The following is a 115,343-nucleotide window of genomic DNA, read 5'->3' as shown; positions in this document are numbered from 1 at the left end:
CTCCCTGCACGCCGCGCGCGGCGACCAGCATCCCCGGCCCGGTGGCGAGCCCGCACAGCAGCGACGCCGCCGCGAACAGCACCACGCCCGCCACGTGCACCCGGCGCCGGCCCAGCACGTCGGCCGCCGCCCCCAGCCCCAGCAGCAGCGCCGCCAGCGCCAGCGCGTATCCGTCCATCACCCACTGCAGATCGCTCAGCGACGCGTGCAGCCCCCGTGCCATGTCCGGCAGTGCGACGACCGCGATCGTCACGTCCAGCAGCAGCATGAACGTCCCGAGGCACACCGCCGTGAGCGGCCCCCATGTACGCATGTCCCGTCGTCCCCTCGTGTTCTCCGTGTACGTGTACCTCCGTACGATGAGCGCTGCCCGGCCGAACACACCGGTGTATGGCCCGTTCGCGACGGAACCCGATGGGAGTACGCACCGTGAGGATGGAATCCGATGTCTTCGACGACCTCGACCTGCGGCTGCTCGACGCGCTGGAGGTCAACGGCCGCGCCTCCTTCAGCCGGATCGGCTCCGTGCTCGGCGTCTCCGACCAGACCGTCGCCCGCCGCTACCGCAGGCTGTGCGCCGAGGGGGGCCTGCGCGTGGTCGCCGTCCGTGACGCCGACCGTCTCGGCCAGGACCACTGGACGATGCGGCTGCGCTGTGTGCCCGACAGTGCCGTGGCCGTCGCGGACGCGCTCGCCAAGCGCCCGGACACCAGCTGGATCGGGATCGCGGCGGGCGGCACGGAGATCGTCCTCGGCACCCGGCCGCGCAGTGCCGGCGACCGCGACGACCTGTTGCTCGGCAAGCTGCCCCGCACCCCGCGCGTCCTGGAGGTCCGCGCCCACCAGGTGCTGCACCGCTTCTACGGCGGTCCGAACGGCTGGCTGCGCAAGTTCCGGGTGCTCGGCGACGAGGAGGTCGCCGCCCTGCGGCCCGATCCGGCGCCGCACGCCACGGGGCCCGCCCGCATCGATCCCGAGGACGAACCGCTGCTGGCGGTCCTGGAGCGCGACGGCCGCGCCGGCTACCCGGAGCTGCGGCGCGCCACCGGCCGTTCCGAGTCCGCCGTCAAGCGCCGCCTCGCCGCGCTGCTCGGATCCGGCGCCGTCTACATCGACGTGGAGTACCACTCCGAGATCCTCGGCTACCCGTTGGCCGCCTTCCTGTGGATCACCACCAGCCCGGCCGCGCTCCACCGGGTCGGCGAGGCGCTCGCCGCGCACGACGAGATCGCCCACGCCGCCGCGACGGCCGGCCCGTCCAACATCATCGCCACCGCCGTCGTCCGCAGCACCGCCGACCTGTACGCCTACCTGAGCGGCCCGCTCGGCCGGCTGGAGGGCGTCCACCACGTGGAGGCGGCGCCGTTCCTGCGCCGGGTCAAGCAGCTCACCTACGCGAGGCCGGCCCGCTGAGTCCGGTGCAGCCGGTCGCCGCCGGCCAGGATCGCCGCCGCGAGGGCGTCCGCGGCGCCCTGCGCGGAGGGCCGGCGCCTTCCGTGCACCAGCACGAAGTCGACGTGGCCCAGCTCCGGCAGCCCGGCCCGGTCCGGCACCTGCACCAGGCCGGGCGGGACGAGGCCCCGCGAGTGCGCCATCACGCCGAGGCCGGCGCGGGCGGCCGCGATCAGCCCGTTGAGGCTGCCGCTGGTGCAGGCGACGCGCCACTCGCGGCCCTGCCGCTGCAGCGCGTCCAGCGCGAGCGCGCGGGTGATGCCGGGCGGCGGATAGACGATGAGCGGCACCGGACGGTCGGGATCGAGGCGCAGCCGCTCCGCGCCGATCCACACCAGCCGGTCGCGCCGGACCGGCTCGCCGCGCGGGTCCTCGGGGCGCCGCTTGGCCAGCACCAGGTCGAGCTTCCCGGCGGCCAGCTGTTCGTGGAGCGTGCCGGACAGTTCCACGGTCAGCTCCAGGTCGACCTCCGGGTGCTCCTGCCGGAAGCTCTCGAGGATCTCCGGCAGCCGGGTCAGCACGAAGTCCTCGGACGCCCCGAAGCGCAGCCTGCCGCGCAGCCGGGTGCCGGTGAAGAAGGCCGACGCCTGCTCGTGCACCTCCAGGATGCGGCGCGCGAAGCCGAGCATCGCCTCGCCGTCCTCGGTCAGCTCCACGGAGTGCGTGTCACGCGTGAACAGCTGCCGCCCGGTGGCGTCCTCCAGCCGCCGCACGTGCTGGCTCACGGTCGACTGGCGCAGCCCGAGCCGCCGTGCCGCCTGCGTGAAGCTCAGCGTCTGGGCCACGGTCAGGAAGGTCCGCAGCTGGGAGGGGTCGTACACGCGCCCCACCGTACCCGGTGATCGCTTCGTGTGATGACAGTGAGAGCGGTGTACCGGATTCCCGATCGCCGGGCGGGGGAGCAGGATGGGACAGGGGCCCGTGGCTCCCGGAGCACGAAGAGAACGAGCAAGTGGAGCACTGTGAAACGCCTGCGACGGCCGCGCCGGATGCCGGTCGACCCCTACATCCTGCTGCTGCTCGGGACGGTGGGCCTCGCGGCGCTGCTGCCGGCCCGCGGGACGGGTGCCGATGTCGCCTCCGGGGCCTCCACGGTCGCGATCGCGTTCCTCTTCTTCCTGTACGGAGCCCGGCTCTCCACCCGTGAGGCGATGGACGGGCTGCGCCACTGGCGGCTCCACGTCACCGTGCTGGCCTGCACCTTCGTCGTCTTCCCGCTGCTGGGCCTCGCGGCCCGCGGCCTCGTCCCGGCGCTCCTGAGCGACCCCCTGTACCAGGGGCTGCTCTTCCTCACCCTGGTCCCGTCCACGATCCAGTCGTCCATCGCCTTCACCTCGATCGCCCGCGGCAACGTGCCCGCCGCGATCTGCGCGGGCTCCTTCTCCTCGCTCGCGGGCATCGTGCTCACCCCGCTGCTGGCCGCGGCCCTGCTGGGCAACAGCGGGGGAGGATTCTCCGCCGACTCGCTGATCAGGATCGTGCTGCAGCTGCTGGTGCCGTTCGTCGCCGGCCAGGTGCTGCGCCGCTGGATCGGGGGGTTCGTGGCCCGGCACAAGAAGGTGCTCGGACTGGTGGACCGCGGCTCGATCCTCCTCGTCGTGTACACCGCGTTCAGCGAGGGCATGGTGCAGGGCATCTGGCACCAGGTGAGCCCGGCCCGGCTGGCCGGCCTGCTGGTCGTGGAGGCGGCGCTGCTCGCCGTGATGCTGCTGCTGACCTGGTACGGGGCGAGGGCGCTGGGCTTCGGCCGGGCCGACCGGATCGCGATCCAGTTCGCCGGCTCCAAGAAGTCCCTCGCCTCCGGCCTGCCCATGGCGAGTGTGCTGTTCGGCGCGCACGCCTCGCTCGCCGTGCTGCCGCTGATGCTCTTCCACCAGATGCAGCTGATGGTGTGCGCGGTCATCGCCAAGCGGCGGGCGCACGACCCCGAGGCGTCCGCCGCGGACGAGCCGGCCGAGACGTCACGGACGGCCGTCGGCACGGGCGGACGCTCCCGCTGAGCCGCGTCCCGGGACAACGCGCCGGCGGACTCCTCAGGGGACGAGTACGACCTTCCCGAGGTTGCGGCGCGACGTGACGGCCTCGTGCGCCTTCGCCGCGTCCTCCAGCCCGAACCGTCCGTGCACGGCGGGCCGGAGCGTTCCCTCGGCGAACAGACGCCACAGCTCCCGGCGCCACTGTTCGTACAGCTCCGGCTGCTCGCGGGCGACGCGCGCCATCTGGAACCCGGTCACCGTCCGGGCGGCCACCAGCAGGTCGTACGCCCGGACGGTCCCGCCGCCCGAGCTGTACGCCACCAGCCGGCCGCCCGGGGCGAGGGCGGCGACGGCCGGAGTGAGCAGGTCGCCGCCCACCCCGTCGAGGACGTGGTCGACCGGCTCGCCCCAGTCGTCGTCGCCGTAGACGACGATCTCGTCGGCGCCGAGGGAGCGCACGAAGTCCGCCTTGGCCGGGTCGGAGACGGCGCCCACGACGCGGGCCGCGCCGCGGGTCCGCGCGAGCCGCACGGCGAGCTGGCCGACCCCGCCGGCCGCGGCCGTCACGAGCACCGACTCGCCCGGCCGGGGCTGGGCGGCCGACAGGGCGCCGAGCGCCACCAGGCCGCTGCGGACCAGGGCGACCGCGTCGACGGCACCGGCCCCGTCGGGGACGGGTGAGGCCATCTCCTGGCGCAGCACGGCGAAGTCGGCGTAGCCGTGCCCGAAGCAGAGGCCGGTCACCCGGTCGCCCGCCCGGAAGCCGGTCACGCCGTCGCCGGTGGCCACCACCTCCCCGGCGACCTCGCCGCCGAGCGGTATCGGCTCGGCCGCCTCGGTGACCTTGCGCACCACCGGCAGGGTGACGCCGACCGCCGCGCAGCGCACCAGCAGCTCACCCGGTCCCGGCTCGGGGACGGGGACGTGCTCGAGGAACAGCGGGCCGGCGGGGCACGAGTAACGGACGCGGCGCATGTGGGGCCTTCCCATGTCGTTGGTGGTCCCAACGATATGGGAAGGTCATAGGGGAGTCCAACGGTTTCGGCCGCGCTGGCTCAACCGCGACGGCCGAAGAGTGCGGGTGGCGACGCCCGGCGGGCGTGGGTGGCCGCGTACCTCCCCGGTCAGCCGGACCGGCGCCCGCCGCCGTCGTCGTCCGGGTCGACGCCGGTGAAGGCGGAGTCGTCCCTCGTGCCGCTGGGCCGGCCGGACCGGCCCCTGCTGCCGGTGTCCCGCATGCCCTTCTCCGGCTCGGCCGCGTGCTCCTCGCCCCGTCGCGTGCCGCTCTTCGCGACGTCACCGGGGGTCGGGGTGCGCTCCTGCGCCGACCGCTTCCGGCCCGGTCCCGGCGAGGGGGCGTGCTCCTCGGCGTGGAAGGACCGGCGGGCGCTGGGATTGTCCTGCTGCCGCGTCTCGTCGACGTCCGGGGACCAGCCGTGGTGCCCGGACTCCTGGTGCCGGCCGGTCTCGCGGCCGCCCGGTGATTTCGGTGACTTGCGCTCCTCCGGCATGTGCCGACCCGCCTGTCCGCTCGCGTGGAAAGGCACCTTCCCGTGCCCAGGACTTCTCAATTGTCCCACTCATCACCTTTCGCGACATTTCGATCCGCGTGGGCCCGGAGGTGCCCGGCTGCCGGTGTCCCGCCCCGCCGCGGTGGCGGCCATGTGGCGACGGGTCTCACCCCTGAGGGTGACGTGCGGGATTCGTGTCGACGCTCTCGGCGCGGGATGTCCGACCATCGCAGGCATCCGGTCACCTCGCGCCGCCGCCGGCGGCACCGTCCGAAGGGTCGCCATGCGCATCCCGCTCGTCGCCGACGCCCGTCGGCTGGACCGCCCGAGCGTGCGCGTCCTCGCGGTTCACCGCCGGGGTCACCCGACCGGCCGAGCGCGGGGCGGTCTCCCCGGGGGTGATCCGCGCGATCCGGGAGCGGGCGGTCGGGCGCCTGTGCGCCGTCCTCCTCGCGCCGGGTGGCGCCGTATCGCGCGGCTCGCCGGGCCTTCGATCGCGAAGGAACGGCGTCCGTCCGAACGGCCGCTTCGAGTGCGGTGGCCGCCGCGGTGGCCGATTCTGGGCAGCATCACGGGCCTGTCGGTCCGGTCTGTCGTATTCCTCCCCTGGAGGCAGTGATGAACGCAGCAATCCCGGCCACGAGCGCCGAGCCGGAGGCCTCCGGCGCCCCCGGCACGGACGAGAAGCCGATCCACATCCTCTGGATCAACGCCGGGCTGAGTTGCGACGGCGACTCGGTCGCCCTGACGGCCGCGATGCAGCCCAGCATCGAGGAGATCGCCCTCGGGGTGCTGCCGGGCCTGCCGAAGATCGCCGTCCACTGGCCGCTCATCGACTTCGAGTGCGGACCGGTCGGCGGGGCGGACACCTTCATCGAGTGGTTCTTCAAGGGCGAGCGCGGCGAGATCGACCCCTTCGTCCTGGTGGTCGAGGGATCCATCCCGAACGAGGCGATCAAGCAGGAGGGGTACTGGTGCGGCTTCGGCGACAATCCGGAGACCGGCCAGCCCATCACCACCAGTGAGTGGATCGACCGGCTCGCCCCCAAGGCGCTGGCGGTCGTGGCGATCGGCACCTGTGCCACGTACGGCGGCATCCACGCCATGGCCGGGAACCCCACCGGCGCGATGGGAGTGCCCGACTACCTCGGCTGGGACTGGAAGTCGCAGGCGGGCATCCCGATCGTCTGCGTACCGGGCTGCCCCATCCAGCCCGACAACTTCGCCGAGACCCTGACCTACCTCCTCTACCAGGCCGCCGGGTCGGCGCCGATGATCCCGCTGGACGACAAGCTCCGCCCGAGCTGGCTGTTCGGCGCGACCGTGCACGAGGGATGCGACCGGGCCGGCTACTACGAGCAGGGCCAGTTCGCCACCTCGTACGACTCGCCCAAGTGCTCGGTGAAACTGGGCTGCTGGGGACCGGTCGTGAAGTGCAACGTGACCAAGCGCGGCTGGATGAACGGCATCGGGGGCTGCCCGAACGTGGGCGGCATCTGCATCGCCTGCACCATGCCCGGATTCCCCGACAAGTTCATGCCGTTCATGGACGAGCCGCCCGGCGGCAAGTTCTCCAGCACCGCCAGTGGCGCCTACGGCGCGGTCATCCGCAGGCTGCGGACCATCACGGCCAGAACGGTGGACAAGGAGCCCAAGTGGCGGCACACCGGCCGGGAGATCACCACCGGCTACCGGCCCCCCTGGTGACCGCCGCCGCGCCCGCTCCACCGGCCCGCCGAGGCACCGGCCGACGACCAGCTCACCGACCCGACCCGACCGAAGGGCAGCACAGACACAATGGCGACCTCGACGACGACCGGTGACGGCACCGGCCTGGTGGAGATGGCGTGGGACCCGATCACCCGGATCGTGGGCAGCCTCGGCATCCACACGAAGATCGACTTCAAGCAGAAGAAGGTCGCCGAGTGCTACAGCACCTCGTCGGTCTTCCGCGGCTACAGCGTCTTCATGCGGGGCAAGGACCCGCGTGACGCGCACTTCATCACCAGCCGCATCTGCGGCATCTGCGGCGACAACCACGCCACCTGCTCGGTGTACGCGCAGAACATGGCGTACGGCGTGAAGCCGCCCCACCTGGGCGAATGGATCATCAACCTCGGCGAGGCCGCCGAGTACATGTTCGACCACAACATCTTCCAGGAGAACCTGGTCGGGGTCGACTACTGCGAGAAGATGGTCCGCGAGACCAACCCCGGCGTGCTGGAGCTCGCCGAACGCACCGAGGCGCCGCACGCCGCGGAGCACGGCTACCGCACCATCGCCGACATCATGCGCTCGCTCAACCCGCTGGAGGGCGAGTTCTACCGCGAGGCGCTCCAGGTCAGCCGCTACACCCGCGAGATGTTCTGCCTGATGGAGGGCCGCCACGTGCACCCCTCCACGCTCTACCCGGGCGGCGTCGGCACCATCGGCTCGGTCCAGCTCTTCACCGACTACATGTCCCGGCTCATGCGCTACGTCGAGTTCATGAAACGGGTCGTGCCGCTCCACGACGACCTCTTCGACTTCTTCTACGAGGCCCTGCCCGGCTACGAGGAGGTCGGCCGCCGACGGGTGCTGCTCGGCTGCTGGGGCGCGCTCAACGACCCCGAGTACTGCGACTTCACCTACGCCAACATGTCGGACTGGGGACGGCGCATGTTCGTCACCCCGGGCGTGATCGTGGACGGCAAGCTCGTCACCAACGACCTCACCGAGATCAACCTCGGCATCCGCATCCTGCTCGGCAGCTCGTACTACGAGGACTGGGAGGGCCAGGAGCAGTTCGTCACGCACGACCCGCTCGGCAACCCGGTCGACCCGCGCCACCCGTGGAACCAGCACACCATCCCGGCACCGCAGAAGCGGAACTTCGACGACAAGTACAGCTGGGTCATGTCACCGCGCTGGTTCGACGGCAAGGAACACCTCCCGCTCGACACCGGCGGCGGTCCCATCGCCCGGCTGTGGTCCACCGCCCTGTCCGGGCTCGTCGACATCGGCTACGTCAAGGCCACCGGCCACAGCGTCGTCATCAACCTCCCGCGCACGCTCACCAAGCCGGAGACCACCTTCGAGTGGAAGATCCCGAAGTGGAGCAACGCGCTGGAGCGCAACCGCGCCCGGACCTACTTCCAGGCCTACTCGGCCGCCGTCGCCCTGCACTGCGCCGAGATGGGCCTCGCCGAGGTACGCGCCGGACGCACCCAGACCTGGGAGAAGTTCGAGGTGCCCGAGGAGTCCATCGGCGTCGGCTTCACCGAGGCGGTGCGCGGCGTGCTCTCCCACCACATGGTCATCCGGGACGGGAAGATCGCCAACTACCACCCGTACCCGCCGACCCCGTGGAACGCGTCCACCCGCGACACCTACGGCACCCCCGGCCCGTACGAGGACGCCGTGCAGAACACCCCGATCTTCGAGGAGAACACGCCGGAGAACTTCAAGGGCATCGACATCATGCGCGCCGTGCGCAGCTTCGACCCCTGCCTGCCCTGCGGCGTCCACATGTACGTCGGCGACGGCAGGACGGTGAAGTCCATGCACGTGCCCACCGGACTGAGCGGCCTGGCCGGATGAGCCGCGGGACCGACGCGGAGACGGCGGGACGCCGGGTCGAGGAGATCCTGGACCGGCTCGCCGCCTCCGGCGACCGCGCGGCGTGCGAGGCCGCCGACGAACTGGTGCGCGTCCTCATGGAGTTCTACGGCGCTGGGCTGGCCCGCGCCGTGGACCTGTTCGGCCGCGACCGCCGTGCGCCGGCGGGGGACGCCCTGGACGCCCTCCTCGGCGACGAACTCGTGGCCGGCCTGCTGGTACTGCATGGGCTGCACCCCGACGACACCCCCACCCGCATCGCCCGGGCCCTCGGGGACCTGCCGCAGCCCCTGGAGAGCACCGGCTTCGACCCGGCGACGGGCGAGCTGCGACTGCGCCGGACCGGCTCCGCGGGCTGCGGGTGCGGCGACAGCCGGGAGGCCGTCGAGGAAGCGGCACGCGACGCGCTCGCCTGTCTCGCCCCGGAGGTCACGGCCGTGGTGCTGGAGGAGGCGGTACGGGAACCGGTCCTGCTCCAGATCGGGCCGGGCCCCGCGCACCCGGCCGGCACGAGCGGCGGCCCGTCGGCCGCCACGGCCCCGTGAGCACGCGGCCGCCCGGGCCGGAACGGGCCGGACAGCGCCCCGCACCCCGGGGACTGGCCCGCTTCACCACGCCCCGGGGGCCCCGCGAGGAGCGCTGCGAACTGTGCTCGGCACCGCTGGCCGGCGACCGGCACCGGCACCTCGTCGACACCGAGAAGCGGGCGCTGGCCTGCTCCTGCGGACCCTGCGCCCAGTTGCTGGACCGCCCGGGCGCAGCGGCGGGCCGCTTCCGCACCGTTCCCGGACGCTACCTGAGCGACCCCGCGCACCGCATCGACGAGCAGGCCTGGGAACGCCTGCGCATCCCCGTCGGCGTCGCGTTCTTCTTCCACAACTCCGCGCTCGACCGGCCGGTCGCCCTCTACCCGAGCCCGGCCGGCGCGACCGAGAGCGAACTGGAGCCGGAGACGTGGCAGTCGGTCCTGGCGGCCTCCTCGCTGGCCGGGCTCCTCGAACCCGACGTCGAGGCACTGCTGCTGCGCCGCCACCAGGGCCGCGTCGAGTGCCACCTCGTACCGATCGACGTCTGCTACGAACTGGTGGGCCGTATGCGACTGCGCTGGCAGGGCTTCGACGGGGGCGCGGAGGCGCGCGCCGACCTGGACGCCTTCTTCGCCGAGGTCCGGGACCGGGCCCGCGAGCCCCGGGGGAGCCGATCGTGACCGACTTCGCCTTCACCTGCACCGGGGTGCGCGCCGACCCGTACGCGGCCGGCCCCACCCTCGTCTTCCGGCTGCGTGTCACCGCCTCCCCGGGCACCCGCGTGCACGCGCTGGCGCTGCGCTGCCAGATCCGCGTCGAACCCGCGCGCCGGGGCTACGCCGACGGCGAGGCCCGGGCGCTGACCGACCTGTTCGGGGAGCGGTCCCGCTGGGGCAGCAGCCTCAAGCCCGTGCAGTTCGCCCAGGTCCCGGTGATGGTCCAGGGCTTCACCGGCGAGACCGAGACCGACGTGGTGGTGCCCTGCACCTACGACATGGACATCGCCTCCGCCCGGTACTTCCACGCCCTGGAGGAGGGCGAGGTGCCGCTGCTGATGCTGTTCTCCGGCACCGCCTTCACCGGTGCCGGCGGCTTCCACGTGGAGCCGGTTCCCTGGGACCGGGAGGCCACGTGCCGGATGCCGGTGAAGACCTGGCGGGAGATGGTCGAGCAGCACTTCCCGGGCTCGGGCTGGGTGCGGCTGCCGAACGACACCTTGGACGCGCTGCTCGCCCACCGGTCCCGGAAGGCGCTGCCCTCGTGGCAGGCGACCGTCGAGGACCTGCTGCGGGCGGCCGGGGAGAGAACACCGTGACGACACCGACGACCCCGACGACACCGACGACCCCCGCGGCCCCGGCGAGGACGACGACGCCGGACTTCGCCCCGGCGACCGAGGCCCGCATGGCCGTCGCCCGCCACGTGGCCGACACCGTGCTGTTCGAGGGATACGTGCTCTACCCGTACCGGGCCTCGGCCACCAAGAACCGGCTGCGCTGGCAGTTCGGAGTCCTCGTGCCCCCGTCCTGGACCGCGGTCGCCGAGGAGCACGACTTCCAGCGCACCGAGCTGCTGATGGAACCCCGGCGGGGGGCGACCCTCGCCTTGGAGACGCGCTTCCTGCACGCCGGCCGGCGCACCGTCCAGCGGGCGCTGCCGGACGGCGGCTTCGAGACGGTGCCCGAACTGCGCCTGGACGACCGGGTGCTGGTTCCCTGGGACGAGGGACACGAGGAGCAGGTGCGGCTCACCGTCGCCGTCGACGAGCTGGCCGGCCCGGGCGTCGTCGTGCCCTTCACCCGGCCGGCCGCCGAGACCACCGAGCCGGTCACGGACGAGGCCGGACGGGTCGTGGGCCGGCTGGTGCGCCGCCGGGAGGAGATCAGCGGGGTGCTGCGGATTGCCACGGGCGAACTGGACGGCCCGTACACCACGCGACGGCTGAGCGTGGTCGTGGAGAACACCAGCGACTGGACGCCCGCCGAGGACGCCGGCCGTGACGCCGCCCTGTCCCGCTCCCTGGTCGCCGCGCACACGCTGCTGTGCCTGGACGCCGGGCGGTTCCTGTCGCTGACGGACCCCCCGGAGTGGGCCGGCGGCGAGGTGGCCCGCTGCCGCAACCTGCACACCTGGCCCGTGCCGGCCGGCGAACCGGGCACCGAGGACCTGGTGCTCTCCTCGCCGATCATCCTGGAGGACCATCCGTCCATCGCCCCCGAGAGCCCCGGTGCCCTGTACGACGCCACGGAGATCGACGAGATCCTCGCGCTGCGCACCGCCGCCCTCACCGACGAGGAGAAGCGCGAGGCCCGGGGCACGGACGACCGGGCCGCCGCGGTGATCGACCTCGCCGACTCCCTGCCCGCGGAGGTGCTGGAACGCCTGCACGGCGCCGTACGCGGCCTGCGCGAGGTCACCACGTCCGGGACGCCCCGCACGCCGGCACCGGCGGCCGGCATGCCGGACCTCGGCCCGGCCGCCCCGTGGGCCGGCGCGGGGGGAGCGGACGGCGCCCCGCGGCCGGACACCCCGTGGTGGGACCCGGGTGCGGACGCCTCCGTGGACCCCGCCCACGACCACGTCCTGGTCGGCGGCCGGCCGGTGCGGGCGGGCAGCCGCGTCGTCCTGCGGCCCCGGCTGCGGCACACCGACGCCCAGGACCTGTTCCTCGACGGCCGCCGCGCCCTGGTCGAGGCGGTCCTGCACGACGTGGACGGGGGCGTGCACATCGCGGTCACCGTCGAGGACGACCCGGGCGCCGACATCCGCCGCGAACAGGGCCGTTACCTCTACTTCCAGCCCGACGAGGTCGACGTCGCCGACCCGGGGGAGGCCTCGTGACCGCCGAGCCGGCACCGTCCCGCCCGCACACGCTGGTCGCCGGAGTGGGCAACGTCTTCCTCGGCGACGACGGCTTCGGCGTCGAGGCCGTCCGTCTCCTGGCCGGACAGGACCTGCCCGCGGGCGTCGAGGTCACCGACACCGGCATCCGGGGCGTCCACCTGGCCTACCAGCTCCTCGACGGCTACGACACGCTGATCCTGCTGGACGCGACGGCCCGGGGCGGACCGCCGGGATCGCTCTACCTGATCGAGGCGCCGGAACCCGGCACCGGGCCGGCACCCGCCGGCACCGCCCTGGACGGGCACCGGATGTCGCCGGACGCCGTACTGGCACTGCTGGGCACCCTGTGCGCGGGCACGGGCGCCCGGCCCCCGCGGCGCGTCCTGGTGGTGGGCTGCGAACCCGGCACCGTCGAGGAGGGCATCGGCCTCAGCCCGCCCGTGGCCGCCGCGGTGCCCGACGCGGTGCGCATGGTCGGCGAACTGGTCCGCGACTCGGCCGTCGTCTGACGGCGAAGCAGCAAGCCCGAAGAGCCCCGAACCCACCCCCAACGGAGACCCCCATGAACAAGCAGCTCGTCGGTGGTGCCGCCGCCACCGTCACCGCCACCGCCCTGACGGCCTTCGTCGCCGCCTTCTGGCCCGACATCCGGCGCTACCTGCGCATCCGCAGGATGTGACGCCGGCACGGTCGCGCCTGCACCGAACGGGCTATGCGCCCGGCGTGCCGGGCGACCCGGCGCTCCGGGGCCCCCTTGAATGAGCCGCGAGACACAACCCCGGGCCAGGACGGAGTGGCGATGCACGAGATGTCCGTCGCCCTGTCGGTCGTGGACCAGGTCGAGCGGGCCGCACGGTCCCGGGGCGCGCACGGCGTCCGTCACGTGCGCGTCGACATCGGCGAACTGGCCGGCGTGGTCCCCGAAGCGCTCGGTTTCTGCTTCGAACTCGCCTGCGCCGGAACGGTCCTGGAGGGCTGCGAACTCCTCACCCGCCCGGTCCCCGGCCGGGCGTCCTGCGAGCCGTGCGGGCGGGACTGGGCGACGGGAATGCCCCCCGACATGGTGTGCTCCCGCTGCCGCGGGGCCGCCACCGGACTGCTGACGGGCCGCGAACTGACCATCACCGAAGTGCGCTGGGCCGACGCGCCCCCGGCGCACCGCACCGCCACCGCACCCCGAACCGAGGAGAACTGACGATGTGCCGCACAGTCGACCTCCGGCAGGCCGTACTGGCCAAGAACACGATGGCGGCAGGCATCCTGCGCACCGAACTGACGGCCCGCGGCACGACGGTGGTCAACCTCCTGTCCAGCCCGGGCAGCGGCAAGACGGCCCTGCTGGAGCGCGAGCTGCGGCTGGCCCGGGAGAGGGACGTCGCCGTCGCGGCCCTCACCGCCGACCTCGCCACCGAGAACGACGCCACCCGGCTGGCCCGCTCGGGAGCCCCCGTCAAACAGGTGCTGACCGACGGGCTGTGCCATCTGGAGGCGGACATGCTCGCCGGGCACCTGCACGACTGGCTGCCCGACGACACCCGCCTGCTCTTCGTGGAGAACGTCGGCAACCTCGTCTGCCCGGCCTCCTACGACCTGGGCGAGTCCCTCCGGGTCGTCCTCGCCTCCGTCACCGAGGGGGAGGACAAGCCGCTCAAGTACCCCACCGCGTTCGGCCTGGCCCAGCTCGTGATCGTCACCAAGTCCGACCTGGCCGCACCGGCCGAGTTCGACGAGGCGGCCTTCCGCGCCCACGTGCAGCGGGTCAACCCCGGCGTGGAGGTCGTCCTCACCTCCGTCCGCACCGGCGAGGGCGCCGGTGTCCTCGTCGACCGGGCGCTCGCGGCGGCCGGGGGACACGCCGTGCACGCGCCGGTGATGGCCAGGGCGCACGCGTGAGCACCGCCCCCGACGCCGGCGCGCCACCACGCCCCGCCGGGTCCGCACGTCGCGCCCGTGCCGTCGTCCGGGGCGTGGTGCAGGGCGTCGGCTTCCGTCCGTTCGTGTACGGGCTCGCCACCGGACTCGGCCTCGCCGGACACGTGACCAACACCGGCGACGGCGTCGTGGCGGAGGTCGAGGGCCCGGCGACGGCCGTCGACCTGTTCCTCGCCCGCCTCGGACCCGGCGCACCGCCCCTCGCGATCGTGGAGTCGGTGGAGACGTCCGACCTCCCGGCCACCGGCGACAGCGGCTTCCGCATCGTCCCCTCCCGGGCCGGCGACCGGGTCCGCACGCTCGTGGCACCCGACACCGCGACCTGCCACGACTGCCTGGCCGAACTCGCGGACCCCACCGACCGGCGCCACCGCCACCCCTTCATCACCTGCACGCACTGCGGCCCCCGCTTCACCATCGTCACCGGCCTGCCCTACGACCGCGCCCACACCACGATGGCGGGCTTCCCCCTGTGCCCGGACTGCGCCCGCGAGTACGACGACCCCGCCGACCGGCGCTTCCACGCCCAGCCCGTCGCCTGCCCCGCATGCGGACCGCGCCTGCGGCTCGTCACTGCGGCCGGCACCGACGCCACCGGCCCGGACGGAACCGACCCCGTGGCCGCCGCCCGCGCGCTGCTCGCCGCGGGTGCCGTACTCGCCGTCAAGGGCATCGGCGGCTACCACCTGGCCTGCGACGCCACGCGTGCCGGGACGGTCGCCGAGCTGCGCCGTCGCAAGGCCCGCGGCGACAAGCCGTTCGCGGTGATGGCCCCGGACGTCCCCGACGTCGAGCACCTCGTCCACGTCGGCCCGCTCGAGCGCGAGCTGCTCACCGGGCGGGTGCGGCCCGTCGTCCTGATGCGCCGGCGCGCCGGCGTCCGGCCCGCCCCCGGCCTGCCCGTGCCCGCCCGCGCCGTCGCGCCGGGCAGCCCCGACCTCGGCGTCATGCTGCCGTACACGCCCGTCCACCATCTGCTGCTCGGCACGGACGGTCCGGACAGCCGCACTGACGCACCCCGGCTGCTGGTCATGACGAGCGGGAACCGCTCCGGCGAACCCATCGTCACGGACGACGAAGAAGCCCTGGAGCGCCTGGCCGGGCTGGCCGACGCCTGGCTCACGCACGACCGCCCGATCCACGTCCCGTGCGACGACTCCGTGGTCCGCGTCTGCGACGGCGAGCCGCTGATGCTGCGCCGCTCCCGCGGCCACGCCCCGCTGCCCGTCGCACTGCCCGCCCCGGTGGCCCCGGCGCTGGCGGTCGGCGGCGACCTGAAGAACGTCTTCGCCCTCGCGCAGGGCGACCGGGCCTGGCTCTCCGCCCACATCGGCGACATGGACGACCTCGCCACCCAACAGGCCTTCGGCCGGGCCGAAAGCCAACTGGAGACCGTCACCGGCGTACACCCGAAGCTGCTGGTGACCGACACCCACCCGGCCTACCGGTCGGCCGACTGGGCGCGGCGGCACGCCGGGGGCCGCGCCGTGCTCCGCGTGCAGCACCACCACGCGCACATCGCCTCGGTCATGGCCGAACGGGGCCTGCCGGACGGCACCCGGGTGATCGGGGTCGCCTTCGACGGCACCGGGCACGGGGACGACGGCGCGGTCTGGGGCGGTGAGTTCCTGCTCGCGGACTACGACGGATACCACCGCTTCGCGCACCTGGCCGAGGTGCCGCTGCCCGGGGGCGACGCGGCGGTGCGGCGGCCGTACCGCATGGCGCTGGCGCACCTGCACGCGGCCGGTCTCGGCCACGACCCCGCCCTGCCGTGCACCGCCGCCTGCCCGCCCGCCGAACTCGCGGTGCTGACACGCCAGCTGGAGAGCGGCCTGAACTGTGTCCCCACCACCAGCATGGGCCGGCTCTTCGACGCCGTCTCGTCGCTGGCGGGGGTCTGCCACCACGCGGGGTACGAGGCGCAGGCCGCGATCGAGCTGGAGGCGGCGGCGGTGTCCGCGGGGGACGGCGCGGACGACGACCCGCGCTACGCCTTCGGCCTCGGCGGAGAGCGGTCCGGCGGCGCCCCGCTGACCGCCGATCCCGCGCCCCTGCTGGCCGCCGTCGCCTCGGACGTGCGCGACGGGACCGCCACGGCCCTGATCGCGCTCCGGTTCCACCACGCCGTCACCCGCATGGTGCGGACGGTGTGCGGCGCGGCCCGCGAGGCGACCGGCCTGCGGACGGTGGCACTGAGCGGCGGCGTGTTCGCCAACACGCTGCTCTCCGAGGCCTGCGCCCGCGGACTGCGCGCGGACGGCTTCACCGTGCTGCGCCATCGCGACGTCCCGCCCAACGACGGCGGACTGGCGCTCGGTCAGCTCGTCGTGGCCGCCCGTACGGGAGCCAGGAGCGGATGACCGGAGCGGGCCCGCCGCTCGACGAGCGACGCGACAAGTGAGGAGACACGCATGTGCCTGGCGGTACCCGGCAGAGTGCTGGGCGTGGAGGAACGGGACGGCACCCGAATGGCCACCGTCGACTTCGGCGGCGTGGTCAAGGAGGTGTGCCTGGAGTACCTGCCCGACCTGCAGGTCGGTGAGTACACGATCGTCCACGTCGGTTTCGCCCTGCAGCGGCTCGACGAGGAGTCGGCCCGCAGGACGCTGGAGCTCTTCGAGAACCTCGGCATGCTCCAGGAGGAGTTCGGTGACCCGTGGGAGCAGGCGGCACGGGCCGAGGGCGGCGAGGACCTCGCCGGGGAGGTGCGGCGGTGAAGTACATCGACGAGTTCCAGGACCCCGAGCTGGCGGCGCGCCTGCTCGACGACATCAGGGCCACGGTGACCCGGCCGTGGGCGCTCATGGAGGTGTGCGGCGGCCAGACCCACACCATCATCAGGCACGGCATCGACCAGCTCCTGCCGGACGAGGTGGAGTTGATCCACGGTCCGGGCTGCCCGGTGTGCGTGACCCCGCTGGAGGTCATCGACAAGGCACTGGAGATCGCCTCCCGGCCCGGCGTGATCTTCTGCTCGTTCGGTGACATGCTCCGGGTTCCGGGCACGGGCCGCGACCTGTTCCAGGTCCGGGGGGCGGGCGGCGACGTCCGCGTGGTCTACTCCCCGCTCGACGCGCTGCGCATCGCCGAGGACAACCCCGACCGCGAGGTCGTCTTCTTCGGCATCGGCTTCGAGACCACCGCCCCGCCCAACGCCATGACCGTCCACCAGGCCCGCAGACGCGGCATCCGCAACTTCAGCCTGCTGGTCTCGCACGTGCGGGTACCACCCGCGATCGAGGCCGTCATGCAGTCGCCGGACTGCCGGGTCCAGGGCTTCCTGGCCGCCGGGCACGTGTGCAGCGTCATGGGGACCGACGAGTACCCGGCGCTCGCCGAGCGCTTCGGGGTGCCCATCGTGGTGACGGGCTTCGAGCCGCTGGACATCCTGGAAGGCGTACGGCGGACCGTGCGGCAGCTGGAACGCGGCGAGCACACGGTCGACAACGCCTATCCGCGGGCCGTCCGGCCCGAGGGGAACCCGGCCGCGCGGGCGATGCTGGACGACGTCTTCGAGGTCACCGACCGCGCCTGGCGCGGCATCGGGGTCATCCCGGCCAGCGGCTGGCGCCTGTCCGACCGCTACCGGGACCACGACGCGGAGTACCGGTTCGACGTCGGCGACATCGCCACGCGCGAGCCCGCCGAGTGCCGCAGCGGTGAGGTCCTGCAGGGGCTGCTCAAGCCGCACGAGTGCGAGGCCTTCGGGACCACGTGCACCCCGCGCACACCGCTGGGAGCGACCATGGTCTCCAGCGAGGGCGCGTGCGCCGCGTACTACCTGTACCGCCGGCTGGATCTGCCGGCCCGCCCGGCGACGGCCCCGGCCGCCGCCGCGCCCGCCGTGACCCTGGAGGACAGCTCCGTTGTCTGACACCACCGCAGCACCGGACATGCTCTCCTGGACCTGCCCGGCGCCCCTGCGCGACGGTCCGCGCGTGGTGATGGGCCACGGCGGTGGCGGCACCCTGTCCGCCGAGCTCATCGAACAGATCGTGCTGCCCGCGGTCGACGGCCCGGCGCCGGCGCCGCTGAACGACTCCGCCGTGGTCGAGCTCGGCGGGGCGCGGCTCGCCTTCTCGACCGACTCCTTCGTGGTCCGGCCGCTGTTCTTCCCCGGCGGAAGCATCGGCGACCTCGCCGTCAACGGCACGGTCAACGACCTCGCGATGAGCGGAGCCCGCGCCGCCTACCTCTCCTGCGGCCTGATCCTGGAGGAGGGCGTCGAGATCGACACCGTCGCCCGGGTGTCCGAGGCGCTCGGGGCCGCCGCCCGGGCCGCCGGGGTGCGGGTGGTCACCGGCGACACCAAGGTGGTGGAGGCCGGGCACGGCGACGGCGTCTACATCAACACCTCGGGCATCGGCCTGGTGCCGGCCGGTGTCGACCTGCGCCCGGCACGGGTCGTCCCCGGCGACGTGATCCTGGTCAACGGCGCCATCGGCGTGCACGGCGTGGCCATCATGAGCGAGCGCGAGAACCTGCGGTTCGAGGCCGACGTGACGAGCGACTGCGCGGCGCTGGGCGGGCTCGTCGAGGCGATGCTGTCCGCCTGCCCGGACCTGCACGCGCTGCGCGACCCCACCCGCGGCGGTCTGGCCGCCTCGCTCAACGAGATCGCCACGGCCTCGGGGACCGGCGTCGTCGTGCGGGAGCGCGCCGTACCCGTGCCGCCCCCCGTGGCCGGCGCCTGCGCCATGCTGGGGCTGGACCCGATGTACGTGGCCAACGAGGGCAAGCTCGTCGCCTTCGCCCCCCGGGAGCACGCGGACGCGGTCCTCGCCGCCATGCGGGCCCACCCCCTGGGGGCCGACGCGGTGATCATCGGCGAGGTCGTCGCGGACCACCCGGGCATGGTCGTCGCCCGCACCGGGCTGGGCGGCACACGGGTGGTCGACATGCCGCTCGGGGAGCAGCTGCCGCGGATCTGCTGACCCGTCCGCGGGCTCGCGGCGGGCGGGGCCGGGTGCGGCGCGTCAGCCCGCCCGGCCGCGCCTGCCGGGCCGTGTGTCGAGGGTCCAGGTGTGGGTGCAGCCGGGGCACTGGAGGTGCACCCGCGGACCCTCGTTGGCTATGAGGTAGCGCCAGTGGACGGCGCAGTTCCGCTGTGCGGCGCACGTGGCGCAGCCGCGCGCGTCGTCGCAGCGGGGACAGGGGACCCAAGCCCGGCGGGCCCGGTCGGCCTGGGGATCAATGGGCAGCCGCATCGCCCGTCTCCCCTTCCCCTCCCGGCAGCACACCGGCCGCCACGAGCATCGCGTGCGTCCGCCGCTGCTCCGCGTCCAGTCCGGAGTAGAGCAGGGCGTGGGCCTCCTGCTCGGACCGCAGCGCGGCCACCGGGTCCCAGCCGGGGCCGAGCGCGGCCACCACCTCCGCCCGGCGCCGGGTCTCCTCCAGGGAGAGGTCGAGCTCGAAGGCATGGAGTCGCGGGGCGGGGTCGGCAGGCATGACGGGCGGCTTTCGCGGGGGGACGTGCTGGCCCAGCCACTCCTACCAGAGCGTGAAGGCTAGGGGAAAGGCGATGTGAGCGACGCCATCACCGGCGTCCGGCCCCCCACGGCACGCTGCATAGGCTGGCCCCATGGCCGACGCACCGCTTCCCGAGATCCGCTCCCTCCCCAGCTGGCAGCTCGGGAGGGCCGCCGCTCGGGGCCGGGCCCTGGTGGCCGGGGCGCTGGCCGCGGAGGGGCTGAAGATGTGGCACCACGTGGTGCTCTCCGCCGTCCGTGACCTCGCCCCCGTCGCCCAGGCCGACCTCGGCCGCGCCATCGGGCTCGACCCGAAGGACCTGGTCGGCGTCCTCAACGACCTTCAGGCTGCGAAGCTGGTCGTCCGCGCGCCGGACCCGGACGACCGCCGCAAGAACGCGGTGTCCCTCACCGAGGAGGGCGGGCGGGTGCTCACGCGGTGCGAGAAGGCGGCACGCGAGGCCAACGACGAACTGCTCGCGCCGCTCACCCCGGAGGAGCGGACGCAGTTCACCGACCTGGTCCGCCGGGTCGCCGCTCTCGACGCCGGCGGATGACGACGGGGCGACGGGTCAGCCCCGGGCGGCCGCGGCCTCCAGGGCGACGCGGTCCTCGCCCGCGTACACGTTCATGGAGGAGCCCCGCAGGAAGCCCACCAGCGTCAGCCCGGTCTCGGTCGCCAGGTCCACCGCCAGCGAGGACGGCGCCGACACCGCCGCGAGCACCGGGATGCCCGCCATCACCGCCTTCTGCGCCAGCTCGAAGGAGGCCCGGCCCGACACCAGCAGCACGGACCGGGACAGCGGCAGGTCGCCGTTCTGCAGGGCCCGGCCGACCAACTTGTCGACCGCGTTGTGCCGGCCCACGTCCTCCCGTACGTCCACCAGTTCGCCGTCCGCGGTGAACAGGGCCGCCGCGTGCAGGCCGCCGGTGCGGTCGAAGACCCGCTGGGCGGCGCGCAGCCGGTCGGGCAGGTCCGCCAGCAGCTCCGGGGTGACCCGGACCGGGGGAGTGTCGGCGATCGGCCAGCGGGCCGTGGTGCGCACCGCGTCCAGGCTCGCCTTGCCGCACAGGCCGCAGGACGAGGTCGTGTAGACGTTGCGCTCCAGCGTGATGTCCGGGACCGGCACGTCCGGGGCCGTCGTCACGTCGACCACGTTGTACGTGTTCGAGCCGTCGGCCGTGGCACCGGCGCAGTACACGATGTTCCTGAGGTCGCCGCTCTCGGCCAGCACCCCCTCGCTGACCAGGAAGCCGGCCGCCAGCGCGAAGTCGTCGCCCGGTGTGCGCATGGTGATCGCGAGGGGTTTGCCGTTCAGCCGGATCTCCAGCGGTTCCTCGGCCACGAGCGTGTCCGGGCGGGTGGAGACCGCTCCGTCCCGAATGCGGATCACCTTGCGTCGTTCCGTGACTCGTCCCATGTCCGTGCCCCTCGTACCGGTCGCTCCCGGTCGCGTACGTGCTGGCAGCCGAAACGGCTCTTGATGCACAGGTTGCCGTGGGTCACCGGGCCGTCGTGCGGCGGGGTGACCCCGACCGTCTCATTGTCCCGCACGTGCGGTGCCGGGTCGCGGCCCGCACCGCGGGACGCCCCCACCGTGCCCGTTCTCCTCCCGCCGCGCCTCGGGCAGAATTGGTTGTCCCCTCAACTGTCTTCTCAACCGTGCTTCGACTGCCTACGGTTGGGGACTCATGAGTCCCCCCATGGCACCCCCGGGCTGGAGCCGCTGGCTCGTTCCCCCCGCCGCACTCTCGGTCCACCTCTCCATCGGCCAGGCCTACGCCTGGTCCGTGTTCAAACCGCCCCTCGAGTCCGCGCTCGGACTCAGCGGCACGCAGAGCGCGCTGCCCTTCCAGCTCGGCATCGTCATGCTCGGCCTGTCCGCCGCCTTCGGCGGCACGCTCGTGGAACGGCACGGGCCGCGCTGGGCGATGACCGTCGCGCTGGTCTGCTTCTCGTCCGGCTTCCTGATCTCCGCGCTCGGCGCCGCGGTGGAGCAGTACTGGCTGATCGTCCTCGGCTACGGCTTCGTCGGCGGGATCGGCCTCGGCATCGGCTACATCTCCCCGGTCTCGACGCTGATCAAGTGGTTCCCGGACCGGCCGGGCATGGCCACCGGCATCGCCATCATGGGCTTCGGCGGCGGCGCGCTGATCGCCTCGCCCTGGTCGGCCCAGATGCTGGAGTCCTTCGGCGCCGACAGCTCGGGCATCGCGCTGGCGTTCCTCGTGCACGGGCTGACGTACGCCGTCTTCATGCTGCTGGGCGTGCTGCTGGTCCGGGTGCCGCGCCCCGGGAAGGCCGCGGACGGCGGCCCGGACGGGGCCGGGGGCGTGCAGGTCTCGGCGCGCGAGGCGGTGCGCACCCCGCAGTTCTGGCTGCTGTGGGTCGCGCTCTGCATGAACGTCACCGCCGGCATCGGCATCCTGGAGAAGGCCGCCCCGATGATCACGGACTTCTTCGCCGACACATCCACCCCCGTGTCGGCCACGGCCGCCGCCGGGTTCGTCGCCCTGCTCTCGGCGGCCAACATGGCGGGACGGCTCGGCTGGTCCACGGCCTCCGACCTGATCGGACGCAAGAACATCTACCGCGTCTACCTGGGCGTCGGCGCACTGATGTACACGCTCGTCGCCCTGTTCGGCGACACCTCCAAGCCCCTGTTCGTCCTGTGCGCCCTCGTCGTCCTCTCCTTCTACGGCGGCGGCTTCGCCACGGCACCCGCCTACCTCAAGGACCTCTTCGGCACCTACCAGGTCGGCGCGATCCACGGGCGGCTGCTCACCGCCTGGTCCACGGCCGGGGTCCTCGGGCCGCTGATCGTGAACTGGATCGCGGACCGGCAGGAGGAGGCCGGGCGGCACGGCCCGTCCCTGTACGGACTGTCGTTCGTCATCATGATCGGGCTGCTGGCCGTCGGCTTCGCGGCCAACGAGCTGATCCGCCCGGTCCACGCCCGCCACCACATGACCGCCCCCGCGCAGAAGGAGGCCGCCGATGTCCCCCGACAGCAGCCAGAGTCCGCCTGACCTGCCCGACCGGCGTCCGCTGATCGCGTTCACCTGGCTCTGGGTGGGCGCGCCGCTCGCCTACGGGCTGTACGAACTCGTCCGCAAGGCGACCCAGCTGTTCACCGGATGAGGGGAACGGGCGCCCCGGACGCTGACCGAAGCCGACAAGGAGGGCGCCCGTTTCCTGTCGCTTCACCTGCCGCTGTACTCACCGGTCACTGATCACACTGGTGGATCCCGTCCCCGAGGCAACGAGGATCCATCCATGCACGGCTCGCGCATCACCGCCGTCGGCCACTACCAGCCCGCCGGGGTCCTGACCAACGAGGACCTGGCGGGCATGGTCGACACCAGCGACGAGTGGATCAGGAGCCGGGTGGGCATCCGCACCCGCCGCATCGCCGGACCCGAGGAACCCGTCGACGAGCTGGCCGGCCACGCCGCCGCGAAGGCGCTCGCCGCGGCCGGACTGACGCCCGCGGACGTGGACCTGGTGCTGGTCGCCACGTCCACCGCGATCGACCGCTCGCCCAACACGGCGGCCCGGGTGGCGGCCCGTCTCGGCATGCCCGGCCCCGCCGTGCTGGACCTCAACGTCGTCTGCGCCGGCTTCCCCCACGCCCTGGCCGCCGCCGACCATGCCGTGCGGGCCGGTTCGGCCCAGCGCGCCCTGGTCATCGGCGCGGACAAGATGTCCGAGGTGACCGACTGGACCGACCGCACCACCTGCGTGCTGGTCGGCGACGGGGCGGGGGCCGCCGTCGTGGAGCCCTGCGCCCCGGGCACGGACCCGGGGATCGGTCCCGTCCTGTGGGGCTCGGTGCCCGAGATGGGCAACGCGGTCCGCATCGAGGGCACGCCCCCGCGGTTCGCGCAGGAGGGGCAGAGCGTCTACCGCTGGGCCACCACGAAACTGCCCGCCATCGCGCGCCGGGCCTGCGAACGCTCCGGACTCGAGCCCGCCGACCTCGCCGCCGTCGTCCTGCACCAGGCCAACCTGCGCATCATCGAACCCCTCGCCGCCCGGATCGGCGCCGTGAACGCGGTCGTCGCCCGCGACGTCGTGGAGTCCGGCAACACCTCGGCGGCGAGCATCCCCCTCGCCCTCTCCAAGCTGGTCGAACGGGGCGACATCACGACCGGGGACCCGGTGCTGCTCTTCGGCTTCGGCGGGAACCTCTCCTACGCCGGGCAGGTCGTCCGCTGCCCCTGAGCGGTGCCGCGGGCCGGGGGCCGGCGACCACCGGCACCCGGCGTACCGCCCGTGCCGCGCCCAGGCCCGAACGGCCACGAGCACCGCATCCCCCGAGGTCACAGGCGTTCTCCAGGCCGCCCGGCGCACCGGCCGGGCGGCCTCGCCGTGTTCCGGGCAGTCGGTCCCGGCCCCCGGCTTTGTCCACTCAGTGGAGAAAGTTTGCAGCAATTCATGCGCGACTTCTTCCCACACCGGGCGCCCACTGCTACGTTCCCTCCGAAAGCAAGCCACGGATGTGGCCGGAAAAGCCGGTACACTCAAGCCGATTGAGGCGGGGAGGGGTTCGTGAGACGCATGACGGCACGACCTGCGAACGCCCATCAGGCCCGGCTGCTGCAGCTGTTGCGTGACGGCGGCCCCAACTCCCGCGCCCAGCTCGGCGACCAGGTCGACCTGTCCCGGTCCAAGCTGGCGGTCGAGGTGGACCGGCTGCTGGAGACCGGGCTGGTGGTGGCCGACGGACTCGCCGCCTCGCGCGGCGGCCGTCGTTCCCACAACGTCCGCCTCCATCCCGGACTCCGCTTCCTCGGCGTCGACATCGGGGCGACCTCGATCGACCTCGCGGTCACCAACGCCGAGCTGGAGATCCTGGGACACATCAACCAGCCCATGGACGTACGCGAGGGACCGGTCGCGGTCTTCGAGCAGGTGCTGTCCATGGCCGCCAAGCTGCGGGCCTCGGGTCTCGCGGAGGGCTTCGACGGCGCCGGCATCGGCGTCCCGGGGCCGGTCCGCTTCCCCGAGGGCGTACCGGTGGCGCCGCCGATCATGCCGGGCTGGGACGGCTTCCCCGTACGGGAGGCGCTCAGCCAGGAGCTCGGCTGCCCGGTCATGGTCGACAACGACGTGAACCTCATGGCGCTCGGGGAGCAGCACGCGGGCGTGGCCCGCACCGTCGCCGACTTCCTCGTCGTCAAGATCGGTACCGGCATCGGCTGCGGCATCGTCGTCGGCGGTGACGTCTACCGCGGGACGACGGGCAGCGCGGGCGACATCGGCCACATCCAGGCCGTGCCCGACGGACGCCCCTGCGCCTGCGGCAACCGGGGCTGTCTGGAGGCGCACTTCAGCGGTGCCGCACTGGCCCGCGACGCCACGGAGGCCGCCCAACAGGGCCGGTCCGCCGAGCTCGCGGGCCGGCTGGAGGCGAACGGGGGCCTCAGCGCCGCCGACGTCGCCGCCGCGGCCGCCGCGGGCGACGCCACCGCACTCGACCTGATCCGGGAGGGCGGCCGCAGTACCGGCCAGGTCATCGCCGGCCTGGTCAGCTTCTTCAACCCGGGCCTGGTCGTGATCGGCGGCGGGGTGACCGGCCTCGGGCACAACCTGCTCGCCGCGATCCGCACGCAGGTCTACCGCCAGTCGCTGCCACTGGCGACCGGCAACCTGCCCATCGTCCTCGGGGAGCTGGGTCCCACCGCCGGAGTCATCGGCGCGGCCCGGCTGATCAGCGACCACCTGTTCTCACCCGCGTAGGCACCACTCGTCCCACCCGTGCAGGCACCACCCGCCTCCCGGGCCCCACCAGCACCAGCGCTCCGCCCTGCCCTGCCCTGCTCTGCCCTGACACCGGCCCGCATGCCCGCCGAGGGGACCTCACATGGCACCAGAACCACCGCTGCTCAGCATGTCCGGCATCACCAAGTCGTTCCCCGGAGTCCGGGCCCTGGACGGCGTCGACCTCGACGTCCAGGCCGGCGAGGTGCACTGCCTGCTCGGCCAGAACGGCGCCGGCAAATCCACCCTCATCAAGGTGCTGGCCGGCGCCCACCAGCCCGACACCGGCACCATCCGCTGGCGCGGCGAGGACGTCGTCCTGCGTTCGCCGATCGCGGCCATGCGCCTGGGGATCGCCACCATCTACCAGGAACTCGACCTGGTGGAACACCTGTCGGTCGCCGAGAACGTCCACCTCGGCCACGAGCCGACCACCGCCGGATTCGTCGTCCGGGGCCGGGCGGCCAAGGAGTCGACCGCCCAGCTCCTGAAGCGGCTCGGCCACCCCGAGGTCGACCCCGGGCGGCTCGTCGGTGACCTGTCGGCGGCCCAACAGCAGATCGTGTCCATGGCACGGGCGCTCTCCCACGACGTACGGCTGATCGTGATGGACGAGCCGTCCGCCGCCCTCGACCCGGACGAGGTCGACAACCTCTTCCGCATCGTCTCCGACCTCACCGCCGACGGAGTCGCCGTCGTCTACATCTCGCACCGCCTGGAGGAGATCCGCCGCATCGGCGACCGGGTCACCGTCCTCAAGGACGGCCGGGCCGTCGCCGGCGGACTGCCCGCCGAGTCGACCCCCACCCGCGAGGTGGTGGCGCTGATGACGGGACGCAACGTCGAGTACGTCTTCCCCGAGCGGCCGGCCGCGCCGCCCACGGCGGACCCCGTACTGAGCGTGCGGGGCCTCGCCCGGGAGGGCGAGTTCGCCCCGCTCGACCTCGACGTCCGCCCCGGCGAGATCGTCGGCCTGGCCGGGCTGGTCGGCTCCGGCCGCTCCGAGATCCTGGAGACGATCTACGGGGCCCGCCGGGCGAGCGCCGGACAGGTCGTCGTGGAGGGCCGCCCGCTGCGGCCCGGCAGCGTGCGCGCCGCCGTCCGCGCCGGCCTCGGACTCGCCCCCGAGGAACGCAAGGCGCAGGCACTGCTGATGCTGGAGTCCGTCACCCGCAACGTGTCGGTCTCCGCCATGTCCCGCTTCTCGCGCGCCGGCTGGATCGACCGCGGCGCCGAACTGGGCGCCGCCCGCGCGGCGACCCGCGAGCTGTCGCTGCGGCCCGACAACCCCGCGGTGCCCGTGCGCACCCTGTCCGGCGGCAACCAGCAGAAGGCGGTCCTCGCCCGCTGGCTGCTGCGCGGCTGCCGGGTCCTGCTCCTGGACGAACCCACCCGCGGCGTCGACGTCGGCGCCCGCGCCGAGCTCTACGCGGTCATCCGCCGCCTCGCCGACGAGGGCCTCGCCGTCCTGCTGGTCTCCAGCGAGGTGCCCGAGGTGCTCGGCCTCGCCGACCGCGTGCTGGTGCTGCGCGAGGGCCGCGTCGTGCACGAGGCCCCCGCCCGCGAACTCGACGAACACCGCGTACTCGACCTCGTGATGGAAGGAAGCCCGGCGTCATGACGCAGCACGTGTCCCCGCCACGGGGCGGCACCGACAAGGCGGCACCGGTGGACGGCGCGCCCGCCTGGCGAAGCCTGACGGCCCGCGCCGACCTGCGCACCCTCACCCTGCTCGGCGTGCTCGCCGCACTGGTCCTCATCGGCGGCATCACCCAGCCCGACGCGTTCCTCGACACCCGCAACCTGCAACTGGTCCTCACCCAGGCGTCCGTGATCGGCGTCGTGACCGTCGGCATGACCTTCGTGATCGTCTCCGGCGGCATCGACCTGTCCGTCGGCGCCATCGTTGCCCTGTCGTCGGTGTGGGCGACCACGGTCGCCACCCAGGAGTTCGGCTTCGCCGGCATCCTGTTCACCGCGATCGTCGTCGGAGTGGGCTGCGGGCTGGTCAACGGGGTGCTCATCGCGTACGGCACGATGGTCCCCTTCATCGCCACCCTCGCCATGCTGGCCTCGGCACGCGGCCTCGCCCTGCAGATCACCGACGGCCGCACCCAGGTCGTCACGGTGCCCAGCGTGCTCGACCTCGGCGAACGCGACTCCTACGTGCTGGGCGTCCCGCCGCTCGTCCTGGTGTTCGCGGCCGTCACCGTCGTCGGCTGGCTGCTGCTCAACCGGACCACCTTCGGACGCCGCACGGTCGCCGTCGGCGGCAACGCGGAGGCCGCCCGGCTCGCCGGCATCGACGTCCGCCGCCAGCGGCTCTACCTCTACCTGCTGTCCGGGCTGTGCTGCGGCATCGCCGCCTTCCTGCTGATCGTGCTGGCCGGCTCCGGCCAGAACACCAACGGCAACCTGTACGAACTCGACGCCATCGCCGCCGCGATCATCGGCGGCACGCTCCTCACGGGAGGCCGCGGCACCATCGTCGGCTCCGTGCTCGGCGTCCTCATCTTCACCACGATCACCAACATCTTCGCCCTGAACAACCTGCAGAGCGACGTCCAGCAGATCGCCAAGGGAGCGATCATCGTCGCCGCCGTGCTGGTCCAGCGCCGTACCGCGAGCACGACCTGAGGAAAGGGTTCACCACCATGCAGCAACTTAACGCGAGCCGCAGAGGACTGCTCTTCGGAGCCGCCGCCGTGTCCGCCGGTGCCTTCCTCACCGGCTGCACGAGCAACGAGAGCGACGACGAGAAGCCCGCCGCCAACGACCAGCCGGTCGCCGACGACAAGCCCGGCAAGCAGGTCACCATCGGCTACGCCGGCCCCCAGGCCGACCACGGCTGGCTCAACGCCATCAACGACAACGCCAAGAAGCGCGCCGGGAAGTACTCGGACGTCACCCTCGAGGTCACCGAGGGCTCCAACGACACCGCCCAGCAGATCGGCCAGATCGAGACCCTCATCAACAAGAAGGTCGACGTCCTCGTGGTGCTGCCGGCCGACGGCAAGGCACTCACCCAGGTCGGCCTGAAGGCGATGCGTGCCGGCATCCCGGTCGTCAACCTCGACCGCATCTTCAACAGCCCCCAGGCCTACCGCTGCTGGATCGGCGGCGACAACTACGGCATGGGCCTGAACGCCGGCCACTACATCGGCGAAAAGCTCAAGGACAAGCCCGACGCCAAGGTCATCGAACTGGCGGGCCTGGACAACCTCGAGCTGACCCAGCAGCGCACCAAGGGCTTCGACGACGCCCTGAAGAACTACCCGAACATCAAGAAGGTGGCCCGCCAGGCCGCCGAGTTCACCGTCGAGTCCGGCCAGGCCAAGATGGCCCAGCTCCTTCAGGCCCAGTCGAAGTTCGACGCCCTGTGGAACCACGACGACGACCAGGGCGTGGGCGCGCTGCGCGCCATCGAGCAGGCGGGCCGCGACGACTTCCTGATGGTCGGCGGAGCCGGGGCGCTCTCCGCCTTCCAGGCCATCAAGGCGGACCGCGGCGTCCTGAAGGCCACCGTGCTGTACCCGCCGACCATGGCCGCCTCCGCGATCGACCTGGCCCGCGCGCTCGGCCAGGGCAAGGGGGTCGGCGGACTCGCCGAGTTCGAGATCCCCTCGACGGTCACCTGCTACTCGGCCGTCGTCGACAAGGAGAACGTGGACCAGTACATGTCCACCGGCTTCAAGTGAGGCCGGCCGCCCCGCGGACCTGACCAGTCCGCCGGGCGGGGCCCACCCCCACCGCGCCACCACGACGAGGAGGACATCCGCATGGGACAGCCGCAGCAGCCCGAGGGGGCCGGGCCGGAGCCGGCAGCCACCGGTACCGGAACCGGAACCGGGAACACTGCCACGGGGGCGTCAGCCGGCAGACCACCGCTGCGCGTCGGCATGGTCGGCTACGCCTTCATGGGCGCCGCCCACTCCCAGGGCTGGCGCACCGCCGGCCGGGTCTTCGACCTGCCGCTGAACCCGGTCATGACCGCCATCTGCGGCCGGGACGCCGACGCCGTCCGCGCGGCGGCCGACCGGCACGGCTGGGCGAGCACCGAGACCGACTGGCGGACCCTGGTGGAGCGGGACGACATCGACCTCGTCGACATCTGCACGCCCGGTGACAGCCACGCCGAGATCGCGCTGGCCGCCCTCGCCGCCGGCAAGCACGTGCTGTGCGAGAAGCCCCTCGCCAACACCGTCGCCGAGGCGGAGGCGATGACCCGCGCCTCGGAGGAGGCCGCGGCGCGCGGGCAGCTCGCCATGGTCGGCTTCAACTACCGCCGGGTGCCCGCCACCGCGCTGGCCCGGCGCATGGTCGCCGAGGGGCGCGTCGGCCGGCTGCGGCACGTGCGGGTGACGTACCTCCAGGACTGGCTGGTGGACCCGCAGGCCCCGCTGACCTGGCGGCTGCAGAAGGAGCTGGCCGGCTCCGGCTCGCTCGGCGACCTGGGCGCGCACATCGTCGACCTCGCCCAGTACCTGACCGGGGAACGGCTGGCCGGCGTCTCCGCCCTCACCGAGACCTTCGTGCGGGAGCGTCCGCTGCCCGGCGGCGAGGCCCGGGGCCTGTCCGCCGCGTCGGCGGCCGGCACGGGGGAGGTCACCGTGGACGACGCCGCCGTGTTCACCGGCCGCTTCACCTCCGGCGCCCTCGCCTCCTTCGAGGCCACCCGGTACGCCACCGGCCGCAAGAACGCCCTGCGCATCGAGCTCAACGGGGAGCGCGGTTCGCTCGCCTTCGACCTGGAGCGGCTCAACGAGCTGTCCTTCCACGACGGCACCGAGCCGGGGGAGCACGCCGGTTTTCGGCGCATCCTCGTCACCGAGCCCGAGCACCCCTACCTGAACGCCTGGTGGCCGCCGGGCCACGGCCTGGGCTACGAGCACACCTTCGTCCACCAGGCGCGCGACCTCGTCCACGCGGTCGCCGAGGGCCGCAGGCCCGACCCCTCCTTCGCCGACGGGCTCCAGGTGCAGCGGGTGCTCGCGGCCGTGGAGGAGAGCGCCGAGAAGAACTCCGTCTACACCCCCGTCGCCATCACGTCGTCCGTCGTCTGAGGAGGCCAGAAGCGCATGCCGCGCAACTTCACGCTGTTCACCGGGCAGTGGGCCGACCTGCCCCTGGAGGAGGTCTGCCGGCTCGCCCGCGACTTCGGCTACGACGGCCTCGAACTCGCCTGCTGGGGCGACCACTTCGAGGTCGACAAGGCCCTCGCGGACCCGTCCTACGTCGACTCCCGCCACCAGCTGCTCGACAAGTACGGCCTGAAGTGCTGGGCGGTCTCCAACCACCTCGTCGGGCAGGCGGTCTGCGACGCCATCATCGACGAACGCCACCAGGCCATCCTGCCCGCCCGGATCTGGGGCGACGGCGACGCCGAGGGAGTGCGCCGGCGTGCCGCCGCCGAGATGAAGGACACCGCCCGCGCCGCGGCCCTCCTCGGCGTCGACACCGTCATCGGCTTCACCGGCTCCGCCATCTGGCACCTGGTCGCCATGTTCCCGCCCGTGCCCGAGTCGATGATCGAACGCGGTTACTGGGACTTCGCGGAACGCTGGAACCCGATCCTGGACGTCTTCGACGCCGAGGGAGTGCGCTTCGCGCACGAGGTCCACCCCAGCGAGATCGCCTACGACTACTGGACCACGCAGCGGGCCCTGGAGGCGGTCGGCCACCGGCCCGCGTTCGGCCTCAACTTCGACCCCTCGCACTTCGTCTGGCAGGACCTCGACCCGGTCGGCTTCCTGTGGGACTTCCGCGACCGGATCTACCACGTCGACTGCAAGGAGGCCCGCAGACGCCTCGACGGCCGCAACGGCCGCCTCGGCTCCCACCTGCCGTGGGGCGACCCGCGGCGCGGCTGGGACTTCGTCTCGGCCGGACACGGCGACGTCCCCTGGGAGGACGTCTTCCGCATGCTGCGCTCCATCGACTACCGCGGCCCGGTCTCCGTCGAGTGGGAGGACGCCGGCATGGACCGGCTCCAGGGCGCACCCGAGGCCCTCGCCCGGCTGAAGGCGTTCGACTTCGAGCCGCCCAGCGCGTCCTTCGACGCCGCCTTCAACAGCTGATCCACACGTCTCGACAGCAGGTCGGTACGGGGGCCGGAACGTCCGCCGGTCCCCGGTCCGACCTGCCCGGAACCCGCTTTGTCCTGGGCGGGGTAAAAGTTCAACTACTCGCGCTCCAAGGGGTATTCGCGCAGGACAAACGCGGCTACCGTCCCTGATGTGTTCAGGACACACACGCCTCCGGGGTGACGGCGCACCCCGGCGCCCGCACCGCACGTCTCCGCACCCGTTCCGTACGGCCCATCCCGTTCCCGGAGGGACTTCGTGCACAGAAGCAGACTCAAAGGCACCGACCCCACGAGGCGGCCAGGACTTCGCACCACCCTCGCCCTGATCACCGGCCTCGCGCTGGCGGTGGCCACCCCGGCGACCGTCGCCGGCGCCCGGCCCGGCGGCGCCGCACCCGGCCAGGCGGCGGCCCCCGCCGCCGCCGAGGGGCAGTTCCAGCAGGTACCGCTCGCCAAGGGCGAGCCCGAGATGGGCGAGCCGATGTCGCTCGCCGTCCTCCCGGACCGCAGCGTCCTGCACACCGCCCGCGACGGCACACTGCGCCTCACCGACCAGGGGGGCGTCACCAAGGTCGCCGGCCGCATCCCCGTCTACAACCACGACGAGGAGGGTCTGCAGGGCGTCGGCATCGACCCCGACTTCAAGAACAACCGGGCGATCTACCTCTACTACGCCCCGCCGCTCGACACCCCCGCGGGAGACGCCCCCGAGACCGGCACCGCCGAGGACTTCAAGAAGTTCGACGGCGTCAACCGCCTCTCCCGCTTCGTCCTCAACGCCAACGGCACGCTGGACATGGCCAGCGAGAAGAAGGTCCTGGACGTCGCGGCCTCCCGCGGCACCTGCTGCCACGTCGGCGGCGACATCGCCTTCGACGCCGAGGGCAACCTCTACCTGTCGACCGGCGACGACACCAACCCGTTCGCCTCCGACGGCTACACGCCGATCGACGAGCGTCCGGACCGCAACCCGGCCTTCGACGCCCGCCGCAGCGCGGGCAACACCAACGACCTGCGCGGCAAGATCCTGCGCATCAAGGTCGCCGAGGACGGCTCGTACACGATCCCCGAGGGCAACCTCTTCGCCCCCGGCACCGAGAAGACCCGCCCCGAGATCTACGCGATGGGCTTCCGCAACCCGTTCCGCATCAGCGTCGACAAGAAGACCGGCACGGTCTACGTCGGCGACTACGGCCCCGACGCCGGCGCCGCCGACCCGAAGCGGGGCCCGGCCGGACAGGTCGAGTTCGCCAAGGTCACCAAGGCGGCCAACTTCGGCTGGCCGTTCTGCACCGGCGACAACGACCCCTACGTCGACTACGACTTCGCCACCAAGGCCTCCGGCGGGACGTTCGACTGCGCCGCCCCCAGGAACACCTCGCCGCACAACACGGGCCTCACCGACCTGCCGCCCGCGCAGGCCGCCTGGATCCCCTACGACGGCGGCTCCGTACCCGAGTTCGGCAGCGGCTCCGAGTCCCCGATGGGCGGCCCGGTCTACCGCTACGACCCCAACCTCGACTCCAAGGTGAAGTTCCCCGAGGAGTACGACGGCGACTTCTTCGCCGGCGAGTTCGGCCGCCGCTGGATCAAGCGGATCGAGCAGACCGAGGACGGCACGGTCGCGAAGATCAACGACTTCCCGTGGACCGGCACCCAGATCATGGACATGGAGTTCGGCCCCGACGGCGCGCTCTACGTCCTCGACTACGGCCTGTCCTGGTTCCAGGGCGACAAGGACTCCGCGCTCTACCGGATCGAGAACGCCGCCGACGGCTTCTCCCCGATCGCCGAGGTCAGCGCCGACCGGACGTCCGGCGCCGCCGGCCTGAAGGTCACCTTCACCGGCTCCGCCGAGGACGCCGACTCCCCGGAGCTCACCTACAGCTGGGACTTCGGCGACGGCACCAAGGGCGAGGGCCTCACCCCGACCCACAAGTACAAGAAGACCGGCACCTACACCGCGACCTTCACCGCGAAGGACCCCGAGGGCAACACCGGCAACGCCAGCGTCCGCGTGGTCGTCGGCAACACCGAGCCCACGGTGCGGATCGAGGTGCCGGGCAACGGCAGCATGGCCGCCTTCGGCGAGCCCGTCCCCTTCAAGGTGACCGTCACGGACCCCGAGGAGACCGTCGACTGCTCCAGGGTCAAGGTCGCCTACAGCCTCGGACACGACTCCCACGCCCACGAGCTGACCAGTGAGACGGGCTGCGAGGGCACCCTGAAGCCGCCCGCCGGCGACGGCGGCCACGACCCCAACGCCAACATCTACGGCGTCGTCGGCGCCAGCTACACCGACGGCGGGGCGAACGGCCAGGAGGCCCTGACCGGCACCGCCCGCGCCGTGGTCCAGCCGCTGCACCGCCAGGCCGAGCACTTCACCGCCCAGCAGGGCGTGTCACCGATCGACAAGACCGGCGCCAACGGCGGCAAGACCGTCGGCGACATCCACGACGGCGACTGGATCTCCTTCGGCCCCTACCGGTTCGACGGGCAGAAGAAGATGACCGTACGGGCCTCCTCCGGCGGCTCCGGCGGCTTCGTCGAGCTGCGCACCGGCTCGCCCGACGGCCCGCTCCACGGCTCGGCGTACATCCCGCCGACGGGCAGCTGGGAGACCTTCCAGAACGTCGACGTGCCGCTGCGGGCCCTGCCCAGGAAGACCACGGACATCTACCTGGTCTTCCGGGGCGGCGACGGCGCGCTCTACGACGTGGACGACTTCGAGTTCTCCAAGGAGCCCTTCAAGCAGGGCAAGAAGGTCCTGGTCTTCTCGAAGACCGCGGGCTTCCGGCACGACTCCATCCCGGCCGGCATCGCCGCCCTGAAGGAGCTCGGCGCCCCGGCCGGCATCACGGTCGACGCGACCGAGGAGGCCCGGCAGTTCACCACCGCCAACCTCGCCAAGTACGACGCGGTGGCCTTCCTGTCCACCACCGGCGACGTCCTCGACGCCGACCAGCAGAAGGCGTTCGAGAACTACGTCGCCAACGGCGGCGGCTACCTGGGCATCCACGCCGCCGCCGACACCGAGTACGACTGGAAGTTCTACGGCGGCCTCGTCGGCGCCTACTTCCAGTCGCACCCGGCCATCCAGAAGGCCACCGTCCGCGTCGAGGACCACGACCACCCGGCCACCGCCCACCTGGGCGACACCTGGGAGCGCACCGACGAGCTGTACAACTACCGCACCAACCCGCGCGGACAGGCCAAGGTCCTCGCCACCCTCGACGAGACCACCTACCAGGGCGGCACCATGAAGGGCGACCACCCGATCGCCTGGTGCCAGCCCTACGAGGGCGGCCGCTCCTTCTACACCGGCCTCGGCCACACCAAGGAGTCCTACGCCGACGAGACGTTCCGCGCCCACCTGCTCGGCGGCCTGCAGTACGCCACCGGCCAGGTCAAGGCCGACTGCAAGCCGGCCAAGGGCTACCGGAAGATCTTCAACGGCCAGACCCTGGACGGCTGGAAGCAGGCCGGCCCCGGCAGGTTCACCGTCAAGGACGGCACCCTGGAGACCGAGGGCGGCATGGGCCTGCTCTGGTACCAGGCCAAGGAGCTGAAGTCGTACTCCCTCAAGCTCGACTGGAAGATGCAGGGCGACGACAACTCCGGCGTCTTCGTGGGCTTCCCCGCCTCCGACGACCCCTGGTCCGCCGTCAACAAGGGCTACGAGATCCAGATCGACGCCACGGACGCGCCCGACCGCACGACCGGTTCGGTCTACACGTTCAAGGCGGCGAACATCAAGGCCCGTGACCAGGTACTGCGCCCGCCGGGCCAGTGGAACTCCTACGAGATCAAGGTCCAGGGCGAACGCCTCCAGGTGTTCCTCAACGGAGTCAAGATCAACGACTTCACCAACAAGGACCCCGAGCGGAGCCTGACCGACGGCTACATCGGTCTGCAGAACCACGGCGCCGACGACCAGGTCTCCTTCCGCAACATCCAGCTGAAGGAACTGCCCGAGTAGGGCAACCGGAACGGCGGCGGGCGGAGAACGCCGGATCTCCGCCCGCCGTCCCCCCCCGGGCCCCACGCCCGGGACACCCCGCTCGTCCCCCTCCGGCACTCCCACCCGGTTCGCGTACGACAAGGAGGCTGCCCATGTCCGCCGAACCGTTTCTGCCCACCCCCACCCCCCGCTACGGCGTCTGGTTCGTCGGGGCGCGCGGCTCCGTCGCCACGACCGCGATCGCCGGCTGCGCCGCCGTCGCCGCCGGACTGCACCCGCCCGCCGGCATGGTCACCGAAACCCCCGACTTCACCTCGTGCGCGCTGCCGCCGCTGTCCTCCCTCGTCTTCGGGGGCCACGACACCCTCGACTGCCCCCTGCCCAAACGTGCCGAGCACCTCGCCGCCGGCGGCGTCCTGCCGCACGGCCTGCCGTCCGCCGTGCACGCCGAACTCGTCGCCGCGGACCGGGAGATCAGGCCCGGCGGACCCCAGCCCCGGGACACCGACGACGGCCCGGGACGCACCCAGGACGAGTGGATCGACGTCTTCGCGGCCGACATCCGCGACTTCGTGCACCGCCTCGGACTCTCGGGCGCCGTCGTGGTGAACGTCGCCTCCACCGAGCCCGCGCCCACCGACGGCACGCTGCCGCCCAGCTCCCTCTACGCCGCGGCCGCCCTGCGCGCCGGCTGCCCCTACGTCAACTTCACGCCCTCCACGGGCCTGCACCACCCGGCGCTGGCCCCGCTCGCCGCATCCGCGGGAGTGCCGTACGCGGGCCGCGACGGCAAGACCGGGCAGACCCTGCTGCGCTCCGTCCTCGGCCCGATGTTCGCGCAGCGCGCCCTCGCCGTGCGCGCCTGGTCCGGCACCAACCTGCTGGGCGGCGGCGACGGTGCCGCCCTCGCCGACCCCGCGGCCGCCGCCGCCAAGAACGCCGGCAAGGAACGCGTCCTCGCCGACACCCTCGGTGCCGCACCCGAGGGCGAGGTCCACATCGACGACGTCCCCGCGCTGGGCGACTGGAAGACCGCCTGGGACCACATCGCCTTCGACGGCTTCCTCGGCTCCCGCATGATCCTGCAGACCATCTGGCAGGGCTGCGACTCGGCGCTCGCCGCCCCCCTCGTCCTGGACCTGGCCCGGCTGGTCGCCCGCGCCCGGGAGAAGGGCCTGAGCGGCCCGCTCGGCGAACTGGGCTTCTACTTCAAGGACCCGGTCGGGGACGGACCGGCGTCGCTCGCCGAGCAGTACGCGGAACTGCGGCGCTTCGCCGAACGGCTGCGGGACGGCGCCGGCGACCGGGGAGCGCGGCGATGAGCCGCACGGCCGCCACGGCACGGGGCGCGTCCGTGCCCGCCGGACCGAGGGCGTCCGCCGGAGCCGCCTCCGGGGCCGCCACCCCGGCCGCCCCCGGCGACGCGGCGTCCCGCACTCCCGGCCGCCGCTCCGGCCGCGCGGGTGCCTGGGCCGAACTGCTGCGCCTGCCCGCGCTGTTCACCGTCCCCGGCGACGCCCTGGCCGGCGCCGCCGCGGCCGGCGCATGCCCCGGGCCCCGCAGCCTGCTCGCCGTCGGCTCCTCCCTGTGCCTGTACGAGGCCGGCATGGCCCTGAACGACTGGGCGGACCGCGCGGAGGACGCCGTGGAGCGCCCCCACCGCCCCATACCGTCCGGCCGCGTCCGCCCGGCCGCCGCCCTCGCCGCCGCCGGCGTCCTCACCGGCGCCGGGCTGGCGCTCGCCTCCGGCGCGGGACGTCCCGCCCTCGCGGTGGCCGCACCGCTGGCGGCGACCGTCTGGGCCTACGACCTCGCCCTGAAGCACACGCCCGCAGGCCCCGCGGCCATGGCCGCCGCCCGCGGACTGGACCTGCTCCTGGGCGCCGCGGCCACCACCGGCGGCGCCCGCGCCGCGCTGCCGTCCGCCGCGCTGCTCGGCACCCACACCCTCGCGGTCACGGCCGTCTCCCGCCGGGAGACCACCGGCGGGTCGGCCCTGGCCCCCCTGGCGGCCCTCGCCACGACGGGGGCGCTGACGCGGCTGGTCACCCACCGCCGCATCCGACTCCCGGCAGGCCGGCGGGCAGCAGCCGCCCCCGGCCTGCCGGGCCTTCGCCCGGCCGCGGGCCCGCCGCCCCGGGCCCGCGACGCCCTCACCACGGCCCTGGGCGCGGCCTACGCCGCAGCGGCCGCGCGCCCCTACTTCCACGCCGCGCTCAACCCCTCGCCCCCGCTCACCCAGCGCGCCGTCGGCGGCGGCATCCGGGCCACGGTCCCGCTCCAGGCGGCCCTCGCCGCCCGCTCCGGCGCGGTCACGGCGTCCCTGCTGATCGCGGCCCTGGCCCCGGCCGGCCGGCTCTTCGCGAGGAGGGCCGGCATGAGGAAGGTGAGCATCACATGAGCCGGAACACGAACCTCCGCTTCGGCTACGGCACGAACGGCCTCGCCGACCTCCGCCTCGACGACGCCCTCGCCCTCCTCGCCGACCTCGGTTACGACGGCGTCGGCCTGACCCTCGACCACATGCACCTCGACCCGCTCGCCCCCGACCTGGCCGCCCGCACCCGCCGGGTCGCACAGCGCCTGGGCGAGCTCGGCCTGGGCGTCACGGTGGAGACCGGCGCCCGCTACGTACTCGACCCGCGCCGCAAGCACGGCCCGTCCCTCCTCGACCCGGACCCGGAGGACCGCGCCCGCCGCACCGACCTCCTCGTGCGGGCCGTCCGGGTCGCCGCCGACCTCGGCGCGCACGCCGTGCACTGCTTCAGCGGCATCACCCCGCCCGGCACGGACGAGGACACCGCCTGGAAGCGGCTGGCCGAGGCCCTCACCCCGGTCCTGGACGCCGCCGCCGACGCCGGCGTGCCCCTGGCCGTCGAGCCCGAACCGGGCCACCTCCTGGCCACGCTCGCCGACTTCCACGTACTGCGCCGCACCCTCGGCGACCCCGGGGACCTCGGCCTCACCCTGGACCTCGGCCACTGCCAGTGCCTCGAACCGCTCCCCGTCGCCGACTGCGTGCGCGAGGCCGCCCCCTGGCTGCGGCACGTGCAGATCGAGGACATGCGCCGCGGCGTCCACGAACACCTGCCCTTCGGAGACGGCGAGATCGACTTCCCGCCCGTCCTCGAAGCCCTCGCCGCCACCGGCTACCAGGGCCTGACCGTCGTCGAGCTGCCCCGCCACTCCCACGCCGGCCCGCACTTCGCCGAACACTCCCTCCCGTTCCTCCGCCGGGCGGCGGCAGCGGCCTCCACCTCCACGAACCACCGGGGCGAGCCGTCCGCCACCCTCTGAAGGGAGCCACCCCATGGCCAGATCCCACGCCGACCACGCCACCCGGAACCCGGACGGCGCCCCCGCCGGGCAGGCCGCCCCGGGCACCACCCCCGCCCGCGTCCGGCCGGCCGACCTGCACGCCGCGCTCACCGCACGGCTCGACGGAGCCGCCCGCGCCTGGCTCGACCAGGCCCTGGACGAGGCCGTCGCCCACCCCGGCGCCCACGGCCCCATCTCCGTGTGGGAGCTGCGACTCGCCGAGGCCGGCCGCCGCTGCGGCCCCGCCCACGCCGACGCCGCCCGCGTCCTCATCCTGCACGCGGCCCGCGCCGACGCGGAGGTCCTGACCCGGGTGTACGCGCAGGGCACCGCCGACGAACGCCGCGCCGTGCTGCACGCCCTGCCCCACCTCGTGCCGGGCCCCGACGCCCTCCCGCTCGTCGAGGACGCCCTGCGCACCAACGACACCCGGCTGGTCGCCGCGGCCCTCGGCCCGTACGCCGCCCGGCACCTGGACGACCACCAGTGGCGGCACGCCGTGCTGAAGTGCCTGTTCACCGGCGTCCCCGTCGACGAGGTGGCGGACCTCGGCCGGCGGGCCGGCGCGGACGCCGAACTCGCCCGCATGCTCACCGACTACGCCGCCGAACGCACCGCGGCGGGCCGTCCCGTCCCCGACGACCTGCACCGCGTCCTGGCCCTGACCGAGGCCCCGCGCTCCCCGCGCGGCACGGTCGACCCCCACGGCAAGGAGTCCTGATGCGCATCTTCGACCCCCACATCCACATGACCTCCCGCACCACCGACGACTACGAGGCCATGCACGCCGCGGGCGTCCGCGCCGTCGTCGAGCCCTCCTTCTGGCTCGGCCAGCCCCGCACCTCGCCCGACTCCTTCCGCGACTACTTCGACGCCCTCCTCGGCTGGGAGCCCTTCCGCGCCGCCCAGTACGGCATCGCCCACCACTGCACGATCGCCCTCAACCCCAAGGAGGCCAACGACCCGCGCTGCCTCCCCGTCCTCGACGAACTGCCCCGCTACCTCGTCAAGGACCGCGTCGTGGCCGTCGGCGAGATCGGCTACGACTCCATGACCCCCGCCGAGGACAAGGCCCTGGCCACCCAGCTCCAGCTCGCCGCCGACCACGGCCTGCCCGCCCTCGTGCACACCCCTCACCGCGACAAGCTCGCCGGACTGCGCCGCACCCTCGACGTGGTCCGCGAGTCCGCCCTGCCCACGGACCGGGTCCTGGTCGACCACCTGAACGAGACCACCGTCGCGGAGGCCAAGGACAGCGGCGCCTGGCTCGGCTTCTCCGTCTATCCGGACACCAAGATGGACGAGACCCGCATGGTCGCCCTCCTGCGCCAGTACGGCCCGGAGCGGGTCCTGGTGAACTCGGCCGCCGACTGGGGCAGAAGCGATCCGCTGAAGACCCGCAAGGTCGGCGACCTGATGCTGGCCGAGGGCTTCACCGAGGACGACGTGGACCGGGTGCTGTGGCGCAACCCCGTCGCCTTCTACGGACTCAGCGGACGTCTGAGCCTCGACGTGACCGCGTCCGACGCCACCCACGAGGGCAACTCCATCCTGCGCGGCGGGGAGTGAGCCATGCGCTTCCGGCACCCCGACGGCTCCACCGTCCACCTTGCCTACTGCACCAACGTCCACCCCGCCGAGACCCTCGACGGCGTCCTCGCCCAGCTCCGCGACCACTGCGAGCCCGTTCGCAGACGCCTCGGCCGTGACCGCCTCGGCATCGGCCTCTGGCTCGCCCGCGACGCCGCCCACGCCCTGGTCACCGACCCGTCGGCACTGCGCGGCCTGCGCACCGAACTGGACCGGCGCGGCCTTGAGGTCGTCACCCTCAACGGCTTCCCCTACGAGGGCTTCGGCGCCGAAGAGGTCAAGTACCGCGTCTACACGCCCGACTGGGCCGACCCCGAGCGCCTCGACCACACCACCTCCCTCGCCCGCGTCCTCGCCGGCCTGCTGCCCGACGACGTCACCGAGGGCACCATCTCCACCCTGCCGCTGGCCTGGCGCACCGCCTACGACGAGACCCGCGCCGACAAGGCCCGCGGCGCCCTGGTCACCCTCGCCGAACGCCTCGACGCCCTCGAGGAACTGACCGGCCGCTCCATCCGCATCGGCCTCGAACCCGAGCCCGGCTGCGTGGTGGAGACGACCCACGACGCCATCGCCCCGCTGACCGCGATCGCCCACGACCGCATCGGCATCTGCGTCGACACCTGCCACCTCGCCACCTCCTTCGAGGACCCGCACACCGCCCTGGACGCCCTGGCCGAGGCCCGCGTCCCCGTCGTCAAGTCCCAGCTCTCCGCCGCCCTGCACGCCGAACACCCCCGTCTGCCCGCGGTCCGCGAAGCCCTCGCGGCCTTCGCCGAACCCCGCTTCCTGCACCAGACCCGCAGCGCCGGCACCGCCGACGGCTCCGGGGCCGCGGTACTGCACGGCACCGACGACCTCGACGAGGCCCTCGCCGCCGACGGCCCGCTGCCCGACACGGCACCCTGGCGCGCCCACTTCCACGTCCCGCTGCACGCGGCCCCCGCCGCGCCCCTCACCTCCACCCTCCCCGTACTCGAGGCCGCGCTGACCCGGCTCGTCGGCGGCCCGCACCCGCTCACCCGGCACCTGGAGGTCGAGACCTACACCTGGCAGGCCCTCCCGCCCGAGCTGCGGCCCCGCGCCCGGGCCCAGCTCACCGACGGCATCGCCGCCGAGCTGACCCTCGCCCGCGACCTGTTGACCGACCTCGGCCTGAAGGAACTGCCGTGACCCCACCGACCCCCTCCGGCGGACCCACCCCGCTCCTCGTCCTGGACGTCGTCGGCCTCACCCCCCGGCTCCTCGACCACATGCCCCACCTCAAGGCGCTCGGCCAGTCCGGCTCCCGGGCACCGCTCGGCACCGTCCTGCCCGCCGTCACCTGCGCCGCCCAGTCCACCTTCCTCACCGGCACCCACCCCTCCGAGCACGGCATCGTCGGCAACGGCTGGTACTTCCGCGAACTCGGTGACGTCCTGCTGTGGCGCCAGCACAACGGCCTGGTCGCCGGCGACAAGCTCTGGGACGCCGCCCGCCGCGCCCACCCCGGCTACACCGTCGCCAACATCTGCTGGTGGTACGCCATGGGCGCCGACACCGACATCACCGTCACCCCCCGTCCCGTCTACTACGCCGACGGCCGCAAGGAACCCGACTGCTACACCCGGCCCCCGGCCCTGCACGACGAACTCACCGGGAAACTCGGCACCTTCCCCCTCTTCCACTTCTGGGGCCCCGGCGCCGACCTGGTCTCCAGCCAGTGGATCATCGACGCCACCCGGCACATCATGGCCACCCGCCACCCCGACCTCACGCTCTGCTACCTCCCTCACCTCGACTACGACCTGCAGCGCTTCGGACCCGACGACCCGCGCTCCCTCCAGGCCGCCACCGACCTGGACGCGGCGCTCGCCCCGCTCCTCGACGACGCCCGCGCCGAGGGACGCACCGTCGTCGCGCTGTCCGAGTACGGCATCACCCGCGTGAACCGGCCCGTGGACATCAACCGGGCCCTGCGCCGCGCCGGACTGCTCGAGGTCCACACACAGGACGGCATGGAGTACCTCGACCCGATGGCCTCCCGCGCCTTCGCGGTCGCCGACCACCAGATCGCCCACGTGTACGTCCGCCGTCCCGAGGACCTCGACGCCACCCGCGCCGCCCTCGACGGCCTGCCCGGCATCGGGCAGCTCCTCGACGACGAGGGCAAGAAGGCCCACCACCTCGACCACCCCCGCGCCGGCGAACTCGTCGCCGTCGCGGAGCCGGACGCCTGGTTCACGTACTACTACTGGCTCGACGACGACCGCGCGCCCGACTTCGCGCAGCTCGTCGAGATCCACCGCAAACCCGGCTACGACCCGGTCGAACTCTTCATGGACCCGCACGACCCCTACGTCAAGGTCAAGGCGGCGACCGCCGTGGCCCGCAAGAAGCTCGGCATGCGCTACCGCATGGCGGTCGTCCCCCTGGACGCCTCACCTATTCGCGGCAGCCACGGCCGCCTCCCGGCGAGCGACGACGAAGGTCCGCTCCTCATCTGCTCCACCCCCCGCGCAGTCGGCGACCGCGTCGCGGCCACCGACGTCAAGCAACTCCTGCTCAGGCTCGCCGGACTCGGGTGACGCACGACGCACAAGACGGCGTACGACCCCGGATCCAGCAACATCCAGCCACCGAGAGTGAAACACACGGCACCGACAACGGCCCGCGCCGACCGCGTCAGCGCAGGCCACGACCCAGAAGGCAGGCACCCGTGAGCCCGTTCCCCGACCCCACCCGCACCGGCACGACCCCCGCCGCCGACGGCCCCGACGAGGCGCTGCGCCGCACCCTCGGCGTCGGCCGCCGCCGCTTCCTCACCACCTGCACCGCCGTCGCGGCCGGCGCCGTCGCCGCCCCCGTGTTCGGCGCCGGCCCGGCCCTGGCGGGCGAGCAGGGCAGGGGCCACGGCCACGACCGCGGCGGGGACGTCCTCGTCCCGGCCGACAAGCGCGGCATCATCCTCTACACCGTCCGCGACGCCACCGCCCGCGACCCGCTCGCCTCCGACCTCCCCTCCGGCTTCCGCGAGGTGTTCAAGCAGCTCGCCCGGCACGGCTACCGCCAGGTGGAGTTCGCCGGGTACAACCAGCACGCCAACGCGCCCGGCGGCGCCAGCCTCGAATCCGTCGCCGGCGCCAGGCTGCTGCGTTCCTGGCTCGACGACTACGGTCTGCGCGCCCAGGGCAACCACGGCTTCATCCCGTCCTCCTGGCCGCTGAACAAGGCGGACCTGGACACCTTCAAGAAGCACCTGGAGATCGCCAACATCCTCGGCATGGACCACATGGGCACCGGCGGCGACCCCACCGGCAGCTCCTACCGCGCCGACTGGGACGTGGCCGCCGACAAGTGGAACGCCCTCGGTGCCATCGCCCGCCGCGAGGGAATCAAGCTCTACACCCACAACCACGACAGCGCCTACGACTTCCTGCTCGACGGCGGCCCGCTGGACGACCAGGGCCGGCCGACCCGCAGCTCGGGCATCCGGAAGCTGGAGTACTTCCTCAAGATCACCGACCCGAAGGTGGTCTGGCTGGAGATGGACATCTTCTGGGCGCACGTCGCCCAGTACAAGTTCCACACCTACACCGCCCACGACGGCTCCACCCGCAGGAACGTCTTCGACCCGGCCGGACTCGTCGTCCGCAACAACAAGCGCTACCCGCTGTTCCACGCCAAGGACGGCGTCGTCAGCACGACCAACGGCATGGGGTACGACATGGTGCCCTTCGGCACCGGCGTCATCGACTACACGACGTTCTTCTCGCGGGTCGGGCAGCGCAACTACCACAACCCGATGGTCGAGGACGACAACTCGCCGAGCGCCACCGACCCCGCGCAGTCGCTGCGCGAGGCCAAGATCAGTTACGACAACCTGGCGGCACTGCGCAAGCGGCGCGGCTGACCCCTCGGACGCGAGCCCTCCGCAACCGTCCGGTCACTCGAGGTACGACCCGGGGCGCACTGCGCCCGCACCCTGCGCAGCGTCGCCCCGGGGCAGGAAAACGCAGGTGAAAGGCACTCCGAAACCTTGGTATGGTTGTCCATGTCGCCGCGGGGGTAACACCCCGCACCGCGGCAGACACCTTGTCCGGGTGGCGGAATGGCAGACGCGCTAGCTTGAGGTGCTAGTGCCCTTTATCGGGCGTGGGGGTTCAAGTCCCCCCTCGGACACTCGCGCAGAGCACCAAGAGGACCCCGGCCCATGGCCGGGGTCCTCTTCGTGTGCCCGGCGTGAGGCGCGCGCGCCCCGGCCCTGACGCCTGCCCGGCCCCCTCGACGCACGACGGCGCGGAAAAACCCGTGGCTCCGCCCTCCCCGCACTGCCTACACTCGCCGCACGCCAAGCAGACGGGTGCCCACCGCGGGTGCCCGTGACCAGTGAGGGGAGACCGTCGTGCGTGACCGCACCGCCGTCGTCGCTCCCCGTTCCCGGTACACGGTGATCCTGGTGTCCCGGTCCGTCCGGTGCCCGCTGCGCGGCCGGTACCGGATGCCCGTGACGCCCGCCTGACCACGCTCCGCCGCACCCCGTCGACCCCCAGTGAGGGCGGTCGGCGGGAACGGCGCGCGTCCGGGGAATCGCGCTGCCCGATTCCGGACCGTCCGAAAGGCCACGGGGCCATGCGCAACACCTCCCTCACCACCGTCCGCAACCTCGGCATCCTCGCCCACGTCGACGCGGGCAAGACCACCGTCACCGAGCGGATCCTCTACACCACCGGCACCACCTACAAGCGGGGCGAGGTCCACGACGGCACGACCGTCACCGACTTCGACCCGCAGGAGCGAGACCGCGGCATCACCATCTTCGCCGCGGCCGTCAGCTGCGCGTGGGACGGCCACCGGATCAACCTGATCGACACGCCGGGCCACGTGGACTTCGCCGACGAGGTCGAGCGGTCGCTGCGCGTCCTGGACGGCGCGGTCGCCGTGTTCGACGCCGTCGCGGGCGTCGAACCGCAGAGCGAGTCCGTGTGGCGGCAGGCCGACCGGCACGGCGTGCCCCGGATCGCGTTCGTCAACAAGATGGACCGGGCCGGCGCCGACCTCGACGCGGCCGTCGCCTCCATCCGCGACCGGCTGCACCCGGCGCCGCTCGTCGTGCAGCTGCCCGTCGGAGCGGAGGACGGCTTCACCGGCGTCGTCGACCTGCTGCGCATGCGCGCCCTGGTGTGGGCCGACGGCGCGGACGCGGCCGAGGACCGGCCGGTGCCGGACGACCTGCGCGAGGAAGCGGCACGCCGGCGACGCGCGCTGGAGGAGGCGGTCGCCGAACGCCACCCCGCCGCGCTGGAGGAGTTCTGCGACCGCGAGACGCTGACCGCCGGCACCCTCGCCGCGGCACTGCGCGACCTGACCCGCGACGGCGACGCCGTGGTGGTGCTGTGCGGTTCGGCCTACCGCAACCGCGGCATCGAACCGCTGCTGGACGCCGTGGTCGCCTACCTGCCGTCGCCCGAGGACGTACCCCCGGTGCGCGGCACGCACGACGGCACGGAACAGGAACGGGCCGCCGACCCGTCCGCACCGCTGGCCGCCCTGGCGTTCAAGGTCAACGCGACGCCCACGGGACGGCTGACGTATCTGCGGGTGTACTCGGGCACCATCGAGAAGGGAGACACCGTGTGGGACGCGGGCACACGCCGCACCGAGCGGATCGGCCGCATCCTCCGGGTGCGGGCCGACCGGCACGACCCGCTGGAACGCGCGGTCGCCGGGGACATCGTCGCCGTGGTCGGGCTGAAGTCCGCCCGCGCCGGTTCCACCCTGTGCGCGCCGGGCTCCCCGCTCGTCCTGGAACCCCCGGGCGTGGCCGAACCGGTCGTGCACGTCGCCGTCGAGGCCCGCCGTTCCGCCGACACCGACCGGCTGGCCACCGCGCTCGCCCGGCTCACCGAGGAGGACCCCTCGCTGGCCGTACGGACCGACCCGGAGACCGGTCAGACCGTGCTGTCCGGCATGGGCGAACTGCACCTGGAGGTCGCGGTGGAACGCGTCCGGCGCGAACACGGTGTCGAGGTCGCCGTGGGCCGCCCGGGTGTGGCGTACCGCGAGACGGTCGGCCGGGGCGTGTCCGGGTTCGTCTTCCGGCACGTCAAACAGGACGGCGGCGCGGGTCAGTTCGCGCATGTCGTGCTGGACGTCGAGCCGTGGGACGAGGGCGGCTTCGTGTTCCGGTCGGCGGTCGTCGGCGGGCGCGTGCCGCAGGAGTTCGTGCGGGTCGTGGAGGCCGGCTGCCGGGACGCCCTGGCCGCGGGACCGCTCGGCGGGCACCCGGTGACCGGGCTGAGGGTGACCCTCACCGACGGCCAGACCCATGTGAAGGACTCCTCGGACACGGCCTTCCGCACCGCCGGCCGGCTGGGCCTGCGCGACGCCCTGCGGGCCTCGGCGATGGTCCTGCTGGAGCCGGTCGTGGAGGTGACGGTCACCGTGCCCGAGGACGCGGTCGGCGGCGTGCTCGGTGACCTGGCCGCCCGCCGCGGCCGGGTCACGGGTTCCGGGACGCGGGGCGGCGCGGCGGTCGTCACGGCCACCGTGCCGCTGGCCGAGCTGTTCGGCTACGCGACCCGGCTGCGCAGCCGCACCCAGGGCCGCGGCACCTTCACCGCCCGGCCCACCGGCTACGCGCCGGCACCGGCCGCGACCCGGGTGCCGTAGGGCCCCGCCCCGGCCCCCCTCGCCTGCCCGGGAGGGGGGACCGGGACGGTCACCACCTGCGGCCGGTGCGGCACCGTGCAGTGTGTCCCAGGTCGGCCGCTGTTCCCGTGCGGGGCAGCGGCCGACCGTGGGACCCGCCGTGCGGGGCTCGGGCAGCGCGCCGTGCTTGCTCCGTGTCCCTGCATTCCGGCGATACCGCTCCCCGCTTGCCGTCGGCGGTCCGCCGCCCGACGGCGGTACTGCCGGGCGGGGTCAGTCGTCCTGTTCGACGGCCACTTCCGCGAGGGCCTCGAGCACATGCAGGACGTCCTGGTCGGCCGCTGTCCGGTTGGTCTTCACGGTCACGGTGACCCGCCCTTGGCGCAGCCAGCTCTCGGATCCCCCGGAGGTGGTCATGGCCGCGTACCAGTCGGCATCGGGCGCGGGAGGCCGTGCCTCCTCACCCGCCGTGCACGTGTGTGCCGCGGTCCGCTGTTGCACGACGTAGTTCTGGGCGTGGCGGACGTTCTCGTACCACCGGACGGACACCTCGATGCCGTCTGCTTGCTCGCCGAAACCGAAGAACGCACCGGAACCGGTCTTCTCCCTTTGCGGCCCCAGTGCGTCCACCTCGCAGGAGATGCGCTTCTGCCAGTCCCCCCTGTCGTATCCCTCCCAGCCGGCCCTCCAGTGCTCCGGCACGAGCTCACGCGTCGCGTCCACATACGCCTGCGCCGGCGACTCCGACGCGTCGTCCGCTCCGCCCGCCCGCCCGCACCCGGTCGTGATCAGTGCGACGACGAGCAGTGGTCGCACGGCACGCCCGCTCAGGCTCAGCACCGCGCCAACCCCTCGATGCCCGGGCGTGCCGTGCTGCGGGACGAGCTCGTAGGTCTCCGTACCGCCCCGCGGGGTGCTCACGTTGGTTCCGCTCATGACTCGTCGACCCCCGATGAGAATTCCAGGAACCCGGCCGTGACCGAGGAGAACAGGATCGATCAGGCCGGTGCGGGTTGTCGTTGACAGGCAGCGCACTTATCAGTGGCGTTCCGTGTACCGCTCCGGCCGCCCGGCGTGGTGGCGCCGGTGCTCACCCGGTGTGATCCCGTACGCGGCGCGGAAGGCCCGGTGGAGGTCGGTTGCATGCCGGTATCCCCATCTTCGGGCGACCCGGTGCACCGGTACGTGGCGCAGGCCCGGATCCTCGAGGTCCGCACGGGCCCGCTCCAAGCGCCGCTGCCGGATGAGCGCGGCGACCGTGACGTCGCGCTCGCGGAACAGTTTGTGCAGGTAGCTCAGCGAGATGTGATGGTGCGCGGCGATCGCCGCGGGATCCAGATCGACGTCCGCGAGATTGTGCTCGATGAAGGAATCGATACGGGCGAGCAACACGTGCCGGCGCGTGTGCTCGGCCGGCCGGTCGCCGGTCAACGCGGCGAGCGTCGCGATCGCCAGGTGGAGGGTGGCGTCACCGAGGTGCTGTACGTCGTCCGCGTCCAAGGAGCCGTTGCGGTACCCCTCGACGACGTCCCTCAGGTGGCGCGTCATCAGGCCGGGCAGTCCGGAGCCGGCCGCGACGGACCGGGCGAGGATCCGCCGGGTGGCCGCTGCGGGCAGCGGCACGGCGGACTTCGGCAGATGGAGGATGAGGGCCTCTGCCGGCCCGGCGTCGTCGACGGCGTGTGAATCGAAGGGCCGGGAGGTGTCGTAGAACAGAAGGTCACCGGGGCCCAGCCGCGCGTCGTTCCTCTCCTGCGACAGCCGCAGCGAGCCCTTGATGATGACCGCCAGCTCCAGGAGCTCCGGATCCGAGCGTCGGATGAGCCGCGGCGTGCGCACGGACCTGAGGTCGGGGAAGGACAGCACGGACAGCTGGACGTCGGCCATGTCCATCCTTGCCACGGCGGCCCGGAAGTCCGCCGCCCGGCTGCTGCTGATCAGCGTCGGTGCGGTGTCCCGCGCGATCAGGTCGCACCACCACTCGAAGCGGTCGGGGACGGCCACCTCGACCGTGCTCAACGCGCCCCTGCCCGTTGTGTCCGTCATGGTGTCTCCTCCCCGCAGTCATGGTCACCGCGACGACCCGGCTTGTACAGGAGGTACCGGGCCACTTCGGCTAGTACGCGCCGGAACCCTTGACGGGCTTGGCTGCGCAGGTTTAACTCACGTCCTAAATTAAGCCGTGAGTGCTCGTGCCCCGGGTGCGAGCCGTGCGCACTCGTCGTGCGCACCCCCGAAGGGACTCCAGGGACCATGCGCAGTATCCGAGCCGCGGCCACAGGCGCCGTCATCATGTCTCTCGCCCTCGCCGCGACGGCCTGCGGCGGTGGTTCGTCCACGGGCGGCGGGTCCAACGACTCGCCGAAGACCCTGACGTACTGGGCCTCCAACCAGGGCGCCAGCGTCGAGGTCGACAAGAAGGTCCTCCAGCCCGAGCTCGACAAGTTCGAGAAGGAGACCGGTATCAAGGTGAAACTGGAGGTCGTGCCCTGGTCGGACCTGCTGAACCGGATCCTGACCGCCACGACGTCCGGCCAGGGCCCGGACGTGCTGAACATCGGCAACACCTGGAGCGCCTCGCTCCAGGCCACCGGGGCGCTGCTGCCCTGGGACGAGAAGCACCTCGACAAGATCGGCGGCAAGGACCGCTTCGTCGACTCCGCCCTCGGCTCGACGGGCGTTCAGGGTCAGGACCCGGCCGCGGTGCCGCTGTACTCGATGGCGTACGCGCTCTACTACAACAAGCAGATGTTCGCCGACGCGGGCATCACCGAGCCTCCGGCCACCTGGGACGAGATGGTCGCGACCGGCCGGAAACTGTCCAAGGACGGCAAGTGGGGCCTGGGCGCGGAGGGTTCCAACCCGTCGGAGAACATCCACCACGCCTTCGTCTTCGCCAAACAGCACGGCGCCGACTTCTTCACCGCCGACGGCAAGCCGGACTTCACCAACGACGGGGTCGTCGCCGCGGTCCAGCAGTACGTCGGCCTCATGGCCACGGACAAGATCATCGCTCCCGGCAATGCCGAGTACGCACAGAACCAATCCGTGAGTGACTTCGCCAAGGGCAGGACCGCGATGCTGCTGTGGCAGTCGGCGTCCGCCAACCTCGCCTCGCAGGGCATGAGCGAGGACGCCTACGGCATCGCTCCGGTGCCGGTGCGGTCCGGCACCCCGGGCAGCGGCACCAACGTCAACTCCATGGTCGCCGGCATCAACATGGCCGTCTTCAGGAACACCGACAACCTCGACGGCGCCACACGGTTCGTGAAGTTCATGACGAGCGACACGGAACAGAAGATCCTCAACAAGGCCTACAGCTCGGTCCCGCCGGTCAAGGCCGCCCAGTCGGACCCCGCCTTCAGCACCCCGGCCAACGCGGTCCTCAAGGACACCCTCGCGCGGAGCGCGGTCGCGCTGCCGCAGGTCGCCGCCGAGTCCCAGTTCGAGACGGCCGTCGGTACGGCGATCAAGGAGCTGTTCGCCGACGCCGCAGCCGGACGCGCGGTGACCACGGCGGACGTGAAGGCCAAGCTGGAGAAGGCCCAGCAGCAGATGCCGGCCAAGTGACCACAATGACGACCACGGTCCCCGAGAAGACGGGCGGGCGGACGCCGCTCGACGGCTCCCCGCCCGCCGCGGGCCGGAGCGGCTCCGGCCGCCGCTCCGGCCGCCTCCACCGCATCGGCCTGCCCTACCTGCTCCTCCTGCCCGCCCTGCTCCTCGAACTCCTCGTCCACCTGGTGCCGATGGTCATCGGCGTGGTGATGAGCTTCAAGGAACTGACGCAGTTCTTCATCCGCGACTGGGGCAACGCCCCCTGGTCCGGCCTCGACAACTACCGGGTGTCGGTGGACTTCGACGCCCCCGTCGGCGAGGAACTCCTGCACTCCTTCCTCGTCACCGTCGCCTTCACCCTCCTGTCCGTCGGCCTGTGCTGGCTGATCGGCACCGCCGCCGCGATCTGCATGCAGGACGCCTTCCGCGGCCGGGGCTTGCTGCGCGCCCTGTTCCTCGTCCCGTACGCCCTGCCGGTCTACGCGGCCGTCATCACCTGGGTCTTCATGTTTCAGCACGACAACGGCCTGGTGAACCACGTCCTGCACGACCAGCTCGGCCTGACCGACAAGCCGTCCTTCTGGCTCATCGGCGACAACAGCTTCGTCGCCCTGCTGACCGTGTCGGTGTGGAAGGGCTGGCCGTTCGCGTTCCTCATCGTCATGGCAGGCCTGCAGAACATCCCGAAGGAGCTGTACGAGGCCGCCGCCCTGGACGGCGCCGGCACCTGGCAGCAGATCCGCCGCATCACCCTGCCGTCCCTCGGCGCGGTCAACCAGGTCCTGGTCCTGGTGCTGTTCCTGTGGACCTTCAACGACTTCAACACACCGTTCGTACTGTTCGGCAAGACGGCTCCCGAGGCCGCCGACCTGGTCTCCGTCCACATCTACCAGGAGTCCTTCGCGACCTGGAACTTCGGCAGGGGCTCCGCCATGTCGGTCCTGCTGCTGCTCTTCCTGCTCCTCGTGACGGGCGTGTATCTGGCCCTCACCTCACGCGGACGGAGGTCTGCCCGTGCCTGACACCCGTACGGTGGCCCGCCCGGCCCGTTCCCCCATGGCACCGCCCCGCTCCTTCCTCTGGACCCGGCGGATCCTCCTCACCCTGCTCACCGCCTTCGTCCTGCTACCGGTCTACGTCATGGTCTCCAGCTCGCTGAAACCGCTGGCGGACGTGACGGGCAAGTTCCGCTGGCTGCCGAGCGGACTGACCATTCGCCCGTACATCGACATCTGGTCGACGGTGCCGCTGGCGAAGTACTTCGTGAACTCCGTGATCGTGGCGGGCGCCGCCACGGTCTGCTCGGTGGTGATCGCCGTCTTCGCCGCCTACGCCGTCAGCCGCCACGAGTTCCGCGGCAAGCGCGTCTTCACGGTCACCGTGCTGTCGACGCAGATGTTCCCCGGCATCCTGTTCCTGCTGCCCCTATTCCTGATCTACGTGAACATCGGCAACACCACCGGCATCGCCCTGTTCGGCTCACGCGGCGGCCTCATCCTCACCTACCTCACCTTCTCCCTCCCCTTCTCGATCTGGATGCTGATCGGGTACTTCGACTCAGTGCCGCGGGACCTGGACGAGGCCGCCCTCGTCGACGGCTGCGGCCCGCTCAAGGCCCTGTTCAAGGTCGTCGTGCCGGCGGCGATCCCCGGCATCGTCGCGGTGGCCGTCTACGCCTTCATGACCGCCTGGGGCGAAGTCCTCTTCGCCTCCGTCATGACCAACGACACCACCCGCACCCTCGCGGTCGGCCTCCAGGGCTACTCCACGCTCAACGACGTCTACTGGAACCAGATCATGGCCGCCTCGCTGGTCGTGAGCGTCCCGGTCGTAGCGGGCTTCCTGCTCCTCCAGCGCTACCTGGTGACCGGCCTGACGGCGGGAGCGGTCAAGTGACCCACGTCGAACCACACATCACCACACGCGAAAGGACGCACGTGAGCATCGACCTCGCCGCACTCCCGCACGACTTCCTGTGGGGCACGGCCACATCGGCGTACCAGATCGAGGGAGCCGTGGCCGAGGACGGCCGCTCACCGTCGATCTGGGACACCTTCTCCCACACCCCCGGAAAGATCGACAACAACGACCACGGCGACGTCGCCTGCGACCACTACCACCGCTGGCGCGAGGACATCGACCTGATGCGCCGGCTCGGCACCAACGCCTACCGCCTGTCGATCGCCTGGCCGCGCGTCGTCCCCGGCGGCGACGGCCCGGTCAACGCCAAGGGCCTCGCCTTCTACGACGAACTGGTCGACGCCCTGCTGGAGGCCGGCATCACGCCGTCCGTGACCCTCTACCACTGGGACCTGCCGCAGGTCCTCCAGGACCGCGACGCCGGCTGGCAGGCGCGGGCCACGGCGGAACACTTCGCGTCCTACGCGTCGGTCGTCGCCGAGCGCCTCGGCGACCGCGTCACGCACTGGGCCACCCTCAACGAACCCCTGTGCTCCGCCTGGATCGGCCACCTCGAGGGCGTCATGGCCCCGGGCCTGACGGACCTCACCGCGGCGGTCCGCGCCTCCTACCACCTGCTCCTCGGGCACGGCCTCGCGATGCAGGCCATCCGCTCGGCCTCCCCGGCCGCGCGGGTGGGCATCGTCAACAACCTCTCCACCATCCACGCCGCCACCGACCGCGAGGAGGACCTCGCCGCCGCCCGCCGCATGGACGGCCACACCAACCGCTGGTGGCTCGACCCGGTCCACGGCCGCGGCTTCCCGACGGACATGCGCGAGGTCTACCGCGTCGAACTTCCCGAGCGCGAAGGCGACATGGACCTCATCGGCGCGGACCTCGACTGGCTGGGCCTGAACTACTACTTCCCCCAGACGGTCGCCGCCGACCCCACCGCCCCGGCCCCCTACGTCCGCACCGTGCGCCGCGTCGGAGTCCCGCGCACCGGCATGGACTGGGAGGTCGACGCGAGCGGCATCGAGGACCTGCTGCTGCGCCTGACCAACGACTACGGGGCACGCAAGCTGTACGTCACGGAGAACGGCTCGTCCTTCCCGGACGTGATCCGCCCCGACGGCACGATCGACGACCCGGAACGGCAGGACTACCTCACCGCGCACCTGGCCGCCTGCGCCTCCGCCGCCCGCAAGGGCGCCCCCCTGGCGGGCTACTTCGCCTGGTCGCTCCTGGACAACTTCGAGTGGGCGTACGGCTACGACAAGCGCTTCGGCCTGGTCCACGTCGACTACGCGACCCAGACCCGCACGATCAAGGGCAGCGGCCGGCGGTACGCGGACGTCATCGCCGCACACGGCCGGGAACGGGGCCGCGAGGCCGCCTGAAGCGGACCCGGCCCCGGGACGGAAACGGGACGGCATGTTCCGCCGCCCGGAGCGGAATACCGCCTACATGTCTAAGGGGACGCGCTGGACGCTGGTCGCCGTACTGCTGGTCTGGAGCCTGTTCGCCTACCCCTGGTACGACAGGGGCTGCGACATAGCGGAGGCGTACGCGGCGGTCTTCAAGTACGGAGTGCCGGAGGGCCTCGAGCCCCTGCCGGCCTGCTACGGCTGAGGGGGGCGGCGGCCGGGCCCCGGGACTCCCGGGACCCGGCCGCCCGCGCGTCCCCACCGCCCCACCGGTACGGGCGGGAGCCGAGGAGCCCAGGTTGCCCCGGTTTCCGATATTGACGGTGGGGCGCAAGAGGTCGCTACTTGTGCAAGGGACGTTGGGTAACCGTCCATGTCCAGGTCGACCAGAGGCAGGAGCAGCGACGCATGGTCGTATCCGGTCCACGGACCACCAGGAGCGCGCCCATCGGGCAACGCGCCGACAGTTCGCGGTCACTGACCGATACCCATGCTTCCAGGCGGTGCAGATGAAGAAGAGACTGTGTGCCGCGGGCGCCGTCCTCGGCGTCCTCGTCACGTCCGGCGCACTGCCGGCCCAGGCGGCCCCGGCCCAGACGCCCTCGGCCCAGCGCCCGAACGGGCACGCCCTCCCGCTGGGCCCCTCCGACCTCACGGAGACCCGCACCACGACGACCCTGCAGCCGGGCGTCACCCTCACCCGCATCGTGCGCGGTGACGACGACCCGTCCCTGCACTGGACGGTCGAGGTCTCCATCCCCGGCGGAGACACCTCCCCGGACCCCGACGCACCCCCGACGGCCCTGAAGGACAAGGCGAGCGCCGACGAACTGGCCGCCGCGCTCACCCGTGACGGCTTCCCCGCCCGCGTCGAGAAGGTGACGACGCGGCGGACGGCCGACTACGCCGGCGGCACCCTCGGCTGGCGGGTCCGTATCGGAACGTTCGCCTCCCAGTCCGCCGCGACGACCGAACGCACACGCCTGCGGACGGCCGGATACACCGGATCCGCCGTCTTCACCGGCTGGGACGGCGAGGCAGCGGACCGCGGCCCCTGGCACGTCGACGTGCTCACCATCGACCCCCGCACCTTCCGCGGCGGCCTCGACGCGTCGTACGGCCCGGACCTGGAGAACCGCGAGACCACCGGGGAACTGGCGAACGCGGCCGGAGCGACGGCTGCGGTCAACGCCGGTTTCTTCGTCCTCGACCCGAAGGCGGGCGCACCCGGCGACCCGGCCGGCCTGGGCGTGTACGACGGACGCCTGCTCAGCGAACCGGTGAGCGGCCGCCCGGGCCTGGTCCTCCACGACGACGGCCGGCGGACCGAGATCGACCGCTACACCTGGCGGGGACGGATCGTGTCCCGCGGCACCTCACTCACCCTGAACGGCATCAACCGCGTCCCGGGCCTGATCAGGAACTGCGGCGGCAGCGAGGGCGACCGGCCGACGTCCCTCCCGCTCCATGACGTGACCTGCACCAACGCGAACGAACTCGTCGCCTTCACTCCCGAGTACGGCCGGCAGACCCCCTCCGGTGAGGGCCTGGAGGCGGTGCTGGACGCCCACGACCGGGTGGTCGAGCTGCGCTCACCGCGCGGGGGAGCGCTTCCGGCGGGCGGCAGCTCGGTCCAGGCGACGGGCGACCGGGTCGCGGACCTGACGGCCCTGGCCCGCCCCGGCGCCCACGTCACCACGAGGACGACCCTGCTGGACGACCGGGGCAGGCGCGTCTCCCCGTCCCCCGGCACCGACATGGTCAACGGCGGCCCCGAACTGGTCCGCGACGGACGGCTCCACGTCACACCGGCCACCGACGGCATGGTGCACCCCGGTGACCCGAGCTGGTACTACGGCTGGGTGCACAAGCGCAACCCGCGCACCCTGGCCGGAGTGGACGCGGCCGGCCGCACCGTCCTCGTCACGGCCGACGGACGCAGCACCGAGGCACTCGGCCTGAGCATCGTGGAGAGCGCCGAGGTCGCCAAGTCCCTCGGACTGCGCGACGCGGTCAACCTGGACGGCGGCGGCTCGACGACGATGGTGACCGACGGCGCGGTCATCAACGACCCGTCCGACGCCACCGGCGAACGCCCCGTCGGCGATGCCCTGTTGATCCTGCCCCGCAGAAACTGACCCAGCCCGGTCCCACCGTCCACGCAGTGACGAACCGCACCGCAGGGAGCCGCCATGTCCGCGCCCACCGTCCCGACCCTCAGATCCCGCGTCCTGCTCGTCCTCACCGTCCTGCTCGCCATGCTGCTGCCGACGGCACCGGCACTGGCGGCGTCCGGTGCCGGGGCGCCGTCACCGCACGGTGCGGAGGTCGTCGCCGTCACCCAGGTCGCGGACCGGCAGGTCGACCTGTCGGTCCGCTCCACCGCCCTGGGCGGCCGCACGGTCAAGGTCCGCCTCCTCACCCCCGACGGCTGGAACCCCGACGCCCGACGCCCGCAGCACTGGCCGACGCTGTGGCTACTCCACGGCTGCTGCGGCGACTACACGTCGTGGACCCGGATGACCGACGTCGCGGAGACCGACGCGCTCCGCGACGTCCTCGTCGTGATGCCGGAGGCCGGCTGGAACGGCTGGTACAGCGACTGGTGGAACCACGGCCAGGGCGGCGACCCCGCGTGGGAGACCTTCCACACCGTGGAGCTGCGCCACCTCCTGGAGAGCGACTGGGGCGCGGGCAGCAAGCGCGTCGTGGCCGGCCTGTCGATGGGCGGCCAGGGAGCCCTCCTCTACGCCGCCCGCCACCCCGGCATGTTCAGGGCGACGGCGGCCTACTCGGGTTCGGCCCACCCGCTGCTCAACGCCGAGTCGGTCGACCGCATCATGGGCTTCTTCGCCGGCCAGGGCAACGACCCGCTCCGCGTCTGGGGCGACCCGGTCGCGCAGCGCGGCATCTGGGAGGCCCACGACCCGTACCACCTGGCGAAACGACTCCGCTCCATCCCGGTCTACCTGTCCTGCGGCGACGGCACCACCGGCCCCCTGGACACCCCGGGCGCGACGAGCGCCCTGGAGGCCGACTTCAACCGCCAGAACCAGGCCCTGGCAGCGGAGCTGCGGAGGGTGGGCGCACGGCACCTGACGACCAACTTCTACGGCCCGGGGACACACGGGTGGGCGTACTGGGAGCGTGAGCTGCATGCTTCGCTGCCGATGCTGCTGGGGGCGCTGGGCCTGCCGGGCTGACGTTGCGAGCCCGACGCGAGGTCGCGTGGGGCGTAGTGAGGTGCCGTGGGCACCGAGAAGTGATGTGCTCGCAGTATGTTGACGTCGTCAACGATTGTCATTGGTTGATATCGGCCGGGCGCTCTGTGTACGGTGGCTGAATGGCACAGACCCCGGCCGCTCCGACGAACCCGTTGGTAACCGGTTCCGAGATCGCCCGTATCGCAGGTGTTACTCGCGCCGCCGTGTCGAACTGGAGGCGTCGGTACGACGACTTTCCTGCACCGGCAGGCGGTGGCGCGAACAGCCCCCTGTACGACCTGGCCGAAGTGCGGGCTTGGCTGGAGACGCAGCGTAAGGGCCAGGACGTCACCGACGAGGTACAGCTGTGGCAGGAACTGCGCGGAGCCTATGGGGACGACATTCTCCGCGGACTCGGAGACGTTCTGCAGACCCTCGCCACCCCGGAGGAACGAAAGCAGGCCGCACTGCCCGACGCCGTGATTCACCTGGCGCGGCGCATGGCGCAGGAAGGTTCCCTCTCCGACGTTGCACAGGGCCTCGCCGAGCGCTTCACGGAGTCCGTGCGACGGACCGGCTCCGACCAGGTGAGCTCACCGCGGTTGGTCCGCGCTGTCCAGCAGTGTGTCGGTGACGTGCCGGACGATGCCGTGCTGTTCGATCCGGCTTGCGGCATCGGCACTCTCCTTCTCGCTGTCGGCGCGGACCAGCATGTCCGGCGTTACGGCCAGGAAGCGGATGCCCGAAGCGCGCGCTTCGCCCAACTGAGGGCGGAGCTCACCGGGTGGGCCCACATGGAGATCAAGCAGGGCGACTCCCTGCGGGCCGACCAATGGCAGGGCCTCAAGGCCGACCTGGTCGTCTGCGACCCGCCGGTCAGCGACACCGATTGGGGACGGGAAGACCTCCTGCTCGACCCACGCTGGGAACTGGGCACGCCGTCCCGCGCCGAAGGTGAGCTGGCCTGGTTGCAGCATGCCTACGCCCATACCGTCCCCGGCGGCCGGGTCGTCATGGTGATGCCTGCCTCAGTGGCCTACCGCAAGGCCGGGCGTCGCATCCGCGCCGAACTCGTCCGCCGCGGCATCCTGACCCAGGTCACGGCTCTGCCCCCCGGCACGGCCGCCGCGCATGCGCTTCCCGTCCACGTGTGGCAGCTTCGGCGGCCTCGCACCGCTGATGACGCCGCTTCCGCCGTACGCTTGATCGACCTGACGGCCAACGACCCGGACGACTCCTTGAGGCCGCGCCCGGAACAAGTCACCGAGGTGTCCCAGATCGATTTGTTGGACGATCTCGTGGATCTCACTCCGGCGCGCCATGTGCAGGAGTCGCACCGCGATTACGTCACCGAGTACGACGCACTGCGGCGCGAGTTGGGCGAGCAGACGCGACGCCTGGGTGCTCTGCTGCCGGCCTTGGCCGCCGGTGAGGAGGCCGGCTCCCTGGAAGGTGGAAGTGTCGGCGTCGCCGATCTGATCCGGGCCGGTCTCGTCCAGTACGCGGAACCGGAACCGGTATCTGTCAGCGACCAGCTCGACACCGACTTCCTCCAGGGCTTCCTGCACAGCGCCGTCAACAGCAGACGCTCCACCACCGCCAGCGGTACCTTCCGGCTCGACGGCAAGAACGCCCGCATCCCGCAGATGGACATCTCCGAGCAGCGCCGTTACGGGGCTGCCTTCAGCGCACTCCGAGAATTCGAGGAGCGGTCACGCAGGGTGGCCGAACTCAGCAGGCAGATCGCCGCCCTGGCGCGGGAGGGACTGAGCAGCGGGGCGCTGAAGCCCGACGACTGAGGGGCCGGGGCCCCGGTATCCCGACCCCCTATTGAGGGATGAAGGGGCTGGATGTCCCGCTCCAAGACACTGCGAGCGCCTCACGTGCCCGGGTGCACGCCACGAACAGCAGGCACCGTTCCCGCAGTAGATCCGACTCGTGCTGCAGGAAGTCCACGGAGGCCGGCGTCACCTCCCGGCCGAACGGCACCGCACCGGCGGTCACGCCGAGCACGGCGACGCACCGGAACTCCAGTCCCTTCATGGCGTGCATGGTGGCGAGCCGTACCCCGTCCACCTCGGCGCCCGGGTTCTCCTTGACCCGGACCACCGGCACCCCGGCCGCAGCGAGCTTGTCGTACGTCTTGTCGAGCAGGACGTTGAAGCGGGCGCACACGCCGATCTCAGCGGGTCGGACGCCCTGCGCGACCCAGTCCTGAACACGTGTGACGAGTGCCGTGATCTCCTCCTGCTCCGACGCGTACCCCGCCGTATGCGGTCTGCGTCCGTGCAGCAGCGAGCGGTAGCCGGCCAGTGTGTCGTGGCCGTCGCCGCCCAGATCATCCACCGTCACCGGACTCAGCAGGCCGGTGGACCAGGTAAGGATCTCCTCCGTGCTGCGGTAGTTGAGTCGCAGCCGGTGGGTGCGTCCGGTCACCGCGATGCCCAGCGAACCGAGGGACACCTTCGAGTCGTAGATGCGCTGGTGCGGGTCGCCCGTGATGAACAGGTCGTCGTTACCGGGAGCCACCGCGCCCCGTAGTACGCGCCACTGCGCGGGGTGCAGGTCCTGAGCCTCGTCCACCACCACATGGTCGTGCGTGGGGGCCGCAGCCGCGAGCAGCTCGGCCGCTCGCGCGCACACCATCAGATGTGTGGTTCTCTTCCGGTCACGCAGCATTGACTCGAACAGCTCGATGGCGGGCCACAGCTGTTCCCGCCTGCTCGGTGACAGGGAAGTGCCCCGGCCGCGCCGGGAGGCGGCACGGTAGTCGTCCAGGGTGCGCAGATCCTGAGCGAGGACGACGTGCCGGTACTCCTGGGCGAGGAACTGCTCTGTCCACGGCAGGCCGAGCTTCTTGGTCACCCGCTGCCACAGCTGCCGCTCCTCGCGGTCCCCGACGGGGGAGGGAGCCCTGCCGTCCACGCGGGTCACGACACCGTGCGCGTAGGCGTTGACCGTCGTCACGTCCACCCGCGCCAGGAGCTCTTCGTCACCGTCCAGGAGCAGGGACAGGTTCTCCCGCAGCGAGGCGGCCAGTGCGTTGGTGTAGGTGGTGAGCAGGACCCGGGTGTCCGGAGTACGCCCGAGCAAGTGCTTGACGCGGTGCAGCGCGGCGACCGTCTTCCCGGTCCCGGGCCCGCCGGTGACCTGCACCGGGCCGCCGTAGGACACCCGGTAGGCGACCCGCCGCTGCGAGGGGTGCAGGAACACCCGCCAGGCCGCGAAAGGCTTCTCCAGGATGTCGGCCAGTTCCTCCGGGCCGCTGACCAGCGTGATGCGGCTGGTGGTGTTGGCGATCACGACGGCCAGGCTCTCGTCCGGGTCGGGACCGGCGGCGACCGGCCGACGTACGGCGACCACGTCGCGATAGACCTCCTCGGGACCGAACCCCTCGGCGAGGTACTGCAGCACTTCGAACTGGTCCTCCGGCAGCAACGTGCCGAATGCCTCCAGCTGCGGCTTGTCGATGACGGTGCGCACCGCGCGGAGCACCTGGCCGTCGATGCCGAGCTCACGCAGCACGGTGTCCGAATACCGCGCGAACAGCAACGAGGGCGCAGCCGCGGCGGCCTTCTCCAGCTGCGGGGTCAGCTGCTCGATCGCGACCACGTTGCGTACCTCGAGCGCCCGCGTCGCGGAGTTCGTCGTGTACAGCCGCTTGGCGGCCCAGGTGTAGGCGTCGTCGTGCCGGACGACGTTCACGAGCAGGAACACATCACTGCCGTCGTCGGGGGCGAGAACCACACCGCGCCAGAAGTCGTTGATGCGGATGGTCCGCATACGCGGGTCGCGGGCCTTCTCGACGGACTCCAGGTGCAAGCCCTTGTCCGCGTGCAACTCGGGAACGGTGAGTTGCTGAAACTTCTGCATCGCTTTGCGCACGCCGGCTCGTACGGGCCTCTCCAGAAGGTCGTAGCTCTCCCAGAAACTGTTGGCGAACGCCAGCTGCGGCACGACGTGCTCCCCCCACCCCGGACGGTCACTGCAGGCTGATCATACGTGCGGCGTGTCCACCAGCCGGGTGGCCACCTCCCCGACGTCCGCGAGCAGCCCCGCCGGGTCCTGGTCGAGGTCCAAGGCGTGCTGGTGGAGGACGATGCCCGCGTGCCGCACCCGGTGGGCGGCGTGGCCGGCGTTGCCCTTCGCGTACACCAAATGCCCCTCGTCCAGTCCGAGGGCGGTGCAGTAGGCGAGCATCTGGTACAGGTCGGCGTCCGCGTAGCCGCCGGGCCTTTCCACCTTGTACTTGGCGTCGGCCACCGCACACGGCACGCGGTCGGGCCCATAGAGGACGAGGTCCGGCTTCATGCGGATCGCCCGTGCCTCGTCCAGATGGAGAGGATCCTGGAACCGCGCGACGTGCCCGGAACCGCGCAGCGCCTCCCGCAGGGCGACGGTCACGAACTCCTCGGAGAGCCGGTTCATGTCGAACAGGAACCCCTCGACGCGGAGCCCGCCGGGCCCGTGCTCCGGGGAGGCGTCCTCCAGTACGGTCCGCGCCAGGCGCAGGGCGTGGTGATAACGGGCGTTGAGACGGCTCGGCCGCCACTCGGGCAGGGGCCGGCCGCGCACGAGCACCGTGACGTCCGCCAGCCGCGCCCGCTGGTGCAGCAGCCTGCGGCGCACCTCGCGCGGCACGCCGGGCAGCCGCAGCAGCCGTTCGACGGCCGCCCGCAGGATCCGGTTCTCCGCGATGTCCGTGGTGAAGTCGTCGTACGTCACCTCCACCGGCAGCGTCGCCCCGAACCGGCGCCGTATCTGCTCGGCCTCCCGGATCCGCCCTCGCACGACCGGCGAGGTCTCCTCCGTCACCCGGTAGCCCTGCAACAGCCCCTGCGTCAGGGCCCGGTCCACCTGCCGTTCCACGGCGTGGGCGAGCGCCGGCAGCACCTCCCGGTGCTCGGCCACGTCGACCTCACCGTCCCGCCAGGCACCGGCGGGACGGAGGCTGTAGCCGAGCAGGAAGAAGAGACGGGCGATCGGCACCTTGGGGGTGATACGGACCGTGAGCGGGTCGCCGTGTCCCGGCACAGCGACCGTGACGGCCCCGACCTTGCTGCCCGCCCGCAGCGACCAGCGCCCGGGGGAGTATGGATCGGGCGCCGCGTCCACGATGCGCAACGCGGCGAGCGCCCGCCCCACGTCGTCCGGCAGGGCGACGCCGACCGCCGGCGCGTGCTCGACGAGTTCGACGACCGGCGTCACCCCAGCGACTCCCGCAGCGCCGCCAGTCCGTACCGCTTTTCGACGTCCACGCCCTCGCCGTAGTGGTGCTCCTCCAGCAGTGGCAGGATCTTCGTCCGCCAGGCCCGCTCCAGGCCGCCCTCCCGGTACACACCCTTCTTCATCAGGTACGAGGGCCCGATGCGGAAGTCCGGATCGTCTATACGGGAGTTCAGCGCGTCGAGGAGATCGGCGGGCTCGGAGGCCCGGCCCTCCCGCGCCAGCCACCGGCGCAGCAGCCCACTCGTCGGCTCGGTGCGCGGCGACAGCTCCACGAACGCGAACCGTCGGCGCATCGCCGCGTCCACCAGCGCGATGGACCGGTCGGCGGTGTTCATGGTCCCGATCACGAAGAGGTTCGGTGGCAGGGCGAAGTCGTCACCGGAGTACGTCAGCCGCACCGACTTGTTGCGGTACTCCAGCAGGAAGTACAGCTCGCCGAAGACCTTCGCGAGGTTGGCCCGGTTGATCTCGTCAATGATCAGGAAGTGCGGGATGTGCCGGTTGCCCTCGCGGGACGCCAGGTCGGCGAGCTCGCGAAGCGGGCCGGCGGTGAGCCTGAACGCCACCTCACGGGTCTCCGGGTCCTCCTGCGGCCGGAACCCCTCGAAGAAATCCTCATAGGAGTAGGAGGGGTGGAACTGCACGAGCTTGACCTGCTCGGGGCCGCCGCCCAGGAACTCGGCGAGCTTGAGGGCGAGGTAGGTCTTGCCGGTGCCGGGCGGGCCGTAGAGCACGAGCTGCCGCTCGTCCCAGAGCAGATCGCGCACCTCACGCAACCACTCGGTGTCGTGGACGAGCAACTCGTCGGACAGGTCGTCGGTAGGCGTGGGAAGCTCCAGTTCTCGGCGGGCCGCGAGCGCGGGGATCTCTACGCTCGGGTCCCGCTCCGTCCCCGTTGCCTCCTCGGCCAGTTCTTGGTCGGTGAGACCCAGCCCTTCGACGTGGGCCTGGACGGCGGAGAGGTCGACGACATCATGCTGCACGGACAGCTTCTGCTGGAGCTCCTCGGGCAGGTCGTCGTAGGGGAAACCGGTCGGTTGCCAGTCCACGGGCCGACGCAGGTTGGACCGGCGGTCCTCGGACTCCGTCTGTTCGGCCTCGCCGGTGATCTCGCCGACGTACAGCCGGCCGTCGGAGATCGTGCACACGGTGTCGCCGGGCTTCATGCGCGACAGGAAGGCGTGAAGGTCCTCGACGAGCTGCTGCCGCTGACTGTAGGTGGCGGTCGACTCGTAGTCCTCCTGGACCAGCGTGCGCAACTCGTCCTTGCTGATGCCGGGGCGCACGCCGGGCCGCAGACGGGAGGCGGCCAGGGTGACGCGGCCCTCGGGCAGCCACACGCGCCGCACCAGGTCGAGCCCGGTCACATTGGAACCCCGCACCAGCCAGGGCCGGTTGGGGCCCGCCGCCCAGCGGGGCATGAAGTCGGACAGGGGCCTGTCGTCCTCGGTCCGCCACTCCTCCCACCCATTGCGCGGGGCGCCGACCATCACGACGGCGGCGAAGGAGGGAGAACCGAACACGATGTCGCGGGTCAGCTCCAGCCGGCCCGGCCACCGCGTTGACGGCACCAGCAGTCCCTGCGCTTTGAGCTCCTCGCGCCGCCGGGCCGGTGCCTTGAAGTGCTTGCCGAGCGAGGGCATCACATGGTCGCGTGCGGGAGAACCCGCCTTCACCAGGAACTTCCGGCTGCCGTTGGTCCCCGTCTCGTCCAGCAGGACGCCCCGCGCCCGCTCGCCGTCGTCCCCGCCGGGAAGTCGGAGCCGGAACTCCGGGTACTGCCTGTTCTCTTCGGCCATCGTCACCCTTTCCCCGTGGAGTAGTGCCGTTAACGAGAACGATAGGTGCTCGTCGACAACGAGGCCATACACGAACCAGTAGGCGCGTTGACGTCGTCAACATATCTGCCTACGCTGTGGTGTGGTGTGAGCAATTGTTGGTGTCTAGTTCTTCGGTCTGACTCCGGCGCCGCATCGCAAAAGTGAGAAAAGTGCCGCAAGGGTGCCGCGTGAAGGCATAGTCTGCGGCCTCACCGTGAGTGGGGTCGGGGCGGCCCGCAGTACGGAGGTGTCATGGGTGGGGACCCGTACGAATCGGAAAAGGCTGGTGGGCATGGGGGAGCGGAGGTACAGGACCCGTATGGGGAGCGGCCGCTGCTGACGACCGCCATGACGGCGGGTCACCACGGGGTGTCCGAGGAGGAACGGCGCCGGCTGCGGAGCTATCTCGAGGCAGTCGTCACGGTGCGACCGGCTCCCGTACACACCGCGGTCGCCTTCAACGCCGTGTATTTCGGCTATGACTTGGGCGGTGACGGCTACGGCGGCAGTCCGCTGAGCCCCGACGCCTTCCCTGTGATCAGCGTCGGCGAGAGCACACCCGTGTTGCCGGTCGGCGCGATGGTGTGCATCACCACCGGGTCCGACCCGCTTTTCGCCGAGATCGTCTACAAGGAGGGCGCCCACCCCGAACTCGGCCCGCTCGGTGAGGTTCCGGCCTGGGTGTCGGGGGCTCCCGTCGGCGCCGAAGGACCGGGCAGGCCCACCGACGCCACCGCGCCTCGCCGGCGCGAGCGGCTGGTCCCGGACGTGAACGCCTTCGGGTCGCGTCTGAGCCTCTCGCCTGCGCAACTGCTCCGCTTACGCACGCGCCGACGCTGGATCGACGAGGACGCCCACGTCGTGGTCGACGTCCGCCACCCGTCCCCCGAGGCGGCCGGGCGTGACGACCTCACAGCGTATGCCGAGTACCTTCTCACGACGGCGCGGGATCAACTGCTCAACCCCTACGTGCCGGTGTCCCTCGCCGAACTGGTGGGCAGTACGCACGACGACGACTTGCGGGCGGGGCTGCTCGGGCTCCTCGACACGGTGCGGGGCGTCCTTCACTTCAGTCCAGCTCTGCGGACCTGGGGTGACTACGCCATGACCCGTGACCGCCTCGCGGCCGGACTGCGCGACAGCGGGCCGCTCTGCGGAGATGACCTCAAGTCACTCGTGGCGGCGGTGGAGCACGCGGCCACCCCTGCGAAGAGACGCTTCGGCCTTACCTCCGCGGTCACCGAGTACACGGCGATCGGACCGCGACTGCGCGTGTTCCCCGGAGCGGCAGAGGCAATGAGGGGAGTGGACTACGCCGCCGCGGTGTTCCGGGCGAATCTGGCGCTCGCCGACGCCGTTCGAGGAGACAGCGACCGGGGCCTGTTCGAGAACGGCTCACGGATCACCCTCGACGACGCCTTCGAGGGGGGCGGCATCTGGCGCTCGCACCACCCCGGCGCCGGTGAACCCACCGGGGACCCGCTCGTCCCGGCCGGGCGTGGCTGGGCGTCGAGCCTGGCACCGGCACCGTCCCAGGGCTCAGAGGGGGAACCCGAGCCGGAGGAGGACATCGAGCCGGTCGACGTGCCCCTCGTCGACGATTCAGACCTCGGCCGAGGCGAGCTCCTGCGCGACGATGCCCAAGTCGTCGTCTGGCGGGCGCCGCTGCGACTCGCCCACCTACGGAGCGGCTGGTTCCCTCTGCCTCCGGAGGCAGTGCGTGAACTGCGTCGGTCCCTCGGCCCGGACATGGACATACGCCTGGAACTCGATCACACGGGACGGGTCTCGGCCGACACGGAGGTCCAGGCGGTGAACGCCGAACTTACAGGCATACAGGCCCGGTTGAAAGGCGTTACCTGGCCGCAGGACTTCTTCCCCGGCCTGATGCTCGACGTGCGTCTGCCGCGCGGTGGAGCGATGATTAGGCTGGCCACCACCGAACTCGACGAGCCGGTACGGTTCGGCAACCGGGTGACCGGGCACTGCTTCGACCCGCGCGTCGTCACCCGCGAGGACGTCCCGGGCAGCGACCGGGGCGGTGACACGGCCGTCGGTCTCGGACCCCGGGCTCTCGTCCTGCGTACCGTACGCCGGTGCGGGCTGCTCACCCCGGACGGCCACGCGCTGCAGGACCGTGCGGCGCTGCCACGCGCCGCCTACGGGCGTCGGCCGGCCCGAGCTCAGGTGGCCGCCCTCATGGCGGCGGTCGGCGAGCTGTTCGCGGAACGGGTCTTGGAGCCCGCGCTCGGCAGCCGCGACGCGTGGGGGCAGCCGCATTTCCCGCCCCGCGCGGGACAGCCGACCATCCCGCTGATCGCCTACCGTCCCGTCCGGCAACGCGTGATACGCCCCTGGGGCGGCACGGATGTGGGTGGGGGGAAGCTGCGCGCCGTGCACTTCGTCCCCGGTCATCTACGCCGGCTGCGTCCGGGCTGCTCGCCCAGTGACGTCCAGCGCGCGGCCTTCCGCGAGTACTGCCGCCGCCTCGGCAAGGCGGACGGCTGGGAACTGCCCGCCGGCTACACGTTCGTCACCGAGCACACCCGCGGTCACTGAGTCGTTCCGGGTGACCGTTCCGGTCACCGGCTCGTGTCCGGGTTGTCGGTCGGCATCTCCCTTCCCCCTCTTCTCGGGATCCCTCAGAGGCCCCGCTACCGCACTTCACTGCACCGCACCACAGCAACAGGAACGGAGTACGTGTCCATGCAGGACCGCTTCCGCGTCATCACGGGGCCGCCGTTGTCCCCGCCGAATGCATCGAGCAAGGAGCTCGAACAACTCGCCACCGCCCTGAACGCGCTGGAACATCCGACCGCTGCCGCTCTGGGCGACCTCACGGCCGGTCACGTCGAGTTGGCGTTCAACTCGTTGCGGCCCAAGGACCGGCAGCGGCTGCTCACCGGCCTCGGCATTCGCATCGCCGCCCCCCGACGAGCGGGTAGGGCCCTGTGTGAGGACGTACTCGCCCGGCTGAGGAGAGAGTGGCGGCATCAGAGCTGCGTCTGCAGGGTCAAGGAGCTCACCTGCACGGTCATGGACCATGTGATCGCCTGCGTCTCCTCGGAAGACGGTGCAACGGGGCCCGACGCCGTTTCTCGGTGGGGCGAGGGCCTTGTCCGCGCCGCGACGTTCGCGTGGTGCAACGCTTCTGTCGCCGACGCACGCGTTCTGGTCTGGGCGTCGGAGCACAACTGGTTCGGGGCCGTGGCCGGCGAAGAGGAGAAGGCGCAGTTCGTCGCCGTCGCCGATGCGGCGCGGGCCGTCGTGGCGGAGCACCCCGATTTCGCCTTCGGCGCCCAAGACGCACACGCTGCCAAGGAGACGGAGAACGGCCAGGATCGTGCCGCTGCCGACACGGCACAGGTGGCGAAGAGGGACATCCGCGCGCCCGACCTGGCCTCCACCGCCGGTGCGCCTGCGACCGCCGCTGAAGAGACTGGGACGGATGCGGACGACGAGGACGCGAAGTCGGCGCCGGACGTAGAGGCGGCCTGCCGGAGGGTGGAGTCGGCGCTGGAGAGGTCCCGGCGGGCGACGGTGAGCGTGACCGACGCGGTCAACGACGGCCGCCCGCCGCGACACGAGGACCTGGCCGAACTCGGCGCGCTCGACGTCGCGTTCGCCCACGCCGACGCGGTGTTGCGCCAGGTCGGCATCGAAGGTGTTCCCCGGCGCTTGGGGGACATGGTGCGTGCTGCGCAGGCCTACCGTGCGACGCGGGAGCAGGAGGTCGTAACGCGGGATGTCCTGCGCGGCCTGCTGGGCGTCGGCTGCCGTCCGGACAGCCCGGCCGCTTCCGCCGCTGAGGCCGTCCGTGAGGCGGCGCATCGGCTGCTGGACCGGCCGGTGTGGGAGGAGACAGAACGGCAGGAGAGCGCCGCGCTCGTCGCCCTGGCACGGTTGATCCGGCTGGGACAGCGGCCGGAGGCGGCGGCGGAGATCCTTCAGTTGCAGCCGCAGATCGTACAGGTACTACCGGCGTGCGCCATGGCAGTGGTCATGCGGCACGATTTGACGCTCTCCGAGCCGGATGCCGTCGGGGACACCGGGGGAAGCGCGCAGGCCGCTGCCCCGGTTGCCCCCGCTGCCGGCCCGACGGCGGACGGCACGGCCGTCGGCGAAAACGGCGGCGAGACCTCGGTCGCTACCGCGCAGGGCACGCTCGATGGGCCGGGCTGTTCGGCGGACCCGGCTGCCCCCGTGACGCCGGTGGGTGGGACCCCGGCTCCCGTCACCGTGGTGTCGCAGACCCGCACGATTCCGACGGAGCCCGCCGTGGCTGCGGCGGAGAGGCCGGTGGACACGAGATCCAGCGGTGCCCCGGCGACCCCCGTCATCCCGGCGCCCGCGTCGGCCGTGACCACCGGGCACGTCGCCCAGGGCACGGAGCCGTGCCCCGATGCCGACGGGTCCCCGGAGGACGAGCCGTCTCCGCGTACCCGCGGCGTGCAGCTCGTGGCCCCGCACCTTGACGCTCCGCGGCCCGCGTCCTCGGTGGACCGCGCCACCGGCTTCGCCTCGACCTTGGTCACGGACACCGGCGTCGCCTCCGCCGCCAGTGCCTCGACGCCCACCCCCACACACGACGTGCTCCCGTCGTCGGACGCACCGCCTTCGGACACTGCCAGAGGCGGTGCGTCCGAGGCCGACGACATGGTTCACCAGGACGAGGCCGACGCCGCCGCCGAGCGGGCCCTGGCCCAGCTGATTGTCGAGCGACGCTTCGGGCTCGCGCACCACGTTGCGCGTGCCGCCGGACATTCCGAACCACAGGTGGCGGCTCTGCGCCTGGCCGGCGCAGCCGCGCTGCTGACGTCAGGTGACAGCCGGGGCGCCCGGCTGACCACGGACCTTCTGCAGCAGTACGGCGGGTACGCGAGCCGGGAGGCCGAGGGCAGCGAACTGCTGTTGCTGCCTGCCCTGTTGCGCGCCGCACTGATCACGGGCGACCACTTGGCGGGCGCGCAGCTCAAGGCGTTGGTGCCTCGGCTGCCGGAACGGCTCGGCGAGGTGGCGACCGCAGTCGCCGACCGGGCCCTCAGTGGCGCGCTGATGGTCGCCTCCCCGCTGACGGCGGACGTCTCAACGGCGCAGGTCCGGCTGCGTGAGCTGACGGACCAGAGCCATGACCTGCTCGTGCCGCCGAAGCTGCGGTTCGCCCGGGCGACGGAGATCGCCAAACACTGGCTGGACCCCGACGACGGGATGCTGGGCTCGCTGCTCACGACGGTGGTACGCGACCGGCGCGCCGCAGTGGCGCGGCTGCGGGAGCAGGCCGACCGTCTGTCGAAGCTGGCCGACATCAACAGCGAGATCGACCGCATGGACCGCAAGCACCGCAAGTCCAGCGGCAAGCCGCTTCAGGGTGCGGGCCGACAGGACCTCGTGCACCTCGTGGGGCGGACCGTCGCGTTGGTCAAGGAGTGGTGCCTGGCGGTCGACGAGATCCGACGTGGCGACCGTTCCGACGGCAATCGGGCGGCGAAGGAGATCTCCGCCCTGCGCCAGTCGCTGCTGGACGGCCGGCAGGCGGTGCTGGCGCAGCTGGAACCGTCGGCGCGGCGCTCGGGTGCCGTGGCCGCAGCGACGGCATGGGCGGCGCGCGCGTCGATGGAGGAGCTGTTCGCGCTGCTGGCCGGTGAGGACGCGGCCACGCGTCCTGTTGGGGCCCTCGCCCCGGAGGACGCGTTGGACGCGGAGCTGCTGAAGGTGTGCGACACCCGCGAGGAGCAGCCGTCGCTGGACCTGCTGCTCACTGCGGTCGACCGCTCCTGGCAGGACGCGCTCGCGGAACGGCTCGACCGAGACGCGTTCTGGGCGGCCCGCACCCTTGTCGACCTGAGCGGCCAGGGGTTGCTGCCGGCAGGACGGGCCGGTGACGACATCCTGCCCACGCTCGCCGACATCGACCGGCGGGAGGCCGAGCGACGTGCGCAGCTGCTGCGGGACCACGACGAGTTGCTGGCCGAGCTACACCGCGCGCAGGCCGACGGTGCCGTCACCGACGACCAGGACCTGCGCCTCCAGGAACAGCTCGCCGACGCCCGCGCCAGGCTCGACGTCACCGGCGCGCATGACCTGAGGGACGTGCGGCGGGCCCTGGACACCGTCCGCGGCGACCTCCCCGCGTTCCGCCGGCAGGCGGCCGACCGGATCCGCGCCCGGCTCGACGCCCTGGACGTCCTCGACGAGGACCGCGCTCAGGTGCTGCGCCACCTCGACACCGGAGGCCTGGCCACGGCCGCGGACCTCGTCTACTTCCTGGAGATCGGCGAGGAGGTCCCCGAGATCGAGGGCGGGGAGCAGCACCTGACGGAGTTCTTCCCGGCTGTGCCCGACGGTCTGCCGGGCGGGATCGACCGCCCTCTCGTGGCGCTGGTCCGCTCAGGTGGCAAGCACGCCACTGTCCCGGTTCTCGACTACGGCGGCCTGTCCAGCGAAGAGGCTGCGCTGGCCGCTGACGTCCTTGAGGAGTGGCGGGAGCTGGGCACCGCGGAGCCGAGGGAGCGCCTCCAGGTGGCGCCGACGCGGCGGGTGCCGCCGTTGTTGAAACTCCTCGGCTACGACGCGAAAAGCGCACGACAGCTCGACGACCGCTCGCAGCACCGCCGCGAGTACCGTCTGTTCGAGGCGACCGAGGTCGAGATCAACGGCCAGGCGAAGGTGCCCGCGTTCGGCTCGCAGATCCGGGAACAGGGCGGCAATCTGCGGGTCATGATGGTCTGGGGCCGGCCTCCGGCGAAGGTCGTCATGAGCTGGGCGGAGCGCGAGACCAGTGGGGCCAGTCTCCTCGTGCTGTACTTCGGCACGCTCAGCCGCAAGGACCGCACCGAACTCGCCGCCGGCGGCGGTAGGCTGTCGCAGCCGCTGCTGGTGGCGGACGACGCCGCCCTCGCGTATTTGGCGGCGCGCGGCAACCGGCAGGTCAGCACGGCGACCGAGACGCTGCTGCCGTTCTCCGGAGTCAACCCGTACATCAGGGAGAAGCGCGGCCGCATCGGCGGCGAGATGTTCTACGGCCGCGACGCCGAACGCAGCAACATCATCAAGCCGCACGGCACCCAGGTCATCTTCGGCGGCCGAGGCCTCGGCAAGTCGGCCCTGCTCGCCGATGCCGGGGAACGGTTCACCGCGCTGCGTCCCAGCCACCACCAGGTGGTGCACGTGAACCTGGACCAGGAGAACATCGGCAAGGGCGTTTCCCTGGGCCTGGAGGCGCTGTGGAGCGTCCTGGACCGGAAGCTGACCGAGGCGCAGGTGCTGGATCCGCCGCAGGGCCGCAAGACCTCCTCCGGCGTGGACGTCTACGAGCGGGTGCGCGCGGGCATCAGGGCCTGGACCGAGGCGGACCCGCTGCGCCGGCTGCTGATCCTGCTCGACGAGTGCGACCAGTTCTTCGAGGCGGACGCACCCCGGTTCCACCAGACGAAGAAGCTGAAGGGGCTCGGCGACGAGACGAAGGACCGGGCGAAGGTCGTCTTCGCCGGTCTGCACTCCGTGCAGCGGTTCTCCAAGCTTGCCCGCAACGGGCCGTTCGGCCATCTCGCGCAGACGCCGACGGTGATCGGCCCGCTCGCCCCGCAGTCCGCGGCCGAACTGCTCGTCGAGCCGATGCGGGCGCTCGGTTTCGAGTTCAACGACGTGGACCTGGTCAACCGGGTGCTCGGCTACTGCTCCTACCAGCCGTTCCTGCTCCAAATGTTCGGCCACCGGCTCGTCGAGGTCTTGCACCGGAAGCGGACGCGGCGCGGAGTCGACGGCCCCCCGTACGACGTGGAGCTGGCCGACATCGAGGTGGTGGAGTCGGACGCGGACCTGAAGGAGAGCATCTCCGCGGCCTTCAAGGACACCCTCCGCCTCGACCATCGCTACGACGTGATCGCCAACGTGCTGGCCCACCACGCCCGGCAGAGCGGGCTGGAGGCGCGGATGAGTAACACCGAACTGCGCGACGAGTGCGAGTACTACTGGGGCGAGGGGTTCAAGCAGCTCGACACCGAGGGCTTCCGCGCCTACCTTTCCGAGATGGTGGGCCTCGGCATCCTGGCCCCCAACCATGACGGGCTCGGCTGGCATCTGCGCGGCCCCAACGCCCTGCGCATGATCGGCACGTCCGACGAGGTGGAGGCCCGGCTGCTCCGCGCCGACGATGAGTGCGAACTGCAGGAGAGCCTCGTCCTGGAGGGTCGGCCCGAACTGCCCGAGGGACGTCCCGCCCCGCTCACCAACGCGCAGTTGGACGACCTGCTCGGCCGGCGCACCAACCAGACGAGGGTCGTCCTCGGCACGAAGGCCCTGGGTGTCGGTGACGTCACCGACACCCTGCGCAGGCTCACCTCGGGCATTGCCGACTGGACTCTGCCGCCCGTCGGCAGGCCCAGCGTCTACCGGCAGGAACTCACCGGTGGCACTCCCCGCCAACGACGCGTCATCATCAGTGACTTCGTCAATCACCGTGATCCCGTGCGGTCCGAAGCATGCCGACAGGCCGTCGACCAGGCCGAGATCATGCTGCCGGCCAAGCCCGGCGTGACGCGCTCGGTCGTCCTCGTCACCGGCGCCGACCAGCTCGACCTGTGGCGGCCGCTGCTGACCGGCACCGATTCGACCTCCGCCGCGCCGGTCGTGCTGCGCCGCCATGACCAGCGCAGCCTTCGGGGCTGGACTCAACGCGTGGAAATGTTCCACACCGAGGACCGGCTTGAACGGCTCCACGAGCTGACCGGCGGCTGGCCGCTCCTCGTCGACCGGGCTCACCGTCTGCACACCGAGCTCGGCGATCCTGACGAGGTGCTGCGCCGCCTCGCCACTCTGCGCACGGACCGGGCCCGGGCCCGCGCCTTCGCCGACGCCACCGGCGTGTACGCGGAACCGCTGCTCGCGACCGGATACCGGGAGCTGGACAGAGAGTTCGCGGACGACTCGTTCGACTGGGAGAACGCGGTGACCGCCGTGGCCCTCGCCAGTGAGGTCGAGGAGGATGACGCCCACTGGATCGTCGCCTGCCTCGACGCCTTCCAGGTCTTCGACCGCGATGGCGGTGAGCTGCGCCTGGAGCCCTTGCTGAGGGAGTGCGTCACGCTGCGCGGCTGACCTCGAACCGACACGGCCCCGTCACGGCCATCCGGCCGGGCGGGGCCATCGTGTTCGGCTCCGCCCGCACCGTCTTGCCGGCAGCAGCTTGTTCCGGCGTGGGGTACGTGCACTCCGAGGGCGTGGTGCTCCTGAGGGGCATCACCCATTCCGCAGCGGGAACTCGGCAGGAACCCGCTTGTGCTCCGCGTCGGCATAGCGGGCGTCGCTCTCATGGCCGCGGGAGCCGGTGACGCTCCGCCGGAGCCGCCCAGTGGTGAGGGCGCGGCGTCCGGACGCGGCGAGCGCCACCCCACCGATCCCGTGCAGGCGGAGAAGGTGGGCGCCGCCCGGGAACAGAAGGTCGCCGAACTGACCGGCGGGACGGTTCCTTCGGGGGCTCCGGGAAAGCCCGGCCTGAAGGTGACCAAACCGGGAGCGGGCACCACCGACGTGGACGTGATCGGCGCGGACGGTTCGTACATCGCCGTGGGAGGACCGGCGAAGGCGAGGAATCTCGCGAAGTTCGGAGAAAAGTGCCACATCCTGAAGTACGCGGCGGAGCAGCAAGGAGTACGGGCGAAGGTGTATCTGGAAGAGGGAACACCGGATTCGGCTCTCGCACTCGCCAGGAAGATCCTGGGCGATGCGAACGTGCACACGTTCACGAGGTGACATGGGATGAGTGACGGCTTCTACTACTGGTACACCGGCCCGCAGGACCGGGGTGGTGTCGAGCGCGTCCTCCACGTCCTCGAGACGCACGGAGCGCACCTCGCCCATCCCGTGTCCCAGGTCGTCACCACCCTCACCAACGGGCCGGACCTGTGGGGGGAACAACTCCCCGTCGAGCGGGCAGAACTGATCGGTCTCCTCACTCTGACGGACAGGGCAGAGGTGAACTTCCAGCTCTGGCTGAACGAGCAGACGGACCTGTTCACCAGGTTCCGTCGCCTGTCCGATGGAGGGCTGGTCGTCGAGTTCGGCCTCGACGGGATGTGGCCTACCGAACAGGAGGTGGCGGTGCAGGCAATCTCGCGCGTCATCGACGCCGGCCGGAACGGCACATGGGGAGTGGTCCTCGATCGGCGCGGAATCACAGAGGAGACGGACTGGGACGGCGTGATGCTGGGAAGGCCGGTCGAGGTCGCAGACTGGCCCGAGGCGCTGGGGGTGCGGCCGGAGGTGGCGGCTCGACATCCTCTGCTGCGGAAGGCTCAAGGAGTGTCGAGGCCGCCCTTGGTGTTCTTCGGCGAGGGCGCCGGCTTGTGAGTAACGAAGTTGACGGACATGTGGTTCCACACCGCATGCTCCAGTCCTCCGCGATCCTGCCCGAGTCGGTCGGCGGTCTCTTCGTAGATCCGGCGAAGCTCGTGGTAGGTCGTCGCTCCGACACCCGCCTGCCGGGCGAAGGAGCGCAGATGCACGTCCACCGCCACGTGGGCTCCGCCGACCAGGGAGCTCAGATAGTCGACCGTCTTGGGGCCGACTCCGTGCACGGCGAGGAGTGCGGAGCGGCTGGTGTCCTCCGTCAGCCATGCCCTGAGTTCGTCACGTGTATCCACTCCGCTCGCTGCGAGAAGGTCGGTGATCGCGACGATGGCGGCGAGCTTCCTCCGGTTGGTCGTTCGCAGTACTGCGCCCAGCCGGCCTTCCGTCGCATGCGCACGAAAACCAGTCACCGTGCGCGCGTCCGGCCAGGCCGCCTGCAGTTCCTCGACGCGCGGTCGTACCCAGCGCTTGTAGTGCCTGGCCTGCTGGAGGACGGCGTCGCAGATCACCGCGCCCATGTGGTGCCAGCCGCCAGCACGGAGAAAGGGACCCTCGCCCAGGGTGGACCGCACGTGCTTCGCGAGCATGGCGACGTCGTCATCGATGGCCACGGCCCCATGATGAGGGTGGGTACGCCTTCTGTCGACGGCTCACTGGTGCGAAACCTCCGCCCAGACGGTCTTGCCGCTCGGCGGATACGGCTCCGTCCCCCAGCGATCGGCGAGCGCGTCCACGAGGAGCAGACCGCGGCCCGACTCCGCCTCCTCCTGCCCCGATACGGCGACGGGCGACGGCTGCCGGTCACCGTGCGCGTCGCTCACCGCGATCCTGAGCGTGCCGGTGGCCGTGTCGAGTTCCAGAGCCAGGCGGAAGTCCCGGCCCTGGACCCGGCCGTGCAGTGCGGCGTTGGCTGCCAGTTCGGCCACGATGTGCTCCGCGCGCTCGGCCACGGACGGTGACACTTCCCAGGAGCGAAACTGTGCCAGCGCCAGCAGACGGGCGAGCCGCGCGCCGCGACGTGTGGACGACAGCTGCTGCGCGAACGTCCTGGCGGAGGTGGGGATGTGGGGCGTGCTCACGTTCATGGAGCCAGCGTGGCGGCCCGTCAGGAGTGCGCGCCACAAGGGCGGCTCGTACGGCGAGTCAACGTACGGACGATCACTGGGAGTGGTACGCGAGTGGGTGTCTCTTCCCGGGGAGCGGGAGGTCGGCAGCAACGGGTGACGGGTGCGGCGGACCTGCCGTTGGAGCCGAACCCGTCGATGAACTCGCGGACTGTGCCGATCTGCACACCTGGGCACGCAGAACCTCCCCGTCGTGTCAGCCGCCGTCTTGCTCCTGGTAGGCGGCGAAAGCGCGTGCCTGTTCCACCTTCCGCAGCCGACCCAGTTCGATGGGCCGCAAGTCGTGCGGGCGACCCAGGCCGCGCAGAATGTCGGCGAAGTAGGGGACGGGAGTGCGATTGGCGGAGATCAGGAGCGAGGACAGCATCACACCGTGTGATCCCGAGGGGCGGTCCACGGCGACCAGTACCGCGACACGCTCCCTCTCTGGCACGCGCCCTGACGGGAGGTGAGCCTCCCGCGCGAGCGATTCCCAGCTGACACAGACCTGGCGACGTGCCGCTGCGATGAGCGCGTGGCGTAGGGCATGGGCCGCAGAGGCCCGGGTGGTGCCCAGTTTGAGCCACACACCGTCGTAACTCGAAGCGGCTGCCGGCTTGGGCGTTGCCCCTGTCGGACGCGCTCTGAAGTGGGCGTATGCGCGATCGCGCTCGACCCGCCATGCAGCCTCCGCCGTGGGCACCGCGGCAGTGGGTCTCCAGCCGATCGCGGTCAGGACGCGTTCGAACTCACGGGTTGGGCCGGGCGCGCCTCTCTGTTTGACCAGGCAGGACAGGACGGGACGGCCGGGACCGTAGGGTCTGTCCACGGCGGCGAGGAGCCGTACTCGATCACCGGCCGATACCGCCGATGCCGGAACGTCGGCCTTCCTGAGCAGTGTCACCCACCTGATCAGCCCTCGTTGGCGGGCGACCCCTTCAAGGTGCTTCTTGAGGCAGGCGACCAACTCCTCATCGCTCGGTCGTCCTGCGGTCGTCGACGATGCCGTCCCGACGGGCAGTGTGTCGGGCTGAGCAGTCGTGTACGCCGTCCGCTGCTCGCGAGCCCAGATGTCGGCGACCCTGGCCGTGGAGAGACCGGCCTTCCAGCCCAGGCCGGCCAGCACCTCGGTGAAGAAGGGTGGCGGCCCGGATGCATCACCGGTGAGTACGACCAGGGAGGAGAGGACCGGTTTGCCGTCGGCGCGAGGGCGATCCACCTCGATGAGCAGACGGACGCGGTCCGCCGGGGTGATGTCACTCGGCGCGACGTCCGTTGTGCCGACGAGCGTCTCCCAGTCGGTGAGGCCGTGGGACAGCGCGACTGCTTCCAGTTCCTTGCGGAAGCGTTCGACCAGCCTGGCTCGCACGTGGGTGTCCGTCACGGAGACGGAAGGCGTGGGAGGTTCCGGAGTGGGCCGCAGGTCCGGCCAGCGAGGATCGCTCCGAGCGGGAATCGGTGTGAAGCCGACGGCTTCGATGAGCCAGCTCGGTTCGGCGGCGTCGGAGGCGGTCAGGGGGATGAGCTGCGCGGCGCTCTCGATGACGTTGAGCCGGTACGGGGAAGGGGGAACGGCGTGGAGGGGCAGCGCGATCCGCATACGGGTCATCGCCGACCCCGACGGCTGGACGTCCGCGTGGTAGAGACGACGTCCTGTGATGTCCTGCTTCTCGGCGGGAGTCGCCGCGGTGAAGGCGAGCCGACCGGGGACGAGGGGGAAGGCGAGCCGGGCCGTCGTGTCCGGGCCCGCATCCGCTGTGATGTCCGTGGGCGGTTCACGTGTCACGTGGGGTGTGACGATCCCGTCGTCCGTCAGGTGACACTCGTCCAGTGTGGTCAGTTCGACCGTGTGGTCGGGGTGCTGGGTACCGACGTAGACCTTGCGCCTCCCGCCCTCGGTACGGCAGGCGAAGCGGAGGGCGCGTCCCTCGGCCTGCACCGCGTTGTGTGCAAGCCCGCTGTTCGGCCCGTAGGCCCAGTGAACGCGCACGTTCCCGTCGGCGAGCTGGGTGCGTATCGCCTCCCATTCGTTGAGGGACATACGGTCCATCTGCACCCGGACGAGCCGTGCACCGGATCCGTAGCGGACCTCCACTGCTCCACCCGGTCCCGAGCCGAGGTCCGGATACGACACGTTGACTTTCTGGTGCCCCTGTCGGTGGAGCCAGTGCTGGAGTGCCTGACCGATGTAGAGGTGGTCGGCGCTGTCCTCGCCGGTCCGGGTACGGCGGCAGTGAACGGGTGGCCGGTGCGCGAAGTGGCACTTCTTGTGGAGGTAGCGCTTTGCCGTCAGCTTCTTGCCGCAGCCGCCCAGCAGGAGGCCGCAGTAGAAGTCGTCACGGCTCCGTCCCCGCATGAACCCGTCGAAGTCGTCGTGGTCGAACGGCAGGAACACCGGCTGATCCGACCCCGGCCGTCCGGTGACCGCTGTCTGGACCTTGCGTGTGTCGTCCTCGTACGAAGGCATCGGGTCTCCGGGCAGCGGTCAGCGGACTGTGCGGGCTTCATTCTCCGCGAGATGCGCGGCGGGTGAGGCGGAACAGGTCAGGAGGAGCGCCAACGGTTGCGGCCGTCGGAGCCGGGGCCGCAGACCATGGGGGTTCCGGCCTTGGTCACGCCGGCGGCACCGGCCGGGGAGCAGTAAGAACCGGGGTGCACGGTGCCGACGTTGCTGCCGCCGCCGTCGGAAGACGAGGAGTCGCCGCCGGTGGTGTCGCTGTCGCTGCCGTCGTCGTAACCGGGGTCGTTGGCAGGGATCTTGTAGGTCGAGTCCTTCTTCGACGGGCACTCCTGGACGAGATCGAGGTCGGTCCACTGACCCAGGTCGAGGTGGACCGTGGTGGTGGAGGTGACTTCGCCGTTCTCGTCGGGGCGTTGGAAGCACACGTGCCACTCGTCGCCTTCCTCGGCGGCCTCTTCGGCCGTGGGGGCGTCGATGTCGAGGTAGACGTCGTCGAGCGCGACGCTGTCAAGGTCGATGCCGGCCCGGTGCAGTGCCTCGACCGCCGTCTCGTAGGTGTCGCCGACGACATCCGGCATCGTTGGCCACGGGAGCGGCCCGCCGTCCTTCGCGGGGCAGGGCTCGCCGTCCTTCACGGCGGCGAAGGCGACGGACTTCGCGGTGGTGTCGGCCCGTTGGAAACACACCGTCCACGCCGACCGCACGACGATCGTGCGGTCCTCCGGGGACGCGTCATGACGCTCGGGTGCGAAGCCGGCCGCACGCGCGCCCTTCTCCGCCGCGTCGAGGGCCTTGCCCGTGTAGTCGGTGAGCCCGGGGGCCTGCGCGGTGGTGGCGGACGGAGTGGCCTTGACACCCTTGCCGTCCGTGTCCTGTGCACTGACTTCGGACTTGTCCGGTTTGCTGTCGTCGAGCTGCCCGCTCATGCCCGCGCTGATCAGCATCAGAAAGAAGGCACCGAACGTGGCGCCGAGTCTGGCGTACCAGCGCCATGCGGGCAGGACCCACACGGCCACCATGGCGGCGATCATCACGAGGAAGCCGAGCCCGAGGCTCACCGCGCTGAGCAGGGCCACGAGGGCCAGGAGGCCGAGCAGGGCGGGAGTGGTACGCCACCAGGGCCGGGGCGGGGATGGAACGGTGTTGTACGGGTTCACGGGTGTTCTCTCGTTCTCCGGTGTTAGGCGTTCGGTGTGGACCGGGTCGGGCCCGGACTCGTGTCGGGGGCAAGACGTCCAACAGCCCTGGTCGTGCTGTCGTTACGCGAGTGGTTGACGGACTCTCCGAAGGCCGAGGTGTGGACGCGTTCGGAGGCACAGCGGCTGTCAGTTGGCCAGCGCCATGCGTTCGACGTAGGCGACCTTCACGGACGCGATGTCGGAGAGCTCGTGCTTGTCCTTGAACGAGCCGTACGAAGTGAACTCGCTCTTGTCGGCGTCGGTCTTGCCGGCGGCCAGGTGTTCCGCGCCGATGTAGGTCTGGCCGACGTAGTCGCCGTCCTTGTCGAAGGCGTTGACGAGGACGGAGTAGTTGGCGGGTTCGTCGCTCCTGTTCGTGATCTTGTACACGAACTCGTAGGTCGATTCCGGCTCGGTGTCGTCGTCCGCGGCGCAGTCGTTGAACGAGTAGATGTCCGTGTCGTCGCACTACTCGTCGTCGCTGTCGTCGTACGAGGCGCTGTCGTCGACGACGAGCTTGCCGCCCGAGACCTCGACATGGTCCATGGGGTCCCCGTCACCGGACAGCGCCCAGTACGCGACGCCGCCGCCTATGAGGAGTACGGAGGAGACCGCGGCGGCGATGACGCGGGCGCGGTTACCCGGCCGTCGCGCGCCGGGAGTCGGCGGGACCGGCGTCGGGGGAGCGGTGGGCGACCCGGCGGGCAGCGGGGGAGCGGGCACTGCTTCCGGTCTCTCGGACGTGCTGTCGGACATGCGGTGGTGACTCCTCGTCTGATGGTGCGAGCCCACTCCGTGAGCGGCGCGTGGGCGCGGGCTCAACTCGGGAGCGGATCCGATGCGTTCACCGCAGCAGGGGTGACCCGGCTCAGGCGTCGACGTCGGGACGACGATGTGCGCGTAGGGAGTATGGGTAATCCGCGTTAGCGTTGTCAACGCGCTCCAGGGTGCGGTCGTGATCACGTGCGTGGCATCAGTGCGTGGACAACGTTCGGGGGACGGCCTGGCTCCGTGCCGGTCACGCTGGATGCCGGTGAGCGCGGGGATGCGGCCCGCACGCGCCTGAACGTGGCTCGACTCACCGGAGCCCGGTGTGCGGCTGTGTCGGGCGCGGTTGGACGAGGGAAGCGATCAGCAGGGTCAGCAGGGGGCCCGGCGGCGGCACTGGCGGTCTCCACCAGTCACCCACCGCGAACGGGGACTTGACGCGAGAAGGATGACAACGTGAGAGACCTTTGGCTGAGGGGCCCCGCCATGACGTCATACGACCACCGCGCGAGCACCCACGCTCACAACAGGATGGAGGGAAACGGATTCAGGCCGGGACCCGGGACGTGAGGATGGTCCGGGCACTGCCGACAGCAGCGATCTCTACCGCGATCATTGACCTCACCTCCCTCGAGTAGTCACAAGCCGAAAAGTCCGCGGAGAGCGTCCCACCTGATGGCCGCCGAGCCTCGGGCGACGGCCCACGCAGTTCGCCGCAGGAGCCGGTGCTCACCGGCCCGCGGCCCCTGAAGGTGCCTGGCGGCGCTGGGTGCGGCCGCGGAATCTGGTCCGGCCTCGCAGCCGGTAGTTGGCGTTGACGCACATCCAGCCCTGGCCGGCGAGCCGGTACGGAAGGGGGCGTGCCTCGCGGTTCTTCGGTCCACGGGTGCAGCCGCCGCCGTGGAAGCGGACCAGGACCGGCGCGTTCCGCGGCACGTCGCGGTGGCGGTAGACGGCGACAAGATGTCGGCGTGCTCCGGACCAGGATCACCCGCGACACGCCGGTCGCCAGGCGACGGTCTTCCATGAACGCCGACGGCAGCTCTATGCGGAGTGCCTCCGTACGGTGCGTCACCGTACGGGACGATGGGCGGGTTGTACGAGTGTCCTCCCGGCTGCTCCCGGCGTTTGTCATCAGAGGGACCCGGTGTGCGCGAACCTGGAGGTGGGCCTCGGATGACGACCGACCATGTGGAGCCGGCGGTGCCGGGCGGGGAGTGCGAGCGGGAGCCGGATCCGTCGGACAGCCTGCGGACGTTCGGGGCCGTCGTGCAGGCGCTGCGGGAGCATGCGGGGCTGAGCAGGGTGCAGTTCGGGGAGCTGGTCCGGTACTCCAAGCACACTGTGGAGTCGGTGGAGTTGGGTCGGCGGATGCCGGACGCGTCCTTCGTGGAGCGGGCGGAGGAGGCACTGGGCAACACGGGGGCGCTCCGGCACTCGGCGCGGTTTCTGACGCGGGGGGAGGCGGGGCTGGCGGCTTGGTTCCGACGGTGGGCGAGGCTGGAGCAGGTGGCGGTGAGCCTGTGCACGTACGAGTGTCGGCTGGTTCCCGGGCTGTTGCAGTCGGAGGGCTACATGCGGGCTCTTTGTGAGAATGACATCCCGCCCATGGCCGACGATGACTTGGAGGCGACAGTGCAGGCGCGCTTGGAGCGCCAACGCCTGCTGAAGGAGCGGCCCAACACGACGTTCGACTTCATCGTGGAAGAGTCCGTGTTCATGCGACGTCTCGGTGGTATCGAGGTGACGCGTGAGCTGATCGACTACGTGCTGGATCTCGTCGCGCCCAGGAACGTCACGCTTCAGGTCATGCCGGTGGACAGTGAGTATCACGCTTGCATGGCCGGGCCGATCCAACTGTTGGAAACCCCGGATGCCAGCTGGCGCGCCTATGCGGAGGGGCAGGAGAACGGCCGTCTGATCGCTGACCCGAAACAGGTCAGCAAGCTCCACATGCGCTATGCGAGACTGCGCTCGCAGGCCCTCACCCCGAAGGACTCCAGGGGCCTGCTGGAGCGGATGCGAGGAGCGCTATGAGCACGCCTGAACTCGACTGGTACAAGTCCAGCTACAGCAGTGCGCAAGGTGACAGCTGCATCGAGGTCGCGATTACCGAGCAGACTGTCCATGTACGGGACTCCAAGGATGTGGCCCGACGGCCGTTCGCCGTGGGGCGTGATGGCTGGGCGCACTTCGTGGGTTTCGCGGCGGGGCGGGACTGACTGAGGCCGGTCGTGGGGCGGGCGGTTGATGGCTCGCCCCACGGCGTGGGCCGTCGACGCTCACTCAGCCTTCCTCGTCGCGTTGTTTTTCGTCCATGCGCAGGCGGCGCGCTCGCTCGGCGATCTCGTTGGAGAGCTTGCCCTTGACCGAGCCGGCTTGGTTAAGGGTCTCGTTACCGAGGCTTCTGGCGACACTGACGCCCTTCGCTCCTGTCTCAAGCGCCCTGTCCCTCACTTCCGCCGCCGCCTCCACCCATCGTCTCGCCTCCGACGACTGGCGACCGGACTCGATCCCGAGCCGCGCGTGGAAGTCATGGACGCCGGTCACCACGTGCTTGCTCGCCTGGACCACAGCCGGGGACTTGGCCGGGTACAGCAACACCTTCGCATTGGCCGCGTCGGCAGCCGAGTTCATCCGGGCTACCAGACGCTCGGTGCTCCGGGAGATGAGATCCAGCCGCTTCTGTCGGGCGACCCGAAGCCCGAGGCGATGCTGGTCCAGCTGATCCGGATTCGCGTCCAGCACTCTGTCGAGTTCGAGCACCGCGATCGCGTCCTGTAGTTGGAAGCAGCGAGCAAGAACAGCGAGCCACTCCCGAACCTTGGGCTCGACTTCCCTGACCGTCGTGACGAGATCACCGATCTTGGACTTGTTCTCCAACTTTTCGGCGAGGGCGTCGAGTTGACGCAGTGCGTACACCTGGACATCCGCGATCGTCGTTGGCGCGGTCTGCACCTTCGACCATGTGACCTCGGAGACCCGGCCCACCTGCTCTCGGATGGCCATGGTCTCCTCGATCACGAGGTCCATTCCGATCATGCGGGACAACACGGCGTCCTTCTGGGCACGGAGTACGTCGTCGACCTTCTCGTCGATCGTGGCGAGGTAGTTGGTGATCTCGTCCATGGTCTGCTGCATCGAGAGCTGTGCCATGAGGCCTGCGGCACCAGCCAGGCGTGCGGGGTTGGTCAGGAACGAGCCGGCCCCCTTCTCGATCTGGAGCCAATTCTTGATCGAGCCGGGTTTCCCTATCATCGCGTGGCTGATGCCCGGCGTCTTGCTTTGCATCAGCCCGAACTTCTGGACGCGCTCCGCGGACTCCTTGGTCAGCTTCACCCAGCGACCGGAGTTGGCGGCGATGTCCGAACCCGCCTGCACGACTGTAGCCCCGGTGCCGAAGAGAGACTTGAGCCGTTGCGCTCCGAGGTCCTTCGACGGCAGCCCTTCCGAGGCGAGGAAGCGTTCGACGTCTGTCGCGTTCCCGATGACCGCCAGTCCGTCGCCGTCACTGATCAGCTGGATCTCGTTGTCCATCGCCTGCTCCTGGAGTGGCTTATCGCAGTGGGAAGTAGTCGGGGTGCGCGCGGCGGTCACCGGGCCGACCGATGACCGCCGTCTGGGCCTTGCGGGTGTCTTCGTCGAAATGCGACATCGGCACCCCGTGATACGAGCTCGGTCAGGCGGGGTGTCGGGGGCCGTGGCCCGGGGGTGGGGTGAGGGTGGAGGTGTAGTTCTCGCCGTCGACGAGAGGGTTCTCCAGGGTGAGGCCGGCGGCGGCCATGCGGTCGTACTCGGCGAGAATCAGTTCCTTGGTGCGGTATGTGCCGTACTTGGCCTCGTCCTTGCGGCGGACGATGGGGAAGGTGTCGAGGATGTAGTCGACATTCTCGACAGATACGCCATAGATGTGGAAGAAGAAAGCGTCAAGCTCTGCACGGATACGCCTGCGACGGGGTTCATCCCAGTGGAATGGGGTGCCCGTGTCACCGAGGTACTTCGCGAAGCCAACCATATCGGTGCTGGTATAGGTGAGTTCAAGTATGCGGGGAGCGATGAATGCCGAGTGGGGGGAAAGCTGCGTGGGGGTAGGAACTGGGAGCTGCCTCACCGTGAAGAACTTCAGGTGGGTACCACTCAAGTTCTGGCGTGCTGCGTAGTCGAAGGCGAAAGAGGACCAAGCGGAGCAGAGAAGTTCTGGACGTTGAGGGAAGGCCAGAAGGAAAGTATCCGCAACGCCTGCTTTCGGCATGAGGGAGGCGATCATGCTGCGCTCATCGGTGGCGCGGCAGATGTCGCGCCATCCAAGCAGGAATTGCTTATCCCATCCGTTCTCGGTGAGACGGGCGTGAACGCCGGGAACTGTAACTTCTTTGTTATTTTTGTTAGTGACGGTTTCGGCTTCCGCAACCCAGTACCGCGGTTGAATTAGAGCGTGACTGTCATCCTTCTCCCCGGTGGACAGAGCCCTGGTCTCACTGTAGGTACCATACGTGGCCCACCGAGGGTCGAAGTGGTGAAGCATTTTCGCCTCATAGAGAGGGAGCATGCGATTGGCACCCTTTGTGAAAACGCTGCCATCCAGCGTCCAGCCAGAGGATTCCAAGTCTTCACGAGGGTGCATAAGAGCTGAGTCGTGACCCATGTCGTACATGCGTAGGAAGGAAACATTCCAGGGATTGCTGCGCGGTGCACTCTCCTTCCAGAGCACAGGCAGGCGCCGGTACATGTCCAGCGTGATCTCCGCATCCCGCCTAGACCTGAACACCGGAAGTGTCCCCGTGTTCGGGTTGAGCAAGGCAATCTCGTCCGGCGTCAGCGTGAACGTTTTGTTCACGTCGTCCAGTTCAGTTGCGGAGTGGAGGAAGAATGCGAATCTGGCTTCCGATTCGCGCAGGGACCGGCCGACCATGGATAGGATGCTGAACTTCATCCGGGAATCCACGGCGGGGAACAGGCCGGCGCGATTCTCGAAGTCGAACAGCGCCGCCATCGATCCACTCCGCACCAGGTCCCCGGAGAAGTGCTGCGTCCTCGCATCCGTGGCGATGCCTGTCGGTACGATCACCCCGGCCCGGCCCTTCGGCCCGAGCAGTATCCGGTCCGTCTCCGTGAACACCGCGTAGGTGTTGAGGTTGCCCTGCCCCGTCAACGGGACCCGCCCCGACCGTCGCAGGAAGTGGCTCTCCGCGTACACCTTCCGCTTGCCCGCCTCGAACTCCTTGTACAGCGGAAGTGTGTCCGGGGAGTCCTTGAGCGCGTCGATCATCCTCTTGCGCACCGCCGTGCGGGACGCCTCCGCGATCTCAGGGGCCCGCTGCGCAAAGAACTCCTGCTCGCGGAAGTCCACACTGTCCCACGGCGGATTCCCCACTACGCAGTCGAAGCCCCCGGCCCACCCGGTCGCCGCTGACACGTCCCGCCCATCCTCGGGCACGGAGAACACCTCGGGGAACTCCAAGTGCCAGTGGAAGAAAGAGAACTGCTCTCGCAGCCGCCCGATCTCGACCTCGGTCTCCGCCGGCACGTTCTGAACGTTCGGGTCCTCCAGGGCCTTGAACAGGGCGTGCGTCACGGGTCGCGGTGCTTCCGGCGTCTTCAGCCATACGAACGCCGCGCACCAGGCGTCTGCGACGAGCTGAGCGCGCTGGTAGTCGGAGGACGTCGTCCACTCCCCGTACGCATCCTCCTGCCGACGTACGTCGGTCAGCTCCTCGGCCTCGACGAGCGTGATGGACCGCAGGCGCTTGGCGAACGCCGTGTTGGCGACCTTGACCGACTCACTGCCCAGGTCGAACAGGCTGCCCTGGCCGACCCGTTCCTGCTGGTTGATCTTCTCCAGGGCCTTCGCATGCTTCTTGTCGTCGCCCTCCGTCGCGATGAACGCTTCGTCGGGGATGCCGCCCTGGAGGAGCTTGGGCGTGGCGCCGATCAAGCCATTGCCCTGCTTCACGTGGGCGTCCAAGAAGCTTAGGGGCTTGCCGGGCTCCAAGGCCTCCAGCCACAGGGACACCTTCGCCAGGTCCACGGCCATCGGGTTGAGGTCCACGCCGTAGATGCAGCGGGCCACGACCTCGTGCAGTGCATGGCGGACCGCGCTCAACGTCGGCTCGGGGTTGCGCTCCCGTACCGCCGCGACCCGCTTGGCGATCCGGCGGGCCGCCGCCACGAGGAAGTGCCCGGAACCGCACGCAGGGTCGCAGACCGTCAACGAAAGCAGCTCGTTCACGATCGCGTCCGACGGGTCGGCCGCACCCGACTGCGCGGCTGCTTCCTCGCCGCGCTTCATGGCGTCCTCTATCACCGGGTCCAGGCTGGAGTTCAGCAAGCACTCGATGAGCGACGACGGCGTGTAGTAACTCCCTGTTGTTTTCCGGGTGTTGCCCGCCACCTCGATCAAGGTGAACGTCCGCTCGGCCGCGCTGTACTTCGGCTCCAGTTCCAGCAGGGACTCGTACACTGAGCCCAGCTCCTCGGCGTCGAGGTGCCGGTAGTCCACCGCCCGCCAACGGCCCGAGCTGCCGTCCCGGACCTGGGACAGGTGCCGTACGGCCGTCAGCAGCGCCTCGTTGGAGAGCTTCAGGCCACGCAGCGGGACATCCGTGTCCGTGTCGTTGAACAGGCCGCCGAGGCCAGGGAGGCCCAGCTCGGGGCGGCCCTTCTCGTCACCGAGGGCCGTCAGGACGATGCGGAGGGCCTCGTACAGGTCCCCGTGGGCCGTCCCGCGCCGCTTCCGGGCGTGGGCGCGCAGGCGGGCCGACGAGAAGTACGTCTCGTACCGCTCGCGCGCGATCCCGTCGGCACCCGGCGACAGCAGCGCGTCCCGGTCCTCCGCCACGAAGACGAACAGAAGCCGGTACACCAAGCGCAGCAGAGCCTTCTGCAAGGGCTTCGGGTAGACGTCTTCGCGCAGGGAGCTGTTTTCCGGGTGCCGCAGGAAGCCCGTGCCCAGCGCCGTGATGGCCTCCTGCACACCCTTCCGCAGCTGGTCCAGCGCCCGCGTACCGCTCGCGATCGCCTCCGTCCGCCACTTCTCCAACCAGCATGTGGACGGTGCCGCCCCCTCCGCCACCTCGACCCGCGACACGTGCAGCAGCCGGTACAGCAGCACGAACTCGCTGAACAGCTCGCCGTCGAAGATCGCCTCCAGGTCGAACTCGACGTACGACGCCGTGGCCAGCGCGCTGGAGTCGCGGAGCAGCCGCACCTGGCGCCCGTTCGTCAGGACGCCCCATAGGTGGGTCTCCGTCCGGTTCAGGCACTCCTGGAGCATCGACTGGGGCGGGACCGTGCCCGCGCCGGCCGGGCGCTTGTCCAGCTCGGCGTTCCAGGCCGTCTGGTGGATCAGGGCGTGGCCCCAGCGGTGGGAGACCGGGAACTTCTTCTCCGCGTCCGAGTCGGCCGCGATGCCCGTCGGGCCGACCGGCGTCAGCCGGCCGAAGCCCAGCTCCCGCCAGAGCGGTGCCAGCCAGTCGGTGTCGGCGCGGCCGGTCGGGTCGGAGGCCGGGACGCCCGTCTCCGTGTCCTCGGGCAGGTGCTTGCGCAGGTCGCGCCAGAGCGGCTTCAGGTACTCCCAGCTGCGCTCGGCCTCGTCGCGGACCGAACGCGACGACGGCAGTCCGTAGTCGGCGGGCTTGGAGCCGGGGACGTCCTTGCCCTCGGAGATGCGGACCAGCATGTCGGCCGGCAGCAGGCCGCCGACGGTGTGGACGGCGGTGAACACCTGGTTGCGGGTGGTGGCGGACATCAGGCGGACACTCCAGCGGGAACAGAGGCGGTCGCGGGCAGGTAGACGTACGTGCCGAGGATGTCGGCGGGCTTCTGGGCGGTGACGGACAGGCCCCGGACGATCTCGCCGGAGGCGGCCCGCACCCGGCGGTGGGAGGCGTCCAGCTCGGCGGCCAGCTCGTCCCCGTATGACTCCAGGTACGGCGTTACATCGCCCAGTTGACCCAGGATGCGGGTCATCGTGCGTTCGCCGGACGCCGCGGCCGTGTTCTCCGTCGCCCGCGCCTCCAGCAGTTCCACCGCCCGCTCCTGCGGCAGCCACACCGCGTTCCTCGGGGCGCCCTCGAAGGCCAGCAGGCGGGCATCCTCCGCCACCACCTGCTTCTCGCCGTTCCGGGACGGCAGCGTCAGGTGGAAGCGGTAGCGGACCAGCAGCAGCGTCGTGCGCGTCGACACCGCGTCCGTCGTCACCACGCCACACCGGCGGGCCGGACGCGCGCCGTCCGCCTGCGTGTCCAGGGCCGCGTTCAGCACGTGCGACGCCAGCGCGCCCACCACCGGGTCCGTGCGGACCAGCGCCGCCTCGCCCCGCGCCACCGCCGGACTCGACCGGAACGGGATCGGACGGTCCCGTTCGACCGTCTCCGCCCCCACCACCGGCGCCAGCGCGTCCCGCAGGCCCACCGGCGTGCCGCCGACCTGCGCCGTGAAGTCCGCGACGGAGTCGCCGGAGTCGCGCAGCACCGCGCCCAGCGCGCTCAGCGACTCCCGTACGAACGTGTCGATCTCGCCCGCGCCGCCCAGCGCCTCCCGAACGGCGGCGACCTCGCGGGCCACCTCCTCCGGGTGGATGGAGCGCTGGGCGAACCGCGACCGGGACGCCTTCTCCCGGTCGGCCGCCGAGTTCCAGTCCTGCTCCAGGTCCGCGAAGCTCTGCTGGAAGGAGTCCGACTCGAACAGCGCCTCCTGCTCGCCCTGCCGGCCGCGCAGCAGCAGCCACTCCACGATCGCGTCCGTCACGCCCGTCGACATCTCATCCGGCACCGACACCGAGATGCCGAGGTCCTTCTTGATCTGGCGGTGCTTCTTGATCAGCACCTCCAGGACCTTGCCGTCGATGCCGTTGTCGTCGCCGTACAGGGTGATGACGCGGACCTCGTCGCGCTTCTGCCCGTAGCGGTCGACGCGGCCCTCGCGCTGGTCGTGGCGGGTGGGGTTCCACGCCAGGTCGTAGTGCAGTACGGCGTCGAAGTGGTGCTGGAGGTTCACGCCCTCCGAGAGGCAGTCGGTGGCGATCAGGACGCGGCGCGCGGCGGCGTCCTCACCGGCCTCCGCCGCCAGCTCCTCGATGCGGTCGATGCGCTGCTGCGGGGAGAGCGTGCCGGTGACCGCCTTCACGACCGTCTTCGCGCCGAGCGGGCCGCGCTTCTTCGTCTCCGGGTCGTTGCCGAGCTGCTCGGCCAGGTACTCGGCGGTCGGGATGTAGCGGCAGAAGACGATCGGGTTGTAGCCGTCGGCCAGCAGGGCCTTGAGGTGTTTGATGAGCGCCTTCAGCTTCAGGTCCTGCGCCGAGCCCTCCAACGCCTGCGCCCGCTCAGCGAGTTCGGCGAGGCGCGAGCCCGCGTTCTCCTCCGTCTCCGCGCCCGGGGCCACGTCCATGCCCTCCAGCGCGTCACTGTCCGCCGAGTCGCTGGTCAGCGGGGCGCCGAGCCGGTCCGCCTCCTCCGCCGACGCGGCCACCGCCGCCGCGGACCGGGTGCGCAGGGTCTGTGCCGCCGCCCTCGGTGACGACACCATGGAGCGCAGCAGCGCGATCGCCGACCACCAGGCGATACGGGCCTCGCGCCGGCCCTGGCCGTCCGCCTCCTCCACGCGCTCACTCGCGTACGCGATCGCGTCGTCCAGCAGTGCCCGGTACTCGGGGGACAGCTTGTACGTCTCGTCCTTGAAGTAGCGGTCGGACGGGAACGCCGTGCGCTCGGCGAGCGAGTCGTCCGCCAGACCGTCCTCCTTCGTCAGGTACTGCCGTACGTCCGCCCGCTTGCGGGCCACGAAGTGCTGGGCGAGCAGCTTGCGGCCCTTCTCCGAATCCAGGTCCACGTGCGCCAGATCCGGCCTGACCAGGCCCAGCAGGTTGCGGAACGCGGACTCCTTGCCGCTGTGCGGGGTCGCCGTCACCAGCAGCAGGTGCCGCTCGGCGTCCTCCGCGACGCGGCGCAGCAGCTCGTAACGGAGCTGGTTCTGCGTGCTCACCTTCGAGTCGTCGGAGGTCACGCAGGTGTGCGCCTCGTCGACGATGACCAGGTCGGGGCAGTGCCGTACGAAGTCGTCACGGTGGCGGGTGGACTTGATGAAGTCCGTCGAGACGATCACGTGCGGGTACTTGTCGAACAGCGACTGCCCCAGGTCCAGGCCCCGCTCCAGGCGCGAGACCGTCGACGACAGCACCAGCTCCGCGTCGATGCCGAACTTCGACCGCAGCTCCTGCTGCCACTGCTCCGCAAGCGCGGGCGAGCACAGCACCGCCAGGCCCGTCGCCTCGCCCTGCGCCAGCAACTCGCTTGCGATCAGGCCCGCTTCCACCGTCTTGCCGATGCCGACGTCGTCGGAGATCAGCATGCGCACCGTCTTCTGCCGCAACGCCATCAGCAGCGGTACGAGCTGGTACGCGCGCGGCTCCACCGCGATCCCGGCCAGAGAGCGGAACGGGCCCGCGCCCGAGCGGAAGCCGACGCGCAGCGCCGTACGCAGCAGGCCGGCCGCCCGCTGGTCGCCGAGGTCGCCGGGCTCCGGGGGCGCGAACTCGGCGCCCTTCACCGTCTCGAAGGCCGGGAACACCGCCGCGATGTCGTCGTCCGAGCCGCCCAGCGGGCGCAGCACCAGCAGGTCGGGCTCGCTCTCGGGGAGTACAACCCATTCCCGGCCGCGTGCGGTGACCAGGGAGCCTGCGGAGTACGTGAGTGCCATGTCAGTCGTCAGATCCTCGGAAAGGAGCGGTGCGGGCGGTCAGTTGGTGGTCGGGTTGCCGAAGCAGTCGGCGTAGGACGCGACGAGGGCGTCCCAGTCGTCGCCGGGGCGGAAGCGGATGGCCTCCCAGCCGGCGTCGAGGAGGCGTTCCTCGGCGTCCTCGTCGCGCAGGGCGGTCTGCTCCGTGTCCGGCAGGTCGACGAAGACGGCCAGGCGCGTGCCCGGCTGCCGGTAGACGTAGTCGGGCATCGCGTTGGCCTCAGTGAGGAGGGTGCCGGTCTCCGTCGGCAGGTGCAGGCCCTTGGCCTTCACCCAGCCCAGGAAGTCGCCCGCCTCCGCCAGTTCCGCAGCCGCCGCGGCCTCCACCACCGTCGGTCCGGCCGGGGACGGGTCGGTCACGGAGACCAGTCGCCGGTACTGCTCCGACCGCGACTCCCCGCGCGCCTCCCGCGTGGCCGTCGCCGACGCGAAGCGCACGAGCAGCGCCGCCACCGTGTGGCGGTTGATCCGGGCGTGGTCGAGCTGGTTGCCGTACGTCAGCAGGCACTCGTAGCAGCCGAGCGCGCAGGCGCGGTCGCCGCGGTGGGCCTCACCGCCCTCATCCGTGCCGTCGGCCGCGAAGTGGCAGATCTCCAGGGCGCGGCGGGCCGCCTTCGCCACGGCGTCGTCCTCCGCCTGCAAACGGCGCAGGACGCCCGCACCGCCCTCCGCGGCCTCCATGAACAGGATGCGGCGGCGCGGACCGTCGTCCGGCGGCAGCAGCTCCGCCGTCAGCTCCGCGTCCTCCAGTTCGAACGCCGCCTCGATGCCCCGCTCCAGCGCGTACATCAGCGTCAGCGCGACCGGCTCGGGCAGCGCCTCGTCGAGGGTGACGACGAGGATGTTCCGGCGGTCCTCCACGAACGGGATGACGCGCTTCTTGCGGCGCCGCTCGTTGCCGTCCGCGTCGATGACCGGAAGCTCGCTGGAGTCGCCCGAGGCCTCCGACGCGTCCTTGTCGTTCATCCAGCGGCCGTCCGTCAGGTCGAGCCAGTAGCCCGGCGGCTCGTCCTTCTTGGCCCGCACCCGGCCCGTGTTGGTGATCCGGATGGTCGCGGAGTCCCCGTAGGCGATCTCGGCGAGCTGCCCGCCCGCCGCGTCGGCGACCGTCGCGTTCAGGCGGCCCTTGCGGGCGCCGTGGTCGTGGAAGCGGTACGACGTCTCCAGCCGGAAGCCGGCCCGGCGCCGCTCCTCCTCGTCCGAGGAGATCCGCTCACGGCGCGTGGTGTACACGGTGTGCAGGTGCAGCAGGCCGTAAGTCGCCGAGCTGAGCGGCTCGTCGCAGAAGCCGCAGCGGTCCTCGCGGTCCTTCGGGTCGTGGTGGTAGCCGCAGTGGGCGCAGCGGCGGGCCTCGCCGGTGGTCAGCTCGCCGGAGGAGTCCGGCGGCAGCTGGATGCGGGTCACCTGGTAGCGGGCGCCCTCGTGGTAGATGAGCGAACCGGGGCCGAACTCGCGGATGGCGAGGAAGCGGGGCCGCTGGAGGTAGTCGCCGTCGCCGCGGCGGCGCCCGATCGTCGGGATGTACGCCGCCAGCGGCAGCCGCGGGAAGCTGTAACCGGGCAGGAAGCCCTCGGAGGCCAGGTAGCGGTACGGGTTGAAGTCCGAGAGGACCGACTTGCTGTCGACGCTCTCGTTCATCAGCAGGTTGAGCTGTGTCTCCGCCTCGCGGCGGCGGGCGTTGGCGCGGTTGCGGTCGGTCTCCGTGAGGCTGTAGTCGAGACGGCGCTTGTTCTGCACGTACTGGTCGTCCAGCGCGGCGCGGAACAGGCTGCGCCAGCGGTCGAAGGCGCGGTCGAAGCGCTCCGGGACCGTGCGCACCTTGTCCTGGATCCAGTCGTCGTGCCACCAGGTGGTGTCGGCGAACTCCTTCAGCAGCGGGCCCAGGACGGCCAGGGCCGCGTCCACCGTGCGGCGCTGCGCGCCGTCGTCGTGCGAGGCGTCCAGGATGTCGGGCAGCAGCTCCAGCGCCGGGTCGGGGCGGTCGCCGGTGTCCGGGTGGGACACGTCGAGCACATCGGGGATGGAGCGGCCCAGGCGCAGGCCTGCCTCGGCGATCCAGATGCCCTGGAGGTGGGAGAGGACCAGGTCCTCGTTGGCGAGGTCCAGGCGGGGCGGGGCGACCGCGCCCGCGACCATGCGGTCGGACTTGTGGAAGTAGTACTGGTCGTGGCTGTTGCCCGTCGCGCAGTACGTCGTCACCAGCGCGGGCTGGCCGCTGCGGCCCGCACGGCCGGACCGCTGGGCGTAGTTCGCGGGCGTGGGCGGCACGTTGCGCATCATCACCGCGTTCAGCGAGGAGATGTCGACGCCCAGCTCCATCGTGGGGGAGCAGTACAGCAGCTTCAACTCCGCCTTGCGGAAGGCCTCCTCGCGCTTCTCCCGGTCCTCCGGCGCCACCTGCGCGGTGTGTTCGCGGGCGAACAGGCCCGCGAGCGCGTCGGCGGTCTCCCGGTACAGCTTGAGGAAGAAGGTGTTGATGCGCGGGCCGTCGCCGCTCTGGTAGGTGCGGGTGAGCGGGTCGTGCGCGCCGGACTCGCCCTTGCCGGCCCGCCAGACGAGGGACTGGGCCGCGACCCGGTAGCCGGTCGTCGTCGGGCCGGACGGGCGGCGGAAGCGGCCGGGGCGCTGCGGGGCGGTCTCGACCTCCTTCACCAGACCCGCCTTGGTGAGGACCGTCAGCAGCTGGGTGATGATCAGCTGGAGGTCGTCCTGGTCCAGCCCGGCGAAGGAAGTGTCCGTGCGCCTCAGGTACTTGCCGTACTTGCCGCGCGCCGACAGGAACAGGCTGGCCCGGTCGGCGCCCGGCCGGGACGGGTGCGGGTACGCCGTGCCGACCTTCGGCTTGTCACCGGAGGACAGCACCCACGGGTCCACCAGCCGCTCCTCGGTGGCCCGTTGCAGCGACTCGAAGGTGTCGTCGCGGAAGTAGGACACGTCGATCGCCAGCGAGCGGCGCATCTCGTCAAGGAGTGCCTTGACGATCTCCGCGCGCAGAGCGGGGTCGGCGTCCCGCAGCGCGGGGTGCGTGGTCTCCCAGCGGTCCTGCTTGCCGGCCACCCAGTGCAGGTCCTCGTAGTCGATCTCCAGCAGGCCCGTCTGCTCCAGGTTCGGCATGGTGATGCGCCAGCCGCGCTCCAGGTCGAGGTAGAGCCGGAAGGCGACCATGTCGCGCAGCGTGCGGGCGGCGTTGCGGGCCAGGCCGGGGGAGAGGTCGGTGTCGCCGGTGTAGTCGGCGGGGGCGAGCGCGAGGGCGTTGGTGACCGCCGAGGCCAGCTCCTCGTGGTGCAGGCCGTCCTCGCCGGCGTCCAGAGCCGCCCGGTACAGAGCCCCGCGCAACTGGGTGATCTGCACGAAGTCGTTGAAGTGGCCCGCCTGGAGGGAGGCGTCCTGCCGGTTGTCGACGAACGTGAGGAGCTTGCGCGCCTCCTTGTCCAGGGCCTCCTCCGGCACCGACTTCAGCGACCGCACGATGGACGCCGAGACGAGCGATGTCGCCGAAGAACGGCCCTCCTGGTCCAGCGTGGCCAGCTTGGCGAAGTCACGGCCGCGCGTCTGCTCGTACGCCACCCCGCAGTGCAGGCAGAAGAGGAACGGGGACGGGACGAAAGCGGCCTTCAGCTCGCCCTGGCCCTCCTGGCCGTACGGGTCGACGGTGACCGCGCGCGGTACGCGGTCGCGGTAGGCGCGCTTGACGACCTCCTGGCCCCGGTCGTCCACCTCCAGCCAGGACTCCGGCAGCCGGCGGTCGTCGACGGCGTACTGCACGTTCGACGGCCACTCCCGCTCGTGGTCGACGTACAGGTAGCCGTCGCCCTGCCGGCCGCCGGTCGCCGAGGTGTCGCGGCGGGCCTCGTAGCGGACCTCGCCGTCCTTCTCGGTGCGCCACACCGTCAGGTACTCCTGGCCGCACTCCCGGCAGAACGCCAGCGGCATCAGCAACTTGCCGCCACTGCCGGGCTGTTCCAGCTGGTAGGAGCGGGTGAGGTGACGGGAGAGCTTGTCCTCCAGGGTGACGTACACGGTGTCGCCCTTGGAGAGGAACTGGTGCAGCCGGAACGCGAACAGGGGGCGTTCGGTCAGTGGGTGGCGGGCCTGTGAGCCAGCCTCCAGTGTGGCGCGGATGGCGGCGACGCAGTCCCTCTCGGGCACGCCGGACTGCTCGCTGAGCTCCTTCGCGGCGATCTCGATCTTCGCCGGCCGCTGCCGGACCAGGCGGCCCGACGCCGCGTCCTCGACCAGGCCGAAGCGGCTCTCGATCCAGCGGGCCAGCGGGTCACGGACGAGGTCGTCGTAGGCGCGCGGGGCGGCGGGGGAGGTGAGGCGCTCGGCCGGGACGGTGTCGGGTGCCTCGCGGGTCGCGCGGACCAGGGTCTCGCCGATCACGTGCTCGGGCCGCACCGTCGTGCCGAACAGGGTGCTCGCGACCTGGGCGACCACACGGCGCTGGTCCTCCCAGGTGCCCTCGGTCGACATGGTCGCCGAGGTGCCGATGCACTGAAGCTCCTCGGCCTGGCAGGCCTCGCGGACGCGGCGGATGAGCAGGGCCACGTCGGCGCCCTGACGGCCCCGGTAGGTGTGCAGTTCGTCGAAGACCAGGAACTCCAGGCCCCGCGCCATCCGGATCAGGCTCGCCCGGTCGGCGGGGCGGGTGAGCATCAGCTCCAGCATCACGTAGTTGGTGAGCAGGATGTCCGGCGGATTGTCGCGGATCTCCCTGCGCTTCTCGTCGTCCTCCTGGCCCGTGTAACGGGCGAAGGTGACCGGCTCCTTGCCGGTGCCGTAGCCGTCGCGCAGGTACTTCTCCAGCTCGCGCAGCTGGCTGTTGGCGAGTGCGTTCATCGGGTAGACGATGATCGCCCGTACCCGCTTGGGGGCGTCGGGGCCCTCCTGGTCGCGCTCGTGCAGCACCTTGTTGACGATCGGCACGATGTAGGCGAGGGACTTGCCGGATCCTGTGCCGGTCGTCAGCACGTACGAGGCGCCGGAGGCTGCGGCGTCGATGGCGTCGCGCTGGTGGCGGTGGAGGGTGAGCGGGCGGCCGTCGCAGACGGTGCCGCCCTCGGTCTTTTTGGCCTGGAAGATACGGGCGCACTCGGCGTGCAGCACCTTCTCCTGGGCGAGTTCGACGACGGTGCCGCCGCCCTGGAAGAACGGGTTCAGCGACAGCCAGGGGTCCGGCCACTGCGACTTGTCGTCGAGGTCCTTCTCGACGTAGTCCGCGATGCGGTCGTCGCGGATGACGGTGCCGCCCTCGGTGAAGGAGCGGTAGTCCTTGATGAGGGCCCGGTGGACGCCGAAGACGTCCATGCCGGCTCCGGCGGGCGGACCCTGCGCGGCGGACGGCTCCTCGGCGTCGTCGTCGGCGGCGGTAGCGGGGGCGGAGGCCGGGGCGGGCGCCGCCTCCCGCACGGGCACGGTCGGGTCGAGCGCAGCCCAGTGCGGCAGCAGTGACGCCCCGGCGTCGAGCACGGCGAGCGGCAACAGTGCCTCCCGGACGGTCACCGCGTCGGCGGGACGGTCCGCCGGGTCCTTGGCCAGCAGACGCTCCACCAGCCGGGCCAGCTCCACCGGGACCTCGCGGCGGATCGCGCGGACCGGGGCCGGCTGCTGGTTCACATGCCGGTCGGCGAGCTCGTACGCGGACTCGCTGGTGAACGGCGGAACGCCCACCAGCATCTCGTACAGCACGCAGCCCAGCGCGTAGAGGTCGGCGGCCTGGGTCACCTGCTTGGCCTGGCACTGCTCCGGGGCCATGTAGCGGGCGGTGCCCACGCTGACGCCGGTGCTGGTCAGCCGGGTCTGGTCCGGGTCGTCGGCGATGCTGCCCATGCCGAAGTCCAGCACCTTGACCGTGCCGCCCTGCGTGAGCATCACGTTCGCCGGCTTGAGGTCGCGGTGCACGACACCGGCGGTGTGGGCGGCGGCGAGGCCGGCCGCTATCTGCGCGCCGATCGCGGCGGCCCAGGAGACGGGCAGCTGGGACTCCTCCTCGATCAGGTCGCGCAGCGTCTCGCCGTCCAGGAACTCCATGGCCAGGTAGGGCAGGCCGCCGGCCTGGTCGTCGATGCCGCCCGCCACGAGACGGGTCAGGTTGGGATGGCGCAGCCTGCGGGTGATGCGGACCTCGCGGGAGAAGCGCTGCACGGCCTTGGCGTCGCCGCCGGTGTCGATCTGCGAGCCGGTGCGGCGGCGCAGGATCGTCTTGACGGCCACGGCGCGCTCGGGAGTGCCCTCCGGTGCGTGCAGGTCCTCAGCGCGGTGGACCTCCCCCATGTTGCCCCTGCCGATGACCTGTCCGATGCGGAACCTGCCGTCGACCAGCTCCTGGCTCACTGCCCCTCGCTCCTTCGCTCATCGTGCACATTCCCGCGTGTTGCCCTGACCGGGTGGACGGGAACCCCCCTCACGTGTCACTGCGCCCACTCATCGTGACAGAGGGCAAGCGGCAGCGGGGGCTACCGTACACGACGGGGGAGTCCAGGGGCGGTGATTGTGCCTGTTGACATCATCAACACATTACCCCTAGCGTTGCCGTGGAATCGGTGGGAGGGGACTCATGGCGCGGTTTGCTGCGGACGACGGAGGCTCGTCCGCTCTGCGCGCGGCGCTCGGTGTGCTGCTGACGCAGCTGCGGAGTGCGGCCGTGGACGGTGTCGTGCCGGAACGCGTCTTCACGGAGAGCGTGCGGGATCTCGCCCTGGGGGACGCCGAGCGGGAGAGGCTGCGGCACGAGCTCGCCCGGCTGGGGCTGCCCGTGCGGGAATTGCACGTGCACACAGGAGGCGACCGCCGAGACGGTGAAAAGGTTGCACAGGACTGTGGCGAAAGTGTGTTCCCGCGGTTGTCTCCGGTGCGGCACCTGCTCACCCGGTACGCGGACGCCGATGGCTACGTCACCTCGCGGGTCATCGACGGTGTGGTGCGGCTCGCCGGACTCAGCGCGCGTGAGGCCGCGCAGCTGCGGGCGGAGACGTCGGTGCGGGCGCCGGAAGGGGAGCAGGCCGCCGGGGACGGAGAGGAAGCCGGTGAGACGGACACGTCGGCGACAGCGGCAGGAGAAGCCGCCAGTGATCCGGAAGCTGCCGAAGCCGACGGGCCGGACCTTGAGGAGCCGTCCGCGGGGGCGGTGGTGCAGGGGGACCTCGCGGAGTCGGTGGCCGCGGCGCACGCCGTCCTGGACACCGACCGACGTGTGCGGAAACCCGGCAGCCGGCTGCTGAGCGCGCAGGCCGAGGTGGGGCTGACCGTGCTGGTGCGGGGCGGGCCGGACCGCATCGCCGAGGAACCCACCGAGGACGAGCTGAAGGCCCTCCCGCCGGGCGACCTCAGAATCCGGGCACGCGACTGCCTCGTCCTGCACAACCAACGACTCGTGCACGCGCTGGTGCGGCCCCATCTGGAGCAGGGGCTCGACTACGAGGACCTCCTCCAGCACGGCTTCCTCGGCCTCCTCAGGGCCGCGCGGAAATTCGACTGCACCAGGGGCTTCAAGTTCTCCACGTACGCCACCTGGTGGATCCGCCAGAGCATCACCCGGGCCATCGCCGACGAGGGCGCGCTCATCCGCGTCCCGGTGCACATGCACGAACAGATGCGGAAAGTCGCCCGGGCCGAACGCGCCCTCGCCGCCGAGGGGCGCCGCGCGGGCGATGCCGATGTCGCGGTGCGGTGCGACATGACCCTGCAGAAGGTGCAGGAGATCCGACGCCTGACCCACCGCACCGACTCCCTGGACCGTGTCATCGGCGACGGGGCGACGCTGGCGGATTTCGTTGGGGAGACCCACACCCTGCCGCCGGTGGAGGCGCAGGTGGTCGGGGCCCTGTATGTGGACGACGTGCTGGCCCTGGTGGACACGTTCACTGAACGAGAGGCGCGCATCCTCGTGCGGCGGCTGGGGCTCGACGGGGACGAGCCTTCGACGCTGGACGAACTCGGCCGCGAGTTCGGGGTGACGAGGGAGCGCATCCGGCAGATCGAGGGCAAGGCGCGACCAGCGCTGCGCGCCCGGCTGCGCGAGGCGGGCCTCATAGGCATCGAGGCCGCGTGCGAGAAGGCCGAGCGTGCGGCGGAACGCGCCGCCGAGGCCAAGAGGGCGGCACGGAGCGCCCGTTCTGCTCAGGCGGCCCGGTCCGTCCGCGTGCGGCTCACCCTGCGCAAGGTGAGGGCGGAGCGCCTTGCTCGGCTGGCAGGGCAACAGGCCGAGGAGACCGGCACCGTTCCGGTCGCCGAGGCGGAGCCCGGACGCGAGGCGACGACGGACGCCCACCACGACGCCCGCGCCGGTGCGGCTGTCGACGTCGAGGACGCGGCCGATCCCGGTGCGGCCGCTCACGCTGAGGAGGACGTCAACGCCGGTGCGGCGCCTGCTGTCGTCGGCACAGAGGCGGTGCCGGACGTCGTCGCGGCCGACTGGGAGCGTGCCTGCCGCATGGCCGAGGCACCCGTCGACCAGCTCTGGTGGCTCGCCGACTACGCACGGGCGGCGCTGGGTGACGACGGCCTGGCGGCACTGTTGGGGCAGTCGGCGGCCAGGGTGGTGACGGAGGCCCGTGCAGTCGGGCACCTTCCGCGTGCGGAACTGACTGCGCTGGAAGTGCTGCGCCGCGTCTTCGACGCCCTGGTGACCGCCGGGCGGCGGCCGGAGGACTTCTTCGACCGTCCCGCCGAAGCGCTCGTCGGGGCGACGCCTCGCGACTATCTCCAGCGCAGGCCCCTGGTGAACCGCGAGTCCCGACTGGCAGTACGGGACGCCCTGCGGGAGTTCCTCGCCGGCGCGCCCACCGGGAACCGGAACGCGGACGCGCACCCGCCGCAGCGGACGCGAGCAGTGGAGACGGAAGCTCCCAAGCCGCTTCGGCCCGAAGCGGACACGGACACGGATACGGACACGGCAGCGCAGGTTTCCGGCCTCGTCGCGACCGACACCCCCGTCGAGCCCCCGCAGACCACCGCCGACTGGGACAAGGCTCTGACGTTGACGGAACCGCCGCTGGGCGGGGGCGTGCCCTGGCTCGCCGAGTACGCGCTGCTGGCCCTGGGGCATCTGCAGCTGTCTGTGCTCCTCGGCCCGGCCGCCGATGCCGTGGTGCGAGCGGCACGCCATCGGGGCACCCTCGATCGCCCTCTCGTCCAGGCCCTGGAAACGCTTGGGGAGGTCTTCGCCGCGGTCAAGCAGAGGGGGCTGCGACCTGAGCACTTCTTCGAGTCGCCCGCCGGGGTGCTGGCCGGGGCGACTCCCCGCGCGTACCTGGCCACGAAACCTCTCGTCCGCGCCGCGTCGCGCTTCGCCGTGCGTGACGCGCTCCGGGACTTTGTGGCGGCATCACCGGCGCCGATCGGTCCCACGGCGGAAGGGGGCAGCGACGACGTCGGCACGCCCGGGACTCCGACGGACGGCACGAGGGATGAGAACCAGACGCAGGCTCCCACAGGCCCCGTACGGGAGGCACGGCCACCGGTCGCCCCCGAGCGACTGCCCGCCGAGAACCCGGCTTCCGCCGAGGACCCGGCATCCGTCAGGGGGTCGGCTTCCGCCGAGGACCCGGCTTCCGCCAGGGGGTCGGCTTCTGCCAGGGGACTGGCCCCCACCGAGGGTTCGGCCCCCGACGAGGCCCGGTTCGCCTCGCTGGCGCGGGAACACGAGCGTTTGCTGAACGAGGAGCGGGCTGCCGCGCAAGAGCGTGTCGCGGCCGTCCGAGCGGAGGCCGAGCGGGAACTCGACGCTTGGGAAGAGGTGCTGTTTGCGCGCATGGATGCCCTCCTGCTCCGGCGCGAGCGGCGCATCCGTGCCGAGGCCGAGCTACGCGTCGCACAGCTCAAGGCCCAGCACGACGCGGCGTACCGGTCGGTGCTGGACAGAGCCCAGAATGCCGAGGAGGCCGCCCGGTCGGCGCACGAGCAGCGGGACCGGACCGGCGTCCTGGAACTGCGGCTGCGCCAGTACCGCGAGGGTGCCGAGGCACGCATCGCGGATCTCGAATCGCGGCTGAGCGAGGCCGAGAGCTCTGCCGCCGAGCGTGAACGCGCCACCGGCGCATGGGTCGCGGAACTGGAGACCCGAGTTCAGACGGCCGAGGCGGCCGTCACCGACCGGGAGCGCGCCGCCGCGTCCGCACGGGAGGAGTACCGCCAGGGGGCTCAATTGCGCATCGCCGAACTGGAAACCCGACTGCGAGACGCCGAGGACGCCCTCGCGCAAAGGGACGCGTTCGTCGAGGCGGCCCGTCGGCGCGCGGAAGAGGCTGAGCAACAGGCGGTACAGCGCATCGCGCACAGCGAGCACGACGCCCGGCTTCGCATCACCTCCCTGCAGACGCAACTCGACCAGGCCCAGGCGCAACTGGCCGCTGCACAGGAAGCAGAACGCAGCCGCGGATTCCTCCGGGACCGGTGGCGCAGGTCCTGAGCCGCCGGCCGTCCACTCGTCCCCCCACCCTTCAAGAAGACCAGGAACGCCATGGACCCCAGACAGGAACTCGTCTCCTACCTGCGGCGGCAACTCGTCGGCCCGGTCGACGGCGACGAGGAGACGCTTGACGCACCGCCCGACCGGCAGTACCTGATGGGCACCCTCTACCCGCAGGAAGCCGACCTGCAAGGTCAGCTCGACCTCGCCAAGGAGGAGTTCGAAGGGGCCGGCACCGAGCGGGGAGCCGAGGACACCGCACCGGCGGGCGACCCCGTACCGGAGTCGAACTCCTGGCTGCCGTCGTCGCTCGGCTTCAGCTTCTACACCGATGCCGAGACCCTTGAGGTGGAGTGCTCCGCCGCCCGCTACCTCACCCGGGCGCGCAGCGGTCAGCGCGGACGCACGTGGCAACGGGTCGCGATCCCCACGGAGTCGCATCTTCTCGGTTCCGACCGCCATCACGTCTCCGTGCTGGACGCACGAGCCGAACTTCGCATCAGGCGAAGGAACTTCGGTGCCGGGAAGCTCGTCACCGTCGCCCTCGTCAACACGGCCCGGTACGAACCCGCCTCGGGGAAGACCGCCCACTGGGACGGGATGCTGTTCCAGGTGGAACTGCGGGCACGGCCCGTCGACGGGCAGGTGCTCCAGTACCCGAGTGTGCGGCTCGCGAGCCGCGACCTGGAGGAGCAGGAGCTGCGTCTTCAGTACCGCCACGTGCGCACCCACGCCGTCGGCCACGGGTGCGCCGTCGAGGAACTGCGGGACGACAGCGGGCAGGCGGTGACCGGACTCCGGGCGGCCGTGATGCCCGAGGCGGAGGTCACGGGCGTACGAGCCGCCGGACTGACCGACACACCGGTGCTCAGCCTCGCCCACCTCGCCGACCCGGCCGTCTCCGTCGACCAGCTCCGCGAGGAACTCGCCGAGTTCGCCTCCGCCTACCGGGCCTGGTATGTCGGTCAGCTCAACACGGAGGTGCCCGAGTGGGGACGCGAGGCCGCCGAGCGTGTGCTCGGACGGATCGGCACCGCCGTATCGCGCATCGAATCCGGCGTACGCACCCTCTGCGACCCCCGACGCCCTGAACTGCTGCACGCGTTCCGGGCCGCCAACCACGCCATGGCGCTGCAGATGCGCCACTCCGCCGCCGACCTCGCCGGCACCAGGCGCCCCCGCCGCGACAACGGCGTACCGCCGAACCCAGAACCGTTCCCGGACGCCACCTGGCGCCCCTTCCAGCTCGCGTTCTTCCTGCTCGCCGTCGACGGCGCCGTCGACGCCCGGCACCCTGACCGCGCCGTCACGGACCTCATCTGGTTCCCCACCGGTGGTGGTAAGACCGAGGCGTACCTGCTGCTGGCCGCGTTCGTGATGGTGCTGCGCCGGGGCGGGCCGGACGGCGGAGGCACCGCCGTACTGAGCCGCTACACCCTCAGCCTGCTGACGACGCAGCAGTTCCAGCGTGCCGCCACGACCGTGTGCGCCCTCGAGTCCATGCGCCGCGCCGACCCGGTTACCTACGGCGAGGAGCCGTTCTGCATCGGGCTGTGGGTCGGTGAGACCACCACCGCCAACAGCTACGACAAGGCGCGCCGCGACTTCGAGACCGCTCGGGCCGCCGCCACCCCGGACGACGTGTTCATCCTCGACCGCTGCCCGTGGTGCGGCACACGCATCCTGCCCGCCCACAAGTCGCCGGACATCGGCGACTACGGGGTGCGTGCCGCCGCCGACTCCTTCGCCTTCTTCTGCCCCAGGGACGCGTGCCTCTTCCACGACGAGCTGCCCGTTGCCGTCGTGGACGAGCACCTGTACGACCGTCCGCCCACCTTCGTCCTCGGCACCGTCGACAAGTTCGCCCGGCTCGCCTGGGAACCCCGCGCCGGGCGGCTCTTCGGATCCGGCACTGGGAACCGTCCGCCGTCCCTCGTCATCCAGGACGAACTGCACCTGCTCACCGGCCCGCTCGGCACTACCGTCGGCCTCTACGAGGCGGCCGTCCTCGGGCTGTGCACCGCACCGGACGGAACCCGCCCGAAGGTCGTGGCGTCCACGGCCACCATCCGCCGCTCGGGGGAACAGGTGCGCGCCCTCTACGGGGGAGACGTCCAGCTCTTCCCGCCCGCCGGGCTCGACGCCCGTCACTCCTACTTCGCCGAGCCCGACACCTCTCGCCCGGGCCGTCGCTACGTTGGTGTCATGGCACAGGGGCACACGGCAGGCCGCGCGTCCGTCGCCACCGCCGCCGCCCTGCTCCAGGGGGCGTGGGAACTGCCCGAGGAACACCGGGACGCCTACTGGACCCTCGTCGCCTACCACCACAGCCTGCGCGAACTGGGCCGCACGGTCACCGCCGCCGCCGACGACATCCCCGCCCAGCTCGCCGGACTCGACTCCGGCAACGGCGTACGTCCCCTGCCGGACCAGCAGGTCGAGGAGCTCACCAGCAACCTGCCGCGCTCCGAGCAGCCCGTGCTGCTGGACCGGCTGGAGAAGGGCTGGGACGACACCAAGTCGGTGTCCTTCCTGCCCTGCACCAACATGCTGTCCGTGGGTGTCGACGTGAAGCGGCTCGCGCTGATGCTGATGCAGGGCCAGCCCAAGACGACCGCCGAGTACATCCAGGCCACCAGCCGCGTGGGCCGTCACTCCGTACCCGGTCTGGTGGTCACGTTCTTCAACGCCACCCGTCCCAGGGACCGTTCGCACTACGAGACCTTCGACGTCTACCACCGGGCGCTCTACCGGCACGTCGAACCGACCAGCGTCACCCCCTGGTCCGTTCCCTCCCGACGCCGCGCCCTGCATGCCGTGCTCGTCGTCCTCGTGCGGCACCGGCTCGGACTCGCGGCCGAGAACCAGGCGGGAGCGATCCTCGACCGGATGCCGGAAGCGGAGACGCTGATCGACGAGTTGGCCGCCCGCGCCGAGACCGCGGAGCCGGGCACCGGCGACGCGGTACGCAAGGAACTCGCCGGGCTGCTCTCCGAGTGGGAGGACGTCGCGCGCCAGGCCCGCAAGGACGGCCGCGAGCTGTACTACCGCAGTCAGGGCAAGGGCCAGTCCAACCTCATCAAGAGCTTCGAGCAGGTCTACGGCCTGTGGGAGACACCGAACTCCATGCGCAACGTCGACCGGGAATGCCAGGTGACGGTGAAGGGAGCCGACCTGTGAGCCGCACACTCCGGGTACGTCAGTCGCAGACCGTGGTGCCCTTCGGCGTCGGGGCCGTCTTCGACATCCAGGGTGAGTCATTCGTCGCCACCGGCATCGGCGACTGGCCGTCGCGCGGCAGGCAGCCGATCGAGTCGGCCCGGCTCGCGGGCCGCCTGGGCGTCTCCGGCTTCTTCGCCGCACCCGCCACCGCCAACGACCGCTTCGACATCGCCGACGCGCCCGGAGCGCCCTACATCCGCTTCCCCTCCTGGCTGTTCTGCGGGGCGTGCCGACGCATGAAGCGATGGCGGATCGCCGATGAGAAACACGGGCAGGCACCGCGCTGTCCGTCCTGCTCCCCGGCGCGGACGCTGGCACCCATGCGGTTCGTGCAGATCTGCCAGGCCGGTCATCTCAGCGACGTCGACTGGTGGTTCTGGGCGCACTCGCGGCGGGACGGGGGCGAGCGGCGGCAGTGCGGGGAGCGCGAGAAACTGAGGTTCCTCGTCTCGGAGCGGGCCTCCGGCCTCGAAGCGCTGTCCGTCGCCTGCACCGCCAAGGACTGCGGGGCCGTCCGGGACCTGCTCGACGTGCTCGGCACGCACGGCCTGCGCTGCTCCGGCCGCAACCCGTGGCAGCGCGCGAGCGAGGCCGTGCAGTGCCCGAGGCCCGTACAAATCGTGCAGCGTACCGCCGGCAACCTGTACTACCCGATCGTGCACTCGGCGCTCGACATCCCCGAGACGGACGTACCCGCGTACGCCGACGACGCGCTCGCGGACCAGGTGCGTGAACACCACCTGTGGGTGTCGTTGTGCCGGGACGCCGCATCCCCGCGAGCCGTGCTCTTCCGGCAGATGATCCAGGAGGACACGGCGGCGGATGACGCCTTGCTGGACGCTCTCCTCGCCGAGGAGACGGGCGTCATGAGTCCGGCCACCACCGCTGCCTCGTCCGAAGGCCCCGCCAAGCCGGACCTGAGCAGGGAGGAATGGGCCGCGTTCACGGCGCCGGCCCCACCGGCCACTCGAGACTTCGCCCTGCGCGAGACGACGCTCGGACTGGCGGGGGAGACCGCCGAGCCGTGGGCCGGTCTCGCCGGCCATTTCGGGCGCGTCGTCCTCGCCGACCGGCTCCGTGAGGTCCGCGCCCTGTCGGGTTTCACGCGGGTCTCCCCGGACGCAACCGTCGTCCCCGCCGACACCTCCCGCCGGTTGAAGTGGCTGCCCGCCGTCGAGGTCTTCGGCGAAGGCATCTTCCTCACCCTGGACCGTGCCGCACTGAAGGACTGGGAGGACGATCCGGACGTACGCACGCGCGTCCAGGGCATGCGGGCCGACCTCGACCGCTCCTTCCAGAAAGACCGACTGGAGAGCGTGACCGGACCCGAACTGTCACCCCGCTTCGTCCTCTTGCACACCCTGGCCCACCTGCTTATCCGGCAGCTGTCCTTCGAGTCCGGCTACACCACGGCGAGCCTGCGCGAGCGGATCTACGCCCGATCCGAGCAGGACCAGTACGGCGTCCTCGTGTACACGGCCGCCGGTGACGCCGAGGGCACCCTGGGCGGACTCGTCCGCCAGGGGGAACCACCCCGACTGGCCGAAACGCTGCTGCGCATGACCGAGTCGGCCGCCTGGTGCTCCGCCGACCCGCTGTGCGCCGAACACACGGGGCAGGGGTTCGGCAACCTGAACAGGGCCGCCTGCCACGCCTGTGCCCTGCTACCGGAGACCAGTTGCGAGGCCGGGAACAGCCTCCTGGACCGGGCCCTCGTCATCGGCGGCGAGCGGGTCCCCGGCTACCTGCAACCCGTCGTCAGCGCGGCCCGCGCCGCCGCAGCCGACGCCCTGGAGCAGCCATGACCATCACCTATCTCGACCTCGCCCCCGACCAGCGCGCGGGACTCGACGGCCTGCCCTTCGACGGCAATCATCTGGTCAGCGGACCACCGGGCAGCGGCAAGAGCGTCCTGGCCGCGCAGCGCGCCGTCATGCTCGCCCTCACCGGCACACCCGTGGTCCTGCTGACCTATTCGAACCTGCTGCGTCAGTCGCTCGCCGGGACCGTGCACGCGTTGGGGCCGGCGGACCGGTCGGTCCGCGTCATGACGGCACACCGCTGGCTCGCCGAGTGGTACGGCGCGACACCGCCCCGTACCGAAGACGGCTGGTACGACTGGGACGCGCTCCACAACCGGGCCGCCGATCCCACGTCCACCGCCCCCACTCTGGTCGTCGACGAAGGCCAGGACCTGCCCCCCGAGTTCTACCTGCTCTGCCGCATGCTCCAGGCCCGCACGACCGTCTTCGCGGACGAGTGCCAGCGGCTCACCGACACCAACTCGACCCTCGACGAGATCGCCCGCAACCTCGGCCGGTGCACACGGCACGAACTCGACGGCAATCACCGCAACACCGAGCAGATCGCGGAACTCGCCGCACACTTCCACACCGGTTCGGGCACGCCGGCAGTGCCCGGCCGCCAGGGGCCGGTACCGCGCCTGCACCGATTCCACGAGCGGGGAGCCGCCGACCTGCTCATCCTGCTGGCAGAGGCGCAACCCAGGAAGAGCATCGGGGTGATTGCGGGGTCCAAGCACACCCAGTTCTCGCTGCTCGGCAGCATCCAGAAGCGTGCGCCGCGCCTCAAGCCACAGCTGTACACCTCCGAAGCCCGGGGCAGCCTGTACCGCAGCCTCGACCTCGGCCGTCCCGGAATCGTGATCGTGCACCGTGCGAGCGCCAAAGGGCTCGGCTTCGACACGGTCCTCATCCCCGACACGCACCGTGACGCGGCAACCGACCCCACGTCAGCCGCCCTGCGCATGTCCTACTACGTCATGACCACCCGGGCCCGCCAAGAGCTCCACCTCGGCTACGAGGGTGACTCCGAGCCCCCGCTTCTGGCTCAGGTCGGCCGCGGGGCCCTGTTGCGAGGGTGAGGCGGGACGGCACTGACGAGCACGGGCGGACGAACCGGTCCGCCCGTGCTTGTCAGACCGATGACGCTTACTGCATATGATGTGCAAGTGCGCACCAGTGACTACACCATCCGCCCCGCCACCCCCGCCGACCTCGACGCCGCCCGCGTCGTCATGCTCGACACCGTCTACCGCGACTTCGGCACCGGGTACGTGCCCCGTTGGCATCGGGACATCATCGACCTGGACGGTGCGTACCTGACCCCCGCCCGGCACACCCTCCTCGTCGCCGTCGACGAGCGGGACGGTGAGGTCGTCGGCACCGGTGCCCTTGACTCCCGCGGCCCCGCGCATCCCCCGAACCCCCGCCACGTCGCCGAGCGCTACCCCTCCGGCGTCACCGCGCAGTTGCGTCGCGTGTACGTCCGGCCCGGGCATCGCCGGCGCGGGCTGGCGCGGAGGCTCGTCGACGAGTTGCTCGCGTTCGCCGCCGCCGACGGGGGATACCGGGCCGTGTACCTGCACACCGACCCCGCCGTCACCGGGGCCGAGCCGTTCTGGCGGTCGCTCGCCAAGGTCGTGCACGACGAGCGCGAGGACGCCGGTGGAGGGCAGGGCATCGTGCACTTCGACGTGCCCATGCGGTAGGGGCCGGACCCTCGCGGCATTGTGGAAATCATTTTCATGTAGGGTTTCCCTGCGTCGCCGCCCCGCTACGCCCCCGTCTCCATCCCGACCGATCCGAGGACCATGCGCTCCCACCGCCGCCCCCGGCTGCTCGCCCCCCTTCTCCTCTTCCCGCTGGTCGCCGGCTGCTTCGCCTCCGGTGGCGGCGAGTCCGCCAAGGGCGGTGACGGCGACGGCGGTTCGCGGCTCCGGGTCGGCCTCGCCTTCCCGCCCGCCGAGAACCTGTCGCCCTACGGCGCCGACGCCACCCTCCTCAGCCGGCTCGGGGTCACCGAGGGCCTCACCGCACTGGACGCCAACGGCTCCGCCGCGCCCGCCCTCGCCGAGTCCTGGCGCCGGGACGGGGACAGGGCGTGGGAGTTCACCCTCCGCGACGCCACCTTCCAGGACGGCACCGACGTCACCCCCGCCGCCGTGGCCGACTCCCTCGCCCGCGCCTCCGCCGCCAGGCCCGCGCCCGCCGCCCTCGCCGGCGTCACCCTCTCCGCGAAGGCCGGCGGCGACCGTGTCCTGCGGGTCACCACCGCCGCGCCCGACCCCGTTCTCCCGCTGCGGCTGTCCAGCCCCAGCCTCGCGGTCCTCTCCGAGAAGGCCTATGAGAAGACCGGCCGCGTCGACCCCGTCGGCACCGCCACCGGGCCCTTCGAGATCACGAAGGTGAACGGCGCCACCTCCGCCTCTCTCGACCGCTTCGACGACTACTGGGGCGGCCGCGCCCAGGCCTCCGGCATCGACGCCCGCTTCATCGCCGACGGCACCGCCCGCGCCAACGCCCTGCGGACCGGCGAGCTGGACATCGCCGAGGCCGTACCCGTCGCCCAGGCGGCGAGCCTCGACAAGGACAGCCGACGGGACACCGCCACCACACGCACCACCAGCCTGCTGCTCAACTCCTCCTCCGGGCCCTTCGAGGACGCCGGACTGCGCGCCGCAGCCCGCGGTGCGCTGGACACCTCCGTGTTCGCCGAGGACGTGTACGAGGGGTACGCCGACGCCGGGGCGGGGATCTACGGGCCCGCCGTGACCTGGGCGGAGGGGAAGCGAAAGGCGCCCGTCGGGCGCGCCGCCGCCGGGAAGGCGAACGGGGCCACCGTCTCCCTCGCCACCTACGACAACCGGCCCGAACTGCCCGAGGCCGCCCAGGTCGTCAAGCAGCAGCTGGAGAAGGCCGGGTTCAGGGTGAAGCTGACCGTGCGCGAGTACTCGCGCCTGGAAGGCGACGCCCTGGACGGGAAGTTCGACGCCTTCGTCCTCGCCCGCAACACCCTGGTCGACACCGGCGACCCCGTCGCCGTCCTCGCCAGTGACTACGCCTGCGACGGCGGCTACAACATCGCCCAGCTCTGCGACAAGGGCGTCGACTCCGCCGTGAAGAAGGCCGAGGGGATCGCCGACACCGCTGCGCGGCAGGACGCCGCCATGGCCGCCGAGGCACGTATCCTCGGGTCCGACGCCGTCGTGCCGCTGGTGCACCAGCGCATCATCACCGGCGTCGGCGCGTCCGTGCAGGGTGTCGTCCTCGACCCGTACGAGCGCACCCTCGTCGGCACCGGCACCCGGCGCTGAGCCGTGCGGCAGCGCGTGGCCACCGCGGCGTGGCGGGCCGTGCTCGCGGCCGGACTGGTGTGCGGGATCGGCCTGTTGCCGTGGCTGACCCGCACCGACCCGGCGCACACCGTCCTCAAGGCACGGTCGGCCGACCGCGACCCCACCCCCGCGGTCCTCGCCGGCATCCGCGAGCAACTGGGGTTGGACGGCGGGCCGTTGCGCCTGCTCGGCCGGTGGCTCGGCGGGCTCGCGCACGGGGACGCCGGGCAGTCGTGGATCTCCGGGAACGACGTCCTGCCCGACGTGCTCCAGGCCCTCGGCGCCTCCCTGCTGCTGATGACGGTCGCCCTCCTGGTCGCCGCCCTCACCGCCGGGGCCGTCTGCGCCCGCACCCTCCGGCTCGGCGCACGGCGGCGGCTCGACGGGCGGCGCCGCGGCGGCACCGGCTCCGCCGTGGTCGCCGCGCTGCCCGAGTTCCTCGTCGCCTCCGTGCTCGCCACCGTCGTCGGGGTGCAGCTCGGCTGGCTGCCCGCGCTCGGGTGGTACGGGCCCCAGTGGACCGTACTGCCCGCCCTGGCCCTCGGGTTGCCCGCCGGCGCCGTGCTCGGGCGGCTCCTCGACGATCTGCTGCCCGGCGCGTTCGGCGAGCCCTGGGCGCTGGCCGCCGCCGCCCGCGGCCTGCCGGGCCGGCGCGTCGCCCGGCAGGCGGTACGCCGGTGCGTGCCCGCCCTGCTGCCCAACCTCGGCCTGTTCGTCGTCGGGCTGACCGGCGGGGCCGTCGCCGTCGAGCAGATCTTCGACATCCCCGGCCTCGGCCGCACCACCCTCCAGGCCGCGCTCGCCCAGGACCTGCCCGTCCTCCAGACCGGCACCCTCGCCCTCCTCCTGCTCGCCGCGCTCGCCACCCTCGCCACCCGCCTCGCGGGCCGCCTGCTCACCGGGCCCGCCCTGCGCGACGGCGCCCTGTCCTCCCTGCACCGGCCCGCACCGCCCGCCCGCGGCCTGCTGCCCCTCCTGCACGGCGGCGCCCTCCTCGTCGTCGTCGCCTGCGGACTGGCCCGCGATCCGCTCGCCCTCGACACCGGGCAGCGGCTCCAACCACCGTCCCTCGCCCACCCGTTCGGCACCGACGCCCTCGGCCGCGACCTGCTCGCCCGTGTCGGCCACGGCGCCCTCGACACGCTGCTCCTCGCCTCCGCCATCACCGCCGCCGCCCTGCTCACGGGCGTACTGCTGGGACTCCTGCCACGGGTGTCCGCGCCGCTCGTCGACACCGTCAACGCCGTGCCGCCCGTCCTCGCCGCGCTCCTCGTCACCGCCGTCGCGGGCAGCGGAGCGGCCACCCCCGCCCTCGCAGTGGGCGCCGTCGCATGGGCACCGCTGGCCACCCACACCGCCTCGCTGCTGCGGCAGGAACGCGCCACCCTGCACATCACCGCCACCCGGGGACTGGGCGCCGGGCGCCGATACCTGCTGCGCCGCGAACTGCTCCCCGCCGTCCTGCCGCCCGTCACCCGCCACGCCCTGCTGCGGCTGCCCGGCGTCGCCCTCGCGCTCGCCTCGCTCGGTTTCCTCGGCCTCGGCGCCCAGCCACCGTCCCCCGAATGGGGTCTGCTCCTCGCCGAGAACCAGCCCTACGCCGAACGCGCCCCCTGGGCCGTCCTCGCCCCCGCCGCCGTCCTCGCCCTGCTCGGCGCCCTCGCCGTCACCGCCGCGGGCGGACTGCGCCGGCCGCGCCGCCCACCCCGCCGTACGCCCCCGGACACCGGCCGGCGGCAGCCCACCGCCATCGCCGTCGAGAAGGAACCGGCCGGAGCCCGATGATCCGCACATCCACCGGCCGGTCGCCCGCCGAGGCCCCGGGCCGTCGGCGCACCACCCCGCTCTCCCCGCTCCTGCGGCTGCTCGTCCTCACCCAGCTCGCCTTCAACATCGGCTTCTTCGCCGTCCTGCCCTTCCTCGCCGAACACCTCGGGCAGGCCGTGGGCATGACGGGCTGGCTGGTCGGCTTCGTGCTCGGACTGCGGACCTTCAGCCAACAGGGGCTGTTCGTGGTCGGCGGGGCACTGGCCGACCGGTACGGCATCCGGCCCGTCGTCCTCGCCGGATGCGTGCTGCGCATCGCCGGGTTCGGATGGCTCGGGTACGCCGAGCGGACCTGGACGGTCGTCGGCGCGGTGCTGCTCATCGGGTTCGCCGCCGCCCTGTTCTCGCCGGCCGTCGAGTCCGAGGTCGCCCGGCAGGCCGTCCTGTGGGAGGAACAGGGCGGCGGGGACCGGACCCGGGTGCTCGCGCTGTTCACCGTGGCCGGACAGGCGGGCGCCTTCGTCGGACCGCTGCTGGGCGCTCTGCTGCTGGCCGTCGGCTTCCGTACGGCGTGCCTGGCCGGGGCCGGCGTCTTCGTGCTCGTCCTCGCCGGGCACGCGTGGCTGCTGCCCCAGCGCCTTCCCGGGCGGACCCGCGTCCGGGCCGGGGGCGGGGCGCGGCTGCTGCTGCGCAACCGGCCCTTCCTGGCGCTGTGCTGTGCCTACGGCGCCTACCTGCTCGCCTACAACCAGCTCTACCTGGCCCTGCCCGCCGAGGTGGAGCGGGCCGCCGGCTCCCAGGCGCCGCTGGCCTGGCTGTTCGCACTGTCCTCACTGCTGGTGGTGACCGCGCAGTTGCCGGTGACCCGGTGGGCGGGGGAGCGGCTGACGCCACGCCGGTCGATGGCGGCCGGGCTGGTGCTGGTCGCGGGCGGGTTCGCCGCCGTCGCCCTCGCCCGGCCCGCCGGGTGGACGGGGGCGGGCGGGCTGGTGCCGGCCGCCGGGTTCGTCGTGCTGCTGACGCTCGGGCAGATGCTGGTCGCGCCCGTCGCCCGCGCCTGGGTGCCCGACCTCGCCGAGGACGGCAGACTCGGGCTCTACACCGGGGCCCTGTCCTCGGTCTCCGGGCTGATCGTGCTGGCGGGCAGCTCCGCGACCGGCCTGCTGCTGGACAGCGGGCTGCCCGCCGTCGTGCCGTGGCTGGTACTGGGCGCCGTACCGCTCGCCGCGGCCGCCCTGCTGCCCCGCGGTCACCGGGCCAGGAGCCGGCCCGCGGACACCTGAGCCGGTGCGGCCGCCGGCCCCTCGCCGTGCACCGCCCCGGTCCCGGAGGTGCGCCACAGCCACACCACGTCCCGGCCGAACGACCACACCAGCAGCCCCAGCGCCAGTCCCACCACCCCCGCGTTGACCACCCGCGGCAGCAGCCCCGTGCCCGCGAGCAGCAACAGCACCCCCTGCAACGCCGCCACCGTCTTGCGGGCCGTGCTCGGCGGCAGCGGAGCGGTCAGCCACGGCCACACCCGGGCGGCGGCGACGAAGACGTACCGCATGCCGCCGATCAGCAGCACCCACGGGCCCAGATCCATCGCGACGTACACGCTGAGCACCAGGATCAGGAACGCGTCGACCTCCATGTCGAAGCGCGCGCCCAGGGCAGTCGACGTGCCCGTGCGGCGGGCCACCCGGCCGTCCACGCCGTCCAGCACCAGGGCCACGGCCGTCAGGCCGACCAGGAGGGAGACGGGCGGCGCGCTGCGGAACGAGTCGGCGACCAGGGCCGTGACTCCGCCGACCAGGGTGGCCCGGCCGAGGGTGACCCGGTTGGCCGGGCCGAACGACGCCGGCCGGGAGCGGTGCAGGGCCCGGGTGAGCACCGCCCAGGTCGCGAACGCGAACGCGAGGCCGGTCAGCCAGCCCGCCGTTCCCATGCCGATCGCCGTGCCGAGCAGCACCAGCAGCAGGACCTGCGCGCCCGCTCCCACCGCGGTCTCCTGCTGCGGGGGCCGCGCGTCGTACGTGTTGTTCAGGGCCACCGAACATCCTCCGGCCGTGTGACAGAGTCGATCACCGCCGCTAGCTTGTGCGGCCAGTGCCCCTCCGTACGTGAGCGGCTCGCCGATCGTTCAGGAGGACGCCGATGACCCGGACGACGAGAACGGCCCGGACGGCGCACCCGTCGCGCACCGCCCGCGCGTTCTGGCTCGACTCGCCCGGACGGGGCGTGATCAGGGACGTCGAGCTGCCCGAGCCCGGCGCGGACGAGGTGCTCGTGCGCACCCTCTTCAGCGGGATCAGCCGGGGCACCGAGACCCTCGTCTTCCACGGCCGGGTGCCCGAGAACCAGTACACGGCCATGCGCGCGCCCTTCCAGGAGGGCGACTTCCCGGGGCCGGTGAAGTACGGCTACCTGAGCGTCGGCGTGGTGGAGCAGGGCCCCGACGCGCTCGCCGGGCGCACCGTCTTCTGCCTCCACCCCCACCAGACCCGCTACGTCGTCCCGGCCGCCGCCGTCACCCCCGTGCCGCCGGACGTGCCCGCCGGGCGGGCCGTGCTCGCCGGCACCGTGGAGACCGCCGTCAACGCCCTGTGGGACGCCGCGCCCCTGGTCGGCGACCGGGTCGCCGTGGTCGGCGGCGGCATGGTCGGCTGCTCGGTGGCCGCTCTGCTGGCCCGGTTCCCGGGCGTGCGCGTCCAGTTGGTCGACGCCGACCCGGCGCGGGCGGAGGTCGCCGAGGCACTCGGCGTCGGCTTCGCGTCCCCCGACGGCGCCCTCGGCGACCGGGACCTCGTCGTGCACGCCAGCGCCACCGAGGAGGGCCTCGCCCGTTCCCTGGAGCTGCTGCGGCCCGAGGGCACGGTCGTCGAGCTGAGCTGGTACGGCGACCGGCGCGTCGCCCTGCCGCTCGGCGAGGCGTTCCACTCACGGCGCCTGACCGTGCGCGGCAGCCAGGTCGGCACCGTCTCCCCGGCACGCGCCGCCTCCCGCACGTACGCCGACCGGCTCGCCCTCGCCCTGGACCTCCTCGCCGACCCCGCGCTGGACGCGCTCGTCACCGGCGAGTCCGCGTTCACCGAACTGCCCGACGTGCTGCCGAAGCTGGCCTCGGGGGACCTTCCCGCCCTGTGCCACCGCATCCGCTACGGCGACGACGACTGACCGCCCGGCCCCAGCCGGCGTTCGGTCCCGCCGGGAGAGATACCGGCCGCTGAACAAGGGAAGGCACCGAGCCGTACTAGACGGCATCCCGCGCAGTGACCGGCGGGGGATCAGACGTGCCACACCTGGAGGGTCGTCCGTTGTTCAGCATCACCGTCCGCGATCACATCATGGTCGCCCACAGCTTCCGCGGCGACGTCTTCGGGCCCGCGCAGCGCCTGCACGGAGCGACGTTCCTGGTGGACGCCACCTTCCGGCGCGAGCAGCTGGACGAGGACAACATCGTCGTCGACATCGGACTGGCCACCCGCGAACTGGGCGCCGTCGTCGCGGAGCTGAACTACCGCAACCTCGACAACGAACCCGACTTCGCCGGCGTCAACACCTCCACCGAGTTCCTCGCCAAGGTCGTCGCCGACCGGCTCGCCGAGCGCGTCCACAAGGGCGCCCTCGGCGAAGGCGCCAAAGGTCTGGCCGGCCTCACCGTCACCCTCCACGAGTCGCACGTGGCCTGGGCGAGTTACGAGCGCGCGCTGTGACCGGCACGTCCGTGGAGACCACGGCCGGGCGCCCCCGGCTCGGCTACGTGCCCGCCCAGGCGCCGGCCCCGAGGAACGGCGGGATCGTCCCCATGTCCCTGCGCTCCGTGCACTTCGTCCTGCCCGGCGGCGTCGACGACCCGGCCGCGCCGAGCGGCGGCAACGCCTACGACCGGCGGGTGGGACTGGACCTGCCCGGCTTCGGCTGGCGGGTGCGGGGCATCCCCGTGGACGGCACCTGGCCCCGGCCCGACGAGGCCGCCCGGAGCGAACTCGGCCGCGTGCTGCGCCGGTTGCCGGACGGGGCCGTGGTCCTGCTGGACGGGCTGGTCGCCTGCGGCGTGCCGGAGGTCGTCGTCCCGGAGGCCGCGCGACTGCGCATGGCCGTCCTCGTCCACCTGCCGCTCGGCGACGAGACCGGCCTCGACCCGGCCGTGGCCGCCGCGCTGGACGCCCGCGAGCGCGCGGTGCTCCGGGCCGTCCCGGCCGTCGTCGCCACCAGCGACTGGGCGGTGCGCCGCCTCGTCTCCCACCACGGCCTCGACCCGGCCCGCGTCCACGTGGCCGCCCCCGGCGCCGACATCGCGCCGCTCGCGCCCGGCACCGACGGAGTCTCCCGGCTCCTGTGCGTCGCCGCCGTCACGCCCCGCAAGGGCCAGCACCGGCTGGTGGAGGCGCTGGCCGCGGTGGCCGAGCTGCCCTGGTCGTGCGTGTGCGTCGGCG

85 protein-coding genes, 1 tRNA gene and 2 pseudogenes (2 of these 88 cut by a window edge) are annotated in these 115,343 nt (G+C 71.8%); 62 read left to right on the top strand and 26 right to left on the bottom strand.

From position 1 onward, the window contains the following. On the bottom strand, positions 1-313 hold the 5' end (the start) of the coding sequence (locus ACFWJB_RS10025) for an MFS transporter (protein ID WP_386921459.1). 1,202 nt of this gene lie to the left of the window's left edge; the window shows 313 of its 1,515 coding nt (coding positions 1-313); the start codon lies at positions 311-313; the stop codon falls past the left edge of the window. Between the two features lie 122 nt (positions 314-435). Here ACFWJB_RS10025 and ACFWJB_RS10020 point away from each other — a divergent pair, with 122 nt between their 5' ends. Beyond that, a complete protein-coding gene (locus tag ACFWJB_RS10020; RefSeq protein WP_386921457.1) occupies positions 436-1,413 on the top strand; it encodes an Lrp/AsnC family transcriptional regulator in 978 nt (325 codons plus the stop codon). On the opposite strand, the gene ACFWJB_RS10015 is transcribed toward ACFWJB_RS10020, so the two are convergent. Beyond that, positions 1,392-2,273 carry a LysR substrate-binding domain-containing protein gene (locus tag ACFWJB_RS10015; RefSeq protein ID WP_385463575.1) on the bottom strand — a complete coding sequence of 294 codons (882 nt, stop codon included), beginning with the start codon at positions 2,271-2,273 and terminating at the stop codon, positions 1,392-1,394. The two genes, ACFWJB_RS10020 and ACFWJB_RS10015, sit on opposite strands and share 22 nt — an antisense overlap. Positions 2,274-2,441: 168 nt before the next feature. Here ACFWJB_RS10015 and ACFWJB_RS10010 point away from each other — a divergent pair, with 168 nt between their 5' ends. Continuing rightward, positions 2,442-3,452, top strand: coding sequence for a bile acid:sodium symporter family protein (locus tag ACFWJB_RS10010; RefSeq protein ID WP_386921479.1), 1,011 nt, complete (start codon positions 2,442-2,444; stop codon positions 3,450-3,452). 33 nt (positions 3,453-3,485) lie between these two features. On the opposite strand, the gene ACFWJB_RS10005 is transcribed toward ACFWJB_RS10010, so the two are convergent. Together ACFWJB_RS10005 and ACFWJB_RS10000 are read right to left on the bottom strand one after the other, a co-directional pair. After that, entirely contained in the window at positions 3,486-4,403 is a 918-nt protein-coding gene (locus tag ACFWJB_RS10005; RefSeq protein WP_385463569.1) for a zinc-binding alcohol dehydrogenase family protein, read from the bottom strand. A 149-nt stretch (positions 4,404-4,552) separates the two neighbouring features. Further along, on the bottom strand, positions 4,553-4,939 hold the full coding sequence (locus tag ACFWJB_RS10000) for a hypothetical protein (protein ID WP_386921454.1): 387 nt from the start codon (positions 4,937-4,939) through the stop codon (positions 4,553-4,555). Between the two features lie 618 nt (positions 4,940-5,557). Here ACFWJB_RS10000 and ACFWJB_RS09995 point away from each other — a divergent pair. The 14 genes from ACFWJB_RS09995 (at position 5,558) to hypE (ending at position 18,776) form a co-directional block, all read left to right on the top strand. Then, a complete protein-coding gene (locus ACFWJB_RS09995; RefSeq protein WP_385463564.1) occupies positions 5,558-6,646 on the top strand; it encodes a hydrogenase expression protein HypE in 1,089 nt (362 codons plus the stop codon). 90 nt (positions 6,647-6,736) lie between these two features. Continuing rightward, positions 6,737-8,518, top strand: a complete 1,782-nt coding sequence (locus ACFWJB_RS09990) for a nickel-dependent hydrogenase large subunit (protein WP_385463561.1) — start codon at positions 6,737-6,739, stop codon at positions 8,516-8,518. Continuing rightward, complete coding sequence (locus ACFWJB_RS09985) at positions 8,515-9,081, top strand: hypothetical protein (RefSeq protein ID WP_386921452.1); 567 nt, start codon at positions 8,515-8,517, stop codon at positions 9,079-9,081. The genes ACFWJB_RS09990 and ACFWJB_RS09985 overlap by 4 nt, the downstream gene beginning before the upstream one ends. Continuing rightward, positions 9,078-9,743, top strand: coding sequence for a DUF5947 family protein (locus tag ACFWJB_RS09980; RefSeq protein ID WP_385463555.1), 666 nt, complete (start codon positions 9,078-9,080; stop codon positions 9,741-9,743). Before ACFWJB_RS09985 ends, ACFWJB_RS09980 begins: the two co-directional genes overlap by 4 nt. Beyond that, the gene (locus ACFWJB_RS09975; RefSeq protein ID WP_385463552.1) at positions 9,740-10,378 is read left to right on the top strand and encodes a DUF6084 family protein; all 639 of its coding nucleotides are present in this window, start codon (positions 9,740-9,742) and stop codon (positions 10,376-10,378) included. Before ACFWJB_RS09980 ends, ACFWJB_RS09975 begins: the two co-directional genes overlap by 4 nt. Before the next feature lie 89 nt (positions 10,379-10,467). Beyond that, on the top strand, positions 10,468-11,904 hold the full coding sequence (locus tag ACFWJB_RS09970) for a hypothetical protein (protein ID WP_386921477.1): 1,437 nt from the start codon (positions 10,468-10,470) through the stop codon (positions 11,902-11,904). After that, complete coding sequence (locus ACFWJB_RS09965) at positions 11,901-12,416, top strand: hydrogenase maturation protease (RefSeq protein WP_386921449.1); 516 nt, start codon at positions 11,901-11,903, stop codon at positions 12,414-12,416. Before ACFWJB_RS09970 ends, ACFWJB_RS09965 begins: the two co-directional genes overlap by 4 nt. A 53-nt stretch (positions 12,417-12,469) precedes the next feature. Next, the gene (locus ACFWJB_RS09960) at positions 12,470-12,586 is read left to right on the top strand and encodes a DUF6893 family small protein (protein ID WP_385463546.1); all 117 of its coding nucleotides are present in this window, start codon (positions 12,470-12,472) and stop codon (positions 12,584-12,586) included. 120 nt (positions 12,587-12,706) lie between these two features. Continuing rightward, positions 12,707-13,102, top strand: coding sequence for a hydrogenase maturation nickel metallochaperone HypA (locus ACFWJB_RS09955; RefSeq protein ID WP_385463543.1), 396 nt, complete (start codon positions 12,707-12,709; stop codon positions 13,100-13,102). A gap of 2 nt (positions 13,103-13,104) precedes the next feature. After that, complete coding sequence (gene hypB, locus ACFWJB_RS09950) at positions 13,105-13,800, top strand: hydrogenase nickel incorporation protein HypB (RefSeq protein WP_385463540.1); 696 nt, start codon at positions 13,105-13,107, stop codon at positions 13,798-13,800. Next, on the top strand, positions 13,797-16,202 hold the full coding sequence (hypF, locus tag ACFWJB_RS09945) for a carbamoyltransferase HypF (protein ID WP_386921446.1): 2,406 nt from the start codon (positions 13,797-13,799) through the stop codon (positions 16,200-16,202). Before hypB ends, hypF begins: the two co-directional genes overlap by 4 nt. Positions 16,203-16,253: 51 nt before the next feature. Next, positions 16,254-16,559: a HypC/HybG/HupF family hydrogenase formation chaperone gene (locus tag ACFWJB_RS09940; protein ID WP_385463534.1), complete on the top strand. Its 306-nt coding sequence runs from the start codon at positions 16,254-16,256 to the stop codon at positions 16,557-16,559. Then, positions 16,556-17,716, top strand: coding sequence for a hydrogenase formation protein HypD (gene hypD / locus ACFWJB_RS09935; RefSeq protein WP_386921443.1), 1,161 nt, complete (start codon positions 16,556-16,558; stop codon positions 17,714-17,716). Before ACFWJB_RS09940 ends, hypD begins: the two co-directional genes overlap by 4 nt. Beyond that, complete coding sequence (gene hypE / locus ACFWJB_RS09930; protein ID WP_386921441.1) at positions 17,709-18,776, top strand: hydrogenase expression/formation protein HypE; 1,068 nt, start codon at positions 17,709-17,711, stop codon at positions 18,774-18,776. The genes hypD and hypE overlap by 8 nt, the downstream gene beginning before the upstream one ends. A gap of 42 nt (positions 18,777-18,818) precedes the next feature. Here hypE and ACFWJB_RS09925 read toward each other — a convergent pair whose 3' ends face one another. Both ACFWJB_RS09925 and ACFWJB_RS09920 read right to left on the bottom strand, forming a co-directional pair. Next, positions 18,819-19,049 carry a hypothetical protein gene (locus ACFWJB_RS09925; RefSeq protein WP_385463525.1) on the bottom strand — a complete coding sequence of 77 codons (231 nt, stop codon included), beginning with the start codon at positions 19,047-19,049 and terminating at the stop codon, positions 18,819-18,821. Continuing rightward, positions 19,033-19,290 carry a DUF6400 family protein gene (locus ACFWJB_RS09920; RefSeq protein ID WP_385463522.1) on the bottom strand — a complete coding sequence of 86 codons (258 nt, stop codon included), beginning with the start codon at positions 19,288-19,290 and terminating at the stop codon, positions 19,033-19,035. Before ACFWJB_RS09920 ends, ACFWJB_RS09925 begins: the two co-directional genes overlap by 17 nt. Before the next feature lie 133 nt (positions 19,291-19,423). On the opposite strand from ACFWJB_RS09920, the gene ACFWJB_RS09915 reads away from it, so the two are divergent. Beyond that, complete coding sequence (locus ACFWJB_RS09915) at positions 19,424-19,867, top strand: MarR family winged helix-turn-helix transcriptional regulator (RefSeq protein ID WP_385463519.1); 444 nt, start codon at positions 19,424-19,426, stop codon at positions 19,865-19,867. Positions 19,868-19,882: 15 nt separating this feature from the next. Here the strand turns inward: ACFWJB_RS09915 and fdhD are convergent, their stop codons facing one another. Continuing rightward, positions 19,883-20,731, bottom strand: coding sequence for a formate dehydrogenase accessory sulfurtransferase FdhD (gene fdhD, locus ACFWJB_RS09910; RefSeq protein WP_385463516.1), 849 nt, complete (start codon positions 20,729-20,731; stop codon positions 19,883-19,885). Next, positions 20,701-20,868, bottom strand: a pseudogene (locus ACFWJB_RS09905) (hypothetical protein); the annotation flags it as partial. The pseudogene ACFWJB_RS09905 and the gene fdhD, both read right to left, overlap by 31 nt. Before the next feature lie 134 nt (positions 20,869-21,002). Between ACFWJB_RS09905 and ACFWJB_RS09900 the strand changes: the two are divergent. From ACFWJB_RS09900 to fusA, 20 genes are all read left to right on the top strand, one after another. Then, the gene (locus tag ACFWJB_RS09900) at positions 21,003-22,340 is read left to right on the top strand and encodes an OFA family MFS transporter (protein WP_386921438.1); all 1,338 of its coding nucleotides are present in this window, start codon (positions 21,003-21,005) and stop codon (positions 22,338-22,340) included. Beyond that, complete coding sequence (locus tag ACFWJB_RS09895; protein ID WP_189232443.1) at positions 22,309-22,452, top strand: hypothetical protein; 144 nt, start codon at positions 22,309-22,311, stop codon at positions 22,450-22,452. Before ACFWJB_RS09900 ends, ACFWJB_RS09895 begins: the two co-directional genes overlap by 32 nt. A 135-nt stretch (positions 22,453-22,587) precedes the next feature. Continuing rightward, the gene (locus ACFWJB_RS09890; RefSeq protein WP_386921435.1) at positions 22,588-23,535 is read left to right on the top strand and encodes a beta-ketoacyl-ACP synthase III; all 948 of its coding nucleotides are present in this window, start codon (positions 22,588-22,590) and stop codon (positions 23,533-23,535) included. 336 nt (positions 23,536-23,871) lie between these two features. Then, positions 23,872-25,053: an ROK family protein gene (locus ACFWJB_RS09885; protein WP_385463507.1), complete on the top strand. Its 1,182-nt coding sequence runs from the start codon at positions 23,872-23,874 to the stop codon at positions 25,051-25,053. A 124-nt stretch (positions 25,054-25,177) separates the two neighbouring features. Next, complete coding sequence (locus ACFWJB_RS09880) at positions 25,178-26,695, top strand: sugar ABC transporter ATP-binding protein (RefSeq protein ID WP_385463504.1); 1,518 nt, start codon at positions 25,178-25,180, stop codon at positions 26,693-26,695. After that, entirely contained in the window at positions 26,692-27,711 is a 1,020-nt protein-coding gene (locus ACFWJB_RS09875) for an ABC transporter permease (RefSeq protein WP_385463501.1), read from the top strand. Before ACFWJB_RS09880 ends, ACFWJB_RS09875 begins: the two co-directional genes overlap by 4 nt. A 17-nt stretch (positions 27,712-27,728) precedes the next feature. Next, positions 27,729-28,772 (top strand): substrate-binding domain-containing protein, encoded by a 1,044-nt coding sequence (locus tag ACFWJB_RS09870; RefSeq protein ID WP_385463498.1) that lies wholly within the window; start codon positions 27,729-27,731, stop codon positions 28,770-28,772. An 81-nt stretch (positions 28,773-28,853) separates the two neighbouring features. Then, the gene (locus ACFWJB_RS09865; protein WP_385463495.1) at positions 28,854-30,137 is read left to right on the top strand and encodes a Gfo/Idh/MocA family protein; all 1,284 of its coding nucleotides are present in this window, start codon (positions 28,854-28,856) and stop codon (positions 30,135-30,137) included. A 15-nt stretch (positions 30,138-30,152) separates the two neighbouring features. After that, complete coding sequence (locus ACFWJB_RS09860; protein WP_386921431.1) at positions 30,153-31,151, top strand: sugar phosphate isomerase/epimerase family protein; 999 nt, start codon at positions 30,153-30,155, stop codon at positions 31,149-31,151. Between the two features lie 264 nt (positions 31,152-31,415). Further along, positions 31,416-35,138 carry a ThuA domain-containing protein gene (locus ACFWJB_RS09855; protein WP_386921429.1) on the top strand — a complete coding sequence of 1,241 codons (3,723 nt, stop codon included), beginning with the start codon at positions 31,416-31,418 and terminating at the stop codon, positions 35,136-35,138. A gap of 134 nt (positions 35,139-35,272) precedes the next feature. Then, entirely contained in the window at positions 35,273-36,442 is a 1,170-nt protein-coding gene (locus tag ACFWJB_RS09850; protein ID WP_385463486.1) for an inositol-3-phosphate synthase, read from the top strand. Continuing rightward, entirely contained in the window at positions 36,439-37,521 is a 1,083-nt protein-coding gene (locus ACFWJB_RS09845) for an SCO3242 family prenyltransferase (protein WP_386921427.1), read from the top strand. The genes ACFWJB_RS09850 and ACFWJB_RS09845 overlap by 4 nt, the downstream gene beginning before the upstream one ends. Further along, entirely contained in the window at positions 37,518-38,417 is a 900-nt protein-coding gene (locus tag ACFWJB_RS09840; protein ID WP_386921425.1) for a sugar phosphate isomerase/epimerase family protein, read from the top strand. Before ACFWJB_RS09845 ends, ACFWJB_RS09840 begins: the two co-directional genes overlap by 4 nt. A 13-nt stretch (positions 38,418-38,430) precedes the next feature. Continuing rightward, positions 38,431-39,159, top strand: coding sequence for an EboA domain-containing protein (locus tag ACFWJB_RS09835; RefSeq protein ID WP_386921423.1), 729 nt, complete (start codon positions 38,431-38,433; stop codon positions 39,157-39,159). Further along, entirely contained in the window at positions 39,159-40,007 is an 849-nt protein-coding gene (locus ACFWJB_RS09830; protein ID WP_385472673.1) for a TatD family hydrolase, read from the top strand. The genes ACFWJB_RS09835 and ACFWJB_RS09830 overlap by 1 nt, the downstream gene beginning before the upstream one ends. A 3-nt stretch (positions 40,008-40,010) precedes the next feature. Next, a complete protein-coding gene (eboE, locus tag ACFWJB_RS09825; protein ID WP_386921421.1) occupies positions 40,011-41,201 on the top strand; it encodes a metabolite traffic protein EboE in 1,191 nt (396 codons plus the stop codon). Further along, on the top strand, positions 41,198-42,595 hold the full coding sequence (locus ACFWJB_RS09820) for an alkaline phosphatase family protein (RefSeq protein ID WP_385472679.1): 1,398 nt from the start codon (positions 41,198-41,200) through the stop codon (positions 42,593-42,595). The genes eboE and ACFWJB_RS09820 overlap by 4 nt, the downstream gene beginning before the upstream one ends. Before the next feature lie 131 nt (positions 42,596-42,726). Beyond that, complete coding sequence (locus ACFWJB_RS09815) at positions 42,727-43,920, top strand: sugar phosphate isomerase/epimerase family protein (protein WP_386921418.1); 1,194 nt, start codon at positions 42,727-42,729, stop codon at positions 43,918-43,920. 184 nt (positions 43,921-44,104) lie between these two features. Beyond that, positions 44,105-44,189 (top strand) — tRNA-Leu (locus tag ACFWJB_RS09810). Between the two features lie 450 nt (positions 44,190-44,639). Further along, positions 44,640-46,679 carry an elongation factor G gene (gene fusA, locus ACFWJB_RS09805; RefSeq protein WP_386921416.1) on the top strand — a complete coding sequence of 680 codons (2,040 nt, stop codon included), beginning with the start codon at positions 44,640-44,642 and terminating at the stop codon, positions 46,677-46,679. Between the two features lie 252 nt (positions 46,680-46,931). On the opposite strand, the gene ACFWJB_RS09800 is transcribed toward fusA, so the two are convergent. Both ACFWJB_RS09800 and ACFWJB_RS09795 read right to left on the bottom strand, forming a co-directional pair. Continuing rightward, positions 46,932-47,594: a hypothetical protein gene (locus ACFWJB_RS09800; protein WP_386921414.1), complete on the bottom strand. Its 663-nt coding sequence runs from the start codon at positions 47,592-47,594 to the stop codon at positions 46,932-46,934. A gap of 102 nt (positions 47,595-47,696) precedes the next feature. Next, positions 47,697-48,704, bottom strand: coding sequence for a helix-turn-helix domain-containing protein (locus tag ACFWJB_RS09795; RefSeq protein ID WP_386921412.1), 1,008 nt, complete (start codon positions 48,702-48,704; stop codon positions 47,697-47,699). A 207-nt stretch (positions 48,705-48,911) separates the two neighbouring features. Between ACFWJB_RS09795 and ACFWJB_RS09790 the strand changes: the two genes are divergently transcribed. From ACFWJB_RS09790 to ACFWJB_RS09755, 8 genes are all read left to right on the top strand, one after another. Then, the gene (locus tag ACFWJB_RS09790; protein ID WP_386921410.1) at positions 48,912-50,228 is read left to right on the top strand and encodes an ABC transporter substrate-binding protein; all 1,317 of its coding nucleotides are present in this window, start codon (positions 48,912-48,914) and stop codon (positions 50,226-50,228) included. 5 nt (positions 50,229-50,233) lie between these two features. Next, positions 50,234-51,238: a carbohydrate ABC transporter permease gene (locus tag ACFWJB_RS09785; protein WP_385472429.1), complete on the top strand. Its 1,005-nt coding sequence runs from the start codon at positions 50,234-50,236 to the stop codon at positions 51,236-51,238. A 34-nt stretch (positions 51,239-51,272) separates the two neighbouring features. Further along, entirely contained in the window at positions 51,273-52,112 is an 840-nt protein-coding gene (locus tag ACFWJB_RS09780) for a carbohydrate ABC transporter permease (RefSeq protein ID WP_385472444.1), read from the top strand. Positions 52,113-52,153: 41 nt separating this feature from the next. Continuing rightward, on the top strand, positions 52,154-53,518 hold the full coding sequence (locus ACFWJB_RS09775; protein WP_386921408.1) for a GH1 family beta-glucosidase: 1,365 nt from the start codon (positions 52,154-52,156) through the stop codon (positions 53,516-53,518). A gap of 67 nt (positions 53,519-53,585) precedes the next feature. Next, positions 53,586-53,750 (top strand): hypothetical protein, encoded by a 165-nt coding sequence (locus ACFWJB_RS09770; RefSeq protein WP_385472424.1) that lies wholly within the window; start codon positions 53,586-53,588, stop codon positions 53,748-53,750. A gap of 304 nt (positions 53,751-54,054) precedes the next feature. Next, positions 54,055-55,683 (top strand): phosphodiester glycosidase family protein, encoded by a 1,629-nt coding sequence (locus ACFWJB_RS09765; protein ID WP_386921405.1) that lies wholly within the window; start codon positions 54,055-54,057, stop codon positions 55,681-55,683. Between the two features lie 54 nt (positions 55,684-55,737). Then, complete coding sequence (locus ACFWJB_RS09760; RefSeq protein WP_386921403.1) at positions 55,738-56,748, top strand: alpha/beta hydrolase; 1,011 nt, start codon at positions 55,738-55,740, stop codon at positions 56,746-56,748. A 140-nt stretch (positions 56,749-56,888) separates the two neighbouring features. After that, on the top strand, positions 56,889-58,547 hold the full coding sequence (locus ACFWJB_RS09755) for an N-6 DNA methylase (RefSeq protein WP_386921401.1): 1,659 nt from the start codon (positions 56,889-56,891) through the stop codon (positions 58,545-58,547). Positions 58,548-58,575: 28 nt separating this feature from the next. On the opposite strand, the gene ACFWJB_RS09750 is transcribed toward ACFWJB_RS09755, so the two are convergent. Genes ACFWJB_RS09750 through ACFWJB_RS09740 form a run of 3 tightly spaced genes read right to left on the bottom strand, consistent with a single transcriptional unit; the run spans position 58,576 to position 63,776 of the window. Continuing rightward, positions 58,576-60,705 (bottom strand): UvrD-helicase domain-containing protein, encoded by a 2,130-nt coding sequence (locus ACFWJB_RS09750; protein ID WP_386921399.1) that lies wholly within the window; start codon positions 60,703-60,705, stop codon positions 58,576-58,578. A gap of 39 nt (positions 60,706-60,744) precedes the next feature. Next, a complete protein-coding gene (locus ACFWJB_RS09745) occupies positions 60,745-61,956 on the bottom strand; it encodes an McrC family protein (protein ID WP_386921397.1) in 1,212 nt (403 codons plus the stop codon). Further along, positions 61,953-63,776 carry a DUF4357 domain-containing protein gene (locus ACFWJB_RS09740; protein ID WP_386921395.1) on the bottom strand — a complete coding sequence of 608 codons (1,824 nt, stop codon included), beginning with the start codon at positions 63,774-63,776 and terminating at the stop codon, positions 61,953-61,955. Before ACFWJB_RS09740 ends, ACFWJB_RS09745 begins: the two co-directional genes overlap by 4 nt. A 369-nt stretch (positions 63,777-64,145) precedes the next feature. On the opposite strand from ACFWJB_RS09740, the gene ACFWJB_RS09735 reads away from it, so the two are divergent. From ACFWJB_RS09735 to ACFWJB_RS09720, 4 genes are all read left to right on the top strand, one after another. Beyond that, positions 64,146-66,356 carry a hypothetical protein gene (locus ACFWJB_RS09735; protein ID WP_386921393.1) on the top strand — a complete coding sequence of 737 codons (2,211 nt, stop codon included), beginning with the start codon at positions 64,146-64,148 and terminating at the stop codon, positions 66,354-66,356. 147 nt (positions 66,357-66,503) lie between these two features. Then, entirely contained in the window at positions 66,504-72,893 is a 6,390-nt protein-coding gene (locus ACFWJB_RS09730; RefSeq protein ID WP_386921474.1) for a hypothetical protein, read from the top strand. Between the two features lie 180 nt (positions 72,894-73,073). Then, on the top strand, positions 73,074-73,547 hold the full coding sequence (locus tag ACFWJB_RS09725) for a hypothetical protein (protein ID WP_386921391.1): 474 nt from the start codon (positions 73,074-73,076) through the stop codon (positions 73,545-73,547). Between the two features lie 6 nt (positions 73,548-73,553). Continuing rightward, positions 73,554-74,144 carry a hypothetical protein gene (locus tag ACFWJB_RS09720; protein WP_386921389.1) on the top strand — a complete coding sequence of 197 codons (591 nt, stop codon included), beginning with the start codon at positions 73,554-73,556 and terminating at the stop codon, positions 74,142-74,144. On the opposite strand, the gene ACFWJB_RS09715 is transcribed toward ACFWJB_RS09720, so the two are convergent. From ACFWJB_RS09715 to ACFWJB_RS09680, 8 genes and pseudogenes are all read right to left on the bottom strand, one after another. Continuing rightward, positions 74,090-74,755, bottom strand: coding sequence for a hypothetical protein (locus ACFWJB_RS09715; RefSeq protein ID WP_386921387.1), 666 nt, complete (start codon positions 74,753-74,755; stop codon positions 74,090-74,092). The two genes, ACFWJB_RS09720 and ACFWJB_RS09715, sit on opposite strands and share 55 nt — an antisense overlap. A 39-nt stretch (positions 74,756-74,794) precedes the next feature. After that, complete coding sequence (locus tag ACFWJB_RS09710; protein ID WP_386921385.1) at positions 74,795-75,229, bottom strand: ATP-binding protein; 435 nt, start codon at positions 75,227-75,229, stop codon at positions 74,795-74,797. A 235-nt stretch (positions 75,230-75,464) separates the two neighbouring features. Then, on the bottom strand, positions 75,465-77,288 hold the full coding sequence (locus ACFWJB_RS09705; RefSeq protein ID WP_386921481.1) for a hypothetical protein: 1,824 nt from the start codon (positions 77,286-77,288) through the stop codon (positions 75,465-75,467). Between the two features lie 120 nt (positions 77,289-77,408). Beyond that, a pseudogene (locus ACFWJB_RS09700) lies at positions 77,409-77,603 on the bottom strand (competence protein CoiA family protein); the annotation flags it as partial. 188 nt (positions 77,604-77,791) lie between these two features. Next, positions 77,792-78,865, bottom strand: a complete 1,074-nt coding sequence (locus tag ACFWJB_RS09695; protein ID WP_386921383.1) for a PASTA domain-containing protein — start codon at positions 78,863-78,865, stop codon at positions 77,792-77,794. Between the two features lie 168 nt (positions 78,866-79,033). Next, the gene (locus ACFWJB_RS09690; RefSeq protein WP_386921381.1) at positions 79,034-79,276 is read right to left on the bottom strand and encodes an FxLYD domain-containing protein; all 243 of its coding nucleotides are present in this window, start codon (positions 79,274-79,276) and stop codon (positions 79,034-79,036) included. Between the two features lie 78 nt (positions 79,277-79,354). Further along, positions 79,355-79,642 (bottom strand): hypothetical protein, encoded by a 288-nt coding sequence (locus tag ACFWJB_RS09685; RefSeq protein WP_386921379.1) that lies wholly within the window; start codon positions 79,640-79,642, stop codon positions 79,355-79,357. Between the two features lie 741 nt (positions 79,643-80,383). Further along, positions 80,384-80,590, bottom strand: a complete 207-nt coding sequence (locus ACFWJB_RS09680) for a hypothetical protein (protein ID WP_386921377.1) — start codon at positions 80,588-80,590, stop codon at positions 80,384-80,386. A gap of 240 nt (positions 80,591-80,830) precedes the next feature. Here ACFWJB_RS09680 and ACFWJB_RS09675 point away from each other — a divergent pair, with 240 nt between their 5' ends. Beyond that, positions 80,831-81,691 carry a helix-turn-helix domain-containing protein gene (locus ACFWJB_RS09675; protein WP_386921375.1) on the top strand — a complete coding sequence of 287 codons (861 nt, stop codon included), beginning with the start codon at positions 80,831-80,833 and terminating at the stop codon, positions 81,689-81,691. Continuing rightward, positions 81,688-81,876, top strand: coding sequence for a DUF397 domain-containing protein (locus tag ACFWJB_RS09670; protein ID WP_386921373.1), 189 nt, complete (start codon positions 81,688-81,690; stop codon positions 81,874-81,876). The genes ACFWJB_RS09675 and ACFWJB_RS09670 overlap by 4 nt, the downstream gene beginning before the upstream one ends. A gap of 64 nt (positions 81,877-81,940) precedes the next feature. Here the strand turns inward: ACFWJB_RS09670 and ACFWJB_RS09665 are convergent, their stop codons facing one another. The 4 genes from ACFWJB_RS09665 to ACFWJB_RS09650 form a co-directional block, all read right to left on the bottom strand. Beyond that, on the bottom strand, positions 81,941-83,191 hold the full coding sequence (locus ACFWJB_RS09665) for a hypothetical protein (protein ID WP_386921371.1): 1,251 nt from the start codon (positions 83,189-83,191) through the stop codon (positions 81,941-81,943). Between the two features lie 142 nt (positions 83,192-83,333). Then, positions 83,334-87,401 carry an Eco57I restriction-modification methylase domain-containing protein gene (locus tag ACFWJB_RS09660; RefSeq protein ID WP_386921369.1) on the bottom strand — a complete coding sequence of 1,356 codons (4,068 nt, stop codon included), beginning with the start codon at positions 87,399-87,401 and terminating at the stop codon, positions 83,334-83,336. Beyond that, positions 87,401-90,349 (bottom strand): helicase-related protein, encoded by a 2,949-nt coding sequence (locus ACFWJB_RS09655; protein WP_386921367.1) that lies wholly within the window; start codon positions 90,347-90,349, stop codon positions 87,401-87,403. The genes ACFWJB_RS09660 and ACFWJB_RS09655 overlap by 1 nt, the downstream gene beginning before the upstream one ends. 39 nt (positions 90,350-90,388) lie before the next feature. Continuing rightward, complete coding sequence (locus ACFWJB_RS09650; RefSeq protein WP_386921365.1) at positions 90,389-96,721, bottom strand: protein kinase; 6,333 nt, start codon at positions 96,719-96,721, stop codon at positions 90,389-90,391. 223 nt (positions 96,722-96,944) lie between these two features. On the opposite strand from ACFWJB_RS09650, the gene ACFWJB_RS09645 reads away from it, so the two are divergent. From ACFWJB_RS09645 to ACFWJB_RS09610, 8 genes are all read left to right on the top strand, one after another. After that, positions 96,945-100,796 carry a sigma-70 family RNA polymerase sigma factor gene (locus ACFWJB_RS09645; protein WP_386921363.1) on the top strand — a complete coding sequence of 1,284 codons (3,852 nt, stop codon included), beginning with the start codon at positions 96,945-96,947 and terminating at the stop codon, positions 100,794-100,796. Positions 100,797-100,847: 51 nt separating this feature from the next. Further along, a complete protein-coding gene (locus tag ACFWJB_RS09640) occupies positions 100,848-103,976 on the top strand; it encodes a helicase-related protein (protein WP_386921361.1) in 3,129 nt (1,042 codons plus the stop codon). Continuing rightward, entirely contained in the window at positions 103,973-105,823 is a 1,851-nt protein-coding gene (gene drmB, locus ACFWJB_RS09635; protein ID WP_386921359.1) for a DrmB family protein, read from the top strand. The genes ACFWJB_RS09640 and drmB overlap by 4 nt, the downstream gene beginning before the upstream one ends. Continuing rightward, on the top strand, positions 105,820-106,902 hold the full coding sequence (locus ACFWJB_RS09630) for an AAA family ATPase (RefSeq protein ID WP_386921357.1): 1,083 nt from the start codon (positions 105,820-105,822) through the stop codon (positions 106,900-106,902). Before drmB ends, ACFWJB_RS09630 begins: the two co-directional genes overlap by 4 nt. 87 nt (positions 106,903-106,989) lie before the next feature. Next, positions 106,990-107,529 carry a GNAT family N-acetyltransferase gene (locus tag ACFWJB_RS09625; RefSeq protein ID WP_386921355.1) on the top strand — a complete coding sequence of 180 codons (540 nt, stop codon included), beginning with the start codon at positions 106,990-106,992 and terminating at the stop codon, positions 107,527-107,529. 102 nt (positions 107,530-107,631) lie between these two features. Then, positions 107,632-109,134, top strand: a complete 1,503-nt coding sequence (locus ACFWJB_RS09620; protein WP_386921353.1) for an ABC transporter substrate-binding protein — start codon at positions 107,632-107,634, stop codon at positions 109,132-109,134. Between the two features lie 3 nt (positions 109,135-109,137). Then, positions 109,138-110,940 carry an ABC transporter permease subunit gene (locus ACFWJB_RS09615; RefSeq protein WP_386921351.1) on the top strand — a complete coding sequence of 601 codons (1,803 nt, stop codon included), beginning with the start codon at positions 109,138-109,140 and terminating at the stop codon, positions 110,938-110,940. Further along, positions 110,937-112,205, top strand: coding sequence for an MDR family MFS transporter (locus ACFWJB_RS09610; protein ID WP_386921349.1), 1,269 nt, complete (start codon positions 110,937-110,939; stop codon positions 112,203-112,205). The genes ACFWJB_RS09615 and ACFWJB_RS09610 overlap by 4 nt, the downstream gene beginning before the upstream one ends. Here the strand turns inward: ACFWJB_RS09610 and ACFWJB_RS09605 are convergent. Then, entirely contained in the window at positions 112,172-112,957 is a 786-nt protein-coding gene (locus ACFWJB_RS09605; RefSeq protein ID WP_386921347.1) for a CDP-alcohol phosphatidyltransferase family protein, read from the bottom strand. The genes ACFWJB_RS09610 and ACFWJB_RS09605 overlap by 34 nt on opposite strands. Positions 112,958-113,061: 104 nt before the next feature. On the opposite strand from ACFWJB_RS09605, the gene ACFWJB_RS09600 reads away from it, so the two are divergent. The 3 genes from ACFWJB_RS09600 to ACFWJB_RS09590 form a co-directional block, all read left to right on the top strand. Further along, a complete protein-coding gene (locus tag ACFWJB_RS09600; RefSeq protein ID WP_385462472.1) occupies positions 113,062-114,081 on the top strand; it encodes a dehydrogenase in 1,020 nt (339 codons plus the stop codon). Between the two features lie 140 nt (positions 114,082-114,221). Then, positions 114,222-114,620, top strand: a complete 399-nt coding sequence (locus tag ACFWJB_RS09595; protein WP_362094010.1) for a 6-carboxytetrahydropterin synthase — start codon at positions 114,222-114,224, stop codon at positions 114,618-114,620. Beyond that, a protein-coding gene (locus ACFWJB_RS09590; RefSeq protein ID WP_386921345.1) for a glycosyltransferase family 4 protein crosses the window boundary here: on the top strand, positions 114,617-115,343 show its 5' portion. It continues 467 nt past the right edge of the window; 727 of the gene's 1,194 nt are visible here — the first part of the coding sequence; the start codon lies at positions 114,617-114,619; the stop codon falls past the right edge of the window. The genes ACFWJB_RS09595 and ACFWJB_RS09590 overlap by 4 nt, the downstream gene beginning before the upstream one ends.

It is taken from the genome of Streptomyces sp. NPDC127100, assembly GCF_042724095.1.
Taxonomy (GTDB): domain Bacteria; phylum Actinomycetota; class Actinomycetes; order Streptomycetales; family Streptomycetaceae; genus Streptomyces.
The sequence above is the reverse complement of the archived record's forward strand: the minus strand, read 5'-3'. Positions and strand labels throughout refer to the sequence as shown.

Coding starts and splice junctions, on each gene's coding strand:
- ACFWJB_RS09925 (WP_385463525.1), bottom strand. CDS start 19,049: ATGCGGCTGCCCATTGATCCCCAGGCCGACCGGGCCCGCCGGGCTTGG.
- ACFWJB_RS09705 (WP_386921481.1), bottom strand. CDS start 77,288: ATGTCCCTCAACGAATGGGAGGCGATACGCACCCAGCTCGCCGACGGG.
- ACFWJB_RS09730 (WP_386921474.1), top strand. CDS start 66,504: ATGCAGGACCGCTTCCGCGTCATCACGGGGCCGCCGTTGTCCCCGCCG.
- ACFWJB_RS10020 (WP_386921457.1), top strand. CDS start 436: ATGGAATCCGATGTCTTCGACGACCTCGACCTGCGGCTGCTCGACGCG.
- ACFWJB_RS09875 (WP_385463501.1), top strand. CDS start 26,692: ATGACGCAGCACGTGTCCCCGCCACGGGGCGGCACCGACAAGGCGGCA.
- ACFWJB_RS09800 (WP_386921414.1), bottom strand. CDS start 47,594: ATGAGCGGAACCAACGTGAGCACCCCGCGGGGCGGTACGGAGACCTAC.
- ACFWJB_RS09620 (WP_386921353.1), top strand. CDS start 107,632: ATGCGCTCCCACCGCCGCCCCCGGCTGCTCGCCCCCCTTCTCCTCTTC.
- hypB (WP_385463540.1), top strand. CDS start 13,105: ATGTGCCGCACAGTCGACCTCCGGCAGGCCGTACTGGCCAAGAACACG.
- ACFWJB_RS09960 (WP_385463546.1), top strand. CDS start 12,470: ATGAACAAGCAGCTCGTCGGTGGTGCCGCCGCCACCGTCACCGCCACC.
- ACFWJB_RS09675 (WP_386921375.1), top strand. CDS start 80,831: ATGACGACCGACCATGTGGAGCCGGCGGTGCCGGGCGGGGAGTGCGAG.
- ACFWJB_RS09830 (WP_385472673.1), top strand. CDS start 39,159: ATGCGCATCTTCGACCCCCACATCCACATGACCTCCCGCACCACCGAC.
- ACFWJB_RS10005 (WP_385463569.1), bottom strand. CDS start 4,403: ATGCGCCGCGTCCGTTACTCGTGCCCCGCCGGCCCGCTGTTCCTCGAG.
- ACFWJB_RS09720 (WP_386921389.1), top strand. CDS start 73,554: ATGAGTGACGGCTTCTACTACTGGTACACCGGCCCGCAGGACCGGGGT.
- ACFWJB_RS09940 (WP_385463534.1), top strand. CDS start 16,254: ATGTGCCTGGCGGTACCCGGCAGAGTGCTGGGCGTGGAGGAACGGGAC.
- ACFWJB_RS09760 (WP_386921403.1), top strand. CDS start 55,738: ATGTCCGCGCCCACCGTCCCGACCCTCAGATCCCGCGTCCTGCTCGTC.
- ACFWJB_RS09770 (WP_385472424.1), top strand. CDS start 53,586: ATGTCTAAGGGGACGCGCTGGACGCTGGTCGCCGTACTGCTGGTCTGG.
- ACFWJB_RS09895 (WP_189232443.1), top strand. CDS start 22,309: ATGTCCCCCGACAGCAGCCAGAGTCCGCCTGACCTGCCCGACCGGCGT.
- ACFWJB_RS09740 (WP_386921395.1), bottom strand. CDS start 63,776: ATGGCCGAAGAGAACAGGCAGTACCCGGAGTTCCGGCTCCGACTTCCC.
- ACFWJB_RS09920 (WP_385463522.1), bottom strand. CDS start 19,290: ATGCCTGCCGACCCCGCCCCGCGACTCCATGCCTTCGAGCTCGACCTC.
- ACFWJB_RS09600 (WP_385462472.1), top strand. CDS start 113,062: ATGACCCGGACGACGAGAACGGCCCGGACGGCGCACCCGTCGCGCACC.
- ACFWJB_RS09670 (WP_386921373.1), top strand. CDS start 81,688: ATGAGCACGCCTGAACTCGACTGGTACAAGTCCAGCTACAGCAGTGCG.
- ACFWJB_RS09735 (WP_386921393.1), top strand. CDS start 64,146: ATGACGGCGGGTCACCACGGGGTGTCCGAGGAGGAACGGCGCCGGCTG.
- ACFWJB_RS09845 (WP_386921427.1), top strand. CDS start 36,439: ATGAGCCGCACGGCCGCCACGGCACGGGGCGCGTCCGTGCCCGCCGGA.
- ACFWJB_RS09660 (WP_386921369.1), bottom strand. CDS start 87,401: ATGTCCGCCACCACCCGCAACCAGGTGTTCACCGCCGTCCACACCGTC.
- ACFWJB_RS09885 (WP_385463507.1), top strand. CDS start 23,872: ATGACGGCACGACCTGCGAACGCCCATCAGGCCCGGCTGCTGCAGCTG.
- ACFWJB_RS09860 (WP_386921431.1), top strand. CDS start 30,153: ATGCCGCGCAACTTCACGCTGTTCACCGGGCAGTGGGCCGACCTGCCC.
- ACFWJB_RS09765 (WP_386921405.1), top strand. CDS start 54,055: ATGAAGAAGAGACTGTGTGCCGCGGGCGCCGTCCTCGGCGTCCTCGTC.
- ACFWJB_RS10000 (WP_386921454.1), bottom strand. CDS start 4,939: ATGCCGGAGGAGCGCAAGTCACCGAAATCACCGGGCGGCCGCGAGACC.
- ACFWJB_RS09955 (WP_385463543.1), top strand. CDS start 12,707: ATGCACGAGATGTCCGTCGCCCTGTCGGTCGTGGACCAGGTCGAGCGG.
- ACFWJB_RS09995 (WP_385463564.1), top strand. CDS start 5,558: ATGAACGCAGCAATCCCGGCCACGAGCGCCGAGCCGGAGGCCTCCGGC.
- ACFWJB_RS09840 (WP_386921425.1), top strand. CDS start 37,518: ATGAGCCGGAACACGAACCTCCGCTTCGGCTACGGCACGAACGGCCTC.
- ACFWJB_RS09970 (WP_386921477.1), top strand. CDS start 10,468: ATGGCCGTCGCCCGCCACGTGGCCGACACCGTGCTGTTCGAGGGATAC.
- ACFWJB_RS09870 (WP_385463498.1), top strand. CDS start 27,729: ATGCAGCAACTTAACGCGAGCCGCAGAGGACTGCTCTTCGGAGCCGCC.
- ACFWJB_RS09865 (WP_385463495.1), top strand. CDS start 28,854: ATGGGACAGCCGCAGCAGCCCGAGGGGGCCGGGCCGGAGCCGGCAGCC.
- ACFWJB_RS09645 (WP_386921363.1), top strand. CDS start 96,945: ATGGCGCGGTTTGCTGCGGACGACGGAGGCTCGTCCGCTCTGCGCGCG.
- ACFWJB_RS09780 (WP_385472444.1), top strand. CDS start 51,273: ATGGCACCGCCCCGCTCCTTCCTCTGGACCCGGCGGATCCTCCTCACC.
- ACFWJB_RS09610 (WP_386921349.1), top strand. CDS start 110,937: ATGATCCGCACATCCACCGGCCGGTCGCCCGCCGAGGCCCCGGGCCGT.
- ACFWJB_RS09990 (WP_385463561.1), top strand. CDS start 6,737: ATGGCGACCTCGACGACGACCGGTGACGGCACCGGCCTGGTGGAGATG.
- ACFWJB_RS09985 (WP_386921452.1), top strand. CDS start 8,515: ATGAGCCGCGGGACCGACGCGGAGACGGCGGGACGCCGGGTCGAGGAG.
- ACFWJB_RS09665 (WP_386921371.1), bottom strand. CDS start 83,191: ATGGACAACGAGATCCAGCTGATCAGTGACGGCGACGGACTGGCGGTC.
- ACFWJB_RS10010 (WP_386921479.1), top strand. CDS start 2,442: ATGCCGGTCGACCCCTACATCCTGCTGCTGCTCGGGACGGTGGGCCTC.
- ACFWJB_RS09685 (WP_386921379.1), bottom strand. CDS start 79,642: ATGTCCGACAGCACGTCCGAGAGACCGGAAGCAGTGCCCGCTCCCCCG.
- ACFWJB_RS09915 (WP_385463519.1), top strand. CDS start 19,424: ATGGCCGACGCACCGCTTCCCGAGATCCGCTCCCTCCCCAGCTGGCAG.
- ACFWJB_RS09755 (WP_386921401.1), top strand. CDS start 56,889: ATGGCACAGACCCCGGCCGCTCCGACGAACCCGTTGGTAACCGGTTCC.
- ACFWJB_RS09790 (WP_386921410.1), top strand. CDS start 48,912: ATGCGCAGTATCCGAGCCGCGGCCACAGGCGCCGTCATCATGTCTCTC.
- ACFWJB_RS09835 (WP_386921423.1), top strand. CDS start 38,431: ATGGCCAGATCCCACGCCGACCACGCCACCCGGAACCCGGACGGCGCC.
- ACFWJB_RS09785 (WP_385472429.1), top strand. CDS start 50,234: ATGACGACCACGGTCCCCGAGAAGACGGGCGGGCGGACGCCGCTCGAC.
- ACFWJB_RS09900 (WP_386921438.1), top strand. CDS start 21,003: ATGAGTCCCCCCATGGCACCCCCGGGCTGGAGCCGCTGGCTCGTTCCC.
- fdhD (WP_385463516.1), bottom strand. CDS start 20,731: ATGGGACGAGTCACGGAACGACGCAAGGTGATCCGCATTCGGGACGGA.
- ACFWJB_RS09710 (WP_386921385.1), bottom strand. CDS start 75,229: ATGAACGTGAGCACGCCCCACATCCCCACCTCCGCCAGGACGTTCGCG.
- eboE (WP_386921421.1), top strand. CDS start 40,011: ATGCGCTTCCGGCACCCCGACGGCTCCACCGTCCACCTTGCCTACTGC.
- ACFWJB_RS09655 (WP_386921367.1), bottom strand. CDS start 90,349: ATGGCACTCACGTACTCCGCAGGCTCCCTGGTCACCGCACGCGGCCGG.
- fusA (WP_386921416.1), top strand. CDS start 44,640: ATGCGCAACACCTCCCTCACCACCGTCCGCAACCTCGGCATCCTCGCC.
- ACFWJB_RS09795 (WP_386921412.1), bottom strand. CDS start 48,704: ATGACGGACACAACGGGCAGGGGCGCGTTGAGCACGGTCGAGGTGGCC.
- ACFWJB_RS09880 (WP_385463504.1), top strand. CDS start 25,178: ATGGCACCAGAACCACCGCTGCTCAGCATGTCCGGCATCACCAAGTCG.
- ACFWJB_RS09890 (WP_386921435.1), top strand. CDS start 22,588: ATGCACGGCTCGCGCATCACCGCCGTCGGCCACTACCAGCCCGCCGGG.
- ACFWJB_RS09850 (WP_385463486.1), top strand. CDS start 35,273: ATGTCCGCCGAACCGTTTCTGCCCACCCCCACCCCCCGCTACGGCGTC.
- ACFWJB_RS09640 (WP_386921361.1), top strand. CDS start 100,848: ATGGACCCCAGACAGGAACTCGTCTCCTACCTGCGGCGGCAACTCGTC.
- ACFWJB_RS09630 (WP_386921357.1), top strand. CDS start 105,820: ATGACCATCACCTATCTCGACCTCGCCCCCGACCAGCGCGCGGGACTC.